This is a genomic window from Zavarzinia marina, assembly GCF_021568905.1.
Classification (GTDB): Bacteria; Pseudomonadota; Alphaproteobacteria; order Zavarziniales; family Zavarziniaceae; genus Zavarzinia; species Zavarzinia marina.
Genome location: NZ_JAKGSB010000004.1, coordinates 55729 through 161905, shown reverse-complemented (window position 1 = coordinate 161905; position 106177 = coordinate 55729). Strand labels below are relative to the sequence as shown.

Annotated in this window: 131 protein-coding genes, 3 tRNA genes and 1 riboswitch (2 of these 135 running past the window's edge); of the genes, 80 read left to right on the top strand and 54 right to left on the bottom strand. The window is 66.3% G+C overall.

Annotation, left to right across the window (positions count from 1 at the left end; translation table 11 throughout):
• On the top strand, nt 1-739 hold the 3' portion of the coding sequence (locus tag L2U69_RS12110; protein WP_236107223.1) for a diguanylate cyclase. Its footprint begins 1049 nt before the window's first position; only the last 739 of its 1788 coding nucleotides appear in the window; its start codon lies beyond the left edge, outside the window; its stop codon occupies nt 737-739.
• 6 nt (nt 740-745) lie between these two features.
• On the opposite strand, the gene L2U69_RS12105 is transcribed toward L2U69_RS12110, so the two are convergent.
• Complete coding sequence (locus tag L2U69_RS12105) at nt 746-1159, bottom strand: DUF3830 family protein (RefSeq protein ID WP_236107221.1); 414 nt, start codon at nt 1157-1159, stop codon at nt 746-748.
• Nucleotides 1160-1271: 112 nt separating this feature from the next.
• Between L2U69_RS12105 and L2U69_RS12100 the strand changes: the two genes are divergently transcribed.
• A complete protein-coding gene (locus L2U69_RS12100) occupies nt 1272-1784 on the top strand; it encodes a GNAT family N-acetyltransferase (RefSeq protein WP_236107219.1) in 513 nt (170 codons plus the stop codon).
• Here L2U69_RS12100 and L2U69_RS12095 read toward each other — a convergent pair whose 3' ends face one another.
• Nucleotides 1785-2309 carry a hypothetical protein gene (locus L2U69_RS12095; RefSeq protein WP_236107217.1) on the bottom strand — a complete coding sequence of 175 codons (525 nt, stop codon included), beginning with the start codon at nt 2307-2309 and terminating at the stop codon, nt 1785-1787. It abuts the gene before it with no gap.
• Between the two features lie 130 nt (nt 2310-2439).
• Here L2U69_RS12095 and gabD point away from each other — a divergent pair, with 130 nt between their 5' ends.
• Genes gabD through gor form a run of 3 tightly spaced genes read left to right on the top strand, consistent with a single transcriptional unit; the run spans nt 2440 to nt 5956 of the window.
• The gene (gabD, locus tag L2U69_RS12090; RefSeq protein ID WP_236107215.1) at nt 2440-3900 is read left to right on the top strand and encodes an NADP-dependent succinate-semialdehyde dehydrogenase; all 1461 of its coding nucleotides are present in this window, start codon (nt 2440-2442) and stop codon (nt 3898-3900) included.
• Nucleotides 3897-4568, top strand: a complete 672-nt coding sequence (locus tag L2U69_RS12085) for a hypothetical protein (RefSeq protein ID WP_236107213.1) — start codon at nt 3897-3899, stop codon at nt 4566-4568. Before gabD ends, L2U69_RS12085 begins: the two co-directional genes overlap by 4 nt.
• A complete protein-coding gene (gene gor / locus L2U69_RS12080) occupies nt 4565-5956 on the top strand; it encodes a glutathione-disulfide reductase (RefSeq protein ID WP_236107211.1) in 1392 nt (463 codons plus the stop codon). The genes L2U69_RS12085 and gor overlap by 4 nt, the downstream gene beginning before the upstream one ends.
• A gap of 4 nt (nt 5957-5960) precedes the next feature.
• Here the strand turns inward: gor and L2U69_RS12075 are convergent, their stop codons facing one another.
• From L2U69_RS12075 to L2U69_RS12065, 3 genes are all read right to left on the bottom strand, one after another.
• A complete protein-coding gene (locus L2U69_RS12075; protein WP_236107210.1) occupies nt 5961-6899 on the bottom strand; it encodes an ABC transporter substrate-binding protein in 939 nt (312 codons plus the stop codon).
• Nucleotides 6896-7696 carry an ABC transporter permease gene (locus tag L2U69_RS12070; protein ID WP_236107209.1) on the bottom strand — a complete coding sequence of 267 codons (801 nt, stop codon included), beginning with the start codon at nt 7694-7696 and terminating at the stop codon, nt 6896-6898. The genes L2U69_RS12075 and L2U69_RS12070 overlap by 4 nt, the downstream gene beginning before the upstream one ends.
• A gap of 1 nt (nt 7697) precedes the next feature.
• Entirely contained in the window at nt 7698-8492 is a 795-nt protein-coding gene (locus tag L2U69_RS12065) for an ABC transporter ATP-binding protein (protein ID WP_236107208.1), read from the bottom strand.
• A riboswitch (TPP riboswitch) is annotated at nt 8487-8593 on the bottom strand. Its footprint overlaps the gene before it by 6 nt.
• A 120-nt stretch (nt 8594-8713) precedes the next feature.
• Between L2U69_RS12065 and L2U69_RS12060 the strand changes: the two genes are divergently transcribed.
• Nucleotides 8714-8790 (top strand) — tRNA-Pro (locus L2U69_RS12060).
• Nucleotides 8791-8799: 9 nt separating this feature from the next.
• Here the strand turns inward: L2U69_RS12060 and L2U69_RS12055 are convergent.
• On the bottom strand, nt 8800-9897 hold the full coding sequence (locus tag L2U69_RS12055) for a tyrosine-type recombinase/integrase (protein ID WP_236107207.1): 1098 nt from the start codon (nt 9895-9897) through the stop codon (nt 8800-8802).
• Between the two features lie 29 nt (nt 9898-9926).
• Here L2U69_RS12055 and L2U69_RS12050 point away from each other — a divergent pair, with 29 nt between their 5' ends.
• Nucleotides 9927-10589: a hypothetical protein gene (locus L2U69_RS12050; protein WP_236107206.1), complete on the top strand. Its 663-nt coding sequence runs from the start codon at nt 9927-9929 to the stop codon at nt 10587-10589.
• Here L2U69_RS12050 and L2U69_RS12045 read toward each other — a convergent pair.
• The 18 genes from L2U69_RS12045 to L2U69_RS11960 form a co-directional block, all read right to left on the bottom strand.
• Nucleotides 10555-10911, bottom strand: a complete 357-nt coding sequence (locus L2U69_RS12045; protein ID WP_236107205.1) for a hypothetical protein — start codon at nt 10909-10911, stop codon at nt 10555-10557. The two genes, L2U69_RS12050 and L2U69_RS12045, sit on opposite strands and share 35 nt — an antisense overlap.
• 17 nt (nt 10912-10928) lie before the next feature.
• On the bottom strand, nt 10929-11156 hold the full coding sequence (locus L2U69_RS12040; protein WP_236107203.1) for a hypothetical protein: 228 nt from the start codon (nt 11154-11156) through the stop codon (nt 10929-10931).
• The gene (locus tag L2U69_RS12035) at nt 11156-11365 is read right to left on the bottom strand and encodes a hypothetical protein (protein ID WP_236107201.1); all 210 of its coding nucleotides are present in this window, start codon (nt 11363-11365) and stop codon (nt 11156-11158) included. Before L2U69_RS12035 ends, L2U69_RS12040 begins: the two co-directional genes overlap by 1 nt.
• Before the next feature lie 2 nt (nt 11366-11367).
• A complete protein-coding gene (locus L2U69_RS12030; protein WP_236107199.1) occupies nt 11368-11991 on the bottom strand; it encodes a hypothetical protein in 624 nt (207 codons plus the stop codon).
• Entirely contained in the window at nt 11991-13028 is a 1038-nt protein-coding gene (locus L2U69_RS12025) for a hypothetical protein (protein WP_236107197.1), read from the bottom strand. Before L2U69_RS12025 ends, L2U69_RS12030 begins: the two co-directional genes overlap by 1 nt.
• 166 nt (nt 13029-13194) lie before the next feature.
• Entirely contained in the window at nt 13195-13368 is a 174-nt protein-coding gene (locus tag L2U69_RS12020) for a hypothetical protein (RefSeq protein WP_236107195.1), read from the bottom strand.
• A complete protein-coding gene (locus L2U69_RS12015; RefSeq protein ID WP_236107193.1) occupies nt 13365-13808 on the bottom strand; it encodes a DUF1367 family protein in 444 nt (147 codons plus the stop codon). Before L2U69_RS12015 ends, L2U69_RS12020 begins: the two co-directional genes overlap by 4 nt.
• Nucleotides 13808-14161 carry an HNH endonuclease signature motif containing protein gene (locus L2U69_RS12010; protein ID WP_236107191.1) on the bottom strand — a complete coding sequence of 118 codons (354 nt, stop codon included), beginning with the start codon at nt 14159-14161 and terminating at the stop codon, nt 13808-13810. Before L2U69_RS12010 ends, L2U69_RS12015 begins: the two co-directional genes overlap by 1 nt.
• A 10-nt stretch (nt 14162-14171) precedes the next feature.
• On the bottom strand, nt 14172-14624 hold the full coding sequence (gene ssb, locus L2U69_RS12005) for a single-stranded DNA-binding protein (RefSeq protein ID WP_236107188.1): 453 nt from the start codon (nt 14622-14624) through the stop codon (nt 14172-14174).
• A 4-nt stretch (nt 14625-14628) separates the two neighbouring features.
• Entirely contained in the window at nt 14629-15594 is a 966-nt protein-coding gene (gene bet / locus L2U69_RS12000; RefSeq protein WP_236107186.1) for a phage recombination protein Bet, read from the bottom strand.
• Between the two features lies 1 nt (nt 15595).
• A complete protein-coding gene (locus L2U69_RS11995) occupies nt 15596-16117 on the bottom strand; it encodes a siphovirus Gp157 family protein (RefSeq protein WP_236107184.1) in 522 nt (173 codons plus the stop codon).
• A gap of 8 nt (nt 16118-16125) precedes the next feature.
• The gene (locus tag L2U69_RS11990) at nt 16126-16320 is read right to left on the bottom strand and encodes a hypothetical protein (protein ID WP_236107182.1); all 195 of its coding nucleotides are present in this window, start codon (nt 16318-16320) and stop codon (nt 16126-16128) included.
• Nucleotides 16321-16512: 192 nt separating this feature from the next.
• Entirely contained in the window at nt 16513-16743 is a 231-nt protein-coding gene (locus L2U69_RS11985; RefSeq protein ID WP_236107180.1) for a hypothetical protein, read from the bottom strand.
• A complete protein-coding gene (locus L2U69_RS11980) occupies nt 16740-16937 on the bottom strand; it encodes a hypothetical protein (RefSeq protein ID WP_236107177.1) in 198 nt (65 codons plus the stop codon). The genes L2U69_RS11985 and L2U69_RS11980 overlap by 4 nt, the downstream gene beginning before the upstream one ends.
• Nucleotides 16938-17014: 77 nt before the next feature.
• Nucleotides 17015-17281: a hypothetical protein gene (locus L2U69_RS11975; RefSeq protein WP_236107175.1), complete on the bottom strand. Its 267-nt coding sequence runs from the start codon at nt 17279-17281 to the stop codon at nt 17015-17017.
• Nucleotides 17281-17469 carry a hypothetical protein gene (locus L2U69_RS11970; protein ID WP_236107173.1) on the bottom strand — a complete coding sequence of 63 codons (189 nt, stop codon included), beginning with the start codon at nt 17467-17469 and terminating at the stop codon, nt 17281-17283. The genes L2U69_RS11975 and L2U69_RS11970 overlap by 1 nt, the downstream gene beginning before the upstream one ends.
• Nucleotides 17470-17495: 26 nt before the next feature.
• On the bottom strand, nt 17496-18776 hold the full coding sequence (locus L2U69_RS11965; protein WP_236107169.1) for a hypothetical protein: 1281 nt from the start codon (nt 18774-18776) through the stop codon (nt 17496-17498).
• Nucleotides 18777-18778: 2 nt separating this feature from the next.
• Nucleotides 18779-18988, bottom strand: a complete 210-nt coding sequence (locus L2U69_RS11960) for a hypothetical protein (protein WP_236107167.1) — start codon at nt 18986-18988, stop codon at nt 18779-18781.
• 135 nt (nt 18989-19123) lie between these two features.
• On the opposite strand from L2U69_RS11960, the gene L2U69_RS11955 reads away from it, so the two are divergent.
• Nucleotides 19124-19366: a hypothetical protein gene (locus L2U69_RS11955; RefSeq protein WP_236107164.1), complete on the top strand. Its 243-nt coding sequence runs from the start codon at nt 19124-19126 to the stop codon at nt 19364-19366.
• Nucleotides 19367-19618: 252 nt separating this feature from the next.
• Here L2U69_RS11955 and L2U69_RS11950 read toward each other — a convergent pair whose 3' ends face one another.
• Nucleotides 19619-20590: a helix-turn-helix domain-containing protein gene (locus tag L2U69_RS11950; protein ID WP_236107162.1), complete on the bottom strand. Its 972-nt coding sequence runs from the start codon at nt 20588-20590 to the stop codon at nt 19619-19621.
• A gap of 90 nt (nt 20591-20680) precedes the next feature.
• On the opposite strand from L2U69_RS11950, the gene L2U69_RS11945 reads away from it, so the two are divergent.
• The 3 genes from L2U69_RS11945 (at nt 20681) to L2U69_RS11935 (ending at nt 21576) form a co-directional block, all read left to right on the top strand.
• Complete coding sequence (locus L2U69_RS11945) at nt 20681-20878, top strand: hypothetical protein (RefSeq protein WP_236107160.1); 198 nt, start codon at nt 20681-20683, stop codon at nt 20876-20878.
• Nucleotides 20879-20881: 3 nt separating this feature from the next.
• Entirely contained in the window at nt 20882-21523 is a 642-nt protein-coding gene (locus tag L2U69_RS11940) for a hypothetical protein (protein ID WP_236107158.1), read from the top strand.
• Nucleotides 21503-21576 (top strand) — tRNA-Trp (locus L2U69_RS11935). Before L2U69_RS11940 ends, L2U69_RS11935 begins: the two co-directional genes overlap by 21 nt.
• Before the next feature lie 300 nt (nt 21577-21876).
• Here L2U69_RS11935 and L2U69_RS11930 read toward each other — a convergent pair.
• Nucleotides 21877-22122 (bottom strand): hypothetical protein, encoded by a 246-nt coding sequence (locus L2U69_RS11930; protein WP_236107156.1) that lies wholly within the window; start codon nt 22120-22122, stop codon nt 21877-21879.
• A gap of 46 nt (nt 22123-22168) precedes the next feature.
• Between L2U69_RS11930 and L2U69_RS11925 the strand changes: the two genes are divergently transcribed.
• The 7 genes from L2U69_RS11925 to L2U69_RS11895 all read left to right on the top strand — a co-directional run bounded on the left by L2U69_RS11925 (nt 22169) and on the right by L2U69_RS11895 (nt 26958).
• The gene (locus tag L2U69_RS11925; protein ID WP_236107154.1) at nt 22169-22624 is read left to right on the top strand and encodes a hypothetical protein; all 456 of its coding nucleotides are present in this window, start codon (nt 22169-22171) and stop codon (nt 22622-22624) included.
• 116 nt (nt 22625-22740) lie between these two features.
• Nucleotides 22741-23067 (top strand): GapR family DNA-binding domain-containing protein, encoded by a 327-nt coding sequence (locus tag L2U69_RS11920; RefSeq protein WP_236107152.1) that lies wholly within the window; start codon nt 22741-22743, stop codon nt 23065-23067.
• Nucleotides 23068-23074: 7 nt separating this feature from the next.
• Complete coding sequence (locus tag L2U69_RS11915) at nt 23075-23239, top strand: hypothetical protein (RefSeq protein WP_236107150.1); 165 nt, start codon at nt 23075-23077, stop codon at nt 23237-23239.
• Complete coding sequence (locus tag L2U69_RS11910) at nt 23236-23844, top strand: hypothetical protein (protein WP_236107148.1); 609 nt, start codon at nt 23236-23238, stop codon at nt 23842-23844. The genes L2U69_RS11915 and L2U69_RS11910 overlap by 4 nt, the downstream gene beginning before the upstream one ends.
• Nucleotides 23841-25325, top strand: a complete 1485-nt coding sequence (locus tag L2U69_RS11905; protein WP_236107146.1) for a DEAD/DEAH box helicase — start codon at nt 23841-23843, stop codon at nt 25323-25325. Before L2U69_RS11910 ends, L2U69_RS11905 begins: the two co-directional genes overlap by 4 nt.
• Complete coding sequence (locus L2U69_RS11900; protein WP_236107144.1) at nt 25318-26244, top strand: toprim domain-containing protein; 927 nt, start codon at nt 25318-25320, stop codon at nt 26242-26244. Before L2U69_RS11905 ends, L2U69_RS11900 begins: the two co-directional genes overlap by 8 nt.
• 243 nt (nt 26245-26487) lie before the next feature.
• Nucleotides 26488-26958 (top strand): hypothetical protein, encoded by a 471-nt coding sequence (locus L2U69_RS11895; protein WP_236107142.1) that lies wholly within the window; start codon nt 26488-26490, stop codon nt 26956-26958.
• Nucleotides 26959-27162: 204 nt separating this feature from the next.
• On the opposite strand, the gene L2U69_RS11890 is transcribed toward L2U69_RS11895, so the two are convergent.
• Complete coding sequence (locus L2U69_RS11890; protein ID WP_236107140.1) at nt 27163-27636, bottom strand: hypothetical protein; 474 nt, start codon at nt 27634-27636, stop codon at nt 27163-27165.
• A 291-nt stretch (nt 27637-27927) separates the two neighbouring features.
• Between L2U69_RS11890 and L2U69_RS11885 the strand changes: the two genes are divergently transcribed.
• The 20 genes from L2U69_RS11885 to L2U69_RS11790 all read left to right on the top strand — a co-directional run bounded on the left by L2U69_RS11885 (nt 27928) and on the right by L2U69_RS11790 (nt 45039).
• A complete protein-coding gene (locus tag L2U69_RS11885; protein WP_236107138.1) occupies nt 27928-28380 on the top strand; it encodes a hypothetical protein in 453 nt (150 codons plus the stop codon).
• Complete coding sequence (locus L2U69_RS11880; RefSeq protein ID WP_236107136.1) at nt 28358-29761, top strand: terminase large subunit domain-containing protein; 1404 nt, start codon at nt 28358-28360, stop codon at nt 29759-29761. Before L2U69_RS11885 ends, L2U69_RS11880 begins: the two co-directional genes overlap by 23 nt.
• Nucleotides 29761-30198: a hypothetical protein gene (locus tag L2U69_RS11875; RefSeq protein ID WP_236107134.1), complete on the top strand. Its 438-nt coding sequence runs from the start codon at nt 29761-29763 to the stop codon at nt 30196-30198. The genes L2U69_RS11880 and L2U69_RS11875 overlap by 1 nt, the downstream gene beginning before the upstream one ends.
• Nucleotide 30199: 1 nt before the next feature.
• Entirely contained in the window at nt 30200-32263 is a 2064-nt protein-coding gene (locus L2U69_RS11870; protein ID WP_236107132.1) for a co-chaperone GroES, read from the top strand.
• Between the two features lie 60 nt (nt 32264-32323).
• Nucleotides 32324-32632 (top strand): GroES family chaperonin, encoded by a 309-nt coding sequence (locus L2U69_RS11865; protein ID WP_236107130.1) that lies wholly within the window; start codon nt 32324-32326, stop codon nt 32630-32632.
• A 58-nt stretch (nt 32633-32690) separates the two neighbouring features.
• Nucleotides 32691-33500: a hypothetical protein gene (locus L2U69_RS11860; protein ID WP_236107128.1), complete on the top strand. Its 810-nt coding sequence runs from the start codon at nt 32691-32693 to the stop codon at nt 33498-33500.
• Nucleotides 33493-33948 carry a hypothetical protein gene (locus L2U69_RS11855; RefSeq protein ID WP_236107126.1) on the top strand — a complete coding sequence of 152 codons (456 nt, stop codon included), beginning with the start codon at nt 33493-33495 and terminating at the stop codon, nt 33946-33948. The genes L2U69_RS11860 and L2U69_RS11855 overlap by 8 nt, the downstream gene beginning before the upstream one ends.
• Nucleotides 33949-33972: 24 nt before the next feature.
• On the top strand, nt 33973-34554 hold the full coding sequence (locus tag L2U69_RS11850; RefSeq protein WP_236107124.1) for a hypothetical protein: 582 nt from the start codon (nt 33973-33975) through the stop codon (nt 34552-34554).
• A gap of 12 nt (nt 34555-34566) precedes the next feature.
• On the top strand, nt 34567-35478 hold the full coding sequence (locus tag L2U69_RS11845; protein WP_236107122.1) for a phage major capsid protein: 912 nt from the start codon (nt 34567-34569) through the stop codon (nt 35476-35478).
• Nucleotides 35479-35566: 88 nt separating this feature from the next.
• Nucleotides 35567-36262, top strand: a complete 696-nt coding sequence (locus tag L2U69_RS11840) for a hypothetical protein (RefSeq protein ID WP_236107120.1) — start codon at nt 35567-35569, stop codon at nt 36260-36262.
• A gap of 4 nt (nt 36263-36266) precedes the next feature.
• Entirely contained in the window at nt 36267-36650 is a 384-nt protein-coding gene (locus L2U69_RS11835) for a hypothetical protein (RefSeq protein WP_236107118.1), read from the top strand.
• A complete protein-coding gene (locus L2U69_RS11830; RefSeq protein ID WP_236107116.1) occupies nt 36643-36888 on the top strand; it encodes a hypothetical protein in 246 nt (81 codons plus the stop codon). The genes L2U69_RS11835 and L2U69_RS11830 overlap by 8 nt, the downstream gene beginning before the upstream one ends.
• A complete protein-coding gene (locus L2U69_RS11825) occupies nt 36888-37583 on the top strand; it encodes a phage adaptor protein (protein WP_236107114.1) in 696 nt (231 codons plus the stop codon). Before L2U69_RS11830 ends, L2U69_RS11825 begins: the two co-directional genes overlap by 1 nt.
• The gene (locus tag L2U69_RS11820) at nt 37580-38974 is read left to right on the top strand and encodes a hypothetical protein (protein ID WP_236107112.1); all 1395 of its coding nucleotides are present in this window, start codon (nt 37580-37582) and stop codon (nt 38972-38974) included. The genes L2U69_RS11825 and L2U69_RS11820 overlap by 4 nt, the downstream gene beginning before the upstream one ends.
• Nucleotides 38971-39756, top strand: coding sequence for a hypothetical protein (locus L2U69_RS11815; RefSeq protein ID WP_236107110.1), 786 nt, complete (start codon nt 38971-38973; stop codon nt 39754-39756). The genes L2U69_RS11820 and L2U69_RS11815 overlap by 4 nt, the downstream gene beginning before the upstream one ends.
• Nucleotides 39757-39765: 9 nt before the next feature.
• The gene (locus L2U69_RS11810; RefSeq protein ID WP_236107108.1) at nt 39766-40101 is read left to right on the top strand and encodes a hypothetical protein; all 336 of its coding nucleotides are present in this window, start codon (nt 39766-39768) and stop codon (nt 40099-40101) included.
• Complete coding sequence (locus tag L2U69_RS11805) at nt 40101-40550, top strand: GNAT family N-acetyltransferase (RefSeq protein ID WP_236107107.1); 450 nt, start codon at nt 40101-40103, stop codon at nt 40548-40550. Before L2U69_RS11810 ends, L2U69_RS11805 begins: the two co-directional genes overlap by 1 nt.
• Nucleotides 40551-40552: 2 nt before the next feature.
• Nucleotides 40553-41404, top strand: coding sequence for a hypothetical protein (locus tag L2U69_RS11800; protein WP_236107106.1), 852 nt, complete (start codon nt 40553-40555; stop codon nt 41402-41404).
• Nucleotides 41405-41413: 9 nt separating this feature from the next.
• The gene (locus tag L2U69_RS11795) at nt 41414-43099 is read left to right on the top strand and encodes a cell wall hydrolase (protein ID WP_236107104.1); all 1686 of its coding nucleotides are present in this window, start codon (nt 41414-41416) and stop codon (nt 43097-43099) included.
• Complete coding sequence (locus tag L2U69_RS11790; RefSeq protein ID WP_236107103.1) at nt 43099-45039, top strand: hypothetical protein; 1941 nt, start codon at nt 43099-43101, stop codon at nt 45037-45039. Before L2U69_RS11795 ends, L2U69_RS11790 begins: the two co-directional genes overlap by 1 nt.
• Here L2U69_RS11790 and L2U69_RS11785 read toward each other — a convergent pair.
• Together L2U69_RS11785 and L2U69_RS11780 are read right to left on the bottom strand one after the other, a co-directional pair.
• Entirely contained in the window at nt 45030-45329 is a 300-nt protein-coding gene (locus L2U69_RS11785; protein WP_236107101.1) for a hypothetical protein, read from the bottom strand. The two genes, L2U69_RS11790 and L2U69_RS11785, sit on opposite strands and share 10 nt — an antisense overlap.
• A 102-nt stretch (nt 45330-45431) precedes the next feature.
• Nucleotides 45432-45902, bottom strand: coding sequence for a hypothetical protein (locus L2U69_RS11780; protein ID WP_236107099.1), 471 nt, complete (start codon nt 45900-45902; stop codon nt 45432-45434).
• A gap of 1180 nt (nt 45903-47082) precedes the next feature.
• Here L2U69_RS11780 and L2U69_RS11775 point away from each other — a divergent pair.
• The 10 genes from L2U69_RS11775 (at nt 47083) to L2U69_RS11730 (ending at nt 53624) form a co-directional block, all read left to right on the top strand.
• On the top strand, nt 47083-49464 hold the full coding sequence (locus L2U69_RS11775) for a hypothetical protein (RefSeq protein WP_236107097.1): 2382 nt from the start codon (nt 47083-47085) through the stop codon (nt 49462-49464).
• Nucleotides 49465-49476: 12 nt separating this feature from the next.
• Nucleotides 49477-50268: a hypothetical protein gene (locus L2U69_RS11770; protein ID WP_236107095.1), complete on the top strand. Its 792-nt coding sequence runs from the start codon at nt 49477-49479 to the stop codon at nt 50266-50268.
• Between the two features lie 26 nt (nt 50269-50294).
• Entirely contained in the window at nt 50295-50621 is a 327-nt protein-coding gene (locus L2U69_RS11765; RefSeq protein WP_236107093.1) for a hypothetical protein, read from the top strand.
• Nucleotides 50618-50824 (top strand): hypothetical protein, encoded by a 207-nt coding sequence (locus L2U69_RS11760; RefSeq protein WP_236107091.1) that lies wholly within the window; start codon nt 50618-50620, stop codon nt 50822-50824. Before L2U69_RS11765 ends, L2U69_RS11760 begins: the two co-directional genes overlap by 4 nt.
• A gap of 1 nt (nt 50825) precedes the next feature.
• Entirely contained in the window at nt 50826-51419 is a 594-nt protein-coding gene (locus L2U69_RS11755; RefSeq protein ID WP_236107090.1) for a cell wall hydrolase, read from the top strand.
• Nucleotides 51420-51424: 5 nt separating this feature from the next.
• Nucleotides 51425-51658, top strand: a complete 234-nt coding sequence (locus L2U69_RS11750) for a hypothetical protein (protein ID WP_236107088.1) — start codon at nt 51425-51427, stop codon at nt 51656-51658.
• Nucleotides 51655-52095 (top strand): hypothetical protein, encoded by a 441-nt coding sequence (locus tag L2U69_RS11745; protein ID WP_236107086.1) that lies wholly within the window; start codon nt 51655-51657, stop codon nt 52093-52095. Before L2U69_RS11750 ends, L2U69_RS11745 begins: the two co-directional genes overlap by 4 nt.
• Nucleotides 52082-52270 carry a hypothetical protein gene (locus L2U69_RS11740; RefSeq protein WP_236107084.1) on the top strand — a complete coding sequence of 63 codons (189 nt, stop codon included), beginning with the start codon at nt 52082-52084 and terminating at the stop codon, nt 52268-52270. The genes L2U69_RS11745 and L2U69_RS11740 overlap by 14 nt, the downstream gene beginning before the upstream one ends.
• A 757-nt stretch (nt 52271-53027) precedes the next feature.
• Nucleotides 53028-53324 (top strand): type II toxin-antitoxin system RelE/ParE family toxin, encoded by a 297-nt coding sequence (locus tag L2U69_RS11735; protein ID WP_236107082.1) that lies wholly within the window; start codon nt 53028-53030, stop codon nt 53322-53324.
• Between the two features lie 3 nt (nt 53325-53327).
• Nucleotides 53328-53624: an addiction module antidote protein gene (locus tag L2U69_RS11730; protein WP_236107080.1), complete on the top strand. Its 297-nt coding sequence runs from the start codon at nt 53328-53330 to the stop codon at nt 53622-53624.
• A 9-nt stretch (nt 53625-53633) separates the two neighbouring features.
• On the opposite strand, the gene L2U69_RS11725 is transcribed toward L2U69_RS11730, so the two are convergent.
• The 7 genes from L2U69_RS11725 to L2U69_RS11695 form a co-directional block, all read right to left on the bottom strand.
• Complete coding sequence (locus tag L2U69_RS11725; RefSeq protein WP_236107078.1) at nt 53634-54539, bottom strand: LysR family transcriptional regulator; 906 nt, start codon at nt 54537-54539, stop codon at nt 53634-53636.
• 31 nt (nt 54540-54570) lie between these two features.
• The gene (gene speB / locus L2U69_RS11720; protein WP_236107076.1) at nt 54571-55527 is read right to left on the bottom strand and encodes an agmatinase; all 957 of its coding nucleotides are present in this window, start codon (nt 55525-55527) and stop codon (nt 54571-54573) included.
• 4 nt (nt 55528-55531) lie between these two features.
• Nucleotides 55532-56485: an agmatinase gene (speB, locus tag L2U69_RS11715; protein WP_236107074.1), complete on the bottom strand. Its 954-nt coding sequence runs from the start codon at nt 56483-56485 to the stop codon at nt 55532-55534.
• A gap of 147 nt (nt 56486-56632) precedes the next feature.
• Nucleotides 56633-57724, bottom strand: coding sequence for an ABC transporter ATP-binding protein (locus tag L2U69_RS11710; protein WP_236107072.1), 1092 nt, complete (start codon nt 57722-57724; stop codon nt 56633-56635).
• Nucleotides 57721-58527 carry an ABC transporter permease gene (locus L2U69_RS11705; protein ID WP_236107071.1) on the bottom strand — a complete coding sequence of 269 codons (807 nt, stop codon included), beginning with the start codon at nt 58525-58527 and terminating at the stop codon, nt 57721-57723. The genes L2U69_RS11710 and L2U69_RS11705 overlap by 4 nt, the downstream gene beginning before the upstream one ends.
• On the bottom strand, nt 58527-59408 hold the full coding sequence (locus tag L2U69_RS11700) for an ABC transporter permease (RefSeq protein WP_236107070.1): 882 nt from the start codon (nt 59406-59408) through the stop codon (nt 58527-58529). Before L2U69_RS11700 ends, L2U69_RS11705 begins: the two co-directional genes overlap by 1 nt.
• Nucleotides 59392-60492: an extracellular solute-binding protein gene (locus tag L2U69_RS11695; RefSeq protein ID WP_236107069.1), complete on the bottom strand. Its 1101-nt coding sequence runs from the start codon at nt 60490-60492 to the stop codon at nt 59392-59394. Before L2U69_RS11695 ends, L2U69_RS11700 begins: the two co-directional genes overlap by 17 nt.
• A gap of 138 nt (nt 60493-60630) precedes the next feature.
• Between L2U69_RS11695 and L2U69_RS11690 the strand changes: the two genes are divergently transcribed.
• Nucleotides 60631-61593, top strand: a complete 963-nt coding sequence (locus tag L2U69_RS11690; protein WP_236107068.1) for a LysR family transcriptional regulator — start codon at nt 60631-60633, stop codon at nt 61591-61593.
• Nucleotides 61594-61603: 10 nt separating this feature from the next.
• Here the strand turns inward: L2U69_RS11690 and L2U69_RS11685 are convergent, their stop codons facing one another.
• The 9 genes from L2U69_RS11685 to L2U69_RS11645 form a co-directional block, all read right to left on the bottom strand.
• Complete coding sequence (locus L2U69_RS11685) at nt 61604-62437, bottom strand: sugar phosphate isomerase/epimerase family protein (RefSeq protein WP_236107067.1); 834 nt, start codon at nt 62435-62437, stop codon at nt 61604-61606.
• Nucleotides 62430-63419 (bottom strand): fatty acid desaturase, encoded by a 990-nt coding sequence (locus tag L2U69_RS11680; protein ID WP_236107065.1) that lies wholly within the window; start codon nt 63417-63419, stop codon nt 62430-62432. The genes L2U69_RS11685 and L2U69_RS11680 overlap by 8 nt, the downstream gene beginning before the upstream one ends.
• Nucleotides 63420-63538: 119 nt before the next feature.
• Nucleotides 63539-64294, bottom strand: coding sequence for an amino acid ABC transporter ATP-binding protein (locus L2U69_RS11675; RefSeq protein WP_236107063.1), 756 nt, complete (start codon nt 64292-64294; stop codon nt 63539-63541).
• A gap of 10 nt (nt 64295-64304) precedes the next feature.
• Entirely contained in the window at nt 64305-64997 is a 693-nt protein-coding gene (locus L2U69_RS11670) for an ABC transporter permease (RefSeq protein ID WP_236107061.1), read from the bottom strand.
• A 5-nt stretch (nt 64998-65002) separates the two neighbouring features.
• A complete protein-coding gene (locus tag L2U69_RS11665) occupies nt 65003-65710 on the bottom strand; it encodes an ABC transporter permease (RefSeq protein WP_236107059.1) in 708 nt (235 codons plus the stop codon).
• Nucleotides 65711-65829: 119 nt separating this feature from the next.
• The gene (locus L2U69_RS11660; protein WP_236107057.1) at nt 65830-66624 is read right to left on the bottom strand and encodes a transporter substrate-binding domain-containing protein; all 795 of its coding nucleotides are present in this window, start codon (nt 66622-66624) and stop codon (nt 65830-65832) included.
• A 75-nt stretch (nt 66625-66699) separates the two neighbouring features.
• Nucleotides 66700-67563 carry a TauD/TfdA dioxygenase family protein gene (locus L2U69_RS11655; RefSeq protein ID WP_236107054.1) on the bottom strand — a complete coding sequence of 288 codons (864 nt, stop codon included), beginning with the start codon at nt 67561-67563 and terminating at the stop codon, nt 66700-66702.
• A gap of 3 nt (nt 67564-67566) precedes the next feature.
• Complete coding sequence (locus tag L2U69_RS11650) at nt 67567-68307, bottom strand: maleate cis-trans isomerase family protein (RefSeq protein WP_236107052.1); 741 nt, start codon at nt 68305-68307, stop codon at nt 67567-67569.
• Nucleotides 68300-69058, bottom strand: coding sequence for a class II aldolase/adducin family protein (locus tag L2U69_RS11645; protein ID WP_236107050.1), 759 nt, complete (start codon nt 69056-69058; stop codon nt 68300-68302). Before L2U69_RS11645 ends, L2U69_RS11650 begins: the two co-directional genes overlap by 8 nt.
• 266 nt (nt 69059-69324) lie before the next feature.
• On the opposite strand from L2U69_RS11645, the gene L2U69_RS11640 reads away from it, so the two are divergent.
• Nucleotides 69325-70257 carry a 2-hydroxyacid dehydrogenase gene (locus L2U69_RS11640; RefSeq protein ID WP_236107048.1) on the top strand — a complete coding sequence of 311 codons (933 nt, stop codon included), beginning with the start codon at nt 69325-69327 and terminating at the stop codon, nt 70255-70257.
• On the opposite strand, the gene L2U69_RS11635 is transcribed toward L2U69_RS11640, so the two are convergent.
• A complete protein-coding gene (locus tag L2U69_RS11635) occupies nt 70258-71130 on the bottom strand; it encodes a TauD/TfdA dioxygenase family protein (RefSeq protein WP_236107046.1) in 873 nt (290 codons plus the stop codon).
• Between the two features lie 192 nt (nt 71131-71322).
• On the opposite strand from L2U69_RS11635, the gene L2U69_RS11630 reads away from it, so the two are divergent.
• The 19 genes from L2U69_RS11630 (at nt 71323) to L2U69_RS11540 (ending at nt 87969) form a co-directional block, all read left to right on the top strand.
• On the top strand, nt 71323-72063 hold the full coding sequence (locus L2U69_RS11630; RefSeq protein ID WP_236107045.1) for an aldolase: 741 nt from the start codon (nt 71323-71325) through the stop codon (nt 72061-72063).
• Between the two features lie 17 nt (nt 72064-72080).
• Nucleotides 72081-73466 (top strand): MATE family efflux transporter, encoded by a 1386-nt coding sequence (locus tag L2U69_RS11625; protein ID WP_236107042.1) that lies wholly within the window; start codon nt 72081-72083, stop codon nt 73464-73466.
• Nucleotides 73451-74296: a phytanoyl-CoA dioxygenase family protein gene (locus L2U69_RS11620; RefSeq protein ID WP_236107040.1), complete on the top strand. Its 846-nt coding sequence runs from the start codon at nt 73451-73453 to the stop codon at nt 74294-74296. The genes L2U69_RS11625 and L2U69_RS11620 overlap by 16 nt, the downstream gene beginning before the upstream one ends.
• A 114-nt stretch (nt 74297-74410) precedes the next feature.
• Nucleotides 74411-75772 (top strand): aminotransferase family protein, encoded by a 1362-nt coding sequence (locus tag L2U69_RS11615; RefSeq protein ID WP_236107038.1) that lies wholly within the window; start codon nt 74411-74413, stop codon nt 75770-75772.
• A 1-nt stretch (nt 75773) separates the two neighbouring features.
• A complete protein-coding gene (locus L2U69_RS11610) occupies nt 75774-76706 on the top strand; it encodes a BKACE family enzyme (RefSeq protein ID WP_236107036.1) in 933 nt (310 codons plus the stop codon).
• Nucleotides 76707-76747: 41 nt separating this feature from the next.
• Nucleotides 76748-77179: a GNAT family N-acetyltransferase gene (locus tag L2U69_RS11605; RefSeq protein ID WP_236107034.1), complete on the top strand. Its 432-nt coding sequence runs from the start codon at nt 76748-76750 to the stop codon at nt 77177-77179.
• The gene (locus L2U69_RS11600; protein ID WP_236107032.1) at nt 77176-78453 is read left to right on the top strand and encodes a M20 family metallopeptidase; all 1278 of its coding nucleotides are present in this window, start codon (nt 77176-77178) and stop codon (nt 78451-78453) included. Before L2U69_RS11605 ends, L2U69_RS11600 begins: the two co-directional genes overlap by 4 nt.
• A 31-nt stretch (nt 78454-78484) precedes the next feature.
• Nucleotides 78485-78970 carry a Holliday junction resolvase RuvX gene (gene ruvX, locus L2U69_RS11595; protein WP_236107029.1) on the top strand — a complete coding sequence of 162 codons (486 nt, stop codon included), beginning with the start codon at nt 78485-78487 and terminating at the stop codon, nt 78968-78970.
• Nucleotides 78971-78995: 25 nt separating this feature from the next.
• Complete coding sequence (locus tag L2U69_RS11590; RefSeq protein WP_236107027.1) at nt 78996-79958, top strand: aspartate carbamoyltransferase catalytic subunit; 963 nt, start codon at nt 78996-78998, stop codon at nt 79956-79958.
• A complete protein-coding gene (gene pyrC, locus L2U69_RS11585; RefSeq protein WP_236107025.1) occupies nt 79955-81286 on the top strand; it encodes a dihydroorotase in 1332 nt (443 codons plus the stop codon). Before L2U69_RS11590 ends, pyrC begins: the two co-directional genes overlap by 4 nt.
• A gap of 71 nt (nt 81287-81357) precedes the next feature.
• Nucleotides 81358-81972: a glycerol-3-phosphate 1-O-acyltransferase PlsY gene (gene plsY / locus L2U69_RS11580; protein WP_236107023.1), complete on the top strand. Its 615-nt coding sequence runs from the start codon at nt 81358-81360 to the stop codon at nt 81970-81972.
• A 64-nt stretch (nt 81973-82036) separates the two neighbouring features.
• On the top strand, nt 82037-82297 hold the full coding sequence (locus L2U69_RS11575; protein ID WP_236107021.1) for a hypothetical protein: 261 nt from the start codon (nt 82037-82039) through the stop codon (nt 82295-82297).
• 195 nt (nt 82298-82492) lie between these two features.
• Nucleotides 82493-82780, top strand: coding sequence for an Asp-tRNA(Asn)/Glu-tRNA(Gln) amidotransferase subunit GatC (gatC, locus tag L2U69_RS11570; protein WP_236107019.1), 288 nt, complete (start codon nt 82493-82495; stop codon nt 82778-82780).
• Entirely contained in the window at nt 82780-84258 is a 1479-nt protein-coding gene (gene gatA, locus L2U69_RS11565) for an Asp-tRNA(Asn)/Glu-tRNA(Gln) amidotransferase subunit GatA (RefSeq protein WP_236107018.1), read from the top strand. Before gatC ends, gatA begins: the two co-directional genes overlap by 1 nt.
• A gap of 2 nt (nt 84259-84260) precedes the next feature.
• Nucleotides 84261-85721 carry an Asp-tRNA(Asn)/Glu-tRNA(Gln) amidotransferase subunit GatB gene (gene gatB / locus L2U69_RS11560; RefSeq protein WP_236107016.1) on the top strand — a complete coding sequence of 487 codons (1461 nt, stop codon included), beginning with the start codon at nt 84261-84263 and terminating at the stop codon, nt 85719-85721.
• A gap of 125 nt (nt 85722-85846) precedes the next feature.
• Nucleotides 85847-86350, top strand: coding sequence for a GNAT family N-acetyltransferase (locus tag L2U69_RS11555; RefSeq protein ID WP_236107014.1), 504 nt, complete (start codon nt 85847-85849; stop codon nt 86348-86350).
• 12 nt (nt 86351-86362) lie between these two features.
• Nucleotides 86363-86752, top strand: a complete 390-nt coding sequence (locus L2U69_RS11550) for a VOC family protein (protein WP_236107012.1) — start codon at nt 86363-86365, stop codon at nt 86750-86752.
• A 99-nt stretch (nt 86753-86851) separates the two neighbouring features.
• Complete coding sequence (locus L2U69_RS11545) at nt 86852-87538, top strand: glutathione S-transferase N-terminal domain-containing protein (protein ID WP_236107010.1); 687 nt, start codon at nt 86852-86854, stop codon at nt 87536-87538.
• Nucleotides 87538-87969 carry a GNAT family N-acetyltransferase gene (locus L2U69_RS11540; RefSeq protein ID WP_236107008.1) on the top strand — a complete coding sequence of 144 codons (432 nt, stop codon included), beginning with the start codon at nt 87538-87540 and terminating at the stop codon, nt 87967-87969. The genes L2U69_RS11545 and L2U69_RS11540 overlap by 1 nt, the downstream gene beginning before the upstream one ends.
• Nucleotides 87970-87972: 3 nt before the next feature.
• Here the strand turns inward: L2U69_RS11540 and L2U69_RS11535 are convergent, their stop codons facing one another.
• On the bottom strand, nt 87973-88914 hold the full coding sequence (locus L2U69_RS11535) for a LysR family transcriptional regulator (RefSeq protein ID WP_236107006.1): 942 nt from the start codon (nt 88912-88914) through the stop codon (nt 87973-87975).
• A 131-nt stretch (nt 88915-89045) separates the two neighbouring features.
• Between L2U69_RS11535 and L2U69_RS11530 the strand changes: the two genes are divergently transcribed.
• From L2U69_RS11530 to L2U69_RS11510, 5 genes are all read left to right on the top strand, one after another.
• Nucleotides 89046-89756: an SDR family NAD(P)-dependent oxidoreductase gene (locus L2U69_RS11530; protein ID WP_236107004.1), complete on the top strand. Its 711-nt coding sequence runs from the start codon at nt 89046-89048 to the stop codon at nt 89754-89756.
• 9 nt (nt 89757-89765) lie between these two features.
• Nucleotides 89766-90539 carry a creatininase gene (locus L2U69_RS11525; protein WP_236107002.1) on the top strand — a complete coding sequence of 258 codons (774 nt, stop codon included), beginning with the start codon at nt 89766-89768 and terminating at the stop codon, nt 90537-90539.
• The gene (locus tag L2U69_RS11520; protein ID WP_236107000.1) at nt 90536-91816 is read left to right on the top strand and encodes an aromatic ring-hydroxylating oxygenase subunit alpha; all 1281 of its coding nucleotides are present in this window, start codon (nt 90536-90538) and stop codon (nt 91814-91816) included. The genes L2U69_RS11525 and L2U69_RS11520 overlap by 4 nt, the downstream gene beginning before the upstream one ends.
• Nucleotides 91817-91856: 40 nt before the next feature.
• Nucleotides 91857-91949, top strand: a tRNA-Ser gene (locus tag L2U69_RS11515).
• Between the two features lie 114 nt (nt 91950-92063).
• Complete coding sequence (locus L2U69_RS11510) at nt 92064-93236, top strand: type III PLP-dependent enzyme (RefSeq protein ID WP_236106998.1); 1173 nt, start codon at nt 92064-92066, stop codon at nt 93234-93236.
• Nucleotides 93237-93245: 9 nt separating this feature from the next.
• Here L2U69_RS11510 and hemB read toward each other — a convergent pair whose 3' ends face one another.
• Nucleotides 93246-94271: a porphobilinogen synthase gene (hemB, locus tag L2U69_RS11505; RefSeq protein ID WP_408065814.1), complete on the bottom strand. Its 1026-nt coding sequence runs from the start codon at nt 94269-94271 to the stop codon at nt 93246-93248.
• Nucleotides 94272-94420: 149 nt separating this feature from the next.
• Between hemB and L2U69_RS11500 the strand changes: the two genes are divergently transcribed.
• The 3 genes from L2U69_RS11500 (at nt 94421) to mmsB (ending at nt 97613) form a co-directional block, all read left to right on the top strand.
• Nucleotides 94421-95563, top strand: coding sequence for an isobutyryl-CoA dehydrogenase (locus L2U69_RS11500; RefSeq protein ID WP_236106995.1), 1143 nt, complete (start codon nt 94421-94423; stop codon nt 95561-95563).
• Between the two features lie 3 nt (nt 95564-95566).
• On the top strand, nt 95567-96598 hold the full coding sequence (locus L2U69_RS11495) for an enoyl-CoA hydratase/isomerase family protein (RefSeq protein ID WP_236106994.1): 1032 nt from the start codon (nt 95567-95569) through the stop codon (nt 96596-96598).
• A gap of 124 nt (nt 96599-96722) precedes the next feature.
• Nucleotides 96723-97613, top strand: a complete 891-nt coding sequence (gene mmsB, locus L2U69_RS11490) for a 3-hydroxyisobutyrate dehydrogenase (protein ID WP_236106991.1) — start codon at nt 96723-96725, stop codon at nt 97611-97613.
• A 111-nt stretch (nt 97614-97724) separates the two neighbouring features.
• Here the strand turns inward: mmsB and L2U69_RS11485 are convergent, their stop codons facing one another.
• From L2U69_RS11485 to L2U69_RS11475, 3 genes are read right to left on the bottom strand one after another with little or no spacing between them, the layout of a single operon-like run.
• A complete protein-coding gene (locus tag L2U69_RS11485) occupies nt 97725-98936 on the bottom strand; it encodes an ABC transporter permease (protein WP_236106990.1) in 1212 nt (403 codons plus the stop codon).
• Entirely contained in the window at nt 98933-99619 is a 687-nt protein-coding gene (locus tag L2U69_RS11480; protein WP_329605397.1) for an ABC transporter ATP-binding protein, read from the bottom strand. Before L2U69_RS11480 ends, L2U69_RS11485 begins: the two co-directional genes overlap by 4 nt.
• A gap of 5 nt (nt 99620-99624) precedes the next feature.
• Nucleotides 99625-100794 carry an efflux RND transporter periplasmic adaptor subunit gene (locus L2U69_RS11475; protein WP_236106989.1) on the bottom strand — a complete coding sequence of 390 codons (1170 nt, stop codon included), beginning with the start codon at nt 100792-100794 and terminating at the stop codon, nt 99625-99627.
• A 210-nt stretch (nt 100795-101004) separates the two neighbouring features.
• Between L2U69_RS11475 and L2U69_RS19270 the strand changes: the two genes are divergently transcribed.
• The 3 genes from L2U69_RS19270 to L2U69_RS11460 all read left to right on the top strand — a co-directional run bounded on the left by L2U69_RS19270 (nt 101005) and on the right by L2U69_RS11460 (nt 102852).
• Nucleotides 101005-101532, top strand: a complete 528-nt coding sequence (locus L2U69_RS19270; protein WP_236106988.1) for a PH domain-containing protein — start codon at nt 101005-101007, stop codon at nt 101530-101532.
• An 80-nt stretch (nt 101533-101612) separates the two neighbouring features.
• Entirely contained in the window at nt 101613-102080 is a 468-nt protein-coding gene (locus tag L2U69_RS11465; protein ID WP_236106987.1) for a nuclear transport factor 2 family protein, read from the top strand.
• Nucleotides 102081-102294: 214 nt separating this feature from the next.
• Nucleotides 102295-102852, top strand: coding sequence for a TetR/AcrR family transcriptional regulator (locus L2U69_RS11460; protein WP_236106986.1), 558 nt, complete (start codon nt 102295-102297; stop codon nt 102850-102852).
• On the opposite strand, the gene fabG is transcribed toward L2U69_RS11460, so the two are convergent.
• From fabG to L2U69_RS11445, 3 genes are all read right to left on the bottom strand, one after another.
• Nucleotides 102849-103640 carry a 3-oxoacyl-ACP reductase FabG gene (gene fabG, locus L2U69_RS11455; RefSeq protein WP_236106985.1) on the bottom strand — a complete coding sequence of 264 codons (792 nt, stop codon included), beginning with the start codon at nt 103638-103640 and terminating at the stop codon, nt 102849-102851. The genes L2U69_RS11460 and fabG overlap by 4 nt on opposite strands.
• Nucleotides 103641-103716: 76 nt before the next feature.
• A complete protein-coding gene (locus tag L2U69_RS11450) occupies nt 103717-105465 on the bottom strand; it encodes a B12-binding domain-containing radical SAM protein (RefSeq protein WP_236106983.1) in 1749 nt (582 codons plus the stop codon).
• A 158-nt stretch (nt 105466-105623) separates the two neighbouring features.
• Nucleotides 105624-106177, bottom strand: the 3' end of a protein-coding gene (locus tag L2U69_RS11445) for an NADP-dependent isocitrate dehydrogenase (RefSeq protein WP_236106981.1). It continues 661 nt past the right edge of the window; 554 of the gene's 1215 nt are visible here — the last part of the coding sequence; its start codon lies beyond the right edge, outside the window; the stop codon is at nt 105624-105626.

Here is a 106177-nt window from a genome sequence, read left to right as displayed (position 1 = left end):
CGCCTATTGGGTGTTCGCCGGCTGGCTGCCCCATGCCGCCGCCCTCGCCGTCGGCTTCGCCATGCATCGGGGCTGGCTGCCCTGGACCGAAGTCGTCGACCATGCTCTTCAGGCGGGCGGTCTCCTCGATCTCGTCACCTGGATCGTGGTCATGGTGATCCGCGAATCCGCGGTGCGGCGCGAAGCACTCTATGCCCGCGACGAACACGTCAGGCTGCGGGCCCTGGCCGAGACCGACGGCCTGACCGGGCTTCTCAACCGGCGCGGTTTCGGCGCGCGCATCCCCCGGCTGGAAGCGAAGGTGCGCGGCGGCGGCGGCTTCGCGCTCTATCTTCTCGATCTCGACGGCTTCAAGGCGGTCAACGACCGCCATGGCCACGAGACCGGCGACATGGTGCTGAAACGGATCGCCGAAGCCCTCACCGTGATCGCGCGGTCGCAGGATCTGGCCTGTCGTCTGGGCGGCGACGAATTCGTGATGGTGGTCGAGGGCGTCGAGAGCGAGGAGGTGGCGAACCGGATCGCCGAACGCCTGCACGCCGCCTGCATCGATGCCCTGGCTGCCCCGGGACTCGATCCCGAAGGTCTCGGGGTGACCATCGGCTATGGCCTGGCGCCCCAGGACGGTCTTACGGTCGAAGCCCTGACCCGGCACGCCGACAGGGCCATGTACGCCGCCAAGCGCGCCGGCAAGAATCGCGTCGGCCGGGGCGGGGACCGGACCGCCGCCACGGGCTGAGACCGGTCAGGCCAGCTCGAAGCGGATGTCCTGGGCGCCTTCCCACAGCGTCATCTTGCCGAGTGCGACCAGATTCTCCAGGCCGCCGGTCAGGGTGACGAAGTGATTGCCGGCCAATTGGCCCATCTTGCTGGCGAAATGGACGCCGCCATAGGCGAGCAGGATCTCGGTCTCGCTGATGCCGCCGGGATAGAGGATGATCTGGCCCGGCGCGGGATAGGACGTATGATTCTCGTAGCCGACGCCGAAATCGAGATCGCCCAGCGGCATCCAGACGCCTTCGCCGCTCCAGCGCACGTGGACGGCCTTGCTGACGAAGGGCATGTGGCGGCGAAAGGCGGCGCAGGTCTTCGGTGCCAGCTCCTCTTCGAGCCGGGCGTCGAAGGTGAAGGGGCCCGCGATCACACGCAGTTTCGTCATGGACGATCTCCGGAAGGAAGAAGGAACGGATGGCCCAAGACTATGCCGGAATCGGCAAAACCCCAGCGCACTCTTGCGGAAACACATTTCGGAATTTTCGAGGGATGGCCCGGTGAGCGTTCCGCCCGTGAGCGATCCGCCCGTGAGTGTTCTGGACGACTCCATTCGCCTGCGCGATGGCGGGTCTGGCGATGCGCCGGCCCTGGCCGCGCTGTTCCGGGCCTCGGTCCATGGTGCCGCGGCCGGCCATTACGACGCCGGCCAGCGCGAGGCCTGGGCCCCGGCCGATCTGGACGTGGCGGCCTTCGCGGCGCGCATCGGGCGCTGTCGGATCATCGTCGCCGAACGGGCGGGGCGGCCGGCGGGCTTTGCCACCCTGGCGCCGGGCGGCCTCGTCGACATGCTCTTCGTCGATCCGGACTTTCTTCGCCTCGGTATCGGCCGGCGCCTTCTCCGGGCGGTCGAGGATGCCGCGCGCCTGGCCGGCGACGGGCGGCTCGAAAGCCACGTCAGCCTGACCGCGCGGCCGCTGTTCGAGGCGGCGGGTTTCCGCGTCGACGCCGAGCAGAGCGTCGAACTGCGGGGCCGGCGCTTCACCAATTTCAGGATGTCGAAGCGGCTCTGATCAGACCGAGGGGCAGCCGTCACCTTCGAGGGACAGGGGCTCGGCATTGCCTTCCGCCCAATGGTCGGTGAGCAGGGTCGGGATGCCGGAATATTCGGGGGCACCGCTCGTGCCGTAGAATCGCTCCGCCCCGGCGGTCCCGCTGACGGCGAAGCAGAAGGGCGGCCCGTCGGGGTTGAGGGCGCGATACTGGAAACAGACGGTCGGCGTGCCCGCCTCGAAGATACCGAAATCTGCCGTCAGCCGTTCGATCCACCAGCGGCCGGCATAGAGACATTGGCGCTGGCGGTAGGCGGCCTTGCCGTCGGGTGCGTAATATTCGGCGACGGCGTCGCCGTTCAGGTATCGGCCATAGAGTGTACGCCCCGCCAGCATGTCGCGCAGGCGCGCCGGATCGCGGATCACGTCCACGTCGGCACGGGCCGCCGCCGTCGCGTCCAGCAGGAAGGCCGCCGCCAGCACAAGGGTGGCGAATGCCGCGCGCAGGGCGCGGGCCCGGCGTGTCGTGGTGCGTTGGCGCGCCATGATGGATCCTCCCGACCTCCCTAAAGGTTACCGGTCTGATATGCGCCTTGCGGGGGCACATTGAAAGGGGCGGGGCTTTTCCCGCCCGTGCGCGGCACCTTAAGATGCCGGGACTGAACCGGAGGATTCCATGGTCGAGCTGAAGGATGCCACTCTGTTCCGGGACCGGAACTTCATCGGCGGGGAATGGGTCGCGGCGGACGACGGCGGTACGATCGAGGTGACCAACCCGGCCACCCTGGCAGTCCTCGGCACCGTGCCCAGGGCCGGCAAGGCAGAGACGGCTCGCGCCATCGCCGCCGCCGAAATCGCCATGCCCGCCTGGCGCCGCAAGACGGCCAAGGAGCGCGCCCTCGTGCTGCGCCGCTTCGCCGACCTGATGATGGCCAATCAGGACGATCTCGCCATCCTGATGACCGCCGAACAGGGCAAGCCCCTGACCGAAGCGAAGGGCGAGGTCGCCTATGCCGCCTCCTTCCTCGAATGGTTCGGGGAAGAGGCGAAGCGGATCTACGGCGAGACGATCCCGTCGCACGCCCCGGACAAGCGCATCATCGTGACGCGCGAGCCGGTGGGCGTGGTCGCGGCCATCACGCCGTGGAACTTCCCCTCGGCCATGATCACCCGGAAGATTGGCCCGGCGCTGGCCGCCGGCTGCGCCGTCGTGGTGAAGCCCGCCAGCCAGACACCCTATTCGGCCCTGGCGCTGGCCGAGCTTTCGGTGCGCGCCGGCCTGCCGGCGGGCCTGTTGAACGTGATCACCGGTTCGGCCGCCGCCATCGGCGGGGAGATGACGTCGAACCCGGTGGTGCGCAAGGTGACCTTCACCGGCTCGACCGAGGTCGGCAAGGTGCTGATGGAACAATGCGCCGGCACGGTGAAGAAGGTCAGCCTGGAACTCGGCGGCAACGCCCCCTTCATCGTCTTCGACGATGCCGATCTCGATGCGGCGGTCGAGGGCGCCATCGCCTCCAAATACCGCAACACCGGGCAGACCTGCGTCTGCGCCAACCGGCTTCTCGTGCAGGACGGCGTCTATGACGCCTTCGCCGAGAAACTGGCGCGCGCCGTCAATGCCCTCAAGGTCGGCAACGGCGCCGACGCCGGCGTGACCCAGGGCCCGCTGATCGACATGAAGGCGGTCGCCAAGGTCGAGGAACATATCGCCGACGCACTGGCCAAGGGCGCCAAGATCGCCACCGGCGGCAAGCGCCATGCCCTGGGCGGTTCCTTCTTCGAGCCGACGGTGCTCACCGGCGTCACGCCGCAGATGGCGGTGGCGCGGGAGGAGACCTTCGGCCCGCTGGCGCCCCTGTTCCGCTTCGCCCACGAGGATCAGGCGATCCAGATGGCGAATGATACCGAATTCGGCCTCGCCTCCTATTTCTACGCCCGCGACGTCGGCCGCATCTTCCGCGTCGCGGAGGCGCTCGAATACGGCATCGTCGGCATCAATTCCGGCCTGATCTCGACCGAGGTGGCGCCCTTCGGCGGCGTCAAGGAATCGGGTATCGGGCGCGAGGGTTCGTCCCACGGCATCGACGATTTCGTCGAGATCAAATACATCTGCCTCGCCGGTCTCGACAAATGACGGGGGATTTCCCGGTCCTCGCGGGCGACAGGCTGATCGACTGGCTGGTCGCCGCCGGGACCAGGGCAAGGGCGGAAGCCGCGACCGACCATCTGCCCGTGGTCACCCTCGGCCTCGCCGAGGCGGCGGAGGTCCAGGGCCGGGTGATCGGCATGGTGGAGGGGCGGAACGGTACCGACTGGCTGGTGCTGCTCGACGGTGCCGAAGCCCATCATGTCCGTCTCCAGGACATCAGTCGCGTCAGCGTGGCGCTCGAGGCGATGCGCCGCCTGTCGGCCGCGGCGGACGCCGGCTCGGCGCCGGGCCGTCTCGGCCTCGCGCGGCGCGGCGCGGCGATCGCGGCGGCGGTGCAGGCGGAACTGGCGGCGCCCTTCTCGATCGACCTCGATTTCGACGGCTTCGCCGAGGACGAGGCGACGGAGCGCGCGATCGACGCCAACCTGAGCGCATTGGCCGAGGCGCTGCGCCGCCAGACCGCCGCCCCCCTTGGCATCGATCGCCTGAGTGTCCACATCAAGGGCATATTGATCGCGGCCAGCGGCGGCGAGCCGGCGGGCATAGCCCGCAAGGGCGAGCGGCTGGTGCTGCGCCTCTCCCATTCGGACGAGGGGGTCGAGGTCTTTCCGGCCGACGAACTCGCCCGCGAACTCCAGGCGGTACTGTCATGAGCGGATCCCATCCCTACGACTACGATCTCTTCGTCATCGGCGCCGGTTCGGGCGGTGTCCGGGCGGCGCGGATCTCGGCCGGTTACGGCGCCAAGGTCGCCATCGCCGAGGAATATCGCGTCGGCGGGACCTGCGTCATTAGGGGCTGCGTGCCGAAGAAACTGATGGTCTATGCCTCCCACTACGGCGAGGAGATCGAGGACGCGGTGGCCTTCGGCTGGACCGTGCCGGGGGAGGCACGCTTCGACTGGAAGGCCCTGATCGCCGCCAAGGACCGCGAGATCGACCGCCTGAACGGCCTCTATCTGAAGGGCCTCGAAGGCGCCGGCGTCACACTGATGGAAAGCCGCGCGCGTTTCGTCGACGCCCATACGCTCGACGTCGGCGGCCGGACCGTGACCGCCGAGACGATCCTGGTGGCGACCGGCGGCACCCCCGACAAGCTGGACATTCCGGGCGCCGAACACGCCATCACCTCGAACGAGGCGTTTCATCTGGCCGATCTGCCGAAGCGGGTCGCCGTGATCGGCGCGGGTTACATCGCGGTCGAATTCGCCGGCATCTTCAACGGTCTCGGTGCCGAGACCACGATCGTCCATCGCCGCTCTCGACTGCTGCGCGGTTTCGATGATGATGTCGCCGTGCGCCTTGCCGAGGAATATGCGGCCAAGGGCATCCGCCTTCATTTCGACGCCAGCCCGACCGCGATCGACAAGACCGACGACGGCCTGCGCCTCCATCTCTCCGACGGCGCGACGCTGGATGTCGATGCCGTGATGTTCGCGACCGGCAGGGCACCCAATACCCAGGGCCTCGGGCTCGAGGCGGCGGGGGTCGAGACCGGCCGGAAGGGGGAGATCCTGGTCGATCTCTATTCCCGTACCAATGTGCCGAACATCTATGCCGTCGGCGACGTCACCGATCGCATGGCCCTGACGCCGATCGCGATCAAGGAGGGACACGCCTTCGCCGACACGGTCTTCGGGGCCAAGCCGGGGGTCGCCGATCACGACGACGTGCCGACGGCGGTGTTCAGCCAGCCGCCCATCGGCACCGTCGGCCTGACGGAAGCCGAGGCGGTGGAACGCTTCGGCGAGGTCGACATCTACGAGGCCGGTTTCCGGCCCATGAAGCACACGCTGACGGGGCGCGCCACGCGCAGTTACATGAAACTGATCGTGGAGCCGCGCTCGGACCGGGTGGTGGGCGCCCATCTGATCGGCGACGACAGCGCCGAGATCATCCAGGCGCTGGGCATCGCGGTGAAGATGGGGGCGACCAAGGCCCAGTTCGACCGGACCGTGGCGGTTCACCCGACGACGGCGGAGGAATTGGTGCTGATGCGGGCCAAGGCCCGCACGGCGCGGGCCGAGGCGGCGGCGGAATAGGCCCTCAGGGCATGGAAGCGTAGTCGGACACGGGCTTCGCCTCGCTAATCAGGCCGGCCTTCAAGAGGAAGGCCGCCGCGCGTTCCATGCGCAGGGGATCGAAGGCGCCGGGGCTCGCGGCGAGGCGCGGCAGGGTCAGGGTCCAGGCTTCGCGGTTCAGTTCGTCGTCCAGCTCCGGGTGATCGGCGACGAAGCGGGCGAAGGCTTCGTCCGGGTGATTGAGGACATAGGTCGTGCCCCGTTCCAGCGCCGTGATGAAGCGGCGCACGCGCGGGTCGCGGGCCTTGTCGGCGGCGGCGGCCAGGATCAGTTCGTCATAGGTCGGCACGCCATGGTCCTCGACCGCGAAGATCCGCGCCGGCTTGCCCAGAAGCCGCATCTCCGGGATCTCGAAATTGCGATAGGCGCCGATCACCGCATCGACTTGACCGGCCGCGAGCGCGGTCGCCAGGGCGAAGTTCACATTGATCAATTCGACGTCGTCGAGGGTCAGGCCGCCGTCCGCCAGCATGGTCTTCAAAAGGGCATCCTCGAAGCCGGCGACGGAATAGCCGACCTTCCGGCCCTTCAGGTCGGCGATCGACTTCACCGGCCCGTCCGCCAGCACGGCCAGGCAGTTCAGCGGCGTATCCACCAGGGTGCCGATCTGTCGCAGCGGCAGGCCCTGGTCGACCAGCAGCACCAGTTGCGGCTGATAGGTGACCGCCAGGTCGGCCTTGCCGGCGGCGACCAGCTTCGGCGGATCGTTGGGGTCGGACGGTGCGATCAACTCGACCTCCAGCCCCTCGTCGGCGAAATAGCCGTTGGCCTGCGCGGCGAAGAGGGCGGCGTGATCCGGGTTCACGGCCCAGTCCAGCAGCACGGTCATCTTGTCGGCGGCCGCCGCGGGCAGGGCCAGCAGGAGGGACAGCGCGGCGGCCGTCGCGATATTCAGGCGTTTCATGGTTTCGTTTCCTCGAAGGTGCCGGCGGCATCGCCGCCGGCCCAGGGGGTGAGCCGGCCCATGGCGAAATCGACGAGCCGGTAGAGCAGGATCGCGACGAGCGCGAGGACGATCAGGGCGGCGAACATCAGGTCGATCTTCGCCCGGGCATTGGCATGGAGCATCAGCCAGCCGAGCCCGCCCGATGCCCCGACCCATTCGCCGACCACGGCGCCGATCGGGGCGACGGCGGCGGCGATGCGCAGCCCGGAGCCGAGCGCCGGCAGGGCCGCCGGCCCGAACAGATGGATCAGCAGGCGCAGCCGCCGTCCCGGCCGCGCGCAGCCGGCGGTCATCACCCGCGCCATGTCCAGCAACCCGGCATCGAGCCGGGCGATGCCGTCGGCCAGTGCCACGGTCACGGGAAAGAAGATGATCAGGCAGGCCATGGCGACCTTGGACGCCATGCCGTAACCGAACCAGAGCACGAGAAGGGGCGCCAGCGCGAACACCGGCACGGCCTGACTGGCCACCACCAGTGGCAGCAGGAAGCGCCGCATCCCGCGCGATGCCGACAGCATGACGGCGGCGCCGATCCCCATCAGCGTGCCGAAGACGAGGCCCAAAAGGATCTCGACGCCCGTGATCGCGCCGTGGCTGGCCAGCAACCGGGCCTGTTCCACCAGGGTCCGACCCACGCGCGCGGGCGAGGGCAGGAGGAACGGCGGCAGTCCCGCCACCATCACGGCGCCCTGCCACAGCAGCAGGATCACGCCGAGGGTGACGATTGGGGCCGCGATGCGTTTCAGGCTGGCCATGTCACGCCCCCTCGCTGGAAAGGGCGGCGAACAGCGCATCCTGCGCCGACGCCAGGGCGGGATCGCCCGCGGCGCGCGGTACGTCGCCCGGCGGCGGCGTCACCTGGCGCAGGCGCGCGGGCCGGCCCGACAGCACCAGCACATGATGGCCGAGGCGCAGCGCCTCCAGCGGATCATGGGTCACCAGCAGCACGGTGCGCCCCGCCAACACGCCGGCCGTCTCGCCCTGCAGGCGGTGGCGGGTGACGGCGTCGAGGGCGGAGAAGGGTTCGTCCATCAGGACGATCGGGCAATCCTCGTAGAGCGTGCGCGCGAGCGCGGCGCGCTGGCGCATGCCGCCCGACAGCGCCGTCGGCCGCAGACCCGCCGCCGTCGAAAGCCCCAGTTGCGCCAACAAGGCGTGGGCGCGGGGCGCGTCCGGCGCGTCGCCGCGCAGGCGGTCGCCCAGCATCACATTGTCGAGCACGCTGGCCCAGGGCAGGAGATTGTCGTGCTGCGCCATCAGCGCGGTCCGCCCGGCCAGCGGCCGGCCGTCGCCGGCGCTCACCGTGCCGCCCAGTCCCGCCGTCGGCAGCCCCGCCAGGAGGCGCAGCAGGCTCGACTTGCCGACTCCGCTCGGCCCGAGAAGGCAGGTGGTCTCGCCGCCCGCCAGGTCCAGATCCAGGCCCTCGAAATGGACCTGGGCCTCGAAGCGCAGGCCCGCCCCGCGCACGGCGATGCCGGGGGCGGTCGCAGGGCGCGACGCGGAAATGATGACGCGGACGCCGGCATCGGCCGGCCGGTCGGAATCGACCATAGGAAACACCCATCCCTACGCCGGCATGAACCGGATCAGGTTCTAGGGGTCGTTCCGCGTGGAACCTCTCAGCCGGCGCTCCGGCTCCCCCTGGTGAAGAAGCGCGCATGATGACGGCGAAGTCCGGACACCGCAAGCCCCATCCCCATCCGCTCCCCACATCCCCTCCCCACATCCCCTCCATTGAACCTGCCCCGGCCGTCGTGTATGGAGGGTGGCCTCGGGGCGTAGCTCAGCCTGGTAGAGCGCTTGCTTTGGGAGCAAGAAGTCGCAGGTTCGAATCCTGTCGCCCCGACCAATACTTAGCTCACTTGTCCACAGGGCGTTTTACAGGGCGTTTTACAGGGCTCGTTCCGCTGGTGTTCTGATCGAGACGCCTGATGCGGTCCAGAATCAGTTCGTCCCGCTTGACGTAACGGTCAATGAGCCGCTCGACGCTATCCTCTCCCCAGCCCAGGATCTCCGCGATCTCGCGGTTTTTGAAGCCAGCGACATAGAGGCGTGTCGCGGCGGTGCCGCGCAAATCGTGGAAATGGAGATCGAGGCCGGCGCGCTTGATCGTGCGCTGCCAGCTCGCGGAAAAGCCCGATCCCCATGGGCGGCCGTGGCTGTTGACCAGCACCGTCGTCGCTGCCCTGGGCGTGTGATCGAGGAAGTCGCGGAGTTCGGCGTAGAGCGGGATCAGCGCGGTTCGCCGCCCGCCGCTCTTCGCCGTCCGCATCTCGATCGCCAGCGGCCCGACGTGCGACCATGACAGGCGCAGCACGTCGCCCCGCCGAAGTCCCGTCAGGGCCGCCAGGCGCGCCGCCGCGAATACCTCGGGCGATGCGATGGCCTCCAGGCGCGCGAAGTCGGCTGCGGCCCAGACGATGGACGACCGATCGACCTCATAGAGTTGGTCCAGACCGATGCAGGGGTTCGTCAGAATGAGGCCCTTGGGCGACACGGCGAACGCCAGAAGGCGCGACAGCACCTGGATGGCCATGTCGGCCGATCGCGGCTTGTGCGCCCATCCATCGCGCCACGCGATGATGTCCGGTCGGATCTGCGGTCGATCGAATTGGCGGATCGTCAACTTGCCGAAATGCTCGTCGATCCGGTCGAGCCAGAGGCCCCATGCGGCGCGCGTCGTCGGCGCCAGCTTCTGCCAATAGTGGCTTGCCTTGTAGGAAGCGATGACGCCGGTCAGCCGGCTCGTGTCGGGTTCTCGCCGCCCCCTCAGGGCTTCGGCCAGTTCCTCCACAAAGGCTTTCGTACCCGGCTTCGCGTGGAGGCGGGGGGCGCCTTTGCCGCGCCATGCGTAGTAATAGACCTTGCCGCGCGCCGTGACGCGGTGGACGGATTCAAGATCAACCTTTGCCAACCTTCCGTCTCCATTGCTCCAGCTCCGCGTCAAGATCATCATCTGGCGCCTCGGTTGGCGCCTCCGTCAAGATGTCAACCGACCCGTCGGGCCGGATGCGAACACCGCCGATGGGGATGCCGTGCTTCCGCATCGCGGCGATGGCGCGGCTGACGGCGGTGATCGAGGCGGATTTCATGGCAATGCCGCTACATCAGTCGCACCCGGCTGCGCCGGGCGAATTCGCCGAAGGTCAGGTCCGGGGCGAGATCGTACATATCCAGCCATTTGGCGTAGCGGGCCTTGGCGTGACTGGTGGCGACCGCCGTCATTTCGATGCCGTTGAAAGTGACGACATAGAGGCGGTGTCGATCGCCGATCTGTCGCAGATGTTCCGCCAGCGCCGCGCGGCCGGCCGGGGTGACGGACATCATTCGAAGATCGCCGGCTATCCCATCATCACGCCAATGATCCGACGCCATCATGACCAGGCATTCCGCGCTGCCGGCGCCCACCGCGAAATGGTTTCGATACGTTTCGGCAAGCGGATCGACGGGGCGCCCGAGGGCATGATCGATGCGATCGAAATGCTTGTCGGTGAGGTAGCGATTGACCTGCATCATCACCCCCGCATCGGCATGAGAACATGGGTGGTCGCGGAATCACCGGGCGCCGTCCCCGGGTGCATCTCGACGCGGCACTTATGGCAGGTTGGTGGGGTCATGTGGCCTCCATTTCCGCGATCTTGGCCTTGAGCGCAGCCTGGAGCAGAGCGGTGGCAGGGGCATCGGCAACGCTCGCCGGATACTCCCGGGCCGTTTTCGGGGGCTGCACCCACCCGGTGGCCCCGAAATCTTCTTTGATCCCGACGCCGTAAACCCATCCCGGCAGCACGGCCTCGGTGAAGGCGATGGCCCCGTCGACAGAAGCGCGCAGAAGCGCGTCGAAGACGGCAGGCTGAAGGTGGTATTCATCAGGGCAGAGGGCGCCGTGGATACCATCGGCAAGAGCCCCCGTTTGTTCCCCCGCTTCCAGCCGGGAGACGAGGGCGCGAAGGGTGGGGAGGTCAGCGGTCATGGTTGTGTTTCCCCGGATCAGCAGGAACGCGGATGGCTCTGGTCAAGGATATACAAAAATTGTTCATCAAGCCGTTTCTGTAAGCGGCGGTAGGCTTGGGTTGCTGCCCACGACTGACGTTCCGCAAGAGAACGAGAACCGTCAGCAGGTGGAACCTCAACAAACTCAACTTCGCCTTCTTGGAGATTGGCGCCTAGAAGGGCAAAACCGCAGTTGCCGTCTATACCGAGGAGAACTCGCTTCATCACTTCATCCTTTCATTCAAGAGGGTATTTTCATAGTCAGGATTTGATTTCATGCGCTCCATGCCGTTGCAGTATTCGACATGCGCACAATGACTAACTCCACAAGCCCGACAAGCACGGCAATACATTCCGCTGGGATTGTCTTTAAGAAGAGCATCTGGCTTTGGCTCCATTGCCGCAGCTTTATCGTAGTTTTCCCACGGTTTCATAATCACCCCTCCTTCCCGCCCAAGAGGGTGTCGATTTCAGCCATGGCCCGCCGTACCGTCTCGTCCGCTGCATCGACGAAAATTCGATCCATGACACCTCCGAACTCTTGGATATGTTCGACAAGAGCCTTGGATTCTTCGAGTGCCTCCCGCGCCGCCGTGATCGTCATACGCAGGGCGCGGATGGTGTCATCGCTTTTTGCAATCCGTTTGGCCGCAAACTCAGCCATGCTTTCCGCTACCTGCTCACCAGGACAAATGCCATCGGCTTTGGTCGCGCCCGGAAACGTGGTCTGATCGTCCGCGTACCAGGGAAATCCGAGCGCCTTGCCAAGGATTTGCATCACGTCGTCGTTCAGGCTCGAATAGACCGCCTTGAGGCGCGCAATCTCCGCCTTCATCGCTGCGACCTTAGCGGTTGCATGAGGCGCCGCGACTTCGATGTTGCCCGCCGGCGAATATTCGAGGGCGGCATCCTCGTGGATGGCCGTTACACCATCTTCGGGAGTGGCGGCGCTGGCCGAGTAGCGCCCGGCCTCATCCTTGATGCTGGTATACCCCTGCGCCGCCGGCCGATAATAGAGGCCGCGCTTCATCAAGAGGTAATTGTTGCGCTCGGTCATCATCACTCCCCCTCTCCGCCCAAGAGGGCGTTGATCTGGGCGAGAGCTTCTGAGGCGAGCGCCCTCATTTTCGTGGCGCGCCAACCGTCTTCTTTGCCCTCAATCCAGTAGACGCGCTCGATCTTGGTAAGCGCGTCGATCAACCTGGCGTTCTCGGCGCCAGCCTCTAATTCAGCGATTGGTCTGCGAGCGTCGATCATCCGATCTGCGGTGCCCTTTGTCTTGATGGCGAAGACACCGGTGGTTGGAACATCGGCGGGCCGCCAAATCGTGCCGCAGCACGAGCAAAGGTGAGAGCGATGCGACGGGTTATTCCAACCCGGACTCGGCGCGTCTATGTGCTGCTGGTGGCAGAACGGGCAATGCAAAATCATTGGGATCGGGCACGGACTGCCTACATGACCTGCGACCGCATCGATCTTAGCAAGGGCCTCGTCTAGCATCTGGTCAGGGTGTGGCGTCAGATTGTCACGCGCATGAATTAACGCGTTGCGCGCCACCTTGAGGGCTTCCGCCTCAGTCAGTGGCTGGGCGTCATCATCCGGGTCACGGTCAAGATTGGCGCCGTCAAGATCGGCTTCGATTTGCCTGACCACCGTCGCGTCTTCGCCTTCGAGCGTCTCTCCGGTACACTCTTCCAGCCAGCGAAGGTTGGCCAGGACAAGGCGCAGGTCGGTCCGCATCGACTCCTGCCCGGCGGCGTACCCATCGTCATAAACCCGATCATGGCGCTCGGACAGTGACGTCATCACAGCGACGCCTGCGGCAAGGGCGATGCGCATGGTTGCGTCCGATGGTACCGCCAATCCATGTTCTCGGAAGATGCGCTCAACAGCCGAAAGAATGGGCTCTTGATAGCCTGGGAAGTGCGGAAGAGCTGCGCTGATAGCCGCGTGGGCCTCTTCCCGGACGAATTCAACTTGCTGGGACATGGCCGGCAGCAGCAATGTCGCATCCCAGCCAATTTCATCATCTGCGCTTTCCCAGATTGCTTTGGCTGCGGCCTCGATCGCAGCGGCGGGGATCTTCACTTCATCCATGACGGAACCTCCATCGTTGCCGGGACCCACGCGAATTGCTCCCGCTCCCGGATATAGATCCGCTTCACCAAGCCCCTGCGACCGAGTGACCAGAGGCCGGTGAGCACCCTCTCCCATGGGAGGTCATCCTCCCCGGCCAGCCAGCGGCGGGCGATGTCCTCGGGGGTCATCCCTTGATCCTCCGGGCTTCGGTACTATCGTCGATCAGCGCTTGCCCCAGCCTCACAGCATCGGATCTGGGAAGGGAGAAGACCTCCTTGGTCCCATCCGGATAGCCGACGTGGATGTGACGCCTGCCTTTTTTCTCGGCGGTAACGATAAAGGTGACATCCTGCGTCATCCCACCATCCTCCCAGGCTCAATCATCTGCATCACCTCTCGTTCCAAGTCCGCGCGGTCTACCCCCGGCAGGATCCGCGCCACGATGACGTCGACCATCTGGCTGTAGACCTTCGAAAACTCCGCCTGATCCATCGACGCGAACGAAATCGACTTGGGCACGTAGTAGACCGGCCCCTTGATCGACACGCGCTTCTCGAACAGGCCGATGGCCATCTTGAGGTCTTCGAGAAGGGCCGTGGAGTTCGGCCACCGTCCATCCGTGTTCTCGACCACGATCCCGAGCAAGGCGAACAGCTTCCGGTGATGCCTCGGGTTCCGCTTCCGCTGAACAGTGATCTCGACGCACTCGCCCATGGCGATGGCCCGCATGATCGCCTCCGCGTCCTCGTCGGCCGGGCGGAGGGCGCCGAGGTGCTTGGCGAAGTACCCCTTGGCCATCACCGCCCCCGCTCTTGCTTGGCGCGGCGGATGTGCGCGGAAGACCTCGCCAGCGCCTCGCATTCCTTCGCAAGATCGACGCCGTACTTGGCCTCGAATGCGGGCTGGCCGATCCGGTGCTGCTCTTGGTGATGCTTGGCGCAGGCCGGGAAGACCCACTCGTCGCCCGGCTTCACGCCCGTCCCCGCGTTCGCGGCCGACCGATAGTGAGCGGCCTCGATACGGCCTTCACACTCGCCGCTCTTGAAGGCGACACAGACGAAGCCCCTGACATGGGCGAGGTGGGCCGGCGATCGAATGGGACCGTCGTTGTCTCGGATTCCTGACCGGTTGGGCTTGCGGCGGGGGAGCATCACGTGACTCCTAAAATGGAATGCTGTCGAGGTCATCGAGTGGACCAGCCTTCCCCGGCTGATACCCTCCCAACGATCCATCGCCCGTCGTCTGTCGCTCTTCCCCGCCATCCTGCCTGCCGTCGAGCAACACGAGCGCGCCGCCGAACCGGCCCAGCACGATCTCGGTCGAATAGCGGTCCTGCCCGCCCTGGTCCTGCCACTTCCGGGTTTTGATCTCGCCTTCCAGGTAGACCTTGCTGCCCTTGCGGAGGTACTGGACGGCGATCTTCCCCAAGCCCTCGTTGAAGATCACCACGCGGTGCCATTCGGTCGCCTCGCGCCGTTCACCCGTGTTTTTGTCCTTCCATGTCTGGGAGGTAGCGACGGAGAGGGAGACGATCTGCGTTCCGTCCTGCATGGACCGGGTCTCGGGATCGCGCCCGAGATTGCCCAGGATTGTTGCCTTGTTCACGCTGGACATGGCGTTACTGCGCCTCCGCTTCCTGGTTGGCCTCGGCTTGCGCCAATTCGTCGGCCCGCGCCTCGATCGCCTTCTTCACTTCGAGTGCGTCGGCCTTGCTCTTGCCCCAGAACTGTTGGAGCCCGGCGCGATTGAAGGACTGCCACCACGCGAGGGTACCGCTGTTCGGGCACGAGCGAATGAATGCGAGGCAACGGTCGGCAAACTGGCCGATGGGAACGGACTTGAGACCTTCGGTTTCATCGAAGGCGACAAGGATTCCGTCGCCGCCGATCAGGGCCATCCGACGCTCCCTCTCGTCATTCTCGACCACAGCCGAAGGGGTGATGTCGATCATCCCCGCCCGGTCCATTTCGGCGTCGACGTAAAGCCCCCCGAGGTCTTCCGGCCAGCCCTTCCGAAGCGCATTGGCCTCGGCAACCTTGGCGATCATCAGGCGGGGCATCCGGCCCCAGTTTCCTGACGTATCCAGGCGAAAAATCCCCGACGGTTCCCGACGACCGGTTTCCCGGTTCTCGTGCCACTCTTCCTTGAGGGGGGCGTATTCCTCCCAATAGGCGCGGGCGGTGACCTTGTGCCACGCCTTGTCGGCGCCGTACTGCCAGACCGTCACATCGGCGTAGTCGATACCGAGCGGGTTGGTATCGGGGTTCTTGAGGTCGTCACTGATTACCACGCGGGGCGGATCTTCGTCCGGCCGATAGGTGCCCGAGCGGGCGGCGATGGCGCGGTAGCCGTCGATGCCGGTAATGAAGGAAACCTTCCGCTTGTCCGGGTTCTTCTTGTTGTAGACGACGGCGTGGATCTGCTTCTTGAACGGGTCGAGGCCAGCGCGATTGGCGATGACGATGAACATGTCGAATTCGTCGTTCGTCAGGTCTGCGGCGACGGTTCGCCTCACCAGGCCGAGTTGATTTCCGTTAAGCGTCGGCAAGCCGCCCGGCCGCCCGATGGTCGCGATCTGGTTCATTTCACTGTCTCCGGATGGTAAGCTTGATGCCGCCGTTGTCGAGCCGCGCACCTTCGATTTCTTCGCCACCCTTGAGGGCTTCCGTCAGGGCCGCCCGGTCGAGAGTCGGGTCTTTAGGCTTCCAGAACCGCGACGGGATCAGGGTCTCGTCGGTGACGTCGACGGTGCGCGGGGTAGAGGAAACGGTCAGTGTTACCTCGGGCAGACGCAACGTCTTGATTTCGCCGATTGTCATGGCCTGCTCGATCAGCGCCCGCTTGCGGCCGATGCGATCCTTGGCTGCATCCAGGCGAGCCTTGAGGGCGTCGATCCTGACCGCGATCCCATCAACGATGATCTGGTCTTCGTCCATGGAATGGATGACCGCCGCGATGGCCTCGTGAAGGTCGGTCTCGCCCTCGACGGTGTCTCGGATCAGGTCTTCGTCGTCCCCGAAATCCTTGAGGCTTTCCCGGAGGATTCGAGCCGCCGCCAATTCCTTGACAAGGTCGCGCTCTGCATCGGGTGTGCGCTTCTTTCCCATATCGGACCTCACGCCGCGTCGCTGTTGTTGAGAATGCCCGCCGCCTCGCCGGAGGCCGCCCGTGCCCGCTCCGCCACCGGCCCCTTGCCATGGGCGAGCCCGATGATGTTGGCGGCGGCGAGGGGACGCTTGGCGTCGTTGCCGTGGCGCATGTCTTGGCAGGACCGCCAGTAGACAGAAGCGAGGTCAGAGACGGTCAGCATCACACTCCCTCCGCGATCTTGACGGCGGCAAGCCCCGCCCAGACGATCAGGTAGAACAGCGGGCCTCCGAGAAGGAAGCCGGCGAGGGCGTAGCGCCAGCGGGCGCGGGTCTCGATCATTCGTCATCCTCCCGCGCGGCCTCAGCGTCGGGGAACATCTCGAAAATCTGGAACGTGGAGATCGTGGACTTGCTCATTGCCCATGCATCTTCTGTTCGAGAAAGAAAAGGGAGTTCTGAATGCCTTGAGAGCTATCGCCGCCATCAAGGGCGTCTGCAATTCGCTTTAGGCTGACGGCGATTGAGGTAAGCGCGGCATCCGAGATACACGTGATGACAGTCTTCGCCTCGCGCTCAAACCGACCGTCCAATTCGTGCGGCTTGCTGAGTATGTCTGACAGCGGATCGGGATGAGGATTGCTCATAAGTCATACTCCGAGGTCACGCCGGTTAGCGAGAACTTGCGCTCCAAGTGATGTAGTTCGGCCTTCAAATCCTCGATGTCGTCGAGGCTGTAGGAGGGATCACCGCGCGCCTCGTCCAGATGGGCTCTGGCGGCCTCGATCTCCAACGCGAGGGCGCGAGCGCGGCGGTAATTGGGGCGAAGAACGCTGTGCATGTCGGGCTCCTTTCAGAAGGTCATAGAGGCGGGAAGATCGCGTGAGGCGAAGCCGAAGAAGCGGGCGCGGATCTCGGTCATTCCATCGCCTCCACCTTGAGCCGGGCAGCACCGAAGGTGTCACCCCATCCGTCGTTGACCAGGTCACGAAAATCCTCCCAAGCGCCATAGACATCGGCCGTGGACACCTGCCCCGCGAGGGTCGCGAGGCGTTCCATGAAGGCGGAGAGCTCCGCGTCGATCGCATCGAGGATTTCGAGGTCGTTGGATCGAGCCCGCCGGCCATCGATGGCGGCGTTCCTGTAGGCCTCGCGGCGCTCGGCGATGACTTCCGCGCGGTCCATCACGAGGCCCTCCCACCGGCCATCTGGCGGGCGAGATGCAGGATTTCCGACTTGGCCGCTTCGGCCTGCTGGATCAGGTCGCGCACCCAGAAATCGACCGCCCCGACCGCCCTCGCGATCTCGATGTCGGCGCCCATGTGCTCCTCAAGGCGCTCCATCGCCTCCTTGATGGCGGTCGCTGCTGACATGACTCGGTTCGGGTGGAGGTACATGGTTAGGCCTCCACTTCAATCAGCGCGCCGGTGGTGCTGTCGACGGCGTACCAAGTGTCGGCCTTGATGGTTTCGCCGACATATCCGACAGCGATGCGGGGGCGCTCGCCGTCGTGCCACGCGAGGGCAATGAAGCCGCCGTCCGCCGCCCGGGCGCGAGCGCCGGGGCAGACGCACGCGATGGCGGCATTCCGCCCGGTCGCCACGATCCGGGCGTCGTCGCCGCTGCTGCCGATCCGGGCGTCGTCGCCGCTGCTGCCGATCCGGGCGTCGTCGCCGCTGCTGCCGATCCGGGCGTCGTCGCCGCTGCTGCCGATCCGGGCGCCGTAGCCGCTGCTGCCGATCTGGGCGTCGTCGCCGCTGCTGCCGATCTGGGCGTGGTTGCCGCTGCTGCCGATCCGGGCGCCGTAGCCGCTGCTGCCGATCCGGGCGTCGTTGCCGCTGCTGCCGATCTGGGCGTGGTTGCCGCTGCTGCCGATCCAGGCGCCGTAGCCGCTGCTGCCGATCTGGGCGTCGTTGCCGCTGCTGCCGATCCGGGCGCCGTAGCCGCTGCTGCCGATCCGGGCGTCGTTGCCGCTGCTGCCGATCCGGGCGCCGTAGCCGCTGCTGCCGATCTGGGCGTCGTTGCCGCTGCTGCCGATCCGGGCGTCGTAGCCGCTGCTGCCGATCCGGGCGCCGTAGCCGCTGCTGCCGATCTGGGCGCCGTAGCCGCTGCTGCCGATCTGGGCGTCGTTGCCGCTGCTGCCGATCCGGGCGCCGTAGCCGCTGCTGCCGATCCGGGCGCCGTAGCCGCTGCTGCCGATCTGGGCGTCGTTGCCGCTGCTGCCGATCTGGGCGTGGTTGCCGCTGCTGCCGATCCGGGCGTCGTTGCCGCTGCTGCCGATCCGGGCGTCGTTGCCGCTGCTGCCGATCCGGGCGCCGTAGCCGCCATTGTCGTTGAGCGGCCCCGAAGTCTCGACCTTAGCTGCGTCGACGGGTTGAGGCTTGGTCGCCTCGATCACCGCATCCACTTCGGTGTCACTGCCGGCGACGAATTGGGTTGCGATCTGCCCCGGCTCCTTCAGGAGGTCGGCAAAAATCGCGTCAGCCAGCCATTGGGCGTCCCCGGTCCGCCGATCTTCGGTCAGGGCCGCCATGACTGCGGCGTAAGAGGCGCCCTCCTTCTCGGGAAAGCGGGCGCGGAACCAGTCGCGGCCATCAGCGCAGGCGCCCCAAGACCGGATCTTGGCGAGGGTGATCGTCAGGGCCGGCGCAGGGGTTGCGGCGGTTTCGGCGGCGGTCATGGTCAGGCCTCCACCGCAACGGGGCAGCCCGTGGCGAGCCCGACGAAATGGACCTCGGCCCCGTCCTCGATGATCGCGGCGCGGATCGCCTTGGCGGTGCGGGCCGACAGCGCGGAGCGGATGCCGGCCGACATGCTGCGGGCATAAGCGCCCGGATTGCCCGGCAGATGGGAGCGGCTGGTCTGGATGGTGCGGGCGGCGTCTTTGGTCATGGTCATCCCCTGTGGTGATGGGGATGATGCTAATAGGAACGTTCCTATTACGCAATGGGAAAAATAGGAACGTTCCTATTGGACGGAATTTCGCCCAGTGCGTACCCTCATTCGCGCATTGGTTGGGAGGTTGCGATGCGAGCGATTTTTCTGGGCGTGGCGCTAGGCCTTGCCGCCGCGCCGGCCATGGCCGATCAGTGGGTTAACGGCTATTTCCGCAATGACGGTACCTACGTGCAGGGGCACCATCGGTCGTCCCCGAATGGAAATCCCTACGACAACTATTCGACCCAGGGGAACGTGAACCCCTACACGGGAAAGCCCGGCACCCATAGCCCCTATCGCGGCTCGAACTGCGGTATCGGTCGGCTTTGCTGACTGCAAATGTGGGGGAGGGGCCGGTCAGGGCCGATCCCGCTCTCTGTCGGCACCGACCCGGCGAGCGCCACCTGATCGTGGATGGCGCCGGCGTCCTGCGCGTTGCTGTGCTGGCGGACCATGCGTCGCCATTGCCCGGCCACAACCCGCGCCTGGTCTGGATCGAGGTCGAGCCGCCGGCCGGTGCGGTGCGGGCCTACGGGCTAGCGACGAGCCTTGGTCGGGTGATTGAGGGGTGAGGGCGCCGGGCGTTCACGTCCATTGCCACTTGCCGATGACGCGGCCATTGATGACGAGGTCCGCGAGTAGGCGTTCGTAAGGCTCATAGGCGGGATTGGCGGATCGGACGATGACGCGGACCGGATCGGAGCCGTGGATGACCTCAAGTCGCTTGATGATCTCCCCCACGCCATCCCATATCGCGAAAAAGCCGGGGGGCGAGGGGAGCCTCTGGTCGAGATCGACCAGTACCCGTTGGCCGGGCATGAGCGCCGGCTCATTCGAATCTCCGACGCATGTGATGACCTTCAGGCTGGCCGCCGGCGCGCTGGTGTAGGCCCTGAGAACATTCGTCGGCACCTCCCAGCGCGCCACCACGCGCTCGCCATAGTCGGTGTCGTTCCGCTCGTGGATCTGTCCGCCGGAAGCGTTCCCCGCCGCCACGTCCAGCTCGTCGATCGAAATATTCGGTTCCAAGTCATCCCGCTCGCGTTCCTCGACACGCGACGCGGAGAGGCGGCGGGGCTCGATCGCGCTCTCGCCCGTCAGGTCCGCGACGGTGCAGCCCAGCGCCTTGGCGAGTTTCGTCAGGGTGCTGACCCGGGGTGAATCCGAGATGCCCTTCAGGATGTCCCGGACGGCGGTTTCGCCCAGGCCGGCCTCCTTGGCCAGGCGCTTGGGGTTCGACCCCAGCCGGGTCATGCGGCGCTCGATTTCGGTGGCGACACGATTCATGTGCGGAGCGGGCGCCGGCTCGTCTTCGGATGATGCAGCGGCGGCAATTCTTTTCGGGTGGTCAGATCGTCGGAACAGATCGGGGTCAACGCCGAAATGTTCCCCCAATAGCTCTCGCTGCTGTTCGCCCAATTCTACCGGAGAGCCCTTGGTGATGTACTGCTGAATGTAGGTGTCGTTCTTCCCGACGAGGCGGGACAACTCAGCATAGGTGGCGCCCGCCTTTGCCATGAGGCCGAGCAGCAAATTGCGGGCAGGGTCCATTTCCATGACGAGTAATCTCGTCGCTAGGTCAGCGAAAGGCCAATAGGAACCATCCTATTGACACCGCCTCGGCGGGCTAGTAAGTTTCCTAGCGCCATGACGCAAGACCTGGACCCCATCCTCCCCGAAATCCGCGCCTTCCTTGGCGCGACAGGCATGACGAAGTCCGCCTTCGGATCGGCTGCGCTGAAAGACCCCGCGCTTGTCTTCCAACTGGAGGGCGGCCGGGAGTTGCGGCGGCAGACGCGCGAAAAGGTGCGCCAATTCATCGCCACTCAGTCACCGGGGCGCTGACCGATGGGCCGCGTCCTTGTCGCCTGCGAATTCTCCGGCGTCGTCCGGCGAGCGTTCGCCGCGCGCGGTCACGACGCTTGGTCCTGCGACCTGCTGCCGTCGGAAGACCGCAGCAACAAGCACATCGTGGGCGACGCCCGCGATTACCTGAATGAAGGCTGGGATCTGCTGGCCGTGTTTCATCCACCTTGCACCCGGCTGTGCAATTCCGGCGTCCGCTGGCTGTCGAAGCCACCGGCCGGAAAGTCGGCACACCAGATCCAGTCGGAATTGCAGGATGCGGCGGACCTGTTCAGCGCCTTCTGGAATGCCCCCGTGCCTCGGATCGCGGTCGAAAACCCGATCATGCACCGCCATGCCAAGGCCCTGATCCGGAATTACAGAGCGCCGGCCCAGACCATTCAGCCATGGCAATTCGGTCATGGCGAAACGAAGGCGACCTGTCTCTGGCTCAAGGGGCTGCCGAAGCTTGTCCCGACCAAGATCGTCGCCGGCCGGGAGCAGCGCGTCTTCCGGATGCCTCCCGGACCCGACCGCTGGAAAGAGCGCAGCCGGACATTCACAGGCATCGCCGAGGCGATGGCTGACCAGTGGGGCAGGCCGCTCGAACTGGATCTGGTTCCGATGGGCGTAGCTCAATGGTAGAGCACCGGTCTCCAAAATCGGGGGTGCGGGTTCGACTCCTGCCGCCTGTGCCATATTCCCTCGCTCTCGCGGCGGGCACGAACTTGCGCGGCGGCGTGGATGGACACGCGCGCCTGCACGGTAGGGGCAATCTCCATCGGGGGCCGTCAACGACAGGCCAACAAGCCGTAAACTCGGCGCCTCTGCATCCCCGCTCTGCGCAGGGCGGGAAAGCCGTAGCCGGTATCAAGCCCGGCCCGCGCAAGGCTTTTTCGGCGGGGAGGCCCGGCGGCCCGTCTGGTCTCATAAGCCAGACTCGGTTGTTCAACTCCACTCGGCCGTATGCAGGTTCGAGTCCTGCCGGGGGTGCCATATCACGGCCCGTCGAGCACGGCCGCCAGCCCCTCGCGCGCCGCCGCGAGAATATCGTAGGCCGCCGCGAGATCCGGGTAGTCGAGGGCGCAGGCGTCTGCCCGCGCTCGATCGAACGCCGCTTCCTTGCGGTGGGCCGCCGCCATCAGCGCGGCCTGAATTTCGAGAGGCTCGACCAAGTTCCGGCGGGGTGCTGCAACACCCCGGCCCGGCCATGCGATCACGTTGCTCTGCGTCTCGTCAGTCATTCGGACATCACCTCCTGCGATGTGGAAGGTCGCAGAGGGGTGAGCCGTGAAGTCAGACGATCAGTTTCCGCGCAAGAATTTTTCGTCTCCGCGCGAGGAGGCCCGTATGTCGCTTAGCTTTTCGGCCGACGCCGTGAGGGTTGAGGCCCAGGACCGCGTTCGCGACCTGGTGCGTCACTCGGGAGAATGCCTCAAGGGGGCGTTCGACGCCGTGGGGCGCCGCCTGGGCGGGATGCAGCCGGGCAGGGTGCGCCAACTCTACTACGGCAATGCCCGGCAGATCGGCGCGGCGGAGATGGACCACATCAGGGCGCTGCATACCCGCTTCGCGTCGATCATCGAGGAACAGCGCGCCATCGAGCGCCGCATGAGGGAGGTCATGGGCCATGAGGCTCTGGATCATCACGAGGCTGATGGCGCTGTCACTGCGGAGGTCGGCGCTCTGGCAGGCGAGGTTCCGCCGGCTGGACAGGCTCCGCAACAGGATGATCGGGAGGGGTGAGTGATGGTTCCCCGATCAACCCATCCCGGCGCCGCACCGGGTGACCAAGCGGCCCTCCCCTCAACTGCCCCGGCTGGTGACGAGCCGGCCGGGGCGCATTTTCTGTGAGGTGTCTCATGGACATTGAGCCGGGCCGTAGTGAGCGGCCGGAACGAGACCTAGCCAAGGTTTTCGACCTGAAAGGCGAGCGCCAAATCGCTGGCTACGTCGACCGCTTCGAAAATCTCCTCCGGGAGGCGGATCGCGTGAAAGACGACGTCTCCGCACTCAAGGCGGAGGCCAAAGAGGCTATGTTCACGCCCTTCGAAATCAAGGCCATGCAGGAAGTCGCGAAACTCCGGAAAGACGATAAGGCCGGGGTAGCGGAAGAAAAGCTGGCGGCGATCAAACGTGTGTCGAAGGCCGCAGGCATGGACCTGTTTCGGTGGGCCGACCAAGGATAAGAAGTCCATGGCCACCCACGACACCGCGCCGCTGAAACCGCCCCCCTCGCTGGTCGAGGCCAAGCGCCAAGCCCGGATCATGTCCGTGACCGGGCGAGCGGAGAGGGGGAGGCGCCTCGTCACAGAGGCCCTGCACGAGCAGCTGCGCCGTGAAGTGGAGGCGGGGCGGTGAGCAGCAAACGAACCCCTTGGCTGAAATGGTATCCGTCCGACTGGCGGGCCGATCCGGCACTGCGCATGTGCTCATTCGCGGCGCAGGGCCTGTGGGTCGCCGTGCTGGGCGTGATGCATGAAGCCGAACCCTATGGCCACCTGTTGGTGAACGGTCGGGCGCCGACCACGCGACAACTGACCGGGCTACTCGGCGGGGCTGAAAGAGAGATTGCGGCGTTGCTGCAGGAACTGGAAGAGGCCGGGGTATTCAGCCGGGACGACGAAGGTGTCATCTACTCTCGCCGGATGGTCCGAGATAAGGCCAAGGCGGATGCCGATCGCGAAAATGGAAAACGGGGTGGCAATCCAAAACTGTCTCATTCGGGTAAGGCGTCGGATAGGGCGTCCGGTAAACCCAGAGGCAAAACCAACGGGAAAACGGTGGGGGTTAACCCCCCATCAAACCCAATGGTTGATAAAGAGGATAAAGCCCATATTCCAGAGGCCAGAGATATACCCTCCCAGGGAAGGAGTTTCCTTGGTTGGGATATATCTCAAACCTCTCAGGATAGGGCTACCCCCGACGCGTGCCCGTTCGACCGTGAAACCGGTGAGGTCTCATGATCGACCTTCGCCCGCACCAGGCCCGCACAATCCGGATGCTTCGCTCATCCCTGGCTGGGGGACGGCGCCGGCCGATGGTCAAGCTCCCGACAGGGGCGGGGAAGACGCGTCTCGCGGCCGCGATCATCGAGATGGCCCGGAACAAGGGCCGGCGGGCGATTTTCTGCGTGCCGGCGATCTCGCTGATCGACCAGACCGTCAACGCGTTCTGGGACGTTGGGATCGCCGATGTCGGGGTGATCCAGGCCAGCCATCCGCTGACGGACTGGTCGCGGCCGGTGCAGGTGGCGTCGGTTCAAACCCTGGCGAGGCGGGGCGATGCTCCCGAGGCCGGCCTGGTGATCGTGGACGAGGCGCATGTCAAGTCGGAGAGCCTGTGGCGCCGGATGGCCGGGGAGTGGGCAAAAATCCCGGTGATCGGGCTCTCCGCGACGCCGTGGTCCAAGGGGCTTGGGAGAGTCTACGACGACCTGATCATCGGCGCGACGACGCGAGAGTTGATCGACGCGGGATACCTGTCGCCGTTCAGGGTTTTCGCGCCGTCGCACCCGGACTTGACCGGGGTCAAGATCACGGCGGGAGACTATCAGCAGGATCAGCTTGGTGAGGCAATGGCGGCGCCGCAGCTTGTCGCCGACGTCGTGACGACGTGGTGCGAGAAGGGCGAGGGCCGGCCGACGCTGTGCTTCGCCGTGGATCGGGCGCATGCACGGGCATTGCAGGCCCAATTCGAGGCAGCAGGGGTATCGACAGGCTACGTCGACGCCTACACGCCCTTGGACGAGCGGGCGCGCGTCGAGCGACTGTTCAGGGATGGCGCGATCCAGGTGGTGTGCAACGTCGGGGTGCTGACCACCGGCGTTGATTGGGACGTTCGGTGTCTCATTCTCGCGCGCCCGACGAAATCCGAAATGCTCTACACGCAAATTATCGGCCGGGCCCTTCGACCCGCACCGGGCAAGGATCATGCGCTGATCCTCGATCATTCGGACACGACGCTTCGGCTGGGTTTCGTGACCGACATCGAGCACGACGCGCTTGACGATGGGAGGCCGCGTGCTGCCTCGGGCGGGGGGCCTGACAAGGCGCAGCCGCTGCCGAAGGAATGCCCGGCCTGCGCCTTTCTCAAGCCCGCGAAATCGCCGGTCTGCCCTGCCTGCGGGCACAAACCCGAGCGATTCAGTGACGTTGAGACGGTCGACGGCGAGCTCGTCGAGCTTGGGGCGAAGCGCGCGAAGGCGGCGAAGGCAGAGGCGGATCAAGCGACCAAGCAGAGGTGGTATTCGGGGTTTCTCGGGATCTGCGACGAGCGCGGCTATCAGCGGGGCTGGGCGGCCAACAGGTACCGGGAAAAATTCGGCAGCGGGCCGCGCGGACTGATCGAAAGGCCGATCGCGCCGACACCGGAAGTCCGGGCCTACGTCAGGTATCTGCAAATCAAATGGGCGAAAAGTCAGAAGCGGAGGGCGGCGCATGCGTGAGCCTGTGAGGGATGTCGCGCGCGGAAAATGGCGCGGGATACTGTCGCAACTCGGGGTGGCCGAAAGCTACCTGACGGGCAAACATGGCCCATGCCCGGCCTGCGGCGGCAAGGACCGATTCCGGTTCACGGATTTTCAGGGGGCCGGAGGCTGGATCTGCAACCAGTGCGGCGCCGGGGATGGGATATCGCTCATCATGGCGGTCAAGGGCTGCGATTTCCAGACGGCCGCCCAGATGGTTGAGGACATCGCCGGTGACGTTCGCCCCACGCCCCCGAAGGCGCCGCGATCGGAGCGGGAAATGCACCAGGCGATGAAATCGCTGTGGCTGGCATCCACGCGGGTGGAAGAGGGTGACCACGTCTGGAAATACCTGCGTGGCAGGACGGGGGCCGGATCGTACTGCCGCGACCTGAGGTCGATAGACCGCCTCAGGCACAAGGGGCCGCCGGTGACCGAACATCCGGGAATGCTGGCGATCGTGCGGGCGCCGGGCGGCAGCGCGTGCCAGATCCACCGGACGTACCTGACGCGAGATGGCCAGAAGGCCGCGATCGAAAAGCCGAAGCAGCTGATGCCGGGGGGGTTGGAGCCTGGGGCCTGTGTGCATCTGTTCGACCCGGGCGAGACGCTGGGCATTGCCGAGGGGATCGAGACCGCGCTGTCGTGTGCCGCCATGTGGAATATCCCCGTCTGGTCGGCGCTGAGCGCGGGAAACATGGTCAAGTTCACGCCGCCGCCCGGCGTGAAGAAAATCCTGATCTTCGGGGACAACGACCTGTCGTTCACCGGCCAGCACGCAGCCAATGCGTTGGCGTCGGTCCTGTGGCGGAGAGGGCTGGCGGTCGAGGTGTTCATCCCTGATCGGGCGGGGGCGGACTGGAACGACATCCACCGAGAGGAGAGCGCGGCGGCATGACCTGGGCGGAAGAGAATCCCGAACTCTGGTCGGGGAGGCCACCCCAATGACGGCCCTTCGGAGCAGCCTGTCTCGGTTTCACGGCGAGAGGCGGATGGATCCCGAGGAAGTAGAGCAGGCCAAGCGCGACGCATGGCAGCGGCACGGGATCGTCGTGGCCAGGCCCGATGAAATCGGCAGCGAGTGGCTTTCCCGGGGGATGACGGCCTGGGCAAACGAGCGATACGGGCAAAGGAGAGAGCGATGAGGCGGCGGCGCAAGCGGGCTGTGATGGCGGCCCAACCCATGGCCCATGTGACGGCGCCCGACCTCCGCCCGTCCGAGGTCCGGCAGGCGCCGGAGGCCAAGGCCGGCCTCATGGTCCGGGTATACCGCGACACCTGCGAGGTCGATCGATTGTACAATGATGGACATTTGGGGAGGCCGGACAGCGACGAGGCCAAGCGCCGCCTCGATGCCGCCCTCTGGCTGCGGGCGGTGCACCACAGATCGGGAGCGGCGCCACGGGTGATTGGCAGCTACGGCGCCCTGGGTGGGGACGACGAAATGAGCGAGCAGCAGGCGGATGCGTGGCGGCTGTATTCCGAGGCCATGCGGGCGATGGGTGGGTTTGCGGCCACCGTGCAGCGGGTCTGCGTCTGGGATGGCCGGACCCGATTGATGGTGTATCTGCGGAGCGGGTTGGATCGGCTCGTCGCGTGGCGTGGGATGTAGCCGTGGCTCACGTCCGTCGCCGGTCAGACGGTGCCATCTCGGCCAGGCGGCGCTTGACAATGCTCCGCTACGGCGGGAGGCTGTCTGGGTTCGACAAAATCGAACATCGCTGACCCGCGAAGGCTGCGGCCTTGGTTGGGAAGGGGCTGAGCCCCGCAAAATGGGGCGCCTGCGGGCGCCCCTTCTCTTTGGGCGGTGGGCTCGTCACTCGATTTCTTCGACGGGCAACCCACCGACAATGCGCTTGATCCCGAGGCGGCCCTGTTTCGCCGGCGGAATGCCGGCCGGGGTGGCGTAGTCCTTACGCGCGGGATAGGCAGTCTTTTCGGCTTGGGCCCGGCGGACATCATAGGCGTGTCTGATCGCCTCGCGGGCATGATCGACCTCGCCGAAAGTATAAGTCGTGCCGATTCCGTCGTTCGGACCGCGATGGGGGCGCACAAGGCGGCCGTCGTTGTCGCGCCACCAAATCTCATAATAGCCGAGTGGAGTCGGAGCGGGGCGTTGCCATGCGGGCAGCCCGAAAGCCAGGGCGGCGCAGGCGAGCGCGATGTGCTCGGGGGCCCCAGACGACTTGTACTTGATGATGGTCGTCCGCGAAATGCCGAGGCGGCGGCCGGCCTCGGAGTCGTTGAATTTCATATGGTTCAGCCAGGCGCAGAAATCTTTCGCTTCCATGATCTTCGTCCTATATTGGGTCCGGGTGCCCGGCCGACCTTTCAGCCGGCCGGGCGACTGCTTACAGTTTCAGTGTGGTGGCCAAAGCTGCCAACCCGATCACCACCTGAGCGGCTTGCAGGATCAGGCTAATGGTCTCGTAGGACATTCGCCTTTTCCTCCGGTGCGTTGGGGGCGGACCATCCGTCCCCTTCAACGCCCGTTCATCATGTACAAAAATGGACATCGTGTCCAGCATAATCGTTCAAAATTGAACAAAATTATTGATCGCGATCGTGCCGATGCGGGCGAATGAATGCCGCGCGCCCCAAGATATTGTTGACAGCTCCGCGAAAAACAGTGCATCTTGTCCCGGACTTACTGCGTCCAAAGCCCGCCGGAGAAATCCGAGCGGGCTTTTTGTTTGCGCGGCGCGGATTTGAAAAACAGGAGCGAGTGGAAATGGCAGCCGGTCGAAAGCCAGGCGGCCCGAGAACGGGCGGCCGCCAGAAGGGGACGCCGAACAAGGTGACGGCCGATGTTCGCGCCGCCGCCCAGAAATACACGACGCAGGCCCTCGATACGCTCGCCGCGATCATGAACGATCCGACGAAGGCAGAGGCCGCCCGCGTGTCCGCCGCGAAGGAGCTCCTCGATCGCGGTCATGGCAAATCGAGCCTGCCCGTGGAGGTCCTGCACCGGACTGCGTTTGACGACCTGACCGCTGAGGAACTTTTGCGCCTTGCCGGGGCTCTCCGAGGCTGACCGAGCCGCGCTGCTGGCGCGCGTCGAGCTGGAGCTCACCCGGCGCAAATGGGAGATGTACCGGCCCTACGCCAGGCAGCGCGAGTTTCACGCGGCCGGCGCGACGTATCGTGAGCGGCTGCTGAGGGCTGGCAACCAGCTGGGCAAGAGCTACGCCGGCGCGTTTGAGGCGGTATGCCACGCCACCGGGCGATATCCCGATTGGTGGGAGGGCCGGCGTTGGACCTCGCCCACGACCGGGTGGTGTGGCGGCGTCACGGGCGAGGTGACGCGCGACACGATCCAGCGGCTGTTGATTGGCGCGGTCGGGCAGCGCGGCACGGGGATGGTGCCCCGGGCGGAGATAGCCGACGTGTTGCCGAGCCGAGGTGTCGCGGATCTCGCCGACACGATCATGGTCAAGCACGAGTCCGGCGGGGTGTCGCGGATCCGGCTCAAATATTACGAGCAGGGCCGCGAGAAATGGCAGGGCGATACGGTCGACTGGGTCTGGTTCGATGAGGAGCCGCCGCCGGAGATCTACACGGAGGGGCTGACGCGGACCAACGCGACCGGGGGCATGGCGTGGCTGACATTCACACCGCTGCTGGGCATGTCGGAGGTCGTTCGGCGTTTCCTGATGGAGGAGAGCCCCGATCGCAGCGACACGAACATGACGATCGAGGACGCGGAGCATATCCCGGCGGAGGAGAGGGCGCGGATCATCGCGAGCTACCCGGCCCATGAACGAGAGGCGCGGACCAAGGGCGTGCCGATCCTAGGGTCCGGCCGGATTTTCCCGGTGGCCGAAGAACTGATCACGGTCGAGCCATTCGTTGTGCCGGAATGGTGGCCGCAACTCGGCGGGCTCGATTTCGGCTGGGATCACCCGACCGCTGCCGTGTCGATCGCATGGGATCGTGATGCGGACGTGATCTATGTCACGCGGGTCTATCGGCGCAAGGAGGCAACCCCGGTCATCCATGCCGCCGCGCTGCGGCCATGGGGCGACTGGCTGCCCTGGGCGTGGCCTCATGACGGGTACCAGCACGACAAGGGGTCCGGTGAGGCCCTCAAGTCGCAATACACGGCTCAGGGCATGCGGATGCTGGCACAACACGCGGCGTTCGAGGACGGCTCGAACGGCGTCGAGGCGGGCCTCATGGAGATGCTGGACCGAATGGAGACGGGGCGACTGCGGGTTTTCGCTCACCTTGCGGATTGGTTCGACGAATTCCGGCTTTATCACCGCAAGGACGGTAGGATCGTGAAGGAGCACGATGACACGATGGACGCCACGCGTTACGCGATCATGGCGAGACGGTTCGCGACAACGCCGCCGCGCGAGGATTACGACACAGGCGAATGGCGGCACAACCGGAACCGGGTGACGGGCTACTGATGACCACGGTCGCATACAAGGACGGCATCATCGCCGCCGATACCGCGCTCGGCACCGGCAAGGGCGGCTGCATAGCGACCGTCCATGTCCGGAAAATCGGCCGGGCGCCATGCGGCGGCCTTGTCGGGTGCTCGGGGCAGGCCGATTCCGTCGCGGCGGTTGTTCGGCGTGTCGAGGAAGGGGGGTTCGGCGCTGCCGGATTGGCGGAGGTTCCGCCGGCCGCCGACGGATTTTTCGTGAGCCGGGGCGGGGCGATTACCATCATCGGCGAACAGGGATGCTATCCAGTCCGGGGCGCCGTGTACGCCTGCGGTTCGGGGGAAATCGCCGCTCTCGCCGCGATGATGGCCGGCGCCAGCGCCGAAGAGGCCGTGCGGATCGCCATTCAATTGGACCACGCCACGGGCGGCGAAGTAGAGACGCTGGAGATCCGCTAAGATGTCCTTTGCATCCGACTACATGGGCGGCCCCGTATTGGTGGGAGACGGCTATGAGCAGGCGCCGGAACAGCCGCGCCCTCTTGCCGTCGGCGATCTTTTGGAGCAGGTCAACCTCTGCGATGTGATCGACGACGATGGCGAGTTGGGGCGCATCGGCCAGGAGGTCAAGCGCGGCTATGACATCGACGAGGCGAGCCGCGCTGATTGGAAGCTGCGCATCGAGCGGGCGACGAAGCTCGCCATGCAGATCGCGGAGGAGAAATCATTCCCCTGGCCGGGCGCGGCGAACGTCAAATACCCTATGCTCACAACGGCGGCGATCCAGTTCAACGCCCGCTCATATCCGGCGATCGTGCAGGGGCGGGACGTCGTCAAGCCGCAGGTGACGGGCGCCGATCGGGATGGGCAGAAGATCAAGCGTGCGCAGCGGATCGCCGAGCACATGTCCTACCAGCTCACGACTGAAATGGTCGAGTGGGAGGAGGACACGGACCGGCTCCTGGTGATGCTGCCCATCGTGGGTTGCCTGTTCCGGAAAACCTGGTTCGACCCCGTGGAGGGGAGGCCGATGTCCATGATGGTCCCGCCGGAGGACCTCGTGGTCAACTACAAGGCGAAGAGCCTGGATTCGGTGCCGCGCATCTCGCAGGTGATCAGGCTCTATCCCAATGAGGTGGTCGAGCGGCAGCGTCGCGGCATTTACCGGGATGTGGCCCTTGCCAAGCCGCAGGACGGCGACGACGACGACGCGCCGATGACCTTCATCGAGCAGCACTGCCGTCTCGACCTGGACGATGACGGCTACAGCGAGCCCTATATCGTCACGATCCACGAAGAGTCCACGACCGTCGTTCGGATCGCGCCGCGCTTCGATCGCGAGGGCGTCACGATGGGGCGGGACGGCCGGGTGATCGCCATAGCGCCAGTGCAGTATTTCACGAAATACGGGTTCATCCCGTCCCCGGACGGAGGGTTCTACGACGTCGGCCTCGGGCTTCTGCTTGATCCGATCAACGAGACATCCAACGCGGTCATCAACATGCTTCTCGATGCGGGCACACTGGACAATGCCGGTGGCGGCATGATCGGCAAGGGGCTTCGCATCAAGGAACGCGACTCGTCCACCGCTCCGGGCGTCTGGCTGCCCGTCGAGAGCGATGGATCGGCGCTCAAGGACAATATCGTGCCGTGGCCGCATAAAGGGCCGTCGCCGGTTCTGTTTCAACTCCTGGGGATGCTGATCGAGGCCGGGAAGGACATCGCGTCGGTCAAGGACGTGCTGACGGGCGAGCAGCAGCAGTCGAATGTGCCGGCGACGACGACGCTGGCCCTGATCGAGCAGGGCATGAAGGTCTTCACGGCGATTTACAAGCGCATCCACCGCTCGCTGAAGCAAGAATTCGCGAAGCTGTACCGGATCAATCGCCTGTATGTCTCGCCACAGGCATATGCCAACGTTCTGGACGAGCCGGCCGACCCGCAGGCCGATTATCGGGGCGGCGATTGCGATGTGGTGCCGGTCAGCGACCCGACGATCGTCACCGACATGCAGCGCCTTGGCCGGGCGCAGTTCCTGATGCAATTTTCCGGCGATCCGCTGATCGATCAGGTGGAAATCCGCAAGCGTGTCCTCGCTGCCGCCTCGATCGAGGACGCCGAGAAATTGCTCAAGCCACCGGGCCCGATGCCGCCGCCGCCCGACCTCGTCAGGGCTGAAAGCGACGCCAAGCGCGTGCAGATCGAGGCCATCGAGGCCATGGCGAAAATCGCGCTCATGCGAGCCCAGGCGGTCAAGGCGCTCGCCGACGCGGAGGCGACGGAGGTCGGATCACAGATCGATGTGTACATGGCGCAGCTGGAGGCGCTGACGCGGGCCGCCGAGGGAGCAAGCGATGATCGAACGGGACCGAATGGCGCTGTGGCTGAAGCAGGAAGAGACGCAGGAGGTGCTGCGGTTCTTCAGGCACCGGCGCCGCCGGCTGATGGAGAAATGGGCGCAGGGCCATCTCCCGCCGGATTCGGACCAGCAGGCCCGATGCCAGGGCCGATGTCAGGCGTATAGCGAGATCGCCGGCATTACGTTCGAGGACGTCGAGGATTTCTACGAGCGAGAGAGGAACGAATGAAAATCGACCCGAGCAAGATCATTCCAACCGAGTATCGCGTGCTCGTGAAGCTCGATCCGATCGAGGAGAAGACGCGCGGCGGGATCATCGTCCCGGATGACACCAAAGAACGGCAGCAGATGGCGCAGATCGCCGGAACGCTCGTCGCCGTGGGCGGTAATGCATTTGCGGACTGGAACGAACCCATTCCGTCGGTTGGAGACCGCGTGCTGATCGCGAAATACGCCGGCGACAGGCCGCCGATCGACCAGCGCGAAACCTACGCGATTGCGAACGACAAGGATGTCGTCGCCATCATCGGCTGACGCAGCCGCTTCACCAGCCAGCAGGCCGCCCCAGGGCGGCTTTTTTCATGAGGAAACCATGACCGATCAGACCGAGGGCGTCGGGACGCCCATCCCCGGGGAGCAGCAGCCGGACGTCGAGCAGCGTGCACGCCGCATGGGCTGGACGCCCAAGGAGGAGTTTCGCGGGGATCCCGAAAAATGGATCGACGCCGGATCATTCGTGGAGCGCGCCGACAACGAATTGCCGATCGCCAGGGCGCAGATGCGACGCTACGAGGAGCAGATCGGGAAGCTGCAGAAGCATCTCGTCAAGCTCGAAGCCACCATGGGCGAGCAGGAGCGGCGGGGTTACGAGCGCGCGATCGCCGACATCAAGGCACGGCAGGAAAAGGCGGTCTCCGAGGGCGATCTCGCCGGATTCAAGGCCGCCGACAAGGAGGCCGAGGATCTGCGCCGCGCGATGCAGGAGAGGACGGCCCCACAGCGGCCGGACGTCGATCCCGCGCTCAGCGACTGGATGGGCGAGAACGAATGGTTCACCGACGATCGCACGATGCACGCCTATGCGTCAGGCGTCTACACCGAGATTTCACTCAAGATGGGGCGCGATCCCAATACGGTCGATCGCGCCCGTCTGGATCGAGTGACGAAGGAGGTTCGGAAGCGATTTCCGGAGAAATTCGACAGCCCTCCCGAGGATGGCGACGAGCCCTCGGCGCCGCGCCGAACAGCGGCGGTGGAGGGCGTGTCGGCCGGGCGATCGCGGCGCGGCAAGGGTTACGCGGATCTGCCGGCCGATGCCAAGGCGGCGGCCGACCGCTTCGTGAAACAAGGGCTGTTCAAGTCGGCCGACGAATACGCCAAGGAGTATTTCGCCAATGAGTGAAAACGAGGAAACCCGCCGTGGCCCCGGCCGTCCCCGGAAGGATCAGGACGCGCGCCGGGAGCGGATCCCGCTTGGCGCGCCGCGATCCAAGCTCGGCGCTGACCAACGCGGCGGGTTTGTCCGTCGCTGGGTGAACGATACCTCCGGCCGCCTGGAACAGGCACAGGCCGCCGGATACAGTTTCGTGGGCGAAGCGAACGCGATCTCGACCGACACCGGCAGCAGGCAGTCGCAGGTGGTCGGAACACGAGAGGACGGGACGCCCATGCGCGCGTACCTGATGGAGACGCCGCGCGAGTTCTACGAGGAAGACCAGGCGCTGAAACAGCGCGAAGTCGACAAGGTCGACGAGGCAATCAAGGGCGGCAGCGTCGCCGGATCACCCGGTGTCGACGGCCGCTATATCCCCTCGCAGGGCATCAGATACGACCCCCGTGGCGGTCGGTGACGCCCCATTTCGGAGAACTGAACCATGGCGAACGCCAATGCGCCGACCGGCCTGTCGCCGGTGCGGTACCTGAGCGGCGCGCCCTATAATGGGGCGTGCAACCGCTACTATGTCCCGTCGGGTGATGGCACCGCCATCTACGTCGGCGGGCTCGTCAAGCCGGGCGGGACGGCGGACGCGAATGGCGTCATGTCCGTGACCGGGAATGTGGCGACCGGCAATCCCGTCGTCGGCGTCGTCGTCGCCGTGGAGCCGGTCACCCGTGACAGCACGATCCATCGCGCGGCGTCGACCGAACGGTATGTGTGGGTCGCGGACGATCCGAACCTCCTGTTCAAGGTCCAGGAGGATTCCGTCGGTGGCGCCCTCGCGGTGACGGCGGTCGGCAACTCCGCGGATCTGACCGGCTTCACGTCCGGGTCGGCCACCACCGGCCTGTCGTCGATTCAGATCGACAGCAACACCGCGACCGCGTCGGGCGACGGAACCGAGGACGTCGTCGTCTTCGGTCTGGCGAACACGCCCGACAACGCCATCGGCGATTATGCCAAATGGCTGGTCCGCCTGAACAACCACTTCTACGTCGACGGCTCGGCCGGGGCGTAAGGGAGACCTGCCATGACTGGTATCATCACGACGGGCAACCACCCGAAGGCGCTCTGGCCCGGCATCAAGGCCTGGTGGGGGCGTCAGTATCAGGAGCATCAGGAGGAATACTCCGATCTCTTCGAGACGGACACCTCGGACAAGGCGTACGAGGAAGATGTGCAGGTGACCGGCTTCGGCCTGGCGCCGGTCAAGGCCCAGGGCGCGGGGGCTCAGTACGACAGCGAGACGCAGGGCTTCACGTCCCGTTACACCCATGTCGCCTATGCCCTCGGCTACATTGTCGCCTACGAGGAGCTGCGGGACAACCTCTACGAGGTCGTTTCCCGTCGCCGCTCTCAGGCGCTGGCGTTCTCCATGCGCCAGACCAAGGAGAATGTCGCGGCGAACGTCTACAACCGGGCGTTCAGCGGCTCCTACATTGGCGGCGATGGGGTGTCGCTGCTGAGCGCCTCCCACCCGTCCCTGGCGGGCAACTGGTCGAACATCCTTCCCGTCGCGGCGGATCTCTCGGAAACCGCGCTGGAGGACATGATCATCCAGATCATGGGGGCGACCAACGATCGGGGGCTCAAGATTTCGCTGATGGCGAAGTCGCTGCACACGTCCCGGCAGGAGTGGTTCAACGCCAATCGCATCCTCAAGTCGACCCTCCAGAACGACACGGCCAACAACGCCGTGAACGTGCTGAAGGCGACGAACGCCCTGCCCGGCGGGGTGAAGGTGAACCACTACTTCACCGATCAGGATGCGTGGTTCATGCGCACCAACGCGCCGCGCGGGATGATCCACTACAATCGCGATCCGATCACCTTCGATCAGGACAACGATTTCGACACGAAGAACGCCAAGGCGATGTGCTACGAGCGGTATTCATTCGGCTGGACCGATCCGCGCGCGCTCTACGGCTCCGCCGGCGCCTGATCGTAACGGAGGCGGTTCCGGCCGCCTCCGCTCCCCTGTGGCGCGCCATCCGGCGCGTTGATCGACAACGCCATCAGGAGATTTCGCAATGGCTGCCCCCACCCGTTTCCCGGGCGGTGTGACCAATGTCGCGCCGTCCCATCCGCTCGCGTATTTCGGCCTGCCCGACCCGGCGAAGTGGCATGTCTACTTCAACGATTTCGACACGTTCTCGGCCGCCGACTGGACAATCACCACGACCGAAGACGGCGCCGGCAGCGCCAGCGAAGCCCTCGCCGACGGTGACGGCGGGCTGCTGCTGATCACGAACGACGCGGCCGACGACGATGCGGACTTCTTCCAGAAGGTCGGCGAATCCTTCCGCTTCGCCGCCGGGAAACCCGTGATCTTCCGGGCGCGCTTCAAGGTGTCGGACGCCACGCAGTCCGACGTGATCATGGGGCTGGCGATCACCGATACCACGCCCCTGGACGCATCCGACGGCGTGTTCTTTCTCAAGGCGGACGGGGTGGCCACGATCGGCCTGTCGGCGGTGAAGGACTCGACCGCCACAACGGCGGCGGCTATCGCGACGCTGGCGGACAACACCTTCATCACGCTGGCGTTCTGGTACGACGGAAAGGCGACGATTACCTATTTCGTTGACGACGTCGAGGCCGGCTCGATCGTCGCGGACAACGTGCCGGACGACGAGGATGTGACCATCACCTTCGGCATCCAGAACGGTGAGGCGGCGGCGAAGACGATGACGGTCGACTACATCTTCGCGGCGAAGGCGCGGTGATGCCATGGCCGACGCCGTAACGACGCAGATCATCCAGGACGGCCCCCGGCACGCCGTCGTGAAGCTCACGAACTTGTCGGACGGCACCGGCGAGGCGGCGGTCACGAAAGTCGATGTCTCGGCTCTTTCGGGCGCCCCCTCCGAGGTTCATCTGGCCAGGGTCTTCTACTGCGTGCAGGGTATGGTCGCGACCCTGCTGTGGGATGCCACGGCCGACGTCCGGCTGATGGATCTCGCCGGCGACGGTGAGGCCGGCTTCGAGACCTTCGGCGGTATCTCCAACAATGCCGGTGCCGGCAAGACCGGCGATATTCTGCTGACCACCACCGGCGCATCGGCCGGCGACAGTTACACCATCGTCCTGTGGCTGACGAAGCACTATGGCTGACGAGACCTATATCCCCGGAGACCACTGGGTCATCTGCGATCGCACAGGGTTCAAGGTGCGCGCATCGGAGACCCGGAAGGAATGGAATGGTCTCCGCGTCTGGAACAAGGTCTGGGAGCCCAGGCATCCGCAGGATTTCGTGCGGGGCCGCGCGGATGATCAGGCCGTCCGAGACGCCCGGCCGCGACAGGAGGACGTCTTTCTGTCCCCCGGCGATGTGACCCCGGAGAACCTGTAATGGCAACATCCGGCGCGACCGATTACCAGGTCAACACCACGGTGATCATCCAGGAGGCGATGGAGTTGATCGGCGTCATCGCCGCCGGAGAGGATCCGCCGGCTCACGACTATCAGACCTGCCTCCGCTCCCTGAATCTGATGATCAAGGGATGGGAGGGGGACGGCGTCTATCTCTGGACGAAGACGGAGGACAGCCTCGCCTTGGTGGCCGGGCAGGCGTCCTATCTGTTCGGCGCGGGCGGGGCGAAATCCTACAAGCCCCTGCGAATCCTGGGGGCCCGATACGCCCTGTCGCCGACCAACGAGATACCGATGGAACGCCTGTCGCGCGAGAGCTATTTCGCGCTTCCCAACAAGGCAACGATGGGGGTTCCAACCACATATTATTTCGACGCGCAGCGCGACAGCGGGAGGCTGTACGTCTGGCCGGCGCCGGCGGACACGCGACCCATCTCGTTCACCTATGCCCGGCGCTTCGAGGTCAACAGCCAGCAGGCGGATGAAGCCGACGTGCCCGAGGAATGGCTGGAAACGCTGACCTACAATCTGGCGGTGCGCATCGCGCCGAAATTCGGTCAGATCGTGTCAACGGATCTCAAGACGATGGCGCTCGGGTTCTATGGCCGCGCCCGTGGCTGGGACGAGGAAGACGCCCCGCTTCGGGTGGTTCCGGATCAGCGGTTTCTGCGATGAAGATCCCCTTCGCGCGCCATTCCTACACGCTGGACAGCCTGCCGGCCTCGGCGCAGCGGTGCGTCAATCTGTTCGCCGAGATTCAGCCGGAGGATGCGCGCGTGCCCTTCATCCTGCGCTCCGCGCCCGGCACCGTCGAGTTCGCCGAGATGGGCGATGGGCCCATTCGCGGCATCGCCTGGCTGGGCGCGGACCTCATCGTCATTTCCGGGGTCAAAGTCTACAGGCTGACGGCGGCGGGCTCGTCGTTCTACCTGGGATCGATGTCGGCGGATGGAGCGTTTTCGCTCGCAGGCGGGCTCGGCTATGTCGTCATGGTCGACAGTCCCCGGGCGTACTACACCGATGGCGCAGCGGTGACCGAAATCACCGACGATGACTTCCCTGGCGCGTCGAGCGTCGGTTATCTCGACGGCTACTGGATCTTCACGCGTCCGGACAGTGGGCAGTTCTTCATTTCCAGCCTGCTCGATCCGTCGGCCTTCGAGTCGCTCGATTTCGCCACGGCGGAAGGGGCTCCGGACGACACGCTGCGCGTTCTGGTCGATCATCGCGAGGTCTGGCTGTTCGGGGCCCGCACCACGGAAATCTGGGTCAACACGGGTGTTTCCCCATTTCCGCTTGAGCGGATGGGCAATGCCTTCATCGAGCGCGGCATCGGCGCGCCGTTTTCCGCCGCGAAGCTCGACAACACCGTGTTCTGGATGGGCGACGACGGCATTGTCTACCGCGCCGAGGGCTATGTGCCGCGCCGGATCTCGACCCATGCCATCGAACAGGCCATCGAGCGATACGACCGAAGGGACGACGCCGAGGGTTGGACCTACACGCAGGATGGGCACGTGTTCTACGTCCTGTCGTTTCCGACTGCCGAGGTCACGTGGGTCTATGACGGCGCGACGCAGCTTTGGCACGAGCGCATCTCCGGCGCCAAGGATCACGGCCTGTGGCGCGCCTGCTGCGGCGTTACCGCCTTCGGCAAGGTGTTGGTCGGGGATCGGTCGACTGGCAAGGTCTTCGCCCTCGACCCGACGGCCCACGACGAGGCCGGCGGCGTGCTCAGGCGGCTCGCCCATTCCGCGCCGGTGAGGGCGGACGGCGGGGCTCGGAGCACCATGAGCCTGCTGCAGATGGACATCGAGACCGGCGTCGGGCTGATCGACGGGCAGGGGGAGAACCCGCAGGCGATGTTGCAGTGGTCCGACGACGGCGGACGGACCTGGTCCAACGAGCGGTGGGTCTCGATCGGCGGTATCGGCGCCTACAAGGCGCGGGCCAGATGGACGCGACTGGGATCGTTTCGAGAGCGGGTGCTGCGGCTGGCGATTTCCGATCCCGTATCCGTGACGATCTATCAGGCGGAGGCGAATGTCACCCGGGGGGTGTCGTGAGCGCGCTGTTCCGGGCACCGGTCAGGGTGCCGATCATCGATCAGCGCAGCGGCGGCATGGCGAGCGAATGGGTGAAATGGTTCGATGCATTGATTCGGCGCGTCGGCGAGGGCGGAGCGGACAATTCGGCCAGCCTGCAACTCGACATCGGGTCGAGCCTGTCGTCGCTGGCGGGACGCATCGGCCAGCTTGAGGCGGCCGGGAACGGCCTGCCGCCACTGCACGGGCGTGACGGCCGGGATGGCGCCGACGGCCTGAACGGACGGACTCTGATCGAAGACGCGCCGCCGCCCGCCGGATCGGTGTCGGCTCTTGTGTCGGAGGATGGGCCGCCGCGCATAGATCCGCGCGCGCTTGGCACGGGCATCGAGTACGGCACTTTCACGCCGTCCATCAGCTTCGATACCCCGGGCGACCTGAGCGTCGGTTACGCGGGCTTGCTCGGACGGTGGTGGCGGTTCGGTGATATCGTCCGGGTGTACTGGCAGGCGACATTCACCCCCACGTTCTCGACGGCGTCGGGGAATTTTCGCCTGCAGGGGTTCCCGTTCGCTCAGGCGTCGACAGCGGACGGAGCGCCGCTGCCGATTTCGCAAATCAATCTCCGCTTCGCCTGGCCGGCCGGGACGACACAGGTCACGGCCCGCTCGGTGCCTGGTGACAGCTACTACATTCTCCGGGGCCTCGGCTCGGGAATCAGCCCGATCAATTTCACGCCGGCGAACCTGACCAGCGGGACGGCTCATTCCCTCTGGCTGGCCGGCATCTACCCGCTTTCGTGAGGTTCACCCATGGGGTTCTATCCGAGGCGCCTCGTTTCCGGGGCGCAACTGACCAATTCGCCCGCGACCTACTACACGGCGACGAACGTCAAGGCGCGGATCGACGCGGCGACCATCCGCAACGACAACTCGACGGCCGAGACATTCTCGATCTGGCTGGTTCCGACGGGCGGTAGCGCGGACGACACCAATCAGGTCATCAAGGACCGCTCGATCGCGGCCGGGCAGTCGCAGATCGTGCCGGAAATCGTCGGCCACTACCTCGAGGCGGGCGGCACCATCCAGGCCGTGGCGTCGAACGGATCGCAGGTCAACCTGATCGTCTCCGGCGGCGAAATCACCTGATGATCCGCGAGGCGGAACCCCGAGACCTCGAAAGGCTCGTCCAGATGGGGCGGGCCTTTTTTCATGAGGCGGGCTGGGACGACGTGAGCCGGTGGGACGATGCCGGCGCAAGGGATGCGCTCGGCCGGATGATGGGGCGCGACGACTGCGTGATGCTGGTCGCCGATGTCCAGGGCTTCGTGGTCGGCATGGCGGCGGCCGTGATCTGCCCGACCTGGTTCTGCCCGGACGAGAAGACCGCCCAGGAATGGTTCTGGTACGTCGACCCGCCGGCGCGCTGCGGCGTTGGCGGCCCCCTGCTGGCGGCGCTGGAGACGGCGGTGCGCGACAGGGGCGCGTCGAGTTTCACGATGCTCGCCGTGGCATCGCTCCGCGCCGAGACGCTGGATCGGCTCTATCGGCGCCGGGGCTATCGCCCCGCCGAACGCACTTACATCAAGAGGCTCTGACCATGGCGATCGTTTCCGCGATCTCGTCGCTCATCGGCGGCAACAAGCAGGCCAACGCGGTCAAGGATGCGTCGGCGGAAGCCACCGCCCTCAACCGCTACATCTACGATACCACGCGGGAGGACCTGGGCCCGTGGCGCGACGTCGGCACGAACGCCCTCTATGAGCTTTCGTCCCTCATGGGTCTCGGCGGCGCGGACTCCTACGCGAAGCCCCCGCCGACCAACGACAATGCGCTCACGCAGGCGGCCCCGTCGACGTTCAATCCCGGCCTGGATTTCGCCAACGACACGCTGCAACTGAACAATCTCAAGCAGCAACTCGCGGATGCGCGAGGGTATGAGAGGATCCAGATCCAGAACCAGATTGCGGCACTCGAAAGCAAGATCAACGCCGGCTATTCCGCGCCGGCGCCGGCCACGCCGACACCGCAGACCGGCGGCGCGACGACCTCTCCCATCAGCGCCACGGAAGCGCAGCAGAACGCGTTTTCGCGCTTCACGGCGTCCCCTGACTATCAGTTCCGCTTCACCGAGGGGCTGAACGCCCTGGATCGGTCGGCGGCCTCGCGCGGGATGCTGCTTTCGGGCGCCCAGGTCAAGGGGACGCAGGACTTCGGGCAGAACCTCGCCTCGACGGAATACGGGAACTACTTCAACCGCCTCGCCGGGTTGGCTGGGATCGGCCAGAGCGCGACCAATTCGACGGCGGCGGCGGGCAGCCAGTACGCGACCAACCAGACCCAGAACATCCTTGGGACCGGCGAGGCGCGCGCGTCGATCTATGGCGACCAGTTCAGCGGCTGGAACAAGGGCGTGGGCAACGCCCTGACGGCACTGTCCTTCTTCGCGTAGGGGGTAGCCATGAACATCCGACCGATCCAGCCCGTCGATTTCGGCGGAAGCCTGATGCGGGGCGCGCAGCTTCGGGACATCTACGACCAGCGGCAGCGCAAGAATGCGCTCGCCGAAATCACGCCCCGTCTGTTCTCCGGCGACACCAACGCGCTGACCGAATTGGCCGGCGTCGCGCCCGAGCTCGCGATGAACTGGCAATCCAACCAGTTGGACTCGCGGCGCAAAGCGGCTGAGTTCGCGGTGAAGGTGGCGGCGGGTATCGAAAGCCTTCCCGAGGATCAGCGGGCGGATGCCTACCGGTCCATCCTGCCGCAGCTACAGGGCGCGGGGTTCGATGTTTCGCGCCTTCCGTCGACCTACGACCCCAATTTCGTGCGGCCCTTCGCGATGATGGACGAGGGCTTCGCGAAGCGGGTCGGGAGCATGCCGCAGCCGCTTCCCGGGTACGGCGGATCGGCGGGCGGCGCGACTGGCCCGTCGGCCGCGCCAAGGACGATCGTGGAGCCGAACGCGGATGCGCTGCCGCCGCCCGAGTTCGCGGGCATGAGCGACACCGACAAGCTCGCCCTGATGATGGTCGCGGAAGACGGCCAATCGCCGGAGGGCATGACCGCCGTGGGCGCGACGATCCTCAATCGCGTGGGCGCCGGACGCTATGGCAAGGGCATCAGCGACGTCATCACGGCGCCGAACCAGTTCGAGCCGATGTCGGACCCGGCCAAGCTGATGTCGCTGCGCGGCACGCCGCAGTTCGCCGAGGCGCAGCGGATCGCCGCCGATCTCATGGCCGGGCGGATTCAGGATCCCACGGGCGGGGCGACGCATTTCTACTCGCCGACGGCGCAGCAGGCCCTCGGCCGGCCCGCCCCCTCCTGGGCGGCCGGGCGACAGGGGCAGCGGATCGGCAACCAGATGTTCTATGCCGGTGTCGATACCCCGTCGGCGGGCGGGACGGCGGCGGGCGCGGCCGGCACCCCCCAGAGCAACGGCGCGCCGCCTCTGGCCCCGGGGTATTGGCCGGGCGGCGTCAACGGGAAGCAGGTTCTCCTTCGCGATGCGGGGAACGGGCAGTTCGTGCAGGTCGATGTCGGCGAGACCAATCTCGACGGCCGGCGCTTCCTGATCGACAAGGCCACCGGCGTCCGCGTCGCGGACCTCGGCGCCCCTCCGGCCAGCGGAACGACGGTCAATGTCAACGACATGAAGCTGACGGAGCAGCAGTCGAAAGACGTCGGGTTCTACACGCGCGGCACCGAGTCGCTGAAAAACCTCAATGAAAATGAGGCGGCCCTGACCGATTGGCTCGAACAGCGCCTCTCGGGCGTCCCGCTCGTCGGCAACCAACTGACCGAACAGAAATTCAAGCTCGCCGAACAGGCGGGCAGGGAGTTTCTGGCGGCTATCCTTCGCAAGGACACCGGCGCCGCCGTAACGCCGTCGGAAATCGAGATTTACGGCAAGATGTACCTGCCCCAGCCGGGCGATGACAAAACGGTTCTGGAGCAAAAGCGGCGATCGCGGCAAATTGCGCTGGAAGCCATTCGGCGCGGGCTCGGGCCTGCGGCGCGGCTCGTGGACCAGCCCTTGCCGCCACCGGAAGGCGCTTCTCCCAGCGGCGGAGCGGCCGTTGGCGCGGGGACAATCGAGGAATGGGATATCGGGCCCGATGGGGCCCCCGTGAGGGTCAAATAATGGCGCGCACGATCCAGTTTCAGGGGCGCACGATCCGGGTGCCCGACAACGCGACGGATGAGCAGGTCGCAGCCATCCTGCAGGAAAGTCAGAAGTCGTTTCTCGACAAGGCCGCTGATACGGCCGGAGACGTGGGGACATTCGCCGCAGGAACGGCCCGAGCACTGCAGCAGGGCGCGACTTTCGGCTTCGGCGACGAAATTCAGGCTGGCATCCGGGCACCCTTCGACTACGTGTTCGGGTCCGCTCCGAGCCTCGGCGAGGCATACCGGCGGAACGTTGACGAATACAATGCGGATGACGCCAACTTCCAGGAAGAGCATCCGATCATCCATTCCCTGGCGAGCGGCACCGGGGGCGCGGTGGCGGGCCTCGCTCTTCCGGGCGGTATTGCGTCCCAAGGCGTGAAGGGCATCGGCGGCGTCGCCCGCATGGCGGGGATCGGCGCTGCCGAGGGGGCCTTGGCGGGATACGGCAATGCCGCGCCCGATCAGCGCGCGGAAGGTGCCTTGACCGGCGGCCTCATCGGCGGAACGCTGGGCGCCGTCATCCCCGCCACACTCGGTGTGGCCGGCCGTGTGGCCGGAAAGTTGTTCGGGCCCGAAGCCGCCGCACGGCGGGATCTCGCCCGCGCGGTCCAGAGGGACGAAATGACGGTGGAGGGGCTGGCCTCCCGACAGCGCGACCTTGCCGAAAAATTCCCCGGCGAGGCGACGATCATGGACGCGGGCGGGGAGAACGTGCGCGGGCTCGCGGAACGGGTCGCGCAAACGCCGGGCGGGGGGAGAAAAATCGTAATCCCGTTCCTGACCGGCCGCCAGAAAACCCAGATCACGCGGCTCGGGAACGAAATCGGCGACACGCTGGATGCCAAGCGCACGGCGGCGCAGGCGGTCGAGGAGACAATGGATGCGCGGGCCCGAATGGCGCGTCCGCTGTACGAGAAGGCAATGTCCTTCGACGCCGCCGCCTCCCCCGAACTGATGAAGGCGTTCAACGCCGAAACGTCTCGCGGCTTCGGCTTCGCGGCGCTCAAGTCGGCGGAACTGCGCAATCTCATGGCCACTGAATATGGCGTCGAAGCCGTCGAGGATGCCCCAGCGATGGTGCTGATCGACGGTTGGAAGCGGATTGTGGACGACAAGATCGATGCCGCGTTGAGGGCGGGGAACGCAAACGCGGCGCGCGTCATGAGAGCCATGAAACAGCGCGTGATCGATGTCGCCGACCAAGTGAACCCGGACTATGCGGCGGCCCGCAACGCATGGGCCGGGCCAACCCGGTATCTCGACGCGATCGAGAAGGGAAAGGGCATTTTCGCCCGGACCATGAGCGCGGAGTCGTGGCGCTCGTTGGTGAGTTCGATGTCGGCGGCGGAGCGCGAGGCTATGCGGATCGGCGCCATCAGCGCCATTCGAAACCGCGTTGGAAACGACGCCGCGAGGATGCCGGACCTCACGAAGTATCTGCGGTCTCCTGAAAACAGGGAAAAGATCCTCGCCCTCATGCCGGATTTTGCGTCGGCCCGGCGGTGGGCCGACGTTCTGTCATTCGAGACGGGGATATCGGAACTGACCGGCCGTGCGCTTGGAAACAGCGCCACCTATCGGCGGATGGCCGAGCGGGCCGATGCGGATGACCTCGTGCACGATCTTGCGCTGACCTACGCGTCCGGCGGTGCGATGAGCAATCTGTGGAGTAAGCTCGTCGGCGGCACGGCCAAGAGGATGCGGGACACGATGCGGGCGCGCACGGATGAAGAATTGGCCCGGATGCTGACGAACACGAATACCGATGCGGCAGAGAGGGCGCTGTTGAATCCGCTGGAGCGGGTCGGCCTATCCTACCGGCAGACCAACGCCCTGACCGGCTTCGGCCGGGAAACCATCCTGGACCAGAATCCGCGTGCGCCCTACGCGCCACTGCCCGGTCAGAGATGACCGTTGTTGATGTCCTCGAATTCTCGCGTGATGCGAAGCATTTCGGCGGTGCGACGGTCGATTTTGTCGAGAGTTGAAAGGACGCGGCGTGTGACCCAAACGACGAAGACCAATGCCAAAAGCGCGGCAAATGGCCAAAGGGGCCAGCCATCACGCGAAAGACCCACCAGTGTGGCACCAATGACGCCCATGGCCAGCGCGGCAACGGCTAAGACACCGACGAGCCCCCACCGACGCCGGTTGAAAGCTTCTTCGTCGGTCAATCTGGTGCCGTAGATCGGGTGTTTCATGGGGCGAGATTACCACGAGGAAACGTGATGAACACGAGGGGAATTGCCCCGTAGTCTATGGCTCGATCTCGGTAGCGATGAGGCCGGCGGTTCCTAACCCCTCTATGGTCTGTTGACGATTTCGCATTTGGCAACATAGACAGCGACCTTGGGAACGAAGGTGCCGATTTTCTGGCTTGTCCAGACGACTTCTTTTTCAGCGAAGTCGAACGTAAAAATATCCGCGTATGTCCCTCTAAACGCGCCAATGCTGAGCCTTTCGCCGAACTGTCCGAGCATGGCTACCGTTGCTCCGTCCTGACGATAACCATAGGCTCCTACCGTGTCGTCAAACTGGATATCCCATTCATCGCCCAGCCGGATGAGGACAACTTTGCCGCTAGAAATACCATCGTCCGCCCACATCGGGCCGTCCGGGTTCGAAAGGTTGTCCTTCAGGAAATAGCCGCGCCCTTTCGAGGCCCCGCAGCGCGCCAGAACACCATCTGCCGCCGCGACCGAACCATTACCGAGAGGCGTAGCCGCCACAAGAATGGCGAGGATCGCACAACAAGTATGCTTCGAAGGGGGCATCGCGAGCCTCCTAAATCGTAGATGCTGATGGACTTGAGCATCATTTCGATGTGGGCCAATTACGGCGGTTGGGCGCGGATACTTCATCGGATTTCGCGGGCGATCCAGCGAGCGGTTTCCATAGCACAATCTACCACAAGGAGAGCGCGCCGATCACAGGTTTTGCTTCAACCAATCGGTGACGTCTCTGGGGTACCCTTTCCAGGAAGGGTAGGCAGGCAGTAGCGAGGAAGAATGCGGCGAAAGAGACTACGCATCTTGTCGGCGGTAGCGCTTTCGGCGGCTCTGTGGGGGTGCGACATTCCCTCCGGTGAGCCGTGGAGAGCATTCGTTTATCCAAGCCGATATGACCTCACGGTCCACAGCGAGATTGGCGACTTCGCGACGCTGGAGCAGTGTCGGGCGGCCGCCTTGGACTGGCTTCTAGCGACGGGCAATGCAGCTCGTGGCGATTACGAATGTGGTTACAAGTGCCGGGTGGACGAGCGGCTCGGTGGGCTGAATGTTTGCGCTGAAACAAAGAGATAGGCCGCCTCCGGGCGGCCTTTCATTTAGGGGCTTTCTTTCCGCAAGGCCGATCGAATATGTTGTCCCACGGTATTCCACGCGGACGCTACAGTCGAGCGTTGGATGGCGGACCCCGGGTTCAACTCGACGGCGGAATAGAGCATGGGGAGGGCACCGAGGCCGCTGATGAGGCCCGTGCCGAACGCGCGCATGGCGATTCTCCGATTGGAGTCGCGTTCGACCGCGCTTTGCTTCTTCATGGCATCACCCATCCGTTGTCAAGAACACAACAGTGCATATTGGTGTTCGCCGAACCGAAACAAACCCTCGACACCGCGCGACAGGTATGTTCCATGAGCGAACTCTATAGCGCAAAGTGTGCGAACGCCACTGCAAGTGCGCTCAAAATGCTCGGCGCGCGCGCTCAAAATGCTCTGCGCGTGGGGCTCTACATCAGGTCACGGAAAAAGTCCACCACAAGACTCGTAGCCGGCCGCTCACTCTTCCGAAACCGTCGAGTTTCTGCGTGTTCGCGCCGCTGTATGGACAAGGAAAGTGCTTCCGTGTCCATACAGCGGCGCCTCGTGGTCACCCTCGACGCCTGATCACCACAGAAACCACACCCTGACGGGCCCCGCTTCGGCGGGGCTTTTTTTATGCCCGGAGACCCGGAATGGCAGATCGTTTCGTCGCGCCCTATTTCGTTTGGCAGGACGCGAGCGGCGTCCCCCTGGCAGGGGCCAAGCTCTATTTCTACGCCTCCGGCACGTCGACGCCCAAGGCGACCTTCGCCGACAGCGACATGTCGACGCCGAACGCGAACCCCGTCGTGAGTGACGCCACCGGCCGCTTTCCTTCCGTCTTCCTCGCGGTCGGTCAGTACAAGGTCATCCTGCACGATGCCGACGATATCCTCGTCTGGTCCGCCGATCCCGTCACCGCCCGAGAGGGAGAGGCCCTGGAGTATCTCGAAACCACCACGGTCACGGGCGCCGGTCTCGCGACGGGCGGCGGCAACCTGCTTTCGCCGATCGTCATCACCGTGGACAAGGCCAGCAGCGCCGAGGTGATTGCCGGCGTCAACGACAACAAGGCGATCACGCCCGCCGGGGCGGCGGCGGTCACCGGGCCGCTGAACAGCCGGGTGGCGGTGCTCGAAGGCACCTACCCCGACGACACGCTGTCCTGGCCGCAGCCCTTCGGGGACTTCGGCGATATCGCCGAGGCCATCAGCTTCGACAGTGTCGACAACGTCGTGCGCGCCTTCGCCGAAGGCCAGACCCTCGCCCTTTTCGATGGCCAGCTCGGGACCGCCGAAATCTCGGAAATCGCCGTGACAACCTCCAATGCCATACCCTGGCCGCAGCCCTTCGGGGACTTCGGCGATATCGCGACCGATATCCAGTTCGACTCCATCGGCACCACGGTATGGGCCTATGTCGAGAACACCAATCTGAACCTCGAACCCTACGACGTCACCGCGCCGGAGGAATACCCCGATACATGGACCTATGACGCGCTGGAGGATGCCGGCGTGCTCACCGGGTCGATTTCCAAGATCGGCGCCGACGGCACAGCGGAGACCGTCTCCCTGGACTGGACGGTCGAGACCGTCGCCCACATCGAGACCGCCGCCGGCCCGCGCTACAAGGTGACGTGGCAGCGTCCGGCGGCCGGCACGCGCGAGACCGTCGTCATGACCCGCGCCTGCGACACATGGGGCACGCTCTCCGACCGCGTGCTGCATGTCTGGATCGGCACCGGCCAGTCGGTGATCTGCGCACTGAGCGCGACGGACCTGATCTCGGTCAACAATCCGTTCCCTGGCTGGGTGCTGATGCTGGACACCGACGCCGTGCGCGGAGATTCGGACGTTCGCGGCTGGGTGAACCAGGGCACGGGCGGGGACTTCCAGAGCTATTCCGCGAACGACGCCGACGGCTTCAAGGATCTCGCGGCGCATCTCGGTCGACCCTCCGAGGTCATCAATCCGGACACGAGCGAACTCTTCCCCGGCGGCAGCCTGCACGGCCAGACCGTGATGGAATCCTTCCTCCCGGCGCTGCACCGCCGCGTGTGGGCGGAACTCGGGGTGAAGCAGCGATATCTCGGCATGGTGTGGGGCCACGGTGGCAGTGCGTATGACTCCCTCAAGAAGGGGTCGGTGCCCTACACGAACATGATCACCGCCCTGACCGATGCCGTTGCGATCGCGGCGGCGCAGGGCTGGGTAATCCAAGTCGACGGCATCATCAACGTCCACGGGGAAACCGACGACGACAACCCGGACTATGACGACGACCTGATCGAATGGCAGTCCGACGCCGAGGCCGACATCAAGGCCGTGACCGGGCAGGAAGCGGGCGTTCCCTTCTTCATCTGCGGCGTCTCGTCCAATTTCACGGTGAAGAACGAGAGCCTGTACCTGACCACGGACGCGGTGCTCGCCGCCTACGCCGCCGGGGCGCCGATCACCCACTATCTGGTCGATACGCGTTACGCGGAACTGCTCTACGCGGCCAACAACGTCGACAAGCTGCACCTCGCGGCAATCGGTCAGTTTCACCTCGGCGAGAAGATCGCCCGGGCGGTATGGGAAGCGCAGTACACCGCCGCCGGGCTGGCACCCCTGGCGCTCGATCCGACGCCGGTCTCGGTGGCCGGCGCCGTGGCGACGTTCAAGATCCTGGGCGGTGAGGATGTCGAAATCGACACCACCACCATCACACAGCGCACGGGCACGCTCTACGGCCTCCAGCACAACGAGAACGGGGAGGCGGACATGGACAACTGGCCGTCCCTCGTGTCCGCGACGATCGACAATGACGTGTCCGGCGAACGCCACCTGATCGTCACGTCGTCCCAAAACTGGGCGAGCGGGGACGCCCTCGACGTCGGCCTCAAGGGTTACGACGATCCGGACGCTCTCAATCGCGTCGATTTCGAGCAGCGACCCCGGACCAACATCCGGACGATCTCCTACATCACCTCGACCTATCCGGGCGCGGCGCGGCTTCACCGCTGGCTGGCCCATGAGCGCGTCTATATCCCGTAAGGAGCCCGCAAGATGGCATTTCAGACTGCACAGCGCCTCGCCAATGCCGTGGTCGAGGAGAACGATTACCCCGGCATCGTCGCCAGTGCCGAGGAAATCGACGTCACGCGCCTTCTCGGCACCAATGGTGTCCTGATGATCTCTGCCCACGCGACGCAGTTCACCACCGTCGTGGCCGGTGTCCGGCACCTGAGGAACCGCTATGCCCGCGAAGATGCCAAGGCCCGCCTGATTGGCACTGGAAACCCGGACATCGTCACCAGCTCGAACAGCAAGGCAGCGATCGACTTCGACGGCCATTACTTCGCCCCCGCGTCGAGCGCGGACCTGGCGCTTCCGGTTGGAACGACGGCCTGGGGCGTGGCCTATGCCGGTTATCCGCTGGATACCGGATCGAACCAGATCATCGGCCCCGTGATCGGCGCGGGCACGACGAGCGCGGACATTTCCCCCTGCGTCGGCATGTCCGGTGGCACGGCGCAGCGTCCGCGCTTCTTCGCCAACGACAACTCGACTTACGGGTCGACCTCGGGGACGGAAAACAATGCCGGCATCTTCTGCAAGTTCATCTGGGGTGCCGACACCACCAACGGGCTCCAGGCGGAGAACAATTCGGTCACGGCCTGGGCTGACGGCACCTACCTGACACCGCTGACCGACATGCGGTTCCGTGTCGGCGGCGGTCTCAACTCCGCATTCGCCCACACCGGCGAGGTGCAGAAGCTGGCGGTGTTCGCGATGAACCCCTTCGCGCCGGCCAACACGAGCCTGCTGGCGGCCCTCCGCGCCTGGCTGGCCTCGTGATGCTGAACGGTACAGGTGGTAGACCCGTGGACCAGACGCAGCAAAACCTGTTCGACCTCATCCTCACCTTCCAGAAGCAGGTGAAGGAGCTCGCCGTCGAGCAGGGCGAGCAACGGGTCATGATCACGAGAACGGCCGAGGCGATCGACGGGCTCAACACCTCGGTCAAATCGTTGGCCGAGGCGGTCAAGGGCCTGACGGACGCTGAAACGGCACGAAAGGGCCGGGCTTCCGCATTTGCCGACATGATCCGCCTGGGCCGGTGGCTGTGGGTCGCGATCGGTGGGCTGGCCGCTTTGATCGCATCCAACTGGTCTCGTATCCACGACTTCCTGGCGGGCCCGAGGCCATGACCGAAGGTCACCTGACTGCCGCCTTCATGCCCGACATTGACCGGGTCGTCCTGGCCGGCACAGACGAGACGGGGGCCCGGATTATCACCCCGGTTTCCACGGAGAACGCCGATGTCCTGGCTCGCCAGCTTGTGGACGCAATTGCTGAGCAGGTCCGATTCCGCGCCCAGCGGCCCGGCCGCGTCGGCCTCGAAGGAGAGTGACATGGGAATGAACCTGGACCAGGACCGGTTCTTCGCCAGCCTTCGCCGGCTGATCGACGCCATTGTCGAGCGATCGCCGCCGCCGGCGTCGCTGTCTGGCCCCACCGCGCTCCGCGACGCCGATCGGCTGGCCATGGCGGCGACCCTCTGGGGCGAGGCCCGGGGCGAGGGCAGCGCCGGCCAAGTGGCCGTGGCTTGGGTCATCGTCAACCGCTGGCGGCAACCGTCCTGGTGGAGCCGGGAGCGCGGAGACGGCATCCCCGATGACACGATCGAGGCGGTGTGCCGCGACCCGTGGCAGTTCACATGCTGGTCCGACGCCCAGGGGGATCGGTTGCGGGCCATCACCCTCGGCTGGTCCGGCATCGCGGAGATTCTGTCGCTGGTCGACGGCGTGCTGGCGGGCCGCATCCCCGATCCGACCGGCAGGGCCGACCACTATCACACGATCGCCGCGCCCGCCTATGCCCGGGCGCCGGGCAAATGGCCCCCGAAATGGGCGGTCGGGCGGGCGCCATCGGCGCGCATCGGGGCGCATCTCTTCTTCGCCCTCGGGCCGGCCGGCGATGGCCGGCAGAGCTTCATCGAGGCCTGACGGCGATGGCGGATCTCCCCGACACCCCGAAATGGTCGCCGCTGCGCCGCGCGGCCGTGATCGCGTCGTGGTGCGCCGGCGCGGCCATGGTCGCGCGCGGTCTCACCATGGTCGCGGATCCGTCCATTGCATTGGAGGCGATACGGCAAGGGACCGATCTGATGACCTGGACGACCGCGATCTATGTCGGCGGCGCGTCGGTTGAGCGGCTGGGCGCATGGCGAGGGGGGCGGACATGAGCGGCCTGATGTCTCTCGTCCTCGACCATCTCGATTGGCTGCCGGCCCTGATCCCCGGCGCCGGTGCGATCTGGGCCGGTATCAAGGGCGCCTGGCGCTGGGCGGCCGTCTGCGTCTCTGTCATCGCCGCCGCCGTGGTCTGGGTCTGGATCGCAGGGCTTCGCCACGATCTGGCCGTTGCCGAAATCCATGCGGCGGAAGCGCGGCGCCGTGAGGCCGCGACCGCCACCGTTCTGGCCCGCGTGCAGGATCAGGCCCGCGCGGCGCGCGCCGCTCTCCAATCCGTCGAAATCGCCCGCCAGGAGGCCGAATCCGATGCCCAGTCCCTCCGCCGCCGGATCACGGCTGCCCCGCGCTCTCGCGCTTGCGCTGACAGCCCTGCTATTCGCGGGCTGCTCGACGACCTCCGCGCCGGCGCCGATGATGATCACCCCTGAGATTCCGGCGAGCCTGCTGATCTGCGCCCAAGAACCCGCGCCGCCGGCGGCCGGCGTGGACGACGCGGGTCTGGCGCTGTGGATCGTCGATATCCGCCAGGCCGGCCGCGACTGCCGGTCGAAACTCTCGGGGATCCGGGTATGGCTGGGCGGATTGGCCCCGGCCGGGGAATAGGGGAATGAGGGCCGTCGCCTTCACACGATAGCCCGCGCCGACACTGCCGACGCGGGCCCTCTCGCGAGAGGGAGGCTTACTACCGGTGGCGGACATGTGCCCGCTTCAACCCCCCATATGGGTGATGCTGACCTCGCTGCGGCCATTCGTCACCCCCTCTGATCAGAGGGGGGGCCTCGGCACAATGCGTCCATGAGCCGTGATTGTCGGCCTGCCGCCAAGGTGGTGAAACGGTGACGCTCCCCCGTTGCCCGCAGACCGAGCACACCCAGCGCCGGCCGACGAGCGAGGCGTCGAGACCGATCCTCTCCGCCAGTGCGACGAGGTCTATTTCGGTCGGGCGACCGCCGGCCTTCGGGCACTGGTAGGTATGACAGTAGGCCCGAACGGTATAGTCGGCCTCGATATGGTCGCGGACGGTCGAGATCGTGCTGCCGACCTTGCGGCCGTCTGCTGACAGTGTCTCGGGCATGGGGCGCTCCTGGAGATGGAGCGATACTGATTCCACGAGACATGGAATTCGGCAATGAGGGCGGCCAAGGTTTTGCAGCCGTCAGCTAACCTATTGATCCGTATTGTGGATAAGTATGCCTGTTTTTCAGCTATAGTATTGAAATCATTGATTTATTCCGTGCTTTGGGAGCAAGAAGTCGCAGGTTCGAATCCTGTCGCCCCGACCAATGCCCGGGCCCCGTCGCCTGCCGCGCATATGTAAACCAAGGTTTACATCCGGCTTCATGTCAACTATGGTTGACATGTGTTCGACATCATCAAGAGCGCGACCTTCGACCGCTGGCTCGAAGACCTGACGGACATCCGCGCCAAGGCCCGGATCGGGGCGCGGCTCGACCGCGTCGCCGGCGGCAACTTCGGCGATGTGAAGCCGATCGGCGATGGTGTCTCGGAACTGCGGATCACCTATGGCCCCGGCTATCGTGTCTATTTCATCCGGCGCGGCATTCTTGTGATCGTTCTCCTGTGTGGCGGTGACAAATCCACGCAGGCGCGCGACATCGCCCGCGCCAAGATCCTCGCCCTAGATTGGAAGGATTGAATCATGACCGAGAAAGAGACCTACAGCCGGTATGACACCGCCGATTACCTCAAGACCGAAGAGGACATCGCCGCCTATCTGGAGGCGGTCATGGAAGAGGGCGGCGATGATCCCGGTTACGTCGCATCCGCTCTCGGTACCGTGGCCCGGGCGCGCAACATGGCGCAACTGGCGCGTGACACCGGCCTGAGCCGAGAAGGGCTGTACAAGGCGCTGTCGGGCGAGGGCAATCCCAGTTTCGCGACCATCCTGAAGGTGGCGAAGGCCCTCGGCCTCAGGATCGAATTCCGCGCGGCCTGATCCCGTCCCTCACGCATCCAGCGCGGCGTTCGCGTGCCTTAGGTCGTCGCAGAAGGTGGAGACGACGAGGTTGGGCTTGCCGACGCCGGGGGTGGCCAGGAAGACCTCGGAGGGCAGCGCGAAGCGTTCCGGCGCGATCGCGTGCATGCGTCCGGCCTCGACGAAGGCGCGGGCGTAATGTTCCGGCAGGAAGCCGATGAAACAGCCCGACAGGATCAGATGGGCCTGGGCTTCCATGTTCTCGACGCTGGCCTTGTGGGAGACATGGCCGATCGCATTGAGGTCGCGTTCGAGGCTGTAGGCGCGGGCGACGAAGCGCGAACGGCCAAGGGCCAGGGGATCCGCCGCCTCCGGTGGCTTGCCGAACAGGTGGTGCCCGACCCCGCAATAGAGATGGCCCGTCTCGGCATAGAGTTTCTCGTAGTTGACGCCGGCGACCGGGCGCGGAAAGAAGCCGATGGCGAGGTTCAGGCGGCCGTCCAGCAGGGCGTGGTTGAGGCCCGCCGGGCGGTCCACGATGAGGCGCAGGTGGACGTCGTTGTCCCGCGCCTCGAAGCGGCGCACGGCGGCGGCGATGGGTGAGCGGTCGTCGGTCACGGTCGAGTCCGCGATGCCGATCGACAATTCGCCGACCAGCTTGCCGCGGAGCGCCGCCGTCTCGGCCCGGAAGCCTTCGAGGGCGGTGAACAGGCGCTTGGTCGACAGGAAGACGCGCTCGCCCTTGTCGGTCAGGCGAAAGCCGCCGCGCCCACGCTCGCACAGCACCATGCCGAGGCGCTGTTCGAGGTTCGAGAGATGGATCGACAGGGTCGAGGGCGTCAGGCCCAGTTCCGCCTGCGCCCCGGCGAAGCCGCCGTGCTCCGCCAGCGCATGAAAGACGCGCAGCAATCGAAGATCGATGTTGTCGACATTCATGGCCGGATGCTAGCCGACGCCGGCCGCGTCGTCATGTCCGGCGATGATGGAGCATGCGCCCCACCACGTTCATGAGCAATTGGGCGGCGAGGATCGCGGTGGTGCCGGTGTGGTCGTAATCCGGCGCAACTTCAACGAGGTCGATGCCGATCACCCGGCCCCTTCGGGTCAGGCCTTCCAGCAGTTCCAGGATCTCGTAATAGAGGAATCCGCCGTGGGAAGGCGTGCCGGTGCCCGGCGCGATCGAGGGATCGAAACCGTCGATGTCGATGGTGAAATAATAGCGCGCATCGGCCGGAATGCGCTCGATCACCGCCTCGACGCCGAGCTTGCGGAACTGGCGGACCGAGATGATGTCGGAGCCCATGCGCCGGGCATCGTCATAGCCTTCCTTGGCGGTCGAGGAGACGTTGCGGATGCCGATCTGGGTCAGGCCCGTGACATAGGGTTTCTCGGCCGCCCGGCGCAGCGGATTGCCATGGCCGAAGCGAACCCCCTGGCGTTCGTCGACGAAATCGAGATGGGCGTCGATATGGACGATATGGAAGGGTTCCTGATCGTCGAAGGCGTTGATGCAGCCGATGTTGACCGAATGATCGCCCCCCAGCACCAGGGGAATGGCGCCGGCCGCCAGGATCTTGCGGACGCCATATTCGATGTTGGCGAGCGAGCGGATCTGGTCGGTGTGGATGATGTCGGCATCGCCGATGTCGACGATACGGCCCTGGTCGGCGGTCAGATAGGTGACGTCGTCCTCGAAGTCATAGGCGCCGTCGTGGCCGAAGGAGAACAGGGTGGAGGCTTCGCGGATCGAACGCGGGCCAAAGCGAGCGCCGGCGCGCCATTGCGTACCCATGTCGAGAGGGGCGCCCAGGACCGCGACATCCGCCTTGATCCTGTCCCAGTCGGTACAGATCGCACTCTTGGCGAAGGTGCAGAAGCCGGTGAAGGGCAGGTCCAGGCGGCCCCCGTCATAGCCATGGGCCATCGCGTCAGCCTTTCATGTTGCCGGCGATCACGCAGAGCAGTTCGAACATCAGGGTGGCGCCCAGCAGCGACGTCATGTCGGCGACGTCGAAGGGCGGCGCGACCTCGACCACATCGGCGCCGATGATGTCGAGCCCCGCCAGGCCGCGCACCATGCGCTGAGCCTCGAAGGTCGAGAAGCCGCCGATCTCGGGCGTGCCGGTGCCCGGCGCCTGGGCGGGGTCGATGGCATCGACGTCGAAGGAGACATAGGTGCGGCCGGCGCCCACGATCTCGCGCGCTTCGGCGATCACGTCCTCGGCCGTGCGCTTGATGAACTCCTCGATGAAGATGACGCGAAAGCCGACCGCCTTGGCGAAATCGAGATCGGAGGGATCGTAGATCGATCCCCGGATGCCGATCTGCACGACGCGCTTCGGGTCCAGCAGGCCTTCTTCCACCGCACGGCGAAACGGCGTGCCGTGGGTATAGAGATTGTCGCCGAAATAGCGGTCGTTGGTGTCGGAATGGGCATCGAAATGCACCATGCCGACAGGCCCGTCGGCGGCCAGCGAGCGCAGGATCGGCAGGGTGATCAGATGGTCGCCGCCGGCGGTGATGGGAATGCAGCCGTGGCCCTTCAGATCGTCGAAGAAGCCGGTGATCAGGCCGAGCGATTCCATGACGTCGATCGGGTTCACCGGGGAGTCGCCGAGGTCGGCGACCACGGCGCGGTCATAGGGCGAAATCCCGGTCGCGTGATGGATGCGGCGCATGAAGGCGGAGGCGTTGCGGATCTCGCGCGGGCCGTGGCGCGCGCCCGCGCGATTGGTGGTGCCGCCGTCGAAGGGTACCCCCACCAGCGCGATGTCCACCCCCGCCGGCGTCGCCCGCATGGGCAGGCGCATGAAGGTCGGCAGCCCGGCATAGCGCGGAATGAGCGCGGCATCCTGGGGCTGGGGGTGGGTTTTTTCGCTCATGATGCCAACCATCTGGAAACGGGGACGGGCGTTGCAACAGGCATGAATCGGTGCCGCGCCACCGCCCATGGTTGCTTCCCCGGGGCGGCGGGAAAATGCCGTTTCGTCAAAACAAGCTTGGACGTTTTTCGATGTTGACCGCGTCCGTCAATCGTCCCGAACGGCCGTGGTCGACGCGGCGCCGAAAGTCAGGGTGACGCCGGTGCCTTCGTCCGGCAGGGCCTCGGCCCGGTCGATCGCCAGATTGATGCCAAGGACGAGGCCGCTGCCGGTGCGCGCCGTGATTTCCGCGTGGGTGCCGAGGAAGATCGCGGTCTCGACCACGGCGGGCAGTTCGTTGTCCGCGCCGTCGCCGCCAAGACCAATCTTCTGCGGCCGGAGCGCGAGCAGGGCGTCGTCGCCCGCGCGCAGCACGAGCCCGCGCTGGGCATGGCGGATCATCCCGTCCGCCGTTTCGACCACGGCGATCTCCGCGTCGGCCTGGCGCACCCGGCCTTCGAGGAAATTGCTCTTGCCCAGGAAGTCGGCGACGAAACGGGTCTCCGGCATGTCGTAGAGGTCGCGCGGGGCGCCCACCTGCTCGATCCGGCCGGCGCGCATGATGGCGATCCGGTCGGACATGGCCATGGCCTCTTCCTGGTCGTGGGTCACGTTGACGAAGGTCCGGCCGAGCTTCCGGTGCAACTGCCGCAGTTCCATCTGCAGGTCGCCGCGCAGCTTCTTGTCGAGGGCGCCCATGGGCTCGTCCAGGAGCAGGATCTCGGGCGAGAAGACGAGGGCACGGGCGAGCGCGACGCGCTGCTGCTGGCCGCCCGACAATTGCTTGGGGTTCCGCTTCGCCAGATGGTCGAGCTGGACGAGGGCAAGCGCCTCCTTCACCCGTGCCGCGATCTCGGGCTTGGGCAGTCGGCGGATCTTCAGGGGGTAGCCGACATTGTCCGCCACGCTCATGTGCGGGAACAGCGCATAGCCCTGGAACACGACGCCGAAATCGCGCTTCTCGGGCGCCAGGGCCACGACCGAACGCCCACCCACGGTGATGTCGCCCCGGGTCGGCTCCACGAAGCCGGCGAGTGCCATCAAGAGCGTGCTCTTGCCCGAGCCGGACGGCCCGAGCAGGGTCAGGAATTCGCCCGGGGCAACCGTCAGATGCACATTGTCCAGGGCCTTGAAGGGGCCGTAATGCTTGGACAGGCCGGTCAGGCAGATGTCCGGTCCGGCGGCCGGGGTTGCGGTCATCGGGTGGCTCCGGTGCGGGCGCGCAGCAGGTCGCGCGCCAGATAGAGGGTGGCGGCGACCAGGGTCGCCACGATCATCAGGGTGGAAACGGCGGCGACCGCCGGATCGAGATTGTCGCGGATGTCGGACCAGATCTTGCGCGGCAGGGTGAAGACGCTGCGCGACGAAACGAACAGGGTCACGATGATCTCGTCCCAGGAAATCATGAAGGCGAACAGCCCGCCGGTGACGAGACCGGCGCGGACGTTCGGCACGATCACGTCGCGCACCACCCGGAACGGCCCGGCGCCCAGGCTGCGCGCCGCCTCGACGATGCGGGGATCGAGACCTTCGAGGGCGGCCGAGGTGGTCATGAAGACGAAGGGCATGCCGAGGATGGCGTGGGACAGGATGACGCCGATCACCGTGTCGAACAGGCCGAGGGTGACCCAGGCCCGCGACAGGGCGAGCGCTGTGACGATCGGCGGCACGATCATGGGCATCAGGGCGAGAACGCCGATGATCCGCGCCGCCCGCCCGCCGATGCGCCACAGCCCGATGGCGGCGGCACCGCCGACGAAAGTGGCGATCAATGTGGCGCCGATGCCGACCATCGCGCTGTCGCCGAGCGGGCCGAGCCAGGCATCGCCGGTGAACACCGTCTCGTAATGGCGCAACGAATATTCGCCGTCGGGCATGGAGACGAAGCGCGTCGGCGTCAGGGAGATCGGCACGGTGATGAACATCGGCGCCAGCAGGAAACCGACCACGATCCAGACCAGGGTGATCAGCAGCCAGAAGCCGGGGGAACGACGGGATTGCATCAGCCGAACCCCCGCTTCAGGCCCACGGTCCTGCCCATGATGCCGATCAGGATCAGGGTCAGCACCAGCAGCACCACCGACTGCGCGGCGCCGTAACCCCAGCGCACGGTCTGCAGGATCGCGACACTGACCGATTCCGCCAGCATGACCACGCGCCCGCCGCCCAGCACCGCCGGCGTCACATAGAAGCCGAGGCCGAAGACGAAGACGATGACCATGGCGGCGAAGACGCCGGGCAGGGTGAGCGGCAGATAGACCCGGAAGAAGGTGGTCGCCGGACTGGCGCCCAGGCTGCGCGAGGCAAAGAGCAGGCGGTTGTCCAGCCCGCGCATGACGGCATAGATCGGCAGCACGGCATAGGGGATCAGATAATGCACCATGCCGATGACCACGCCCAATTCGTTGCGCACCAGCTTCAGGGGCTCGTCGATCAGGCCGGCGCCGATCAGCCAGTCGTTGACCGGGCCCTGGTCGCGCAGGAGGACGAGCCAGGAAAAGGCGCGCACGAGAACGGATACCCAGAGCGGGATCAGCACGGCGACCAGCAGCAGCCTTTGATGCAGGCCCTCGAGATGGGCCATGGCATAGGCGACGCAATAGCCGAGCACGATGGCGATCACCGTGGTCACGGCACAGATCCGCAGCGTGGTCATGAACACGCGCATGGGCGCGGATGCGGTCGCCAGGCGCTCGTAGTTCTGGAGGCCCGGTTCGGGATCGGTGACCGACAGCAGCAGGATGTTGAACAGGGGGACGAGGAACAGGCCGATGGTGACGATCAGCAGCGGCGCCACCAGCCACCAGTAGGGATCGAGGCGCCCCAGGCGATGAGCCAGGGGCGCCCCGGAACCGGACGCGGTCTGATCAGCCGGCGATGGCATCGAGCCACGTGTTCAGTTCGTTGTCGTAATTCTCCGCATACCATTGTTCGTTGCGGATGACGCCGACGTCGAGATGCGAGGTCGGGTTGATGCGCTTCTGTTCCTCGGTCAGCAGGGGCAGGGCGGCCGGATTGGCCGGGCCGTTGCCGAGGGCGTCGAGGAGAGTGATCTGGCGCTTCGGGTCCTGGGTGGAGGCGATGAACTTCTGGGCGATGTCCAGCTTCTTGCCGCCCTTCGGGATGCACCAGGCGCCGGGGCTGACGATCTGCTGGTTCCAGGTCCAGGTCACGCGGCCTTCGGTGTCGCGCTCCAGGACGGAACAGCGGGTGTTCCAGATGTTGCCCATGACGACTTCGCCGTCGAGGAAGAGCTGCTGGCTGGAGGCGCCGCTGTCCCACAGCACGAGATTGTCGCCCAGCGACTTCACCATCTCGACGACCAGCTTCATGTCGATCGGATAGACGTCCTCCGGCGCCTTGCCGGCCGCCAGCATGAAGATCTCCGGCATGCCCATGAACCACTTCCAGAGCGTGCGCTTGCCCGGGAACTTCTTCAGGTCGAAGAGGTCGGCCCAGCTCGTCGGCGCTTCCGGCAGCTTGGTCTTGTCGTAGGCGAGAACGTAGGAATAGACGTAGTTGCCGGCCGAGAGCGGATATTTGTTCCAGTCGAAGAAGCCGGCGGGATCGACCACCGAATAATCGATGGGCTCCAGATAGTCGGGGCCGAGCTGGAGGCCATAGAAGGCGTCACCGTCCGAGACGTCCCAGATGACGTTCTTCTCGTCGACCATCTTCTTGATGTTGCCGGGCAGGGGGCCCGCGCCGTCGATCGCCACATTGACGCCGGTGTCGGCGGTGAAGGGCGCGGTCCAGGCGTCGGTATAGGCCTTGATGGCGTCGCCGCCGAAGTTGGAGATGGTGATCTCGTCCGCCGCCAGCGCCTTCCGCCCGCCGAGCGAGGCGCCCGCCGCCGAGGCGCCGAGGATGGCGCAGAGCGACAGGAAATCCCGGCGGTTCACCCGGCCCTTCGCATAGAGGTCCTTGACGAGGGCGAGGGAATCCTCGCGGTGAAGGTCTCGATCCATGTCGCGCTCCACATCTGTTGCCACGGCGTCCATCGCCCGGGCATGATCACTTTTTAATGCACACATGTTGCAACGCACGATGATGAAGGCCAAACCTTAAGTTAAGTGGAGGCTCAACTGAACAAGACGAATTCCAGGGTGCGGACCCCCCAGGTCTTCAGGGGGGCGATTTCCGACGGCGACCTTCGTCTTCTGCGGGTCTTTCGCACCGTGGTCGAGAACGGCGGCTTCACGGCCGCCGAAGTCTCGCTGAACAAGTCGAAATCGGCGATCAGCCTCGACATCGCCCATCTCGAGCAACGCATGGGCACCAAGCTGTGCATCCGCGGGCGCAGCGGTTTCAAGCTTACCGACGAAGGGCAGATCGTCTACCTCGCATCGCTGCAATTGTTCAACGACGTGGAAAAATTCCGCGACCGGGTGGCGACGGCGGTGAAGGCGCTGACCGGCCGGCTGACGGTGCTGCTGGTCGACAATCTGGTCTCGGTGGCGGCGGGGCCCATGGCGCGGGCCATCGGCGAATTCACGCGCAGACACCCCAGGGTCGAGATCGTCATGGAATCGGCGACGCCGGCCGGGGTCGAACAGGGCATCGTCGAAGGGGAGGCGGAGATCGGCGTCTCGGTCGTGCCGCGCGAATTGTCGTCGATCGAGATGATCCCGCTCTTCCACGAGGAACTGCGCCTCTATTGCAGCCGCAGCCACGACCTGGCCAAGGCGGCGCCGGGCGAGGTGACGCCGGAACGGGTGAAGGAATTCCGCCTGGTCATGCCCGGCGTGACGGAGGATCCGCATTTCGCCACCCTGGTCGCGGGCTTCCGCACCGACGCCCGCTCCAGCAATATCGACAGCCGCATCCTCCTGGTGCTCAGCGGCGCCTTCCTCGGCTTCCTGCCGCCCCATTTCGCGGCGCCCTGGGTGGAGAGCGGCGAATTGGTCGAGGTGATGCCCCGGCACTTTAGGACCGAGAACACCTTCTACGTCCTGTTCAAGAAATCGGCGCGGCAGAGCGCGGCCGCGCAGGCCTTCCTTTCGATCCTGCTCGCCAGTTTCGAGAAGGCGAAGCGGATGGAGATTTCGCCCCTCGGCCAATTGGCCTGAGGGGTGAAACTCAGACCTCGGCGAAGAGGCGCCTTGCGTGATCGGCGAGGATCAAGGCGTCCGCGTCCCGGTCCGAAAGCTCCAGCCCGTCCGCCCCGGTGATGGCATAGTCGCGCGGGCCCAATTCGCACAGGAAGATCAAGGTGTCGTCCGCCCCGGCGCGGGCCTTCCAGCGCGCGAAACCTTCCCGCCACCAGCCGAGGAAGAGATCCAGCCAAGGCCTGGTCTGGGGAAACTGTACCGGCAATTGGACCTGGCAGCGATTGGCGATCCGGCCCTGGAAACTGTCGCAGCGATCGAGGATGCGGCTGATCTGGCCGTGATAGAAGGGCTCCAGCGGCAGGGTCATCTCCCGGTCGACGACATAGTGCGACAGGTCGGCGGCCATGCGCATCTCGGGGATGGCGTCGAGCAGTTGCAGCGCCGTGAACATGTCGTTGGTGATGCAGTTGCGGTGGGTCTCGAACTGCAGGGGCACGCCTTCCTCTTCGGCAAGGCGCAGCCAGTCGCGGATCACCGGGATCATGCCCTCCACCGTCACCGGCATCACCTGGCCGACGACGACGACGAAGGGCGAGCCGATCTCCTTGGCGAGATGCAGCGCCGGGCGCAGCCCCTCGATCGAGCGGGGAAAGGCGGTCAGCAGGCCGCCCAGGCCGTGTTTCGCGAAGAAGGGCACCGTCGCCCGCGCCTCTTCGAGGCTCATGGCGCCGAGATCGATCGCCATGCCGTCGTAGCCGGCGGCCTTCACCGCCTCGAAACGCGCTTCCACCGGCGTCTCGGGGACGCCGGGGATGCGCTTCTCGGTCGCCCAGAGCGACTGATAGATCTCGAGGTCAGGCATTCGCGGCGGCCGGGGCCTTGGCGGCGTCGGCCTCGTCCATGACCCAGGGCCGGTCCATCGGATAGTCGTTCTCGGTGTGGCCGGCGAGCTTCCGGATCACCTGGGCCTGGAAGCCCAGATAGGTCATCGAATAGGGCTTGATGCCGTTGCCGTCGAAGATGTCGTGGTGCAGGTCCGCCAGCTTCCAGAACGGCACGCCCGGGAAGGCATGGTGGGCGGTGTGATACTGCATGTTCCAGCACATCCAGCGCATCGCGGCATTGGTGCGGGTCGAACGGGTGTTGGTCAGGATGTTCTGCTCGTGCGACAGGCCCAGGTGCTCGATGGTGTTCTGGAGCTGATGGGCGATCTTCATCGCCAGCATGGGCGCCAGCCAATAGGTGACGGCGGCCCAGCTTTCGAACCACAGCGAGACGCCGGCGATCGCCAGGTAACCCAGCATGTGCAGCCGCGCCTCGCGGATCACGTCCTTGCGCCGGACTTCCGGGATGCAGGTCTCGGTCACGCGGCCGAAGCAGAAGCGGACGATGCGGGCGACGCGGGAATACCAATAGGTCGGGCCCAGCAGCCACATCAGATAGGAGCCGAGGCCATAGGGGGCACGGCCCAATTCGCCGTCCTTGTCCCAGTCCTGTGTGTGGCGGTGGTGGGCGGTGTGCTGGATCTGGTCGAAATCGCGCGGATAGAGCAGCACGAAGCCGAAGATGCGGCCGAAGATCTCGTTCAGGGACCGGGTCTTGAACACGGTCCAATGGGACAATTCGTGCTGGCCGGCATAGAGGAAGTTGATCAGGGCGCCGTGGAGCATGAACACCGGCACGGCCCACCAGGTGCCGAGCGTCGCATGAAGCACCAGACCGGTCACCAGCAGGGCACCGACATGGCTGCCGAGCTGCAGCGCGCCGCGCAGGTCCGAACGCGCCGAGAGCGCGTGCAGCCGTGCCGGCTTGATCAGATTCTTGCGGACGAAGACTTCATCCATGGTGCCCGGCTCCCGCCTCGAATTGGAACGATACCAGGGATCATCGGGGATGCGGGGCGGCCGGGAAATCCGAACCGGAATAATCACACTTGAGCGAAAACTGAACCAAGCGCCGCCGCCTATTTCAGGATCTGGGCCAGGAAAGCCCGGAGGCGCGGGCTCTTCGGGCGGTCGAAGAAATCGCCGGCCGGCGCCGCCTCGACGATCTCGCCCTGGTCCATGAACAGGCAGCGGTCGGCGACGCGCCGCGCGAAGCCCATCTCGTGGGTGACGCAGACCATGGTCATGCCGTCGGCGGTCAATTCCTCGATGGCGCGCAAGACCTCGCCCACCATTTCGGGATCGAGGGCCGAGGTCGGCTCGTCGAACAGCATGATGCGCGGTTCCATGCACAGCGCGCGGGCGATCGCCACGCGCTGCTGCTGGCCGCCCGAAAGCTGGGCCGGGAACTTCTGGGCCTGGTCGGCGATATGGACCCGGGCCAGATAGCGCATGGCCAGAGCGTCGGCCTTGTCCCTGGCCATCCCCAAGCTGGTGCGCGGGGCGAAGGTGCAGTTTTCCAGGATCGTCATATGGGGGAACAGGTTGAACTGCTGGAACACCATGCCGGCCTCGCGCCGGACGTCGAGGATCGAGGCGCGATCCCTGCCGAGCGCGATGCCGTTCACCGAAATGGTGCCGGCGTCGTGGGGCTCCAGCGCGTTGATGCAGCGGATCAGGGTCGATTTGCCCGAGCCGGAGGGGCCGCACACCACGAGTTTCTCGCCGCGCTGGATCTCCAGGTCGACGGCGCGGAGCGCCTGGTACTTGCCGTAGAACTTGTCGACGCCCGCCATGGCGACGGCGGGGTGGCGTTCGAGCCGGGCGAATTCCATGGGCACCGTCCTAGGCGAGGCCGAGATGGCGGTTCAGGCGGCGTTCGAGAAGGCCGAAGCCGATCCGCATCGCGTTGTTGATCACCCAATAGATCGCGCCGGCGGTGATGATCGGCGTGAAGGGATCATAGGTCATGTAGAAGATCTCGTTCGCCGCCGCCGTCAGGTCGGTCAGGGTGACGGCGCTGACCGCCGCCGTGCTCTTCATGAACAGCATCGCCTCGTTCTGATAGGCCTTGAGGCCGTAACGGATGGCGATCGGGATGCGGATCTTCCATAGCACCTGGCGCGGGCTTAGGCCGAGGGAGGCGCCGGCCTCCAGCAGGCCCGCCGGCACCGCCTCCATGCCGCCGCGCATGATCTCGACGATATAGCCGGAATGGTTCAGCGAGAAGGCGATGACGACGCAGAAGAAGGCGTGCTGGAACAGGAACCACAGGGGGCCGTCGCGGACGATGTCGAGCTGGGCGAGGCCGTTGTAGATCAGATAGAGCAGGATCAGGCTGGGAGCGCCCCGGCAGACGGAGACATAGGCGGCGCCGAACCAGGCGAGCGGGCGGCGCCGCGACATGCGCGCGAAGGATACGGCAAGGCCGAGCGGCCCGCCCACCGCCATCACGGTGAAGGTGACCAGCAACGTCATCAGGGCGCCGTCGAGCAGCGCGGGCATGCTGCCCCAGGCGAGGACCGGATCGAAGCGCATGGGGGTCAGACCTCCGCCCGGCGCTGGCCGCGTTCGAGTCTGCGGGCCACCCGGTTGACCAGGGGCAGGGTCACGGTCGCGATCACCACGAAGAACAGCAGGGCCGCCGTGAAGAAGACGAAGGGCTCCTTGGTCGAGCCGGCGGCGACCTTGGCATTGGCGATCAGGTCGTTCAGCCCTGCGAGCGAAACGAGGGCGGTATCCTTCAGGAGCACGATCCAGGTATTGACCAAGCCGGGCAGGGCGATGCGGAAGGCCTGGGGTAGGACGACGCTCAGCCACATGTGGCGGCGCGGCACGGAGAGCGCCTCGCAAGCCTCGAACTGGCCCCTCGGCACATTGATGATGGCGCTGCGGATCAGGTCCCCCAGATAGGCGGCGTAGACGAGGCCGAGGGCGGCGACGCCGGCCGTGAAGGGCGAGACGTCGAGCCGCACGTTGATGCCGATCGGCGCCAGCAGGCTGCGCACCAGTTCCGCGCCGCCGAAATAGAACAGGAAGATGATGAGCAGCGACGGGACGCCGGTGAAGATCGAGGCATAGACCCGGAACAGCCACCAGCGCGGCCCCTTGCCCTTCAGCGCCAGGACCGCGAAGACGAGGCCGAGCGCCAGCGCCAGGACGTAGCCGAAGACGGCGAGCTGTATCGTGGTCAGCGCGCCGAAGAACAATTCGTCGCCATAGCCCGTATCGCCGAAGGCGAGCAGTTCCATGCAGAGACTCCTTGACGGTACCCCTGCCGGCGTAGAGGCGGTGCCGGCAGGGGGCGTCGTTCCGGCGCGGCCGGGATCAGGCGCTCAGTGCCCTTCCCGGCCCGCCGGCACGGTCGCAGTCAGAGGCACTTCGCCTCGCCCGGCACGATCGGCACCGAAATGTATTTGCTGCGGATCTTGGTCACCGTGCAGTCCTCGATCATGGAGGAGAGGGCGGCATCCATCTTCTTCAGGAGCTCTTCCTCGCCCTTGCGCACGATCCAGCTCGAACCGCGGTCGGGCTCGGGGATGCTCTCGTCGCCGGTCCAATAGTTGCCGACGACCGCCCAGTCCTTGCCCTCGGGCTTGTCGATCAGCTCGAGGGTCCAGTTCAGCTTGGCGCCGAAGGTCGCTTCGATGCGGCCGGACAGGAGGTCGAGACGGATCTGGTCGGGGTTGTCGTAGAGCACCGCCTCCATGCTCGGGAAATGCTCGGCGATGTATTTCGCCTGGGACGAGCCGCGTTGCACGCCGATGCGCACACCCTTCATGCCCTCGTCCGTGTAGTCGTAGGTCGCGTCCTTCTTCACGACGAAGGCGTCGTGGTTGAAGATGATGGGGATCGAGAACAGGGCCACCGCCTTGCGCTCCGCCAGCGGCTTCACCTGGCTGCCCACCATGTCCACCTTGCCCTGCAGGAGCGAGGGGATCAGCGCCTTGAAGTCCATGACCGCGAATTCGCAGTCCAGTTCGGCGCGCTTGCACATTTCGATGGTCATCTCCGGCTCGATGCCGGTCAGCTGGCCGTCGGTCGACATCATCGAGAAGGGCGGATAGGTCCCTTCGTTGCCGACGATCACCTTCTCCGCCGAGAAGGCCGGGCTCGCCGCCAGGCTCAGCAGCACGCCGGCGAGAACGCTCTTCGTCCTGTTCATGTCACCACCCTCCACAATCGACCGAAACGCGCGGTCACAGATACCAATGGCGGCACGGGCCGCGGCGGCACGGGGTCAGTAGGGAACGTCGCCCGATACGGTCGTCCGGTGCATGGTCCGGACATGGCTGTTGAAATCGTAGGACGTCGCCTTGTGCATGGTGCAGCGGTTGTCCCACATCAGGAGATCGCCGACCTGCCAGCGATGGGCATAGGTGAAGGGCGCCGAGGTGGCGTAATCCGCCAGTTCGTGGCACAGCCGGCGGCCCGCCTCGTCGTCCATGCCGGCAACGCCGCTGATCACCTCGGCGCTCAGATAGATCGCCTTCCGCCCGGTGACCGGGTGTGTGCGCGCGATCGGATGGGCGACCGGCGGCGTGCGGGCGCGCTGGCTTTCGTCCAGCGGCCGGCGCGCCGGATCCTTGGCGCACATATTGGCGTCGAAATAGGGGTAGTCGTGAACGGCGCGCAGCCCCTCCAGACGTTCCTTCATCGCCGTCGGCAGGCCGTCATAGGCGGCGGTGCCGCCGGCGAAGACGGTGTCGCCGCCGTCGGGCGGCACGGTCACGGCATAGAACAGGGAGCCCAGGCTGGGCTTGGCGACATAGGACATGTCGGTGTGCCAGTCGCCGTCGCCCGGGATGAAGTAACCGGTCGGATTTCCGGTCTCGTCGTGGTCGTTGCCGATCACCAGGATCTCGGGATGGCCGGGCAGCAGAAAATCCTTCTGCACGTGAATCTCGAGATCGCCGAAATGCCGGCTCAGCGCGACATGGGCCTCGGGCGTCAGGGCCTGGCCCCGGAACAGCAGCAGGCCGTGATCGAGAAAGGCGGCTTCGATCGCCGGGAACAGACCCTCGGCGACGGCGGCATTGAGGTCGACGTCGTGGACCTCGGCGCCGATGGCGTCGGAAAGGGGTGTCAGGCGCAGGCGTTCCATGGCTCAGACCTCCGTCACGTCGAACAGGCTGCCGAACCCCGTCACCCGGTCGCGCACGCCGGCCAGCCGCAGGCCGTGCCAGAACGACGCCTGGATCGAGCTGACCACCGGGATGCCGAGATCCTCCTCCAGCGCCGCAAGGGCGCCCACGGTGCGGAAATTGGTGCAGGAGATGAAGACGGCGTCGGATCCGGCCACCGCCACCTTCTTGACGAAGCGATAGACTTCCTCCAGCGGCACGTCGCCGATGCCATGATCGCTCTCTATGCCGAGACCGAAGGCATCCAGCACCTCGAAGCCGCGATCCTCGAAGAAGCGCCTGCCGCGCGCCGTCACGTCGGCGTTGTAGGGGCCGGTGAAGGTGATCTTCTTCGCCCCCAGCGCGGACAGCGCGGCGGCCGAGGCGGTGGACGAGGTGGTGACCGGCAGGCCGCCGCCCATCCTCGCCTTCATGCGCGCGATGACCGTACCGTCGTAGGTGCCGCCGTCGAGGAAACTGGCGCTGGTGCCGCCGAAGACGGCACTGTCGAGCGGGCAATGGCCGAGCAGGGTGGAGGCGTCCTCCAGCGGGCCGCCCTCCATCATCTCGCGCAAGCCCGCCTCGGTCGCCGCCGGCAGATGGATGCGCGCGGTGTGGATGGAGACGCCTTCCGGCGCCATGGCATAGAATTCCGGCTCCATCACGATGGACGACGCCATGTAGACGAGGCCGATCCGCGCCCGCCAGCCCACATAGTCACGCATCGTGGCCGTCCTCCGTCGCCGCAAGACCCGACAGGCGGCGCAGCGCCGCCCATTCGAGTTCCATGCGTTCCTCCATGTCCTCATCGCCGAGACCGGCGTATTGATCGCGGGTCATGCGGCAGATCTCTTCCGACAGGGGCACCAGCGGGCGGCCGGTCGCCAGCGCGTCCATCTGCACCTGCGCCGCCCGGTCGAGGAAATACATGCGCGAGAAGGCTTCGCGGATGTCGCGCCCGAAGGTGAGAAGCCCGTGATTGCGCAGGATGACGACATCGACGCCGGCGCTGCTCGCCTGCAGGCGGTCGCGTTCGCCGGGGATCAGGGTGGCGCCCTCATAGGCGTGATAGCCGACGCGCCCATGGAAACGGAGCGCGAATTGCGACAGCGGCAGCAGGCCTTCCGCCAGCATGGAAAGCGCGACGCCGGCCCGCGTATGGGTGTGGCAGACGGCGCCGACATCGGGCCTGACGGCATAGACCGCCTCGTGGATGATGGCGCCGGCCGGGTTCATCAATCCCTCGACGGCATAGCCGTCGTTGGTCATGCGCACCGAGGACAGCGCGTCGTCGCGCACTTCCTCGAACAGATGGCCGTAGGGGGTGATGTAGAAGAGGTTGTGATCGTCGGCATCACGGGCGGAGAAATGGCTGTAGATCAGATCGGTCATGCCGAAGCGGGCGGCGAGCGCATGGGCGACCGCCAGGTCCCGCCTGATTACATCCGTGGTATGGTGCCCGTTCGCGCCTGCCATCGATGCCGCCCCGATCCCTTCGCCGTCGACTGCAATGGCAATAGTTTAGGTGGCGTGGGCGGCAGGGTGTCAATCGGCGCTGCCCTGTTCAATATTTGGTCAGGACTGCACAAATTTTCTGCATGCGCCTGGATTTAAAGGTTTTTCGGGGCCTATTATTTGGACTTTATCGCCGCTCAAATGACGTTTTGAAAGATTCATAATCGCGCCGGGCGCCAGTTCTGCAAGTTTCGGGGCGACGTCGGCCGTTCATGGAAGGGACCAGGATGAAGCGGACCATTCTCTTTTCCAGCGATCTGGACGATCCCGAGGCCTGGGCTCAGGCGGTCGCGGCGCGCCGCCCCGAACTGGCGCTGACCGAATGGAACGACATCGCCGATCCCGCGTCGGTCGAATTCGCCCTGATGTGGAAGCCGCCGGCCTGCGGCCTGTCCCGCTTTCCCAATCTGAAGGGCATCCAGTCGCTCGGCGCCGGCATCAATCAGCTGAATCTGGCGGATCTGCCGGCGGGCGTGCCGCTGGCGCGGCTGGTCGATTCAAGCCTGACGGAAACCATGGTCGATTACGCGGTCGCCGCCACCTATCGCCACTTCCGCGCCTTCGATCGCTATGAGCGCGATACTCGCGCGCGCCTTTGGGATTACGTGCCGGCGCCGGTGAAGGCGCAGTTCCCGGTCGGCGTCATGGGCATCGGCGTCCTCGGCGGGGCGGTGGCGCGGCAGTTGCGCGACCTCGGCTTTCCGGTCGCCGGCTGGGGCCGCACCAAGCGCGAGATCGAGGGCGTGCGCTGCTTCGCCGGCACTGGCGAACTGCCCGACTTCCTGGCCGCCTGCCGCCTGATCGTGAACGTGCTGGCCCTGACGCCCGAGACCACGGGCATCCTGAGCGCCGGTACTTTCGACCTGATGCGAACGGGCAGTTTCGTCGTGAACATCGGGCGGGGCGCCCATCTGGTGGAGACTGATCTGATCGCCGCCATCGAGGGCGGCCGGATCGCCGGCGCCACCCTCGACGTCTTTTCGGAAGAGCCGCTGCCGCCCGAAAGCCCGATCTACCGCCGGCCCGAGATTCTGGTCACGCCCCATGTCGCGGGCGGTATCTCGCCCCTGACGGCTGCCGAGACGGTGATCGAGAATTACGACCGCGCGCTTCGGGGCGAGGCCATGGTGAACGCCGTCGATCTCGCCCGTGGCTACTGATCAGGCCGCGACGTCGAGGATCGTGGTCCGATACATCAGGCGCAGGTAGCGTTCGTAGTCGAAGACGGTCGCGGTATGCAGGGTGCCGCGATTGTCGAAGAAGACGAGGTCGCCCTTTCGCCACTTGTGGCGATAGGTGAAGCCGGGGCTGGTGGCGTGCGCGGTCAGCCGGGCGAGGAGTTCGTCCTTCTCCGCCTCCGGCATGCCGATGATTTCGGACACCACCTGGGGCGCCAGCCACAGGGATTCCCGCCCGGTCACCGGATGGCGGTAGACCAGGGGCTGGGGCACGGGGGCGAAACGCCGCTTCGCCTCGTCCGACAGGGGCGTGCGGGTCGGGTCCATGGCCTCCAGCTGTTCGTGCAGGCGGGCCCAGGAATGGATCGCGGTCAGGCCGCGCAGGCGTGCCTTCTCGTCCTCGTCCAGGCTCTCGAAGGCGGCGGTCGAATCCGCGAACAGCGTGTCGCCGCCTTCCGGCGGGATCTCGACGGCATAGAACAGCGCGGCGATCGAGGGTTTGGCGACATAGGAATAGTCGAAATGCCATTCCTCCCGCGCGTTGACGAAGAGCGACTTCATCACGCCGCCCTCCTTCAGGTTGCCGATCTTGATGATCTCGGGATGGCCGTCCAGCAGGTATTTGCTGTCGATATGCTGTTCCGTGAAGCCGATGCGCCGGCTCCAGTCGACGATGCGGTCGGGCAGGGCGGGCTGGTCGGGCAGCACGATCACGCGGTATTCGGCAAAGGCGCGATCGACCTCCGCCCAGGCCTCGTCCGAGACCGGTGCCGCGATGTTCACGCCGTCGACCCTGGCGCCGAAGGTGGGGCCAAGCGGGGTGACCTCGATATGGCGATAGGGTGCGGCCGACATGGGGCAAGCTCCGTCAAACTGTCCGTCGGTACTAGATGATGCTCATGAATTCGTCGCATGCAACATGCTTTGACCGGCTTCAAACCATGGTTTTTACATTCGTTCACTAACGAAGATTGTAGCGGGGCGGGCCCCTGTGATACCCGATTGACGACAATGAACGCCGTGTCCTTGCCGGGTGGAGATGTCGACATGCTGGAAATGTCCAAGACCGTGGAACTGCGCCGCCAACTCGCCGCCGCACTCCGTCTCGCCGTCCGCTTCGGCCTGCACGAGGGCGTCTGTAACCACTTCAGTGTCCGCGTCCCGGGCGACGAGGAACTCTATCTGATCAATCCGCTCGGCGTGCACTGGTCGGAAATCACCGCCAGCCGCCTGCTGCTGGTCGACGGTGCCGGCGTCGTCCTGGAAGGCGACGGCGTGGTCGAGCCGACGGCCTTCTTCATCCATACCGAAGGCCACAAGGCCCGTCCCGACGCGGTCTGCATCATGCACACCCACATGCCCTATGCGACGGCCCTGACCTGTGTCGAGGGCGGGCGCCTGCGCTTCGTCCATCAGAACGCGCTGCGTTACTACGGCCGCATCGCCTATGACGACGGCTACAACGGTCTTGCGATGGATGCGGACGAGGGCGAGCGCATCGCCGAGGGCGCCAAGGGCGGCGAGGACATCATCTTCCTCGCCCATCACGGCGTCGTCGTCCACGGTCGTTCCGTGGCGGCGGCGTTCCACGACCTCTACTACCTCGAGCGCGCCGCCCAGGTGCAGGTGCTGGCGGCCGGCACCGGCCTGCCGCTGCGCGAGATCAGCCCCAATGTCGCGGCCCAGACGGCGAAGCAGTTCGCCGACGTCGCCGAATTCGAGGCGTCCTATCACTTCGCCGCGCTGGAGCGTGTTCTGGCGTCGGAGACGCCCGACTACCGCGACTGACGCCCTTGAGCGACGCGGTGAGCGCAGGCGGCCGGCGTCTGGACGGGCGGGAAGCCGGGCTTCTCGCCCGTCTCGCGCTGCCCATCGTCATGGCTCGCATCGGCCTGACGCTGATGCTGGTGGTCGACAATATGGTGGTCGGCCATTACGGCACCGATGCGCTCGCCAGCTTCTCCCTCGGCCTCGTCCTGGTCCATACCATGCAGACCATCGGCCTCGGCCTCCTCATGGGCGGCATGGTCGAGATATCGGCGGCCTACGGCCGGCGCGACATGGCCGAATGCGGGCGGATCTGGCGCCGGGCGCTGCTCTATGCCCTGGTGGTGGGCGGTCTCGGCATCGTGATCGCCTATCAGGCCCACGGGATCTTCCTGGCCCTGGGGCAGGGCGTGGCGCTGGCCGACGCGGCCGCCCACATCTCGGCGCTCTTCGCCTGGTCCCTGCCGCCCATGCTCTGCTACATCGCGACGATCGGTCTCCTCGAATCGACCGGGCGGCCCTATGTCGGCGTCGTCATGCTGGCCATCGCCAATGTGGTCAACCTGCTGCTCAATTTCGTGCTGGTCGACGGGGCGCTGGGCTTCGAACCCCAGGGCGCGGAAGGGGCCGCCCTCGCCACCCTGATCGCCCGTCTGGTGCTGGCGGCCGGCACCATTCTCTATGTCGTCTGGGTCATGCCGGGGCGCCGGGGCCTGGGCCGGCCGAGCCTGGCCGACCACCGCTGGGCCGACGGCACGCGCCAGCGCCGCATCGGCTATGCCGAAGGCATGTCCATGGGCATCGAAAGCGGCAGCTTCGCCCTGCTCACCCTTTTCGCCGGGCGGATGGGCGCGGTCGAGCTGGCGGCCTATACCATCGCCATCAACATCAACATGATGCTGTTCATGCCGGCGGTCGGCGTCGGCGGCGCGGCGGCGGTCCGGGTCGCCCAGGCCCGCGGACGGCGCGACGGCGAGGGCATGGCCCGTTCGGGCGTCACCGGCCTCGCGGTCTTCTCGGGTCTCATGCTCGCGGTGGCGCTCGGCTTCATGTGCGTGCCGGGCCTGATTTCCGCTCTCTATACCGCCGATCCGGCGCTGGCGGCGGTCTGCGTGCCGATCGTCGCCGTGATCGGCTTCGTCGCCCTGATCGACGGGGCGCAGCGCGTCGTCGCCAACATCCTGCGCGGCTACGGCGAGGCCTGGCTGCCGACCACCAGCCATCTGGTCTCCTATGTCGTCGTCATGGTGCCGCTGGCGTGGTGGCTCGGCGTTCACTTCGCGCTCGGGGCGCGGGGCCTGATCGGCGCCATCGTGCTCGCCTCCATGGTCTCGACCGGGCTCCTGATCTTCCGCTTTCGCCATCTGGCGGCCCGGCCGCCGTTTCCTACCGACGAACAGGAGGTCTCATGGGCAAGTTCCTGACCGATGCACAGGTCGAAGGTTTCGAACGCGACGGTTTCGTCTCCGGCCTGAAGATCCTCGATACGGCGGAAGTGGCACGCCTCAACGCCCTGACCGAGGCCTTCGAGGCGGAGCGGCCGGCGGACATCGCCTGGGCCTTCGACATCAAGGCCAATCTCCTGTTCGACTGGGTCTACGACCTCGGCCGCCACCCCCGCCTGCTCGACGCTGTGGAGGATCTGCTCGGCCCCGACATCCTGATGACCAATGCGACCTTCCGCATCAAGAACCCGGGCAGTCACGTCGACTACGGCTGGCATCAGGATTCGGCGCGGATCGAGGTGACGCCCGCCTTCGTCATCGTCTATGTCGCGCTCTCGAAGGCGACGCCCGAGAACGGCTGCCTGAAGGTGATCCCCGGCACCCACGACCGGGTGCGCCCCTTCTCCCTGACCGAAGGTTCGGGCCAGAAGAAGCGCCTCGTCGCGCGCGTCGTCGACGTCGATCCCGACCAGGCGGTGAACCTCATCCTCGAGCCGGGCGAAGTGGCGATCTTCCACGGCAACGCCGTCCACGGCTCCGCCGCCAACACGGCCGACTATCGCCGCGTCGCCATCCTCTACGACTATACGCCGGCGGCGGCGCGCCAGAACGTCGGCATGGGCTCCGGCCAAGTGGTGCGCGGCACCGACCCCCACGGCCATTGGGGCCACGAGCCGGTGCCCGAACCCGGCCTGACCGACGCCAACGTCCTCGCGCGCCGCCGCATCCTCTCCACCTATCACGAGAACGTCCTGATGGGCCCCCGCCTGCCGGGCGAGACGGTGACCTTCCCGGACCGGCCTTATTGAAGCCTGGACCCGACGATACTCGGGCGACGGCCGGACTGCAGCGACCTCCCCTTGCCCTCCACCCCCAAGCAGGCGCAAGCTGCCATCCCGTTTTCCCGAGGCTCGTCTGTTGAAATGCATGATGGCTCCAACCGTCGCCCGTCCAATCTCTTCTATCAGACCGGGGCCGAGCGGCCGGTGGTGGATCGGGCGGAGGGGATTCATATCTGGGCGGCGGATGGGCGGCGGTGGATCGACGGCTCTTCGGGCGCCATGGTGGTCAATATCGGCCATGGCAATCGCGCCGTGCTGGAGGCCATGAAACGCCAGATGGACCGGGCGACCTTCGCCTATCGCCTGCATTTCGAGAATGAACCGGCGGAGGAACTGGCGCGGCGCCTGTGCGGGATGATGCCGCCGGGCTTCGACCGGGTGTTCTTCGTCTCCGGCGGCTCGGAAGCGGTCGAATCCTGCATCAAGCTGGCGCGCCAATATGCCGTCGCCACCGGGCAGACCGGGCGCTACAAGGTGATCTCGCGCTTTCCCTCCTATCACGGCTGTACCCTGGGGGCCCTGGCCGTGACCGGCTATGCCGCGCTGACGGCGCCCTTCGCCCCCATGATGCCCCATAGTCCCAAGATCCCGGCGCCCACCGCCTATCTCGACCGCGATGATCTGTCGATGGACCAGCGAGGGCTTCGCTATGCCGACTTGCTGGAAGCCCAGATCAGGGCCGAGGGGCCGGAAACCGTGCTCGCCTTCCTGATGGAGCCGGTAGGCGGGGCTTCCACCGGGGCCCTGGTGGCGCCGGACAGCTATTACGGCCGGATCCGCGAGATTTGTAACCGATATGGTATCCTGCTGATCCACGACGAGGTGATGAGCGGCGCGGGGCGCACCGGGCGCTTTCTGGGCGGCGATCACTGGCCCGAGGGGCGGCCCGATCTGGTGGCGCTGTCCAAGGGTCTCGGTTCCGGCTATTGCCCGCTGGGCGCCATGGTCGCGCCGGAGCGGATCGTGGCGCCGGTGCTGGCGGCGGGCGGTTTCCTGCATGGTTTCACCTATGCCGGCAATCCGCTGGCGGGGGCCGCCGGGCTTGCCGTGCTCGACGAGATGGAGCGCCACGACATGATCGGCAATGCGGCGCGCATGGGGGATCTGCTCAAATCCCGGCTGGAGGGATTGAAGGCGCGCTTCCCCTTCATCGGCGACGTGCGCGGCAAGGGCCTGCTGCTGGCGGTCGAACTGGTCGCCGATGCCGCGACCATGGAACCGCTGCCGGCGCATCTGAACGCCTATCAGCGGATCGTCGACCTTGCCTATGACCAGGGCCTGATCCTCTATTCCAGGCGCACGCGCGGCGGTTACGAAGGCGATCACTTCCTGGTCTGCCCGCCCATGATCATCACGCCGCACGAGGTCGACGACCTGATGGGCATGCTGACCGAAAGCCTGGACGATCTGGCGGTCGAATTGCGCCTGCCCAGGGCCGCCTGAAATGGCGGCACGCAAGGTCATCATCAGTTGCGCGGTGACGGGCTCGATCCACACCCCGACCATGAGCCCCCTTCTGCCCGTAACCCCGGACGAGATCGCGACCCAGGCGATCGCGGCGGCGGAAGCCGGCGCCGCCATCCTGCACCTTCACGCCCGCGACCCGAAGGACGGCAGGCCCAGCCCGGACCCGGACGTCTTCATGCAATTCCTGCCCCGCATCCGCCAGGCGACGGATGCGGTCGTCAACATCACCACCGGCGGCAGTTCGGCCATGAGCCTGGACGAGAGGCTGGCGGCGCCGCTGCGCGCGGAGCCGGAGATGTGCTCCCTCAACATGGGCTCGATGAATTTCGGCCTGTTCCCCCTGGTCGATCGCTATGCCGACTGGAAGCACGATTGGGAGCCACGCCTCCTCGAGAACACGCGCGATACGATCTTCAAGAATACCTTCAAGGATATCGAGGGCATTCTGGAGCGCCTGGGCAAGGGCTGCGGTGCGCGTTTCGAGTTCGAATGTTACGACGTCGGTCACCTCCATACCCTCGCCCATTTCCGCGACCGGGGGCTGGTGGAAGGGCCGCTGTTCGTGCAATTCGTGCTCGGCGTTCTCGGCGGCATCGGGCCGGAGCCCGAGAGCCTGATGCACATGAAGGCGATCGCCGACCGGCTGTTCGGCGACGACTATCGCTTTTCCGTCCTCGGCGCCGGGCGCCACCAGATGCCGCTGGTCACCATGGGCGCGATCCTCGGCGGCCATGTCCGTGTCGGGCTGGAGGACAGCCTGACCCTCGGGCGGGACGGGCTGGCGCCGTCCAATGCCGATCAGGTCCGGCGCATCCGCACCATCATCGAGGCGCTCGCCCTCGACGTCGCCACCCCGGCGGAGGCACGCGCCATGCTGCACCTGAAGGGCGGCGACCGGGTGGCGTTTTGATCCGCCCGGCGACGGAGGCGGACGCCCCCGCGATCCTCGCCATGATCAGGGGGATCGGGGCGGCGATGGGCGATGCCGGGCGCATCAAGGGCACGGTCGAGGATCTGCGTCGCTGGGGCTTCGGCCCCGATCCCGCCTTCGAAGCCCTGATCGCGGAAGAGGGGGGCAGGGCCATCGGTCTCTGCCTCTATTTCCGCTCCTTCTCCACCTGGCGGGGCATGCCCGGCGCCTATGTCCAGGATCTCTATGTCGATCCCGAAAGCCGGGGCGGCGGCCTCGGCCGGGCCCTGCTCGCGGCGCTTGCCCGCCATGTCGCGCCACGTGGCTGGGGTTACATCCGCCTCTCGGTCGATGCCGCCAATGTCGCCGCCCAGGGCTTCTACCGGCGGGCCGGCTTCGCCCATAAGGCGGAAGACCTGATCCACCAGATCGACGGCGCCGACTTCCGCCGCCTCGCCGGAGAGATGCCATGAGCCTGACCGAAGATATCCGCGCCGCCGTCCGCGATCTGCGCGGGGAGGGGCTCGATCTTCTCTCCGCCCTGGTCGCGGAGGGCAGCACGCTTGGTCATGAGCAGGGTGCCCAGGCCCTGATGGCCGATCGTTTTGCCGGGCTCGGGCTTACGGTCGATCGTTTCGAGGTCGATCTGGCGGCGATCCGTGACCTGCCCGGTTTCTCGCCCCCGGTGATCCCGGATTACGCGGGGCGGGAGAATGTGGTCGGCAGTCACCGTCCGCGCGATCCGGCGGGCAGGTCGCTGATCCTGAACGGCCATATCGACGTGGTGCCGACCGGGCCGGCGGATCTCTGGACCAATGCACCCTTCGCGCCCCGGCTCGACGGCGATCGCCTCTATGGCCGGGGCGCGGGCGACATGAAGGCCGGGATCGTTGCCTACTGCATGGCGTTCGAGGCACTGGCCCGCCTCGGCCTGCAGCCGGCGGCCCCCGTCTTCCTGCAATCGGTGATCGAGGAGGAATGCACCGGCAACGGCGCGCTCGCCTGCCTTGCGAAGGGTTACAGGGCCGATGCCGCGATCATTCCGGAACCCTTCGACCAGAGCCTGATGATCGCGCAATTGGGCGTCATGTGGCTGACCGTCGATGTGGTGGGCAAGCCGGCCCATGTTCTCGATACCTCGGCCGGGACCAATGCGATCGAGGCGGTGACGGTGATCTTCGAGGCGCTGCGCGGGGTGGAGGCGGCGTGGAACGAAGCCTCCTTCCGCCATGCCTGTTACGCCGATCACAGGCATCCGGTCAATTTCAACCTGGGCCGGATCGCGGGCGGCGAATGGCCGTCCAGCGTGCCCTGCGCCGCGTCGATCGACGTCCGCGTCGGCTTCTATCCGGGCATGAGCATCAAGGCGGTGAAGGCGTCCCTCGAAATGGCGATCGAGGAGGCGAGGGCGATGCAGCCGGCCCTGAAGGGGGCCGCGGTCAAGATCACCTATCGCGGCTTTCAGGCGGAGGGCTGCGCCATCGACCCGCAGGAGCCCCTGCTGGAGGGGCTGCGCCGCGCGCATTTCCAGGTCTCCGAAAAGCCGCTGACCGAACTGGCGTCCACCGCCACGACGGATGCCCGCTTCTTCATCCTCTATGGCGATACGCCCGCCACCTGCTACGGCCCGACGGCGGGCAGCATCCATGGCATCGACGAATGGGTTTCCCTGCCCAGCATGATGGAGGTGGCGGAGGTGCTGGCCCTCTTCATGGCCGATTGGTGCGGGGTCGAACGGCGGGGCTGACGGGGCTTTCGCCCGGCGCTATAACCCGGCCATGCCTCAGCTCGAAAACGACGCCTTCGACCGCGCCCTGCCGCCCATGACCCGCCTTCTCGGGGTCGATCTGGGCACCAAGACCATCGGGCTTGCCCTGTCCGACATCTCGCGCACGGTGGCGAGCCCGCTGGAGACGATCCGAAGGGTCAAGTTCACCGTGGATGTCGAACGTTTCTTCGCCCTGATCGACGAGCATGGGGTGACCGGCGTCGTCCTTGGCCTGCCCATGAACATGGACGGCACGGCGGGCCCCCGGGTCCAGGCCACCCGGGCCTTCGCGCGCGAGGTTCTGAAGCGCCGCGACCTCAACCTGACCTTCTGGGACGAGCGGCTTTCGACCGCCGCCGTCACCCGCATGATGATCGAGGCGGACATGACGCGGGCGCGTCGCGCCGAACTGGTCGACAAGCTGGCGGCGACCTACATCCTGCAGGGTTATCTGGATGCGACGGCGGCCCGCGCGCGCCACGACTTGCGGCCCTGACGGGCGGGACGTATAGAACGGGGCCATGAGCGATTCCGCCGACACGGGTTTCCCCCACCGCCACCTGCTGGGCATCGAGGGCATGCTGCCCCCGGCCATCAGTTTCCTCCTCGATCTCGCCGATACCTATGTCGAGCAGAACCGGGCGGTCGACAAGAAGAAGTCCAGCCTGCGCGGCCGGACCCAGGTGAACCTGTTCTTCGAACCGTCGACAAGGACATCCACCTCCTTCGAGCTGGCGGGCAAGCGGCTGGGTGCCGACGTCCTCAACATGGCGGTGGCGCGTTCCTCCGTCTCGAAGGGCGAGACCCTGATCGACACGGCCATGACGCTCAATGCCATGCACCCCGACGTCCTCGTCGTGCGGCATCAGGATTCGGGCGCGGTCCACCTCCTCTCCCAGAAGGTCGGCTGCGCCGTCATCAACGCGGGCGACGGTTCCCACGAACATCCGACCCAGGCGCTCCTCGACGCGCTGACCATCAGGCGCCGCCGGGGAAGGCTCGACGGTCAGGTGGTCGCGATCTGCGGCGACATCCTGCACTCCCGGGTCGCGCGCTCGAACATCCACCTGCTGAACACCATGGGCGCCTGTGTCCGGGTGATCGGCCCGCCCACCCTGATGCCCCGCAACATCGAGGAATTGGGCGTCGAGGTGCATCACGACATGCGGAAGGGCCTGGCCGGTGTCGACATCGTCATGATGCTGCGCCTGCAGATGGAACGCATGCAGGGCGCCTATGTCCCGTCCTTGCGCGAATATTTCCACTTCTACGGCCTGGATCAGGAGAAACTGTCGCTGGCCAAGCCCGACGCCCTGATCATGCACCCCGGCCCGATGAACCGGGGCGTGGAGATCGACAGCACGGTGGCGGACGACATCAACCGCTCCGTCATCCGCGAGCAGGTGGAGATGGGCGTCGCCGTGCGCATGGCCTGTCTCGACGCGCTCACCCGTCATCTTCCCAACGTCGGAGCCCCGCTGTGAAGCGCCCCGCCAATCCCGGCGCCGAGAAGGGCAGGCTGGTCGCCTATCTGAACGCCCGCCTGCTCGATCCGGCCACCGGCCTCGACACCATGGGCGCCCTGCTGACCACCGGCGACCAGATCGCCGACCTCGGTCCCAGCCTGTTTTCGGGCGGCGTGCCGTCGGGCGTCGAGGTGGTCGACTGCGGCGGCCATTGCCTGGCGCCGGGCCTCATCGACATGCATGCCTTCGTCGGCGAGCCGGGGGCGGAACACAAGGAAAGCTTCGCCTCGGCCAGCGCGGCGGCGGCGGCGGGCGGCATCACCACCCTGATCTGCCTGCCCAATACCGATCCCGCGATCGACGAACCCGCCATCGTCGAATATGTCGAGCGCCGGGCGCGCGAGAACAGCCTGGTCCGCGTGCAGCCCATGGCCGCCGTCACCAAGGGCCTGAACGGCACCGAGATGAGCGAGATGGGCCTTCTGGTCGAGGCCGGCGCCGTCGCCTTCACCGATGGCGACCGCGCCGTCGCCTCCGCCCGGGTGATGCGCCGCGCGCTTTCCTATTCGACCCTGTTCGGCAAGCTGGTCATCCAGCACGCCGAGGATCCATCGCTGGCGCGGGACGGCGCCATGAACGAAGGCGATGTCTCGACCCGTCTCGGTCTTGCCGGCATCCCGGTCGCGGCGGAAGCCATGGTGGTGGAGCGTGACGTGCGCCTCGTCGAACTGACCGGGGCGCGCTATCACGTCGCCCAGGTCAGCGCGGCGGATACGCTCGAGGTGATCCGCGCCGCCAAGAAGCGGGGTCTCTCGGTCACCTGCGGCACCGCGCCGGTCTATTTCAGCCTGAACGAGAACGCGGTGAACGACTATCGGACCTTCACCAAGGTCTCGCCGCCGCTCCGCACCGAGGATGATCGTCTGGCGATCGTCGAGGCGGTGAAGGACGGCACCATCGACGTCATCGTCTCCGCCCATATGCCGCAGGACGTGGAGGCCAAGCGCCGCCCCTTCGCCGAGGCCGCCTTCGGTGCCGCCGGGCTGGAGACCATGCTGGCGGTGGCCCTGACCCTGCATCATTCCCACGGCATGCGCCTCAACGACGTGCTGGCGCGCATGACCGCGGCCCCGGCGAAACTCCTTGGCCTTTCCTCGCGCGGGGTGCTGCGCGCGGGCGCCAAGGCGGATCTGGTGGTCTTCGATCCGGAAAAGCCCTGGCGCGTCGATGTCGACGCCATGCGGGGCAAGTCCAAGAACACGCCCTACGAGGGTCTGCCCCTGACCGGCAAGGTCTTGATGACCGTCGTCGACGGCCTCAAGGTGTTCGACGCCAAGGCCGGCTGAAGGCAGGCCGCATCCTTCAGAAGGCCGGCGAAGACCGGCCGCACCCTTCCGACCGGGGACCGGAACCGCCCATGGATGATCTCGCCACCGCCGCCGCCATTACGATCGGCCTCGCCGTCGTCGTGGGCTATCTGCTCGGCTCCATTCCCTTCGGTCTGGTGCTGACGCGGCTGGCCGGGCTCGGCGACATAAGGACCATCGGCTCGGGCAATATCGGGGCCACCAATGTGCTCCGAACCGGCAACAAGCCGCTGGCGCTCGCCACCCTGCTGCTCGATTCGGGCAAGGGGGCGATCGCGGTCGGGCTCGCCTGGTGGGTCGCGGGCGTGCCGCTCGCAGCCATGGCGGGCGGCGCCGCCTTCCTCGGCCATTGCTTTCCGGTCTGGCTGAAGTTCAACGGCGGCAAGGGGGTGGCGACCTTCCTCGGCACGCTCACCGCCATCGCCTGGCCCGCCGGGCTCGCGTGCTGCGCCACCTGGGCCGTGATCGCCGGCATTTTTCGCATTTCGTCCCTCGCGGCCCTGGTGGCGGCGGCGCTGGGCCCCGTCTATGCGGCCTATCTGGCGGGGCAGGATCAGGCGGTCATGGCGGGGTTCTGCGCCGTGCTCATCTTCATCCGCCACCGCGCCAATATCGAACGCCTGCTCGCCGGGACCGAGCCGCGCATCGGCGCCGGCAAGAAATGATGCCGCGTTGACACGGCGCGGTCCCGGGCGGACATTGGCCCGAGGGGGTGAGAAAGGTTTCGTCATGTCGATCAGCCGCCGCGCTTTCCTCTTCGGTTCCGTGTCCGCACCGGCCATGGCCTTCGGCGCCACCCAGGCGCTGGCCTGGACCACCCAGGACGTCGGCCCCCGCGATGAGGCCCTGATGGCCGCCCGCTGCAACGTCAGCCTCCATGGCGACCATCTGACCCGTGCCCTGAAGCTGCTCGGCGCCGCCGGTATCGCCACGCCCCTGACCGTCGCCCAGGCCTGCCCGATCTGCGGCTGCGACATCCAGCCGGGCTGAACTGACGCTGGATCCCTCACCCCAACCCTCTCCCCGCAAGCGGGGCGAGGGGGCCCATCTGGCGCACCATCGACTCCCTCGCCCCTCCGGGGAGAGGGTGGGGTGAGGGGGAAACGCCATCGCCGGGCGTAAGGCTTGCCTTCGGCCCCCGCGCATTGCTAGGTTCCCGGCCTGAATTTCCTGGAAAACAGAGATATGTCGGTCGATCCCGCTACCGTGAAGAAGATCGCGCGTCTCGCGCGCATTCGTGTCGACGAGGCCGAACTGCCGGCCCTTGCCGATGAAGTGAACGGCATCCTGCATTTCGTCGAACAGCTTCAGTCCGTCGACGTCGAGGGCGTGGCGCCGCTGACCAGCGTCGTGCATCGCTCCCTGCCGCTGCGCGACGACGTCGTTACCGACGGCGGCAGCGCCGAAACCCTGCTGGCCAATGCGCCGGACCGGATCGAATGTTTCTTCACGGTGCCGAAGGTGGTCGAGTGATGGCGGGCGAACTGACGAAACTCGGCATCGCCGAGGCGAAGGCGGGCCTGGCCGCCAAGGATTTCTCGGCCGTCGAACTGACAAGCGCCTTCCTCGACGCGATGGAAGGCGGCCGCGCGCTGAACGCCTATATCACCGAGACGCCGGACCTCGCCCTCGAACAGGCGGCGAAGTCGGATGCGCGGATCGCGGCGGGCGAGGCCGGCCCGCTCGAGGGCCTGCCGATCGGCGTGAAGGATCTGTTCTGCACCAGGGGCGTGCTGACCACCGCCGCCAGCCACATCCTGGACGGTTTCACGCCGCCCTATGAATCGACCGTGACGTCGAACCTGTGGCGCGACGGGGCCGTACTCCTCGGCAAGCTGAACATGGACGAATTCGCCATGGGCGGCTCGAACGAGAATTCCTACTACGGCCCGGTGGTGAACCCCTGGCGCCGCAATGGCGATACCGCGGCCCTGGTGCCCGGCGGCTCGTCCGGCGGTTCGGCCGCCGCCGTCGCCGCCGATCTCTGCGTCGCCGCGACCGGCACGGATACCGGCGGTTCCATCCGCCAGCCCGCCGCCTTCACCGGCACCGTCGGCATCAAGCCGACCTATGGCCGCTGCTCGCGCTTCGGCATCGTCGCCTTCGCCTCCTCCCTCGAACAGGCGGGGCCGATGACCAAATCGGTGACCGACGCGGCGATCCTGCTCGGCTCCATGGCCGGCCACGACCCCCATGATTCGACCTCAGTGCCCACCCCCGTGCCCGATTACGCCGCCGCCCTGACCGGCGACCTGAAGGGCAAGAAGATCGGCATTCCCAAGGAATATCGGGTCGACGGCATGCCGGCCGAGATCGAGGCCTGGTGGGCCAAGGGCGCCGAATGGCTGCGCGATGCCGGCGCCGAGGTGGTGGAGATTTCCCTGCCCCATACCCGCCACGCACTGCCCGCCTATTACATCGTGGCGCCGGCGGAAGCCTCGTCCAATCTCGCGCGTTACGACGGTGTCCGCTTCGGCCTTCGCGTGCCGGGCAAGGACCTGATCGAAATGTATGAGAATACGCGGGGCGAGGGCTTCGGCCCCGAAGTGCGCCGCCGCATCATGATCGGCACCTACGTCCTCTCGGCCGGGTATTACGACGCCTATTACAGCCGGGCGCAGAAGCTGCGCCGCCTGATCGCCAATGATTTCGAGACGGCCTTCGAGACGGTCGATGCCGTATTGGCGCCGACCGCGCCGTCTGCCGCCTTCGCCTCGGGCGAGAAGGCGGATCCCGTCTCCATGTATCTGCTGGACGTCTTCACCGTGACCGCCAATCTGGCCGGCCTGCCCGCCATGTCGGTGCCGGCCGGACTTTCGGATCAGGGCCTGCCCATGGGCCTGCAGGTGATCGGCAAGCCCTTCGACGAGGCGGGCGTGCTGAATGTCGGTTTCGCGCTGGAACGGGCGGCGGCCTTCAAGGCGAAACCCGCCGCGTGGTGGAGGGCCTGACCATGTCCAACCCCAACCTCATCCAGGGCGCCACCGGCGAATGGGAAATGGTCATCGGCCTCGAAGTCCATGCCCAGGTCACGTCGAACGCCAAACTGTTCTCCGGCGCCGCGACCACCTTCGGGGCGGAACCCAATTCCCAGGTCTCGACCGTCGATGCCGGCTTCCCCGGCATGCTGCCGGTGATCAACCGTTATTGTGTCGAGCAGGCGGTCCGCACCGGTCTCGGTCTCAAGGCGAAGATCAATCTGACCTCGGTCTTCGACCGGAAGAATTATTTCTACGCCGATCTGCCGAACGGCTATCAGATATCGCAGTACAAGGACCCGATCGTCGGCGAGGGGCGTCTCATCCTCGACATGAAGGACGGTTCGACGCGCGAGATCGGCATCACCCGCCTGCACCTGGAACAGGACGCCGGCAAGTCGATGCACGACCAGCACCCGAACCTCACCTTCGTCGACCTGAACCGGGCCGGCGTCGCGTTGATGGAAATCGTCTCCGAGCCGGACATGCGTTCGGCGGAGGAGGCGGCGCTCTACCTCACCAAGCTGCGCACCGTGCTGCGTTACCTCGGGACCTGCGACGGCAATATGGAGGAAGGCTCCATGCGCGCCGACGTGAATGTCTCGGTGCGCCGTCCGGGGGCGGAATTCGGCACGCGCTGCGAGATCAAGAACGTCAATTCGATCCGCTTCGTCCGCGCCGCCATCGAATATGAGGCCCGGCGCCAGATCGACATCCTGGAGGACGGCGGCAAGATCGACCAGGAAACCCGCCTGTTCGATTCCGGCAAGGGCGTGACCCGCTCCATGCGCTCCAAGGAAGACGCGCATGATTACCGCTATTTCCCGGACCCCGACCTGCTGCCCCTGGTGCTCGACGCCGAATGGGTCGCGGAGATCGAGAAGGGCCTGCCGGAACTGCCGGACGAGAAGAAGGCCCGTCTGGTCGCCGACTACGGCATCAAGCCCTATGACGCCTCGGTGCTGGTCGCCGAGCGCGAGCCGGCCGACTTCTTCGAGGCGGTGGCCAAGGGCCGCGACCCGAAGCTGGCGGCGTCGTGGATCATGGGCGATTACTTCGCCATGCTGAACCGTCTCGGCAAGTCCGTGACCGACAGCCCGGTCTCGGCCAAGGCGCTGGGCGAGCTGATCGACCTGATCGCCGACGACACGATCTCCGGCCGTATCGCCAAGGAAGTCTTCGAGGCGATGGTCGAGACCGGCAAGGCGCCGGGTGCGATCGTCGAGGAGAAGGGGCTGCGCCAGGTCACCGACACCGGTGCCATCGAGGCCGCGATCGACGAGGTTCTGGCCAGGAACGCCGACAAGGTCGCGGAATATCGCTCGGGCAAGGACAAGCTTTTCGGCTTCTTCGTCGGTCAGGTGATGAAGGCGACCCAGGGCAAGGCCAATCCCGCCGCCGTGAACGAGATCCTGAAGGGCAAGCTCTCCCCCTGATGGGGAGGGGCGCCAACAATATGCGCGTCGTCCCGGCGAAGGCCGGGACCTCCCCCAGGCAAGGGCGCCTACTCGTCGAAAGACCCCGGCCTTCGCCGGGGTGACGCGTGTCGGCGGAGATCCGCATGAACCTCGGCATCCGTGAAAGCCTGCCGACCGACGATCCGGCCATCGCGGCCGTCGTCACCGAAGCTTTCGGCCAGCGGGACGAGGCGGATCTCGTCGCCCGCCTCGCGCATGATGGCGACGTCGAGCTTTCCATGGTGGCGGAGGAGGGGGGCGCGATCCTCGGCCATATCCTCCATTCCGACCTCGGCGTGGTGGTGGACGGGCGTCCGGTGCGGGCGGTCGCTCTCGCCCCGGTCTCGGTCGTGCCGGCACGTCAGGGCCGGGGCATCGGCGGCAGGTTGATCCGCGCCTCCCTCGATCTGTTGCAGGCGCGTGGCTTCGAGGCGGTGGTGGTGCTGGGGCACCCCACCTATTATCCGCGCTTCGGCTTTTCGGCGGCACTGGCCGCGAAGCTGCAAGGCCCCTTCGCGGGGGACGCCTTCATGGCCCGGGAACTCGTGCCCGGGGCGCTTTCGGGCCATGTCGGTTCGGTGCATTATGCAAGGGCCTTCGGCCTCTGAGGGGAATGCGCCATGATCGACCACATCGGTTTCGGGGTCGGCGATCTCGAAGCCTCCCGCGCCTTCTACGAACGCGCGCTCGCCCCCCTCGGCATTTCCGTCCAGATGGCGGTGACGGCGGAACAGACCGGCGCCGGCGCCCATGTCGGTTTCGGGACGGCGGGCAAGCCCTTCTTCTGGATCGGCACGGCGGATCGGCCGATGACGCCGGGCCTCCATGTCGCCTTCACAGCGCCGGACCGGGCGACCGTCGATGCCTTTCATGCCGCCGCGCTGGCGGCCGGCGGGCGCGACAATGGCGCGCCCGGCATCCGCGCCCATTACCATCCGGACTATTACGGCGCCTTCGTGCTCGATCCCGACGGTCACAACGTCGAGGCCGTCTGCCATTTACCAGCCTGAAACTGTGGAACAAATCGCCGAAAGGGTGCCCTGCACAGGGCGCATTCCTGTGGCGGAAGGTTAACGGTTATCGTTCATCGCCCATCGAGGGAGGTGACGATGATCGAACTCCACTACTGGCCCACACCGAACGGCTGGAAAATCTCCATCATGCTCGAGGAATGCGGGCTGCCCTATGAGATGAAGCCGGTGAACATCGGCCGGGGCGAACAGTTCGAACCCGCCTTCCTGGCGATTTCCCCGAACAACCGCATGCCCGCCATCGTCGATACCGAACCGGCCGACGGCGGCGCGCCGATCTCGGTCTTCGAGTCGGGGGCGATCCTGCAATATCTCGGCCGGAAGACCGGGCGCTTCTATCCCCAGGAAGAACGCGCCAAGGTCGAGGTGGAGCAATGGCTGTTCTGGCAGATGGGCGGTCTCGGCCCCATGGCCGGCCAGGCCCATCATTTCCGGCAATATGCGCCGGAGCAGATCGAATATGGCATCAACCGCTACACCAACGAGGTCAACCGCCTCTATGGCGTGATGAACAAGCGCCTCGCCGACCGCGACTTCCTGGCGGGCGATTATTCGATCGCCGACATGGCGGCCTGGCCCTGGGTCGTGCCCCATAAGAACCAGGGCCAGGATCTGGCGGACTTCCCCAACCTGAGGCGCTGGTTCGAGACGATCGAGGCGCGGCCCGCCGTGCAGAAGGGCTTCGCCGTCGGCAAGGATCTGCGGAAACCCCTGCAGGACGACGAAGAGGCGAAGAAGGTACTCTTCGGCCAGAAGGCCCGTTGATGCCCCAGGACGTGTTCGAGGCGGCGACCGATGACCAGGTCGCCGCGCTTTTCCCGGTGATCGCGCAGCTTCGCCCGCAACTGGCCGGGCCCGACGACCTGCTGGCGCGGGTGCGGCGCATGCGGGACGGCGGCTATCGCATGATCTGGCGCGCGGGAGCCGGCGGCGCGCCCGTCGCCGTCGCGGGGTTCAGGCTCTACGAGACCCTCTATGCCGGCCTGAAACTCTATGTCGACGATCTGGTGACGACCGAGGACCGGCGCGGCGCGGGCGACGGCACGGTCCTGATGAACTGGCTGATCGAGGAGGCGCGGCGGAACGGCTGCGCCGAACTGGATCTCGATTCCGGCGTCCAGCGTTTCGCCGCCCATGGCTTCTATTTCGCCCGCGGGCTGCATATCGCCAGCTATCACTTCAAGCGCGCGGTCTGAGCCCTACAGCGGCGCGCCGAGGGCCGCCATGCGGCGCCGGATCTCGGCCAGGAACAATTGGGCGGGCAGGGTCTGTTCCGCCTCCGGCCGTGTCACCAGATACATCAGGTAATTCGGCAGGTCCGCGACCGGCAGCAGGGGCCAGAGAGCGTCCGGGGGTGTCACGCCTTCCGCGATCAGGGTCGGCAGGAAGCCGATACCGATGCCGAGGCGGATCAGGCGGATCGTCTCCGACAGATTCTCGGCGATCCCCGCCGGATTGTCGCCGAGGCCGTAGCGACGCCTGAAGTTGCGCACGTCGTCCGGCTCGTCCGACCCCATCAGGACGAAGCGTTCCCCCGACAGCCGCGCCGGATCGGCCACGCGCATGCCATAGAGCGGGTGGCTGCGCCCGCAATAGATCTGCTGATATTCCCGCATCAGGGGTTCGTAGTGGAGATCGGCGCGGGGCGCCGAATCGAAGGTCAGGCAGGCTTCGGCCGTGCCCTTCAAAAGCGCCTGGAGCACGATGCGGCGGGGCGCGATGTCGATATTGAGGCGGATGCGCGGGTGGCGCCGCGCCATGGCTTCGAGCGTCGCATCCACCTCGGGCGAGACCACGCCCGAGACGGCGCGGATCACCAGATCGCCCTCCACCTCGCCCGAGGCGGCCGCCAGGGCGCGGGGCAGGGCCTGAACCTCGCGGAACAATTCCTCGGCGAAATGGGCCACCACCTGACCGGCCGGCGTCAGCGTCACCCCGCGCGAGGTCCGTGTACACAGCGCATGGCCCAGATGGCCTTCGAGGCGTTGCAGGGCGACGCTGACCGCCGGCTGCTGCAGGTTCAGGCGCCGCGCCGCCGCCCCGATGCCGCCCGCCTGCGCGATCTCCAGGAAGACGCGAAACAGATTGAGATCGACGCGGCGGAACAGGCCGGCGTCGAGGTCGAGCTTGCTGTCGGACATGGCCCCCTCCCGCCGCGCCATTCTGCCTTCTGTCATTAATCCAAACAATGGCCAGCATTCGCATTTCGCGGCTTCGAGGGCGGCCCGGCGCTTGCCATCCTGTGATCGGATTTCTTGGGTCGGATCGGATCATGGCAGGCGCGTTCGAGGGCATGAAAATACTGGTCACCGGCGCCGCCAGCGGCATCGGCAAGGCGATCGCGGAAGGTTTCGCGACACAAGGCGCCAGGGTTGCCGGTCTCGACCTCCGGGCCGGGCAGGGTGCGGGCTTCGCCATCATCGGCAGCGATGTCGGCCATGGCGAAAGCGCCCGTGCCGGCGTGGCCGAAGCGGCGAAGGCGCTGGGCGGGATCGACGTGCTGGTCAATTGCGCGGGGATCGAGATCAGCCGCCCCCTCGCCGACGTGACCGAGGCGGAGATGGACCGCATGATGGCGGTCAACGTGAAGGGGCCGGTGCTGGTCACCCAGGCCGCATTGCCCTTCCTGGCGCCCGATGCGCGGATCGTGAACATCGCCTCCGAACTCGCCTATCTGGGGCGGGCGGGCTCGTCGGTCTATGCCGCGACCAAGGGGGCGATCCTCTCGCTCACCCGCTCCTGGGCGCGGGAACTGGGGCCGGCCATCCGCGTCAATGCGGTGGCGCCGGGCCCGGTCGACACGCCGCTCCTCGATTTCGCCCATATGGATCCCGGCCTCAAGGCGATCGAGACCGGCAATCCCCTCGGCCGGATCGGCCAGCCGGGGGAAGTGGCGGCGGCGGTTCTCTTCCTGGCCGGCCCGGGCGCCGGCTTCATCACGGGGCAATGCATCGGCGTCGATGGCGGCGCCGCCATGCGATAGAGGTGCGACATGACCGACAGCGTTCTCATGGCGGAAATGACCTGGCCCGAATTCGAGGCCAGGGTGGCGGCGGGCGCCCCCGTCTTCCTGCCCGTCGGGGCGACGGAACAGCACGGGCCCCATCTGCCCTTGGGTGTCGATGTCTTTCTGCCATCCCATGTCGCGGCCTCGGTCGCGGCCGAGGTGGGCGGCATCGTCGCGCCCTGCATTCCCTATGGTTACAAGTCGCAGCCGCGCTCCGGCGGCGGTCAGGCGTTTCCCGGCACCACCAGCCTCTCGGCCCATACGCTTTCCCTCGTCATCAAGGACGTGGTGCATGACCTCGGCCTGCACGGCGCGCGGCGCTTCGTCATCCTGAACGGCCATTTCGAGAATGCCTGGCCGGCGGTCGAGGGTCTCGATCTCGGCATTCGCGAGCTGCGCCGGGACGGGATCGACGGGGTTACGGCATTGCGCCTCGAATATTGGGATTTCGTGAAGCGCGAGACCCTGGACCGCCTGTTCCCCGACGGCTTCCCCGGCACCGATCTGGAGCACGCCAGCCTCCTCGAAACCTCGCTCATGCTGGCGATCCGGCCGGATCTGGTGCGCATGGACCGGATCCCGAACGACGGCCCGGCGGATTTCCCGACCTATGACCGGACCCCGGTCTGGCCCGACCGGGTGCCGCCCTCCGGCGTGCTGGCCCGCGCCCAGGGCTCGACCGCCGAAAAGGGCCAATGGCTGCTCGACGATCACGTGCCCCTGATCGCCGCCGCCGTCCGGGCGGAGTTCGGGCTGTGACTGCGCCGCTCGCGCCCGAACTCGAGGCGATCCGCCGCGAGGTGATCGCCACCGCCGCAAGGCCCCTGGAACGCGCCACGACGCTTCCGGCCGCCGCCTATACCAGCGAGGCCTGGTTCGATTTCGAGCGCCGCGCGATCTTCGAGGCGGAATGGATGTGTCTCGCCCATGTCTCCCAGGTGCCGGAACCGGGCTCCTACCTCGCCCTCGATCTGTTCGACGAGCCGCTTCTGGTCACACGGGACAAGGCGGGGGCGATCCATGTCCTGTCGCGGGTCTGCGCGCATCGCGCCATGGACATCATGCCGCCCGATGGCGATCTGCCGCCCTCGGGCAAACGTTCCAGCCTCGTCTGCCCCTATCACGCCTGGGTCTATAATCTCGACGGCAGCCTTCGGGGCTGCGTCCAGATGCAGAACGCCGAAGGGTTCGAGAAGGCGGACTATCCGCTGCAATCCTTCCGGTCGGAAGTCTGGCAGGGGTTCATCTTCGTCAATTTCGACGAGAAGGCGGAACCGCTCGCGGTCCAATACGCCGACCTCGCCGAGGCCGTCGCGCCCTGGGACATGGCGACCATGGAACTGGCGATCGAGATGACCTGGGACTGCGCCTTCAACTGGAAAGTGATGATCGAGAACTGGATGGAATCCTACCATCACATCGGCGCCCACGCCCGCACCCTGAACCCCTCCATGCCGGGGGAGAACACCTGGACCGAGCCGGAACACCCCCATTTCATCAAGGCCCATCTGCCCTATACCGATGCGCTGCGCGCCGAGATGAAGGCGGCGGCGGACGGCGGCCCCAAGGTGCCGGGCTTTCCCCCGATCGCCGGCCTCGGCGACGAACAGGCCCATGAATGGGGCCTCTATGTCGGCTTTCCCTGTTTCATGATGCTGACCACCCATGACCGCGTGCTGTGGTACCGCCTGTTCCCGGACGGCGCCGGGCGCTGCCGCCTGCTGACCACCACCCTGGTCCGCCCCGAGGCGCGCCAGGCCCCGGACTGGGCCGAGGCACTGGAAAGCGAGACCGAAATGCTCCGCGCCTTCCACACCGAGGACATGGTGGTGAACGCCGCCGTGCAGCGCGGGCTGCACTCCCGCAAGGTCGTGCGCGGCCGTCTCAGCCACCTCGAGGAACCGGTCTGGCTGATCCACCGCTATGTCGCCGCCATGGCCGAGGGCCGCCACCCGGCGCGGGCCCGCCGCGCCCCCTATTACGGCCCCCGCGCGCGGCCCGCGGAAAGCGTGTCACAAGCCGCGAGCAGTGTTTGACTTCCGCGAAGCGCTTGGCTACACAAGCCCTCCTGAATGCGGAGCCGTGGCCGAGCGGCTGAAGGCGGCGGTTTGCTAAACCGTTATAGGGGGTAAACCCCTATCGAGGGTTCGAATCCCTCCGGCTCCGCCACCGTCGCGCCCTCGACAGTCCCACCATATTCGTCGCCGACATGTTTCCGACATGCTGGCGCGCCATCATGGCCTTGCGGAATAATGGTCCCGCGAGGTTTCGAGGGGTGGCGCGATGAAGAGCAGGCGGTTTGCCAGTGTCGATCGGGTGGTGGAGGTGCTGGACCCTTCATATCCCGTGCTCTGCGTCCATCCGGACCGGCTGGCGCGCAGCGCCGAGACCTTTCTGAAGGGGTTTCCCGGCCGCGTGCTCTATGCCGTCAAATGCAATCCCCATCCCGTGGTACTGCGCAATCTGTGGCAGGCCGGCATCCGCCATTTCGACACCGCCTCGCTGAACGAGGTGGCTTTGGTTCACGAGCTGCTGCCCGACGCGGAATGCTATTTCAACCATCCGGTCAAGGGCACGGCGGCGATCGAGGCGGCGGACCACATCTATGGCATCGAAGCCTGGGTGGTCGACACGGTCGACGAGCTCGACAAGATCGAGGAGACGGTGGGCAAGCACCCTGACGTCGTCCAGGTCCGCCTGCAGACCGCGTCGGGCTATGCCGCCTTCGACCTTTCCCTCAAGTTCGGCTGCACCCCGGTGGAGGCGGTCGAACTGCTGCGCGACGTACAGCGGCGCGGCTTCGTCCCCGCCGTCTCCTTCCATGTCGGCAGCCAGTGCCGCACCCCGGAAGCCTATGCCCGCGCCATCGCCGAGGCGGGCGCGGTGATCCGCGAGGCGGGCGTGCCGATCCGATTTCTCAATGTCGGCGGCGGCTTTCCGGCCCATTACCGGGGCACCCAGATCGCCCCCCTCGACACGTTCTTCAAGGTGATCCGCGAGGCGGCGGCCAAGCTCGACCTGCCGCCCGACTGCGAATTGATGTGCGAGCCGGGCCGTGCCCTGGTGGTGGAGGGCTGCACCCTCCTGGTGCAGATCCACCTGCGCAAGGGCGCCAGCCTCTACATCAACGACGGCGTCTACGGCAATCTCTCGGAACTGAACGTCGGCAAGCTGACCCCGCCGGTGCGCCTGATCCGCAAGGGCGGCAAACCGATGTCGCGCGAATTCGCACCCTTCCGCATCTTCGGGCCGACCTGCGACAGTATCGACGTCCTGCCCGAACCCTTCGTCCTGCCGGACGATGCGACCGATGGCGACTGGATCGAGATCGGCCAGGTCGGCGCCTATTCCAACGCCGTCGCCAGCAGCTTCAACGGCTTCCAGACCGACGCCGTGGTCGAGATCGGCGACGAACCCGACACCGGGCCGGCGCGCTTCGTCCGGACCAGGGATTGAAGGCGGGGATCACCCCGCCTTCAGGAGTTTCGCGGTTTCCAGAGCGAAATAGGTCAGGATGGCGTCGGCGCCGGCGCGCTTGAAGCCGAGCAGGGACTCGAGCATCACCTTGCGGCCGTCCAGCCAGCCGTTCAGGCCGGCGCCCTTCAGCATCGCGTATTCGCCCGAGACTTGATAGGCGAAGGTCGGCACGCCGAAGCTGTCCTTCACCCGGCGCACGATGTCGAGATAGGGCATGCCCGGCTTCACCATCACCATGTCGGCGCCTTCCGCGAGGTCGAGGGCGACTTCGCGGATCGCCTCGTCGGCATTGGCGGGGTCCATCTGATAGGTGCGCTTGTCGCCCTGGCCGAGATTGGCGGCGGAGCCGACGGCATCGCGGAACGGGCCGTAGAAGCCGCTGGCATATTTGGCGGCATAGGCGCAGATCTGAACCGCCTGATGGCCGCCGTCGTCGAGGGCCCGGCGGATGGCGCCGATGCGCCCGTCCATCATGTCGGAAGGGGCGACCACATCCGCCCCGGCCTCGGCCAGTACCAGCGCCTGCTGCACGAGAAGCGCCACGGACTCGTCGTTCAGGATCCGGCCATCCTCGAGCACGCCGTCATGGCCGTGGCTGGTATAGGGATCCAGCGCCACATCGCAGATGATGCCGATGTCGACCCCGGCGGCCTTGATCGCGCGCACCGTGCGGCAGACCAGGTTTTCGCCGTCGAGGGCATAGGTCCCGGTCGGGTCCTTCAGGCCGGGATCGGTCTGGGGAAACAGGGCCAGTGCCGGAATGCCCAGCGACGCCGCTTCCTCCGCCGCCTCGACGATGCCGGCGACGTCGTGGCGAAACACGCCCGGCATGGTCGCCACTTCCTTGCCCGCCCCTTCGCCCTCGGTGACGAAGAGGGGCCAGATCAGATCGTCGACCGAAAGCCGGTTCTCGGCCACCAGCCGGCGCGACCAGTCCGTGGCGCGGTTGCGGCGCAGGCGCGTGGTCGGGAAGCTGCCGAGGGGAGATGAGGCGGAGGGGGGCATGCTGGCCATGGTGCCGTTTCGCGTTTTTCCGGGTCTTTGTGCAGTAATCCCTTGTGCCCGCCCGTGCAAGGGTCGCGTCGCCGCACAACGGTTCTGCGCCGTGGTGGAATTGACAGGCTTGCGCGGCGCCATAAAGTCACGCCCAACCGGGAGGAACCATGAATTTCGAGCTGACAGAGGATCAACGGGCGTTCCGCGACACGGCGCGCGCCTTCGCCGAAGACCGCATGGCTCCGGACGCGGCGGATTGGGACGAGAACAAGCATCTGCCCATCGACGTGCTGCGCGAGGCGGCGGCGCTTGGCTTCGGTGGCATCTACGTCCGTGACGACCTCGGCGGTTCCGGTCTGCAGCGGATCGACGCCGCCCTGATCTTCGAGGAACTGGCGGCGGCCTGCCCCTCCACCGCCGCCTTCATCTCGATCCACAACATGGCCTCCTGGATGATCGACAGCTTCGGCTCGGAGGATCTGCGGCAGAAATATCTGCCCGGCCTGACCAGCATGGAGCTGCTCGCTTCCTATTGCCTGACCGAGCCGGGGGCGGGGTCCGACGCCGCCGCCCTGAAAACGCGGGCGGTGCGCGACGGCGATCATTATGTCCTGAACGGCGCCAAGGCCTTCATCTCGGGCGGCGGCGTCTCGGACGTCTATGTCTGCATGGTGCGCACCGGCGACAATGGCGCCGGCGGCATTTCCTGCATGGTGGTCGAGAAGGGTACCCCGGGCCTTTCCTTCGGCGCCCAGGAACGCAAGCTCGGCTGGAATTCCCAGCCGACCGCCCAGGTGATCTTCGAGGATTGCCGTGTACCGGTGAGCAACCTGGTCGGGAACGAGGGCGACGGTTTCAAGATCGCCATGAAGGGGCTGGACGGCGGGCGCCTCAACATCGCCGCCTGTTCGCTCGGCGGGGCGCGCCGCTCCCTCGAGCTCGCGACCGAATACGCCCGCGACCGCCAGCAGTTCGGCAAGCCGCTTTCCGCGCTTCAGGCGATCCAGTTCAAGCTGGCCGACATGGCGACGGATCTCGAGGCGGCGCGCCTGATGGTCCATCGCGGCGCCAGCCTCCTCGACGCCAAGAGCCCAGAGGCGACCATGGCCTGCGCCATGGGCAAGCGTTTCGCCACCGATGCCTGTTTCGAGATCGTCAATCAGGCGCTCCAGATCCATGGCGGTTACGGCTATCTGCGCGATTTCCCGATCGAGCGGTTCCTGCGCGATCTCCGGGTCCATCAGATCCTGGAGGGCACCAATGAAATCATGCGCGTCATCATCGCGCGGAAACTGATCGAGGGGCGTTGAGCCATGGAAGCCGAAATTCTGTTCGAGATCCGGGGCGCCATCGGCCTGATCACCCTCAATCGGCCGAAGGCCCTGAATGCGCTGAACGTGCCCATGGTCGATGCCATGCGCGAGATGCTGGGGGAATGGGCGGCCGACGACGCGGTGAAGGCCGTCGTGGTCCAGGGCGCCGGCGAAAAATCCTTCTGCGCCGGCGGTGACATCCGCTTCCTGACCGAGAGCGGAAAGGCGGGTGACGGCGGCGCGGCGCGCTTCTGGGGCGACGAATATCGGCTGAACACCGAGATCAAGCGCTATTCCAAACCCTATGTCGCCCTGATCGACGGCATCACCATGGGCGGCGGCGTCGGCATTTCGGTTCATGCGCCCTACCGCGTCGCGACCGAACGCACGCTCTTCGCCATGCCGGAGACGGGCATCGGCCTGTTTCCCGATGTCGGCGGCGGTTACTTCCTGCCGCGCCTGGCCGGACGCATGGGCTATTACCTGGGCCTCACCGGTGCAAGGCTGAAGGCGGCCGACACGCTGCACGCCGGGATCGCCACCCATTACACGGCGTCCGGCAATCTGCCGGCCCTGGTGGACCGTCTGGCGGCGGGCGAGGCGGTGGAGGCGGTGCTGGCCGATTTCCACGCCGACCCGGGCCCGGCGCCGATCGACGACCATCGGGCCGACATCGACCGCCTGTTCACGGGCGAGACGGTGGAGGCGGTTCTCGCCGCCCTCGATGCCGACGGCGGCGATTTCGCCAAATCCCAGGCGGCGACGATCCGCACCAAGTCGCCCACCAGCCTCAAGCTGACGCTGCGCCAGTTGCAGCACGGCGCCGGCCTCGAGTTCGAAGCCAATATGGCGATGGAATTCCGCCTCGGCCAATTCGTGCTGAAGGGCAGCGACTTCTACGAGGGCGTGCGCGCCGTCATCGTCGACAAGGACCAGTCGCCCAAATGGAACCCGCCGAGTCTGGCGGATGTGGACGATGCCGAGATCGAAAAGGCCTTCGCCCCGCTGCCCCAGGGCGATTGGACGCCCTGAAGTTTCTTACACCCAAACTCGTCGCCCCGGCGAAGGCCGGGGCCTTGCGACGAGAAGGGCTCAACCGTTGAAAGATCCCGGCCTTCGCCGGGATGACGAAAACGAACACATAAGGAAACGCCCAATGGCAAAAATCGCCTTCATCGGTCTCGGCAACATGGGCGGTCCCATGGCCCGCAACCTGCTCAAGGCCGGCCATGCCGTTGCCGCCTTCGACCTGAACAAGGCGGCGGTCGAGGGGCTGGTGGCGGCCGGCGCCACGGCGGCGGACAGCCCGTCGGCGGCCGCTTCGGGGGCCGAGGTGGTGGTCTCCATGCTGCCGGCCGGCGCCCATGTGAAATCGGTCCATGCCGGCGAGGGCGGCGTGATCGACAGCGTCGCCAAGGGCAGCCTGCTGATCGACTGTTCGACGATCGATGTCGCCACCGCGCGCGAGGTGATCGCCGTCGCCGACAAGGCCGGCGTCGACATGGTCGATGCTCCGGTCTCCGGCGGGGTCGGCGGGGCCGAGGCGGGCACGCTGACCTTCATGGTCGGCGGTTCCGATCAGGCCTTCGCCCGTGCCCTGCCGATCCTCGAAGCCATGGGCAAGACCATCGTCCATGCCGGCGGGCCGGGCAACGGCCAGGCGGCCAAGATCTGCAACAACATGCTGCTGGGCATTTCCATGATCGGCACCTGCGAAGCCTTCGCGCTCGCCGAGAAGCTGGGTCTCGATCATCAGAAGCTGTTCGACATCTCGTCGAAGTCGTCGGGCCAGTGCTGGTCCATGACCACCTATTGCCCGGTGCCGGGCCCGGTGCCGACCAGCCCCGCCAACCGCGACTATCAGCCGGGCTTCGCCGTCGCCATGATGCTGAAGGACCTGAAGCTGGCCCAGGAGGCCGCGGCCAAGGCCGGCGCCGCCATTCCCATGGGCAATCAGGCGACCAGCCTCTACACCCTGTTCGACGCGGCGGGCAAGAGCGGCGTCGACTTCTCCGGCATCATCGAGATGCTGCGCGGGAAGATGTAAGGCCGCTCATGCAATCGGCGTCGTCCCGGCGAAGGCCGGGATCTTTCGACGAGTAGATCTCGGTCGTCACTGAAAGACCCCGGCCTTCGCCGGGGTGACGCCTTTGGTTTCCTACTCGTGTCTCAGCGCGTCGATCGGGTCCATGCGGGCGGCGCGGCGGGCGGGGAAATAGCCGAAGCCGACGCCGACCAGGCCCGAGAACAGGGTCGCGAGCACGATCACGCCGGGGCTGATCAGCAGGGGCAGGCCCAGCGCCGTCGTGCCGACGGCCGACAATGTCAGCCCCAGCACCACGCCGATCATCCCGCCGAACAGGGCGAGCAGCACGGCCTCGATCAGGAATTGGGCCAGCACCTCGCGTTCCAGGGCGCCGATCGCCAGCCGGATGCCGATTTCGCGCGTCCGCTCCGTCACCGCCACCAGCATGATGTTCATGATGCCGATGCCGCCGACCACCAGGGAGATGGCGGCGATGGCGCCGAGGAAGGCGGTCAGGATCACGGTGACGCCGCCGACGATATTGGCGATCTCGGAAACGTCGTTGACCTGGAAATCGTCGGTCTTGTTGGCGGTGATGTGGCGGCGCTCGCGCAGGATCGCGGTGATGTCTTCCTTGGCGGTCGCCGTCGTTTCGGCGGTCGAGGCGGAGACCATGATCAGGCTGACGTCCTGATTGCCCGAGATGCGGCGCTGGAAGGTCTTCAGCGGCATGACGACGACATCGTCCTGATCGTTGCCGATGATCGAGCGGCCCTTTTCCGCCAGGGTGCCGATGACGTTGCAGGGAAAGCCGCCGACGCGAAGCGGCGCGCCGATCGGGTCCTGGGCGCCGAAGATTTCCGTCACCACGCGCTGGCCGATGACGCAGACCGTGCGGCCCGATCGGATCTCGCCCTCGTCGAAGGCGCGGCCGGAGGCGAGCGGCCATTCCCGGACGGCGAAATAATTGGCGTCGGCGCCGATCGCCGTCGACGCCCAGCTGTTGTTGCCGAGCACGACGGGAACGGCGGCGGTCGAGACGGCGGCGACGGCGCGCAGGCCCGTCACCTCGCGCTCGATGGCGCGGACGTCCGCCAGCTTGAAGGGGGCGGCGGCCTGGGGCGGGCCGCCCTTGCCGGCATTGCCCGGCGCCACCACGATCAGGTTGCGCCCCAGGCTGGAGATCTGGTCGGTGATCGAGGCGGTGGCGCCCTGGCCCAGCGTGACCAGGGCGATCACGGCGGCGATGCCGATGACGATGCCCAGCGTGGTCAGGATCGAGCGCATCAGGTTGCGGCGCAGCTCGTTGAAGGCCATCACCAGGATGGTGGTGAAGGGCATCATGACCGCACCTCGTCGTGGACGATGCGGCCATCCTTGAACAGGACCTGGCGGCGGGCGAAGTCGGCCATGTCCGGTTCGTGGGTGACCATGACGACGGTGATGCCGTGGGCCTGGTTCAGGTCGACCAGCAGTTCCATGATCTCCCGGCTGCGCTCGCTGTCCAGATTGCCGGTCGGCTCGTCCGCGAGGAGGAGGGCGGGCTGGGTGACGATGGCGCGCGCGATGGCGACGCGTTGCTGCTGGCCGCCCGACAGTTCCGCCTGGGTGTGATTCTCGCGCCCCGCCAGGCCGACGCGAGCGAGCGCATCCATCGCCTGGGCCCGCCGGTCCGACACCTTCATGCCGCGATAGACGAGGGGCAGTTCGACATTCTCCAGCGCCGAGGTCCGCTTCAGCAGGTTGAAGCCCTGGAACACGAAACCCAGGTGGTTGCGCCGCAGGAGCGCGCGGCCGTTCCGGTCCAGCGTCGTCACCTCGGTATCGCGGAAGCGATAGGTGCCGGCGGTCGGCGTGTCCAGGCAGCCGATGATGTTCATGGTCGTCGACTTGCCGGAGCCGCTGGGCCCCATGACGGCGACGAAATCGCCGGCCTCGATCGCAAGGTCGATGCCGGCCAGCGCGACCACCTCGGCCTCGCCCTGGCCATAGACCTTGCGGATGCCTTGCAGTTCGATCAGGGCCATGGCGATCAGAAGCCGTTCACGGGGCGCTCGATGTCGGTGATGACGGTGGCGCCGGCCGCGAGCCCGGGGGCGTCGACCTCGGTCATGCGGCCGTCGGAGAGGCCGATCTTCACCGTCAGCGGCGTCGGCGTGCCGCCGTCGTCCAGCCACAGGCGCCGTTCGTCCGGGGCCAGCGCGGGCAGATCGTCCGTATCGCGGCCCGGCGGCGAGAAACGGAGCGCGCCGTTCGGCACCAGCAGAACATTGTCGCGGACGGCGGCGACGACGTCGGCGGTGGCGGTCATGCCGGGGCGGAGCGCGAGATCGGGATTGTCCACCCGCGCCAGCACCTCGTAGGTGACGACGCCCTGTTCGTTCTTCGGCGCGAGGCGGACCGAGGTGACCTCGGCATCGAAGACGCGCGTGGGATAGGCATCGACCGTGAACGTCGCCTTCTGGCCGACGGCGACATGGCCGATGTCCGCCTCGTCGACGTCGAGGTTCAGTTCCATCGCCTTCAGGTCGCGGGCGACGGTGAAGAGCACGGGGGTCTGCAGGCTGGCGACGATGGTCTGGCCCAATTCGATCGAGCGGGCGATGACGACGCCGTCGACGGGGGAGCGGATGGTCGCCTTGTCGAGATTGGAACGGTCGGAGGAGAGCACGGCTTCCGCCACCTTCACCCCGGCCTCGGCCGATTGCAGGGCGGCCCTGGCGCGCGCCAGTTCGGCGAGATCGCGGTCCCGGGCGGAGGCGGAGGCATAGCGGTTGTCCGCCAGCTCCTGGGTGCGCTTGGCCGTCACCTCGGCGAGGCGAAGCGCCGCCTGGGCTTCCGAAACCGCCGCCTGGGCCGACAGCAGATTGGCTTCCGACTGGGCCACACGCGCCGCCAGCGAGGTCGTATCCAGCCGGGCCAGAACCTGGCCCTCGGTCACATGGTCGTTGTAGTCGGCCCCCAGTTCGGCGACGAGACCGGTGATCTCGGCGCCGACGTCGACCTGGTCGACCGGCTGCACGCTCCCGGTCGCGCTCACCGTCACTGTCAGGGTGCCGGCGGTCAGCGCCTGGGTCCTGTAAGCGGTCTTGCTGCCGCCGCCAAGGGTGAGAAGGGCGATGATGGCGAGGACGATCAGGCCGCCGGCGATCCAGACCCAGCGCCTGCGAAAGAAGGGCCTGGGGGGCGTCGTATCGGTCATGGGCTACAGGCTCCGCTTCTTTACCTTCGGCAGGCCCAACAGAGATGGGGCGGAATGGCCGATCGAACAAGCTGATTTACAAATTGATACAATGCGCCGCAGGCCGACCCGGGAAGGAACCGGCACTCTTTCACCGTGCAAATGTCGCGTGGCGGAGCATGGCCCATTCGGTTATGGTCGGGCCCTCGAATGCCACTTCCGGGTGTTGCCGTGCAATTTGATTTCCTTCCGGGCGAGCGGCTGCTGTGGCAAGGCCGGCCGCGGCGCGGGCTGGTCTTGGGCGCCCGCGACTTCTTCCTGATCCCCTTCAGTCTGGTCTGGTGTGGCACCGTGGTCGCGGGCGCCATTGACGTATTGGGTCGCGACGGTGCCTTTATGCCCAAGGCCATAATGGCCCTCATGCTCGCTGTCGGCCTTTTCATACTGGTCGGCAGATTTATGGTCGACGCGTTCGTGCGGGGCCGAACCCATTATGCCGTGACGAACCAGCGGATCGTCATTTTCCGCCATGGTCCGTTCGGCAGTATCGTCTCGCTCAACCTCGACCGGCTGCCGGCCCTGGAACTCAAGGAGCGACCGGACAGGCGCGGCACACTGCGATTTTCCGCGACGGACTCCAGACGGCTGAACAACGGCATATGGATGCCCGCGTTGGACCCATCCCCACAGTTTCTCGATATCGAGGATGCTCGCAACGTCTACACGATCATCGACAGCCAACGCTCGGCAGCCCGCTGACGAGGGATGGGCCCTGATGCTTGCGTTTCTGTACTGATAGGTACACATTGTACTTATTGGTACAGAAACGAGAGGCCGTCATGACCGCGAAACCACCCCTGCCGCCCTTCACCGCCGAAACCGCCGCTCAGAAGGCGCGCATGGCGGAAGATGCCTGGAACAGCCGTGATCCCGAACGGGTATCGCTGGCCTATACGCCCGACAGCGTCTGGCGCAACCGCGCGGAATTCGTCACCGGGCGCGACGCGATCGTCGGTTTCCTGACGCGCAAATGGGCGCGCGAGCTGGACTATCGCCTGATCAAGGAAGTCTGGACCCATGGCGGCAACCGCATCGCTGTTCGCTTCGCCTATGAATGGCGCGACGATTCCGGCCATTGGTTCCGATCCTACGGCAACGAGAATTGGGAATTCGACGAGAACGGCCTGATGCGCCGGCGCCATGCCTCGATCAACGATCTGCCGATCACGGAAGCCGAGCGCAAATTCCACTGGCCCCTCGGCCGGCGGCCGGACGATCATCCGGGACTGTCCGATCTCGGTCTTTGAGCATGGTCCCTGCCGACGCTCCCTCTTTTTCATCTGTCATCCCGGCGCGGGACGGTGGCGGCGGTGTGTCGCCCCTCACCCCAACCCCTCTTTCCGCAAGCGGGGTGCGGGGCTTTATGTTCTCCCTCGCCCCCCGAGAGGGGGGAGAGGGTCGGGGTGAGGGGGGCATCGATGACGCGCGCCGCCCCTTCCCGCCGACCATGGGGGGATCGGCATGAGGCGGGTCGCGGAACGGGCGGACGTCATCCCGCTGCTGGCGGAAGTGTTTCGCGAATTCGGCTTCGAGGGCGCCAGCCTCGCCCGCATCACGGCGGCGACGGGCCTTGGCAAGGGCAGCCTCTATCACTTCTTCCCCGGTGGGAAGGAAGAGATGGCGACCGCCGTCCTGGCCGAGATCGACGCCTGGTTCGAACGCGAGATCTATGCACCCTTGCGCGACGGCACCGATGCCGCCGCCGCCATCGCCCATATGTTCGATGCCAGCGAAGCCTATTTCCGCAGCGGCCGCCGCGTCTGTCTGGTCGGCGCCTTCGCGCTGGGCGACACGCGCGACCGTTTCGCCGCCGCCCTCTCCACCTATTTCGCCGCCTGGGTCGAAGCCCTCGACATGGCCCTGCGCCGCCTCGGCTGGCCCGCTGAAGCCGCGGCCGGAGCCGCCGCCGAAGCCGTCGGCGCCATCCAGGGCGCCATCGTGCTCGCCCGCGCCCTCGACCGCCCGGACGTCTTCACCATGCTCCTAGACGGCTGGCGGCGACGCTTCGGGCGGATTTAGCCGGCTTCTTCCACCTCCGGCGCCATCATGCCGCCCTCGGGCAGGATCTGGCCGCCGTCGACGACGAGGGATTGGGCGGTGACATAGGCGGCTTCGTCGGAGGCGAAGTAGAGGACGGCATTGGCGATGTCGAAGACGGTGCCGAGCCGGCGCAGCGGCACCGAGGCTTCCATGGTCGCGACGTGATCCGCGCCGAGGCCGGCCAGCCCTTCGGTCATGATGTTACCGGGCAGGACCGCGTTCACGGTGATGCGCCAGGGCGCCAGTTCGAGGGCGGCGGCGCGCATGAAGCCCAATTGCGCCGATTTGGATGCCGCGTAATGGGTCATGTAGGGAACTCCGGTTATCGGCCCGGTGATGGAGGAGGTGAGGACGATGCGACCCTTACGCTTTGCCTTCAGGGCCGGCAGGCAGGCGATTACCGAAAGGAAGGTGCCCTTCACATTGGTGTCCATGACCCGGCCGTAGTCGTCCATGGTCATCTCGGCCAGCGGCGTGGTCGGATAGATGCCGGCATTGGCGCAAAGAACGTCGATGCCGCCATGGGCCGCGACGGCGGCGTCGGCCATCGCCCTGGCGTCCGCCTCCCGCCCGACGTCGGCGGCGAAGGGCAGGGCGATGCCGCCGGCGGCCGTGATCTCGTCCGCGACCTTGGCCGCGTCCTCGAGGCGGCGCGAGACGACGAGGACCTTGGCGCCGACCTCGCCGAAGCGGAGCGCGATGCCGCGCCCGATGCCCTTGCTCGCCCCGGTGACGATCACGCTCCGGCCGGTCATTGGTGTCAGCATGGTCCCTCTCTCCCGATCTGCGGGAAGGAGGTTAGGGGGCCGGCGCGCGCGGCTCCATCCGCCTAAGGGTGGAGGATCAGGCCGGCCCGCGATCGGCGCCCGCCGCGCGGGCGGCACGGCGTTCGGCATAGGCGGTGGTGCGGGTCGCGGCCAGGAACTGGTCGTTGGCGGCGCCATCGCCCAGGGCGATCGCGGCATCCGTATAGGCGAGGCGATCCGCGTCGCGCCGGGCCGCGCGCATCATCAGCTTCAAGCGCGCCCAGGTGCGCCAGGTCTGCGCCGTGCCGCGCAGTGAGCGGGCCCAATTGCGGCCATAGAAGGTCAGCCGGCCTTCCAGCGGCAGGCCGTGGCGGCGCTGGCGCCGACGGCGGATGCGGATGATGCCGGATTCCAGCATGGCCACGCCTTCCGACAACACGGACTCGCGATAGCCCAGCAGGCGGTGCACCAGCATGTTCGGCTTGTGGATGCGCAGCGCCACCATGCGTTTCATGATCCGGCCCAGGTGCTCGAAGTCATAGAAGCTGCGATGCGCCGCCAGGAAGGCTTCTTCCCATTCGGCGTCGCTCATGCGCGGGTGGTGGGTGACCCGGTGGTTGAGATCGTATTTGCTCATGTCCGGGTCCATCCAGGCCCCGGCCTGCAGCAGCTTCTTGTGATCCTCGCAGCCCGGCAGGGGCGTCAGGTAATTCATGTAGAGGAAATCGATCGGCAATTGCGCCTTGATCACCGCGATGTCGCGCAGGATCGACTCCTTGGTGTCGTTCGGAAAGCCGATGATATAGCCGCAGGTGATGAGCACCGGATGGCGTTTCCAGGCCAGGAACATCTCCCGGTAATCCTCGACCCGGTTCTGGCGCTTCTTGCTCGCCTCCAGGCTGTCGGCATTGATGTTCTCGAGACCGACGAAGACCTGATCGGTGCCGGCGGCCACGCATTTCTCGATGAAATTGGGGATCTTGTGGGCCAGCGTGTCGATCTGGATGACCAGATGGACCTTGATGCCTTCGGCGCGCAGCGCGATCAGGCGGTCGAGATGGGCTTCCCAGCTTCGGTTGCGGGCGAAATTGTCGTCGGTCAGGAAGAAGCCGGTGATGCCGGCGGCGACATTGCGCCGGACGATGGCTTCGAGATCGTCGGGCGTGCGGAAACGGCTCTTCCGGCCCTGAACGTTGATGATGGTGCAGAACGAGCATTCGAACGGGCAGCCGCGGCCGAGGTCCACGGTCGAATAGCCGTAGATCATGCGCCGCAGCTCGCGCTTGTCGGCGAGCGGCAGGGGGGCGCCGGCCAGATTGGGCTGGTCGTTCACGAAATCATAGACGGGCGCAAGCGTGCCGGCGTAGCCGTCGCGGATCACCTGGTCGATCCGTCCGTCCTCCGCCTCGCCGGCGAAGAGGGATATGCCGAGCGCCTTGGCCTCGACGATGTCGTCCGGCATTTCGTCCAGCATCGACAGGATGCCCGAGACGTGGAAGCCGCCGACGCAGACCGGAACCCCCGCCGCGCGGAAGACGCGCGACAGGTCGACGGCGCGGGGGAACATGTTGCTCTGCACGCCGACCATGAAGACCAGCAGCCGGGCGCCCGCTTTCCGGGTCTTCGCGATGATCGCCTGGGGGTCGACCTTGGTGTTGGTCTCGTCCAGCCAGAAGTAGCGGATCTCGACATCGGGCCCGAGAATCCGTCGGTCGACCGCGTCCTGCACGATGCCGGCGACACAGGCCATGGAATTCGACGGCACGATGGACCGCCACCATTGCACGGGATAGCCGTCGTCGTCGTAGCGTGTCGGTTTGACCAGATAGATGTGCAGTGCTGTCACGCGGCATTCCCCCGGGTCGCGCCTGACGGTCGCGCGCAAACTCCCGCTTCAACGGACGCATTGGGGCATGGATCGCGTCGAGGGTCTACCCCCTCATGCCCAAAGCAAACGCCCGCCCCCTTGCGGGAGCGGGCGTCTCATCGGACAGGGGAAGCGGCTTACGCCAGCTTCTTCTGCAGGTTGGTGTCGAGGGCTTCGAGGAAGGCCTCGGTGGTCAGCCAGGGCTGATCCTTGCTGATCAGGATGGCGAGATCCTTGGTCATCTGGCCGCCCTCGACGGTCTCGACGCAGACTTCCTCGAGGCTCTGGGCGAAATGGGCCAGATCGTCGTTGCCGTCCAGCTTGGCGCGGTGCTTCAGGCCGCCGGTCCAGGCGAAGATGGAGGCGATCGGGTTGGTCGAGGTCGCCTTGCCCTTCTGGTGCTCGCGGTAGTGGCGGGTGACGGTGCCGTGCGCCGCTTCCGCCTCGACCACCTGGCCGTCCGGCGTCATCAGGACCGAGGTCATGAGGCCGAGCGAGCCGAAGCCCTGGGCCACGGTGTCGGACTGCACGTCGCCGTCGTAGTTCTTGCAGGCCCAGACATAGCCGCCTTCCCACTTCAGGGCCGAGGCGACCATGTCGTCGATCAGGCGGTGCTCGTAGATGATGCCGGCTTCGTCGAACTTGGCCTTGAACTCGTTCTCGTAGACTTCCTGGAACAGGTCCTTGAAGC

Excerpts from the sequence above, each read along its gene's own strand:
- L2U69_RS12105 (WP_236107221.1), bottom strand. The coding sequence starts at position 1,159 with ATGACGAAACTGCGTGTGATCGCGGGCCCCTTCACCTTCGACGCCCGG.
- L2U69_RS12095 (WP_236107217.1), bottom strand. The coding sequence starts at position 2,309 with ATGGCGCGCCAACGCACCACGACACGCCGGGCCCGCGCCCTGCGCGCG.
- gabD (WP_236107215.1), top strand. The coding sequence starts at position 2,440 with ATGGTCGAGCTGAAGGATGCCACTCTGTTCCGGGACCGGAACTTCATC.
- L2U69_RS12085 (WP_236107213.1), top strand. The coding sequence starts at position 3,897 with ATGACGGGGGATTTCCCGGTCCTCGCGGGCGACAGGCTGATCGACTGG.
- gor (WP_236107211.1), top strand. The coding sequence starts at position 4,565 with ATGAGCGGATCCCATCCCTACGACTACGATCTCTTCGTCATCGGCGCC.
- L2U69_RS12075 (WP_236107210.1), bottom strand. The coding sequence starts at position 6,899 with ATGAAACGCCTGAATATCGCGACGGCCGCCGCGCTGTCCCTCCTGCTG.
- L2U69_RS12070 (WP_236107209.1), bottom strand. The coding sequence starts at position 7,696 with ATGGCCAGCCTGAAACGCATCGCGGCCCCAATCGTCACCCTCGGCGTG.
- L2U69_RS12065 (WP_236107208.1), bottom strand. The coding sequence starts at position 8,492 with ATGGTCGATTCCGACCGGCCGGCCGATGCCGGCGTCCGCGTCATCATT.
- L2U69_RS12055 (WP_236107207.1), bottom strand. The coding sequence starts at position 9,897 with ATGATGATCTTGACGCGGAGCTGGAGCAATGGAGACGGAAGGTTGGCA.
- L2U69_RS12050 (WP_236107206.1), top strand. The coding sequence starts at position 9,927 with ATGTCAACCGACCCGTCGGGCCGGATGCGAACACCGCCGATGGGGATG.
- L2U69_RS12045 (WP_236107205.1), bottom strand. The coding sequence starts at position 10,911 with ATGACCGCTGACCTCCCCACCCTTCGCGCCCTCGTCTCCCGGCTGGAA.
- L2U69_RS12040 (WP_236107203.1), bottom strand. The coding sequence starts at position 11,156 with ATGAAGCGAGTTCTCCTCGGTATAGACGGCAACTGCGGTTTTGCCCTT.
- L2U69_RS12035 (WP_236107201.1), bottom strand. The coding sequence starts at position 11,365 with ATGAAACCGTGGGAAAACTACGATAAAGCTGCGGCAATGGAGCCAAAG.
- L2U69_RS12030 (WP_236107199.1), bottom strand. The coding sequence starts at position 11,991 with ATGATGACCGAGCGCAACAATTACCTCTTGATGAAGCGCGGCCTCTAT.
- L2U69_RS12025 (WP_236107197.1), bottom strand. The coding sequence starts at position 13,028 with ATGGATGAAGTGAAGATCCCCGCCGCTGCGATCGAGGCCGCAGCCAAA.
- L2U69_RS12020 (WP_236107195.1), bottom strand. The coding sequence starts at position 13,368 with ATGACGCAGGATGTCACCTTTATCGTTACCGCCGAGAAAAAAGGCAGG.
- L2U69_RS12015 (WP_236107193.1), bottom strand. The coding sequence starts at position 13,808 with ATGGCCAAGGGGTACTTCGCCAAGCACCTCGGCGCCCTCCGCCCGGCC.
- L2U69_RS12010 (WP_236107191.1), bottom strand. The coding sequence starts at position 14,161 with ATGCTCCCCCGCCGCAAGCCCAACCGGTCAGGAATCCGAGACAACGAC.
- ssb (WP_236107188.1), bottom strand. The coding sequence starts at position 14,624 with ATGTCCAGCGTGAACAAGGCAACAATCCTGGGCAATCTCGGGCGCGAT.
- bet (WP_236107186.1), bottom strand. The coding sequence starts at position 15,594 with ATGAACCAGATCGCGACCATCGGGCGGCCGGGCGGCTTGCCGACGCTT.
- L2U69_RS11995 (WP_236107184.1), bottom strand. The coding sequence starts at position 16,117 with ATGGGAAAGAAGCGCACACCCGATGCAGAGCGCGACCTTGTCAAGGAA.
- L2U69_RS11990 (WP_236107182.1), bottom strand. The coding sequence starts at position 16,320 with ATGCTGACCGTCTCTGACCTCGCTTCTGTCTACTGGCGGTCCTGCCAA.
- L2U69_RS11985 (WP_236107180.1), bottom strand. The coding sequence starts at position 16,743 with ATGAGCAATCCTCATCCCGATCCGCTGTCAGACATACTCAGCAAGCCG.
- L2U69_RS11980 (WP_236107177.1), bottom strand. The coding sequence starts at position 16,937 with ATGCACAGCGTTCTTCGCCCCAATTACCGCCGCGCTCGCGCCCTCGCG.
- L2U69_RS11975 (WP_236107175.1), bottom strand. The coding sequence starts at position 17,281 with ATGGACCGCGCGGAAGTCATCGCCGAGCGCCGCGAGGCCTACAGGAAC.
- L2U69_RS11970 (WP_236107173.1), bottom strand. The coding sequence starts at position 17,469 with ATGTCAGCAGCGACCGCCATCAAGGAGGCGATGGAGCGCCTTGAGGAG.
- L2U69_RS11965 (WP_236107169.1), bottom strand. The coding sequence starts at position 18,776 with ATGACCGCCGCCGAAACCGCCGCAACCCCTGCGCCGGCCCTGACGATC.
- L2U69_RS11960 (WP_236107167.1), bottom strand. The coding sequence starts at position 18,988 with ATGACCAAAGACGCCGCCCGCACCATCCAGACCAGCCGCTCCCATCTG.
- L2U69_RS11955 (WP_236107164.1), top strand. The coding sequence starts at position 19,124 with ATGCGAGCGATTTTTCTGGGCGTGGCGCTAGGCCTTGCCGCCGCGCCG.
- L2U69_RS11950 (WP_236107162.1), bottom strand. The coding sequence starts at position 20,590 with ATGGAAATGGACCCTGCCCGCAATTTGCTGCTCGGCCTCATGGCAAAG.
- L2U69_RS11945 (WP_236107160.1), top strand. The coding sequence starts at position 20,681 with ATGACGCAAGACCTGGACCCCATCCTCCCCGAAATCCGCGCCTTCCTT.
- L2U69_RS11940 (WP_236107158.1), top strand. The coding sequence starts at position 20,882 with ATGGGCCGCGTCCTTGTCGCCTGCGAATTCTCCGGCGTCGTCCGGCGA.
- L2U69_RS11930 (WP_236107156.1), bottom strand. The coding sequence starts at position 22,122 with ATGACTGACGAGACGCAGAGCAACGTGATCGCATGGCCGGGCCGGGGT.
- L2U69_RS11920 (WP_236107152.1), top strand. The coding sequence starts at position 22,741 with ATGGACATTGAGCCGGGCCGTAGTGAGCGGCCGGAACGAGACCTAGCC.
- L2U69_RS11915 (WP_236107150.1), top strand. The coding sequence starts at position 23,075 with ATGGCCACCCACGACACCGCGCCGCTGAAACCGCCCCCCTCGCTGGTC.
- L2U69_RS11905 (WP_236107146.1), top strand. The coding sequence starts at position 23,841 with ATGATCGACCTTCGCCCGCACCAGGCCCGCACAATCCGGATGCTTCGC.
- L2U69_RS11900 (WP_236107144.1), top strand. The coding sequence starts at position 25,318 with ATGCGTGAGCCTGTGAGGGATGTCGCGCGCGGAAAATGGCGCGGGATA.
- L2U69_RS11895 (WP_236107142.1), top strand. The coding sequence starts at position 26,488 with ATGAGGCGGCGGCGCAAGCGGGCTGTGATGGCGGCCCAACCCATGGCC.
- L2U69_RS11890 (WP_236107140.1), bottom strand. The coding sequence starts at position 27,636 with ATGGAAGCGAAAGATTTCTGCGCCTGGCTGAACCATATGAAATTCAAC.
- L2U69_RS11885 (WP_236107138.1), top strand. The coding sequence starts at position 27,928 with ATGAATGCCGCGCGCCCCAAGATATTGTTGACAGCTCCGCGAAAAACA.
- L2U69_RS11875 (WP_236107134.1), top strand. The coding sequence starts at position 29,761 with ATGACCACGGTCGCATACAAGGACGGCATCATCGCCGCCGATACCGCG.
- L2U69_RS11870 (WP_236107132.1), top strand. The coding sequence starts at position 30,200 with ATGTCCTTTGCATCCGACTACATGGGCGGCCCCGTATTGGTGGGAGAC.
- L2U69_RS11865 (WP_236107130.1), top strand. The coding sequence starts at position 32,324 with ATGAAAATCGACCCGAGCAAGATCATTCCAACCGAGTATCGCGTGCTC.
- L2U69_RS11860 (WP_236107128.1), top strand. The coding sequence starts at position 32,691 with ATGACCGATCAGACCGAGGGCGTCGGGACGCCCATCCCCGGGGAGCAG.
- L2U69_RS11855 (WP_236107126.1), top strand. The coding sequence starts at position 33,493 with ATGAGTGAAAACGAGGAAACCCGCCGTGGCCCCGGCCGTCCCCGGAAG.
- L2U69_RS11850 (WP_236107124.1), top strand. The coding sequence starts at position 33,973 with ATGGCGAACGCCAATGCGCCGACCGGCCTGTCGCCGGTGCGGTACCTG.
- L2U69_RS11845 (WP_236107122.1), top strand. The coding sequence starts at position 34,567 with ATGACTGGTATCATCACGACGGGCAACCACCCGAAGGCGCTCTGGCCC.
- L2U69_RS11840 (WP_236107120.1), top strand. The coding sequence starts at position 35,567 with ATGGCTGCCCCCACCCGTTTCCCGGGCGGTGTGACCAATGTCGCGCCG.
- L2U69_RS11835 (WP_236107118.1), top strand. The coding sequence starts at position 36,267 with ATGGCCGACGCCGTAACGACGCAGATCATCCAGGACGGCCCCCGGCAC.
- L2U69_RS11830 (WP_236107116.1), top strand. The coding sequence starts at position 36,643 with ATGGCTGACGAGACCTATATCCCCGGAGACCACTGGGTCATCTGCGAT.
- L2U69_RS11825 (WP_236107114.1), top strand. The coding sequence starts at position 36,888 with ATGGCAACATCCGGCGCGACCGATTACCAGGTCAACACCACGGTGATC.
- L2U69_RS11820 (WP_236107112.1), top strand. The coding sequence starts at position 37,580 with ATGAAGATCCCCTTCGCGCGCCATTCCTACACGCTGGACAGCCTGCCG.
- L2U69_RS11810 (WP_236107108.1), top strand. The coding sequence starts at position 39,766 with ATGGGGTTCTATCCGAGGCGCCTCGTTTCCGGGGCGCAACTGACCAAT.
- L2U69_RS11805 (WP_236107107.1), top strand. The coding sequence starts at position 40,101 with ATGATCCGCGAGGCGGAACCCCGAGACCTCGAAAGGCTCGTCCAGATG.
- L2U69_RS11800 (WP_236107106.1), top strand. The coding sequence starts at position 40,553 with ATGGCGATCGTTTCCGCGATCTCGTCGCTCATCGGCGGCAACAAGCAG.
- L2U69_RS11795 (WP_236107104.1), top strand. The coding sequence starts at position 41,414 with ATGAACATCCGACCGATCCAGCCCGTCGATTTCGGCGGAAGCCTGATG.
- L2U69_RS11790 (WP_236107103.1), top strand. The coding sequence starts at position 43,099 with ATGGCGCGCACGATCCAGTTTCAGGGGCGCACGATCCGGGTGCCCGAC.
- L2U69_RS11785 (WP_236107101.1), bottom strand. The coding sequence starts at position 45,329 with ATGAAACACCCGATCTACGGCACCAGATTGACCGACGAAGAAGCTTTC.
- L2U69_RS11780 (WP_236107099.1), bottom strand. The coding sequence starts at position 45,902 with ATGCCCCCTTCGAAGCATACTTGTTGTGCGATCCTCGCCATTCTTGTG.
- L2U69_RS11775 (WP_236107097.1), top strand. The coding sequence starts at position 47,083 with ATGGCAGATCGTTTCGTCGCGCCCTATTTCGTTTGGCAGGACGCGAGC.
- L2U69_RS11770 (WP_236107095.1), top strand. The coding sequence starts at position 49,477 with ATGGCATTTCAGACTGCACAGCGCCTCGCCAATGCCGTGGTCGAGGAG.
- L2U69_RS11760 (WP_236107091.1), top strand. The coding sequence starts at position 50,618 with ATGACCGAAGGTCACCTGACTGCCGCCTTCATGCCCGACATTGACCGG.
- L2U69_RS11755 (WP_236107090.1), top strand. The coding sequence starts at position 50,826 with ATGGGAATGAACCTGGACCAGGACCGGTTCTTCGCCAGCCTTCGCCGG.
- L2U69_RS11750 (WP_236107088.1), top strand. The coding sequence starts at position 51,425 with ATGGCGGATCTCCCCGACACCCCGAAATGGTCGCCGCTGCGCCGCGCG.
- L2U69_RS11745 (WP_236107086.1), top strand. The coding sequence starts at position 51,655 with ATGAGCGGCCTGATGTCTCTCGTCCTCGACCATCTCGATTGGCTGCCG.
- L2U69_RS11740 (WP_236107084.1), top strand. The coding sequence starts at position 52,082 with ATGATCACCCCTGAGATTCCGGCGAGCCTGCTGATCTGCGCCCAAGAA.
- L2U69_RS11730 (WP_236107080.1), top strand. The coding sequence starts at position 53,328 with ATGACCGAGAAAGAGACCTACAGCCGGTATGACACCGCCGATTACCTC.
- L2U69_RS11725 (WP_236107078.1), bottom strand. The coding sequence starts at position 54,539 with ATGAATGTCGACAACATCGATCTTCGATTGCTGCGCGTCTTTCATGCG.
- speB (WP_236107076.1), bottom strand. The coding sequence starts at position 55,527 with ATGGCCCATGGCTATGACGGGGGCCGCCTGGACCTGCCCTTCACCGGC.
- speB (WP_236107074.1), bottom strand. The coding sequence starts at position 56,485 with ATGAGCGAAAAAACCCACCCCCAGCCCCAGGATGCCGCGCTCATTCCG.
- L2U69_RS11710 (WP_236107072.1), bottom strand. The coding sequence starts at position 57,724 with ATGACCGCAACCCCGGCCGCCGGACCGGACATCTGCCTGACCGGCCTG.
- L2U69_RS11705 (WP_236107071.1), bottom strand. The coding sequence starts at position 58,527 with ATGCAATCCCGTCGTTCCCCCGGCTTCTGGCTGCTGATCACCCTGGTC.
- L2U69_RS11700 (WP_236107070.1), bottom strand. The coding sequence starts at position 59,408 with ATGCCATCGCCGGCTGATCAGACCGCGTCCGGTTCCGGGGCGCCCCTG.
- L2U69_RS11695 (WP_236107069.1), bottom strand. The coding sequence starts at position 60,492 with ATGGATCGAGACCTTCACCGCGAGGATTCCCTCGCCCTCGTCAAGGAC.
- L2U69_RS11685 (WP_236107067.1), bottom strand. The coding sequence starts at position 62,437 with ATGCCTGACCTCGAGATCTATCAGTCGCTCTGGGCGACCGAGAAGCGC.
- L2U69_RS11680 (WP_236107065.1), bottom strand. The coding sequence starts at position 63,419 with ATGGATGAAGTCTTCGTCCGCAAGAATCTGATCAAGCCGGCACGGCTG.
- L2U69_RS11675 (WP_236107063.1), bottom strand. The coding sequence starts at position 64,294 with ATGGAATTCGCCCGGCTCGAACGCCACCCCGCCGTCGCCATGGCGGGC.
- L2U69_RS11670 (WP_236107061.1), bottom strand. The coding sequence starts at position 64,997 with ATGCGCTTCGATCCGGTCCTCGCCTGGGGCAGCATGCCCGCGCTGCTC.
- L2U69_RS11665 (WP_236107059.1), bottom strand. The coding sequence starts at position 65,710 with ATGGAACTGCTCGCCTTCGGCGATACGGGCTATGGCGACGAATTGTTC.
- L2U69_RS11660 (WP_236107057.1), bottom strand. The coding sequence starts at position 66,624 with ATGAACAGGACGAAGAGCGTTCTCGCCGGCGTGCTGCTGAGCCTGGCG.
- L2U69_RS11655 (WP_236107054.1), bottom strand. The coding sequence starts at position 67,563 with ATGGAACGCCTGCGCCTGACACCCCTTTCCGACGCCATCGGCGCCGAG.
- L2U69_RS11650 (WP_236107052.1), bottom strand. The coding sequence starts at position 68,307 with ATGCGTGACTATGTGGGCTGGCGGGCGCGGATCGGCCTCGTCTACATG.
- L2U69_RS11645 (WP_236107050.1), bottom strand. The coding sequence starts at position 69,058 with ATGGCAGGCGCGAACGGGCACCATACCACGGATGTAATCAGGCGGGAC.
- L2U69_RS11640 (WP_236107048.1), top strand. The coding sequence starts at position 69,325 with ATGAAGCGGACCATTCTCTTTTCCAGCGATCTGGACGATCCCGAGGCC.
- L2U69_RS11635 (WP_236107046.1), bottom strand. The coding sequence starts at position 71,130 with ATGTCGGCCGCACCCTATCGCCATATCGAGGTCACCCCGCTTGGCCCC.
- L2U69_RS11630 (WP_236107045.1), top strand. The coding sequence starts at position 71,323 with ATGCTGGAAATGTCCAAGACCGTGGAACTGCGCCGCCAACTCGCCGCC.
- L2U69_RS11620 (WP_236107040.1), top strand. The coding sequence starts at position 73,451 with ATGGGCAAGTTCCTGACCGATGCACAGGTCGAAGGTTTCGAACGCGAC.
- L2U69_RS11615 (WP_236107038.1), top strand. The coding sequence starts at position 74,411 with ATGCATGATGGCTCCAACCGTCGCCCGTCCAATCTCTTCTATCAGACC.
- L2U69_RS11610 (WP_236107036.1), top strand. The coding sequence starts at position 75,774 with ATGGCGGCACGCAAGGTCATCATCAGTTGCGCGGTGACGGGCTCGATC.
- L2U69_RS11605 (WP_236107034.1), top strand. The coding sequence starts at position 76,748 with ATGATCAGGGGGATCGGGGCGGCGATGGGCGATGCCGGGCGCATCAAG.
- L2U69_RS11600 (WP_236107032.1), top strand. The coding sequence starts at position 77,176 with ATGAGCCTGACCGAAGATATCCGCGCCGCCGTCCGCGATCTGCGCGGG.
- ruvX (WP_236107029.1), top strand. The coding sequence starts at position 78,485 with ATGCCTCAGCTCGAAAACGACGCCTTCGACCGCGCCCTGCCGCCCATG.
- L2U69_RS11590 (WP_236107027.1), top strand. The coding sequence starts at position 78,996 with ATGAGCGATTCCGCCGACACGGGTTTCCCCCACCGCCACCTGCTGGGC.
- plsY (WP_236107023.1), top strand. The coding sequence starts at position 81,358 with ATGGATGATCTCGCCACCGCCGCCGCCATTACGATCGGCCTCGCCGTC.
- L2U69_RS11575 (WP_236107021.1), top strand. The coding sequence starts at position 82,037 with ATGTCGATCAGCCGCCGCGCTTTCCTCTTCGGTTCCGTGTCCGCACCG.
- gatC (WP_236107019.1), top strand. The coding sequence starts at position 82,493 with ATGTCGGTCGATCCCGCTACCGTGAAGAAGATCGCGCGTCTCGCGCGC.
- gatA (WP_236107018.1), top strand. The coding sequence starts at position 82,780 with ATGGCGGGCGAACTGACGAAACTCGGCATCGCCGAGGCGAAGGCGGGC.
- gatB (WP_236107016.1), top strand. The coding sequence starts at position 84,261 with ATGTCCAACCCCAACCTCATCCAGGGCGCCACCGGCGAATGGGAAATG.
- L2U69_RS11555 (WP_236107014.1), top strand. The coding sequence starts at position 85,847 with ATGAACCTCGGCATCCGTGAAAGCCTGCCGACCGACGATCCGGCCATC.
- L2U69_RS11550 (WP_236107012.1), top strand. The coding sequence starts at position 86,363 with ATGATCGACCACATCGGTTTCGGGGTCGGCGATCTCGAAGCCTCCCGC.
- L2U69_RS11545 (WP_236107010.1), top strand. The coding sequence starts at position 86,852 with ATGATCGAACTCCACTACTGGCCCACACCGAACGGCTGGAAAATCTCC.
- L2U69_RS11540 (WP_236107008.1), top strand. The coding sequence starts at position 87,538 with ATGCCCCAGGACGTGTTCGAGGCGGCGACCGATGACCAGGTCGCCGCG.
- L2U69_RS11535 (WP_236107006.1), bottom strand. The coding sequence starts at position 88,914 with ATGTCCGACAGCAAGCTCGACCTCGACGCCGGCCTGTTCCGCCGCGTC.
- L2U69_RS11530 (WP_236107004.1), top strand. The coding sequence starts at position 89,046 with ATGGCAGGCGCGTTCGAGGGCATGAAAATACTGGTCACCGGCGCCGCC.
- L2U69_RS11525 (WP_236107002.1), top strand. The coding sequence starts at position 89,766 with ATGACCGACAGCGTTCTCATGGCGGAAATGACCTGGCCCGAATTCGAG.
- L2U69_RS11510 (WP_236106998.1), top strand. The coding sequence starts at position 92,064 with ATGAAGAGCAGGCGGTTTGCCAGTGTCGATCGGGTGGTGGAGGTGCTG.
- hemB (WP_408065814.1), bottom strand. The coding sequence starts at position 94,271 with ATGGCCAGCATGCCCCCCTCCGCCTCATCTCCCCTCGGCAGCTTCCCG.
- L2U69_RS11500 (WP_236106995.1), top strand. The coding sequence starts at position 94,421 with ATGAATTTCGAGCTGACAGAGGATCAACGGGCGTTCCGCGACACGGCG.
- L2U69_RS11495 (WP_236106994.1), top strand. The coding sequence starts at position 95,567 with ATGGAAGCCGAAATTCTGTTCGAGATCCGGGGCGCCATCGGCCTGATC.
- mmsB (WP_236106991.1), top strand. The coding sequence starts at position 96,723 with ATGGCAAAAATCGCCTTCATCGGTCTCGGCAACATGGGCGGTCCCATG.
- L2U69_RS11485 (WP_236106990.1), bottom strand. The coding sequence starts at position 98,936 with ATGATGCCCTTCACCACCATCCTGGTGATGGCCTTCAACGAGCTGCGC.
- L2U69_RS11480 (WP_329605397.1), bottom strand. The coding sequence starts at position 99,619 with ATGGCCCTGATCGAACTGCAAGGCATCCGCAAGGTCTATGGCCAGGGC.
- L2U69_RS11475 (WP_236106989.1), bottom strand. The coding sequence starts at position 100,794 with ATGACCGATACGACGCCCCCCAGGCCCTTCTTTCGCAGGCGCTGGGTC.
- L2U69_RS11465 (WP_236106987.1), top strand. The coding sequence starts at position 101,613 with ATGACCGCGAAACCACCCCTGCCGCCCTTCACCGCCGAAACCGCCGCT.
- L2U69_RS11460 (WP_236106986.1), top strand. The coding sequence starts at position 102,295 with ATGAGGCGGGTCGCGGAACGGGCGGACGTCATCCCGCTGCTGGCGGAA.
- fabG (WP_236106985.1), bottom strand. The coding sequence starts at position 103,640 with ATGCTGACACCAATGACCGGCCGGAGCGTGATCGTCACCGGGGCGAGC.